We start from the raw sequence: 113,061 nt of genomic DNA on the forward strand, positions 1-113,061 counted from the left end.
CGGCACCCGCAACGCCCTGACCCTCGCCCACGAGTCCGAGGCGCGCTTCGTCCTGGCGTCGACGTCGGAGGTGTACGGCGACCCCCAGCAGAACCCGCAGGACGAGCGGTACTGGGGCAACGTCAACCCGGTCGGCCCGCGCAGCGTGTACGACGAGGCCAAGCGGTTCGGCGAGGCCCTGACCACCGCGCACGCGGAGACGTACGGCACGGACACCTGCATCGTGCGGCTGTTCAACACGTACGGTCCCGGCATGCGCGGCCACGACGGCCGGGCGGTGCCCACCTTCGTGCGCCAGGCGCTGGCCGGTGAGCCGCTCACCGTGACCGGCGACGGCCGCCAGACCCGTTCGCTGTGCTACGTCGACGACACCGTCGCGGGCATCCTCGCGGCGGCCGCGCACGGTCTGCGCGGCCCCGTCAACATCGGCAACCCCTCCGAGATCAGCATGCTCGCGCTGGCCCGCCTGGTGGTGGCCCTCGCCGGCTCCTCGTCCGAGGTGCGCTACATCGAGCGCCCCGTGGACGACCCGGCCGTGCGCTGCCCCGACATCACGCTGGCCCGCGACAAGCTCGGCTGGGAGCCGCGGGTGGGCGCCGAGGAGGGCCTGCGCCGCACGATCGACTTCTTCCGCGCCGAAGCGGCCCGCGGCTGAGCGGCCCGCCCCCGCCGGCCTGAAGGACCGGGCGGCCGATCCGGCCGCCGCCCCCTCGCGAAAGGTCCGTCCGCCATGCGCATCCTCGGCATCAACGCCCTGTTCCACGACCCCGCGGCCGCCCTGGTGATCGACGGCCGTACCGTCGCCGCCGCGGAGGAGGAGCGGTTCTCCCGGCGCAAGCACGGCAAACGGCCGCTGCCCTTCTCCGCCTGGGAGCTGCCCGAGCAGGCCGCCGCCTGGTGCCTGAAGCGGGCCGGGCTGCGCCCTCAGGACCTCGACGCGGTCGCCTACTCCTTCGACCCCGCCCTCGCCCGCCCCGCCGACGCGATGGGCCTCGACGACCCCTGGGACCATCTGCGTCTCACCTACGCGCGGGAGGCCCCCGGCTTCCTGAGCACCGCGCTGCCCGGACTCGACCCGGAGACCGTGCGGTTCGTCCCGCACCACATGGCGCACGCCGCGTCCGGCGCGTACGCCGCCCCCGACGCCGGCAGCTGCTCCGTGCTGGTGCTGGACGGCCGCGGTGAACGCGCCTCCCACCTGGCCGCGCGCCTCACCGGCGGCCGTCTCGAACCGCTGCGCGCCCAGGACCTGCCCCACTCCCTGGGCCTGGTCTACGAGGAGCTCACCGAGCACCTCGGCTTCCTGCGCTCCTCCGACGAGTTCAAGGTGATGGCGCTCGCCTCCCATGGCACCCCGCGCATGCTGCCCGAGCTGCGCCGGTACGTGTACCCGACGGGCGACGGCGGCTTCCACGCGGCCGGGGTGCCCTGGGCGGAGCTGTGCGCGCCGCGCGGCCCGGACGAGCCGTGGACGCAGGACCACGCCGACGTCGCCGCGAGCGCGCAGGCCGTGCTGGAGGAGACGCTGCTGGACCTGGTGCGCTGGCTGCACGGTCGTACCCACGACACGGTGCTCACCCTCGCCGGGGGCGTGGCGCTGAACTGCGTCGCCAACTCCCGTATCGCGCGGGAGGGTCCGTTCTCCCGGGTGTGGGTGCAGCCGGCGGCCGGCGACGCGGGGACGGCGCTCGGCGGCGCGCTGCTGGTGTCCGCCGGGGCCGGGGACGCGCCCGAGCCGATGACCGGCGCCGACCTGGGCCGGGACTGGTCCGACGCGGAGCTGGGCGCGTGGCTGAAGACGGCCGCCGTGCCCTGCGAGAAGCCCGAGGACATCGCCGTCACCGTGGCCCGGACGCTCGCCGACAACGGCATCGTGGCCTGGTTCCAGGGACGCAGCGAGTACGGCCCCCGGGCGCTCGGCCACCGGTCGCTGCTCGCCCACCCCGGGCATGCGGGGAACCTGGAGCGGCTCAACGACGTGAAGGGCCGCGAGCAGTTCCGGCCGGTCGCGCCCATGGTGCTCGCCGACCGGGCGGCGGAGATCTTCGACGGGCCGCTGCCCAGCCCGTACATGCTGTTCGTGCACGACGTGGCGCCCGCCTGGCGGGACCGCGTGCCCGCCGTGGTGCACGTCGACGGCACCGCCCGCATCCAGACGGTCGACCCGGAGCGTCAGCCGCTGCTGGCGCGGATGCTCCGCGAGTTCGAGCGGCTGACCGGGCTGCCCGTCGTCGTCAACACCAGCCTCAACACGGCGGGCCGCCCCATGGTCGACGACCCGCGCGACGCTCTGGAGTGCTTCGGCTCCTCCCCGGTGGACCTGCTGGCCATCGGCCCCTACGCGGTGCGGCGCGGCGCGCTGTTCCGCACCGGCGACGGCGGCGAGGAGGTGGCGCGATGACCGGGCCCGCCGCTCCCGCCGGGGAGTACGCGGTGGTGGTGCCGACTCTGGGCCGCCCGTCGCTCGCGGCGTGCCTGCGGGCGCTGGCCGAGTCGGAGGGGCCGCGTCCGGTGCGGGTCGTGCTGGTGGACGACCGCCGGGACCCCGCCGTGCCGCTCACCGCGTCCGTTCCCCCTGCCCTGCGGTCCCGGACCGTCGTGGTGCACGGCGGGGCGCGCGGCCCGGCCGCCGCCCGCAACGCCGGATGGCGTGCCGCCGGGGACGCGCCGTGGATCGTGTTCCTCGACGACGACGTGGTGCCGGGGCCCACGTGGGCCGACGATCTCGCGCTCGACCTCGCCGGGGCGAGCGTGGCGACCGCCGGGACCACCGCCCGCGTCGAGGTGCCGCTGCCCGTGGACCGGGCGCCCACCGACTGGGAACGCAATGTGGCGGGCCTGGCCGAAGCGCGCTGGATCACCGCCGACATGGCGTACCGGCGCAAGGCGCTGGAGGCCGTGGGCGGCTTCGACGAGCGGTTCCGCCGGGCCTTCCGGGAGGACGCGGACCTGGCGCTGCGGGTGCTCGACGCCGGCTGGACGCTGGCGGAGGGGCGCCGTACGACCACGCACCCGGTGCGTCCCGCCGACCGGTGGGTCTCCGTGCGGCTCCAGGCGGGCAACGCGGACGACGTGCTGATGACCCGGCTGCACGGGCGGGACTGGTGGCGGCGGGCCGGGGCGCCCCGGGGCCGTCTCCCCCTGCACCTGGCGGTGACGTCGGCCGGGCTCGCGGCGGCGGTGTGCGCGCTCACCGGACGCCCGCGCGCCGCGGCGGTCTGCGCCTGCGGGTGGCTCGCGGGGACCGCCGAGTTCGCCCTGGCCCGTATCCTCCCGGGTCCGCGCACCCGGGACGAGGTCGTCACCATGGCCCTCACCAGCGCGCTCGTCCCGCCGGCCGCCGCCTGGCACTGGCTGCGCGGACAGGTGCGGCACCGCGCCACGCCCGCCCACCGCCACCGGGCCGAGCCCCCGTCGCCCTCCGCGGCGGCCCCGGCCGGCGAACGGATGCCGACATGAACCGGCGGACCTGCCCGCCCCCGGCCCGCGACGGGCCCCGGCGGGCGCCCCGCGCACGCTCCCGGCCGCAGCCGCGGCCGGAACCCGATCCCCGGACGGCGGTGTCCGCACCCCGGCCGCGACCGATCACGGAGGTGAGCCCATGACCGCGGACCTCGCCCCTGTCCCCCCGGGCGTGCTGTCGATCGCGCTCGTCTCGGAGCACGCGAGTCCCCTCGCCGCGCTCGGCGGGGGGGACTCCGGAGGCCAGAACGTCCACGTCGCCGCCCTGGCCACGGCGCTCGCCGGCCGCGGACACCGCGTCACGGTGCACACCCGCCGCGACGCGCCCGATCTGCCGGACCGGGTGCGGATCGGCGAGCGCGTGGAGGTCCACCACGTCACCGCCGGACCCCCCGAACCGGTGCCCAAGGACCGGCTGCTGCCGTACATGGACGCGTTCGCGCGCGTGCTCGTCCGGGAGTGGCGGGCCCGCACCCCGGACGTGGTGCACTCCCACTACTGGATGTCCGGACTGGCCTCGCTCGGCGCGGCCCGGGAGGTGGGCCTGCCGCTGCTGCACACCTACCACGCGCTGGGCACGGTGAAGCGCCGCCACCAGGGCGCCGCCGACACCAGCCCGCCGGAGCGGATCGGCTGCGAGATCGAGGTGGGGCTCGGCTGCGACCGGGTCGTCGCCACCTGCCGTGACGAGGTCGCGGAGCTGGTCCGGATGGGCGTGCCCGCGGACCGGATCGGCGTCGTGCCGTGCGGCGTGGACACCGCACGCTTCACCCCGGCGGGCCCGCGCTGGGCGCGCGGCCCGTACCGCCACCGGCTGGTGCAGCTGGGACGGCTGGTGCCGCGCAAGGGGGCCGCCGTGTCGGTGGCCGCGCTGGCCCTGCTGCCCGGGACCGAACTGCTGGTGGCCGGCGGGCCCCCGGCGGAGCGACTCGACGACGACCCGGAGGTGCGCCGGCTGCGCGCGGTGGCGCGGGACGCGGGGGTCGTCGACCGGGTGCGGTTCCTGGGCGGGGTGGACGCCGAGCGCGTGCCGGCGCTGCTGCGCTCCGCCGACGTGGTGCTCTGTCCCGCCGACTACGAGCCCTTCGGCATCGTCCCGCTGGAGGCCATGGCCTGCGGCCGTCCCGTGGTGGCCAGCGCGGTCGGCGGCCAGCTCGACACCGTCGCCGACCCGGCCACCGGACGGCTCGTGCCGCCCGGCGACCCCGAGGCGCTGGCCGCCGCCGTGGCGAGCCTGCTCGCCGACCCGGCCGGCCGCGAGGCCTGCGGGACGGCGGGCCGCCGCCGGGTGCTCGCCCGCTACGGGTGGCCTCGGATCGCCGCCGCCACGGAGGCGGCGTACTGCGAGGTCCTCGACAGCGAGCCGGCCGTGACCAGGACCGGCTGAACCCCAGGCCCGCACACGGGCCGCAGACGTCCGACGTTGGAAGGAGGTGCGGGCGCCGTCGCCGTCCCCGGAGGGCGGCGCGCCCGGCCCACCATGACCGAACACCCCGCGCTCGACGCCGCCCGTCTGCACTGCCGGTCCCTCCAGGACGCCCTCGACGGGCTCGGCCGGCACGGCCTGCCCCGGATCGCGGACTGGGGCGGCCGGCTCGCCGCCGTCCTCACCGGCGGCGGCCGGCTGCTGACCGCCGGCAACGGCGGCAGCGCCGCCCAGGCCCAGCACCTCACCGCCGAACTGGTCGGCCGCTACCGCAGCGAGCGGCCCGCGTACTCGGCGCTCGCCCTGCACGCGGAGACCTCCAGCGTCACCGCCATCGGCAACGACTACGGCTTCGACCACGTGTACGCCCGTCAGGTCGCCGCGCACGGACGCCCCGGCGACGTGCTCATGCTGCTGTCCACCTCGGGCCGCAGCGCCAACCTCATCGCCGCCTCGGTCGCGGCCCGTCGGGCCGGGCTCGAGGTGTGGGCGCTGACCGGGCCCGGCCCCAACCCGCTGATGGAGGCGGCCGACGAGAGCCTGTGCGTGGCGGCGGCCTCGACCGCGACCGTCCAGGAGGTCCATCTGGTCGCCGTGCACCTGCTCTGCGAGTGCTTCGACACCGCCGTGGCCGCGCCGCCGGCCCGGACCGTGGCGGCCGTTCCCGGGAGGCTGACATGACCGGTCCCGAACCGCTGGTGGTGGTGGGCGACGTCCTGCTCGACGAGGACATCGAGGGGGTCGCCACCCGGCTGGCCCCCGACGCGCCCGCCCCGGTCGTCGACGTCACCGGGGACCACGAGGCACCCGGGAGGCGCCGGGCTGGCCGCCGCGCTCGCCGCGCGCGGCGGCCGGGACGTCGTCCTGGTGACCGCGCTCGGCAGCAGCTCGGCGGGCGGTACGGCTGCTGGAGCTGCCGCTGCACGGCACGCTGCCGTGAAGACGCGCGTCCTCGCGGGCGGGCGTCCGCTGGTGCGCATCGACCGGGGCGGCGGCACGCCCGGCGAACCGGACGAGGCGGTGCGCGAGGCGCTGGCCGGCGCGCAGGCCGTCCTCGTCGCCGACTACGGCCGCCACACCGCCGGCGCGGTCCGCCCCCACCTGGAGGAGGCCGCCCGGCGCACCCCCCTCGTGTGGGACCCGCACCCGCGCGGCGAGACACCGGTACCGGGGGCGCGGCTGGTCACGCCCAACGCCGGCGAGGCGGTCACACTGTGCGCGGGCACGCCCGGCGTGCCGGGCGATTCGCTGGGCGCCTTCGCCGAACGCGGCACGGAACTCGCCGAACGCTGGCGGGCGGCGGGCGTCGCCGTGACACTCGGCGAACGGGGCGTCCTGCTGACCCGGCCGGGCGGCGGCACGCCGATGCTGATCCCCGCGCCGTTCCACGCGGACGGCGACACCTGCGGCGCGGGCGACTGCTTCGCCGCGACGACGGTCGCCGGTCTCGCGGACGGGCTGCTGCCGGAGGAGGCCCTGCAGCGGGCGGTCGCCGAGGCCGCCGCGTTCGTCGCGGCGGGCGGCGCGGGCAACCCGGACCTCTGGCACAACCCGGTCGCCCCGGTCCCCGCCCAGGACCCGGCCGCCGACGCGTTCGAACTGGCGCGGGAGGTGCGCGCGCGGGGCGGCACCGTGGTCGCCACGGGCGGCTGCTTCGACCTGGTGCACGCCGGTCACGTGGGGCTGCTGGAGAGCGCGCGGCGGATCGGCGACTGTCTGATCGTCTGCCTGAACTCCGACGCGTCCGTCACCCGCCGCAAGGGGCCCGGGCGGCCCCTGACCCCGGCCACGGACCGGGCGAGGGTGCTGGCCGCGCTGGGGAGTGTGGACGCGGTGGTGGTGTTCGAGGAGGACACACCGGAGCGGGTGCTGGAGCGGTTGCGGCCGGACGTGTGGGTGAAGGGCGGGGACTACTCCGTGCAGGAGCTGCCCGAGGCGGAGGTTGTGCGTACGTGGGGTGGGCAGGCGGTGGTACTGCCGTACCTGGACGGTCACTCGACGACGTCGCTGGCGCGGCGGGCTGCGGAGGCGGTGAAGTAGTCCCTGCGGGGCGGGTCGGGTACGTGCGCGTCTTTACGGGCGCGGGTGGTAGACGCCCCATGGGGGCGCGGGTGGCGGGTGGTGCGCCCTCCAGGCGCCGGGTGGCACGGGTGGTGCGCCCTCCGGACGCGGGGTGGCGGGTGGTGCGCCCTCTCGGACGCGGGGTGGTGATGCCCTGTAGGGGCGCGGGGAACTGCGCGAACGGGGGTCCGGGGGCGGAGCCCCCGAAACGGCGACACCGGTACGCGTGTCTTGGAGGCTCCGTCTCTTGGGCTTCCGTTTGCGCAGTTCCCCGCGCCCCTGAGGGTGTTTCCCAACCGTGTCCCTGTAGGGGACGGGGGTTACGCCGCCGTTTGCAGGGCCGGCTGCGGGGCCGTCTCCTTCGTGGGGAAGGCGACCGGAGACACCGTCCGGCGGCGGTGCAGGAGGTGGCCCGAGGCGATGGACGCCGCGATGATCACGCCGCCGGTGATCAAAGCCCCCCGCGGCCCTGCCAGCTCCATCAGGAGCCCGAGAGCCGGCGGCCCGCCCAGGCTCCAGACCGTGCCGACCGACCCCCACACCCCCAGCACACGCCCCCGCAGATGGGCGGGCGGATCGGTCTGCAGGACCGCCGTGCCCGCCGTGTCGGAGACGGACTCCACCACGGCCATGGGCAGGACCAGCACCAGCAGCACCGCCAGCGAGGGCGAAAGACCGGCGACGATCTGCAGCAGCGCCCCGGTCGCGGCGAGCGCGCCGACCAGCCGTACCGAGGGCCGCCGCAGCCGCGCCCCCAGCACCGCGCCGACGATCCCGCCTGCCGCGAGGACGGTCGACACCGTGCCGAAGGCTCCCGCGCCGCCCGCGAGCGGGCCGGTGACGAGGACCGCGAGGGTGAGGCCGTAGTTACGGCCGAAGACCGCGCTGATCCCGGTCACCCCGGCGAGCGCGAGCAGCCGGGGCCGCCGGGCGAAGAAGGCCAGCCCCTCCCGCACGCTCATGTCGGGCGTGGACCGCCGGGCCGCCCGCCCGGTGACCTGCCGTACCGCGCCCGCCGCCGGGCGGAGGAACGGGATGACCGCCGTCACGAAGAGGAAGGAGAAGCCGTTGGCGAAGTAGGCCGCCGCCGTGCCGAGGAAGTCGACGGTCACGCCGGCCAGGGCCGCGCCGGCGAGCCGCCCCGCGTTGAAGACGAGCGCGCCCACGCCGATGGCGGAGGGCACGTCCTCGGCGGGGACGAGGTCGTTGCCGAGCAGGGCGCAGGCCGGGTTGTCGACGGTGGCGACCATGCCGGTGACGGCGGCCAGCACCATCAGGGTGGTCATGTCGAGCCGGTCCAGCGCCACCAGGGTGGCCGTGGTGAAGGCGATGACGGCGAGCAGGGCCTGGCTGACCGCGGCGGTCAGCTTGCGCGGCCAGCGGTCGACGGCCGCGCCGCCGAGGACGCTCATCAGCAGGGCCGGGGCCGCCTGGACGGACATGGACAGGCCGGTGGCCGCGGCGGATCCGGTGATCTGCAGGACCAGCAGGTTCTGCACGGTCAGCTGCATCCACGTACCGGCGTTGGACACGAAGTTCGCGACGGACCACCAGCGCATGCTGCGGTGCCGCAGGGAACGCCAGGGTGACCGGGACCCGGCCTGGGCAGGGGAGGGTGTGGAAGACACGGTGCGCTACTCGGGGAGGAGCCTCGGGGGGCTCGGCTGAGTGGGCGCGGGAAGGAGGACGCCGGCTGCGCTGCGCGGCGTTTCCCGTCGCCGGATCGGGCGCGCTCCATCGTGGCAGAAGGGACCCCCGAGTCCTTTCCACCGCACGGGCGCCGTGGACGGACACGGGGGTCAAAAGCCCGCACCCGCACGGCACTTGGCCGCGCGAGTGCGGTTGCTCACAGGGGGTTTGCGGAGCGGGGCCGGGGGAAGCACCCCCGGCCCCGCTCCCGGTCAGCGGTCAGCGGTCAGTGGGACAGCTTGGCGCGGGCGCGCCCCGCCGCCGCGGCGGGCCCGGCGCCGGCCTTGAAGGCGCGCCGCGCGATGTGCGCCTCGCGGCGCAGGTCGTGTGCGGCGTGCCGGCTGCGCCACAGCATCGAGGGCCGGCCCCCGGTGTCGTCCGCCACGATCAGCAGTCCGCCGAACAGGCCGAGGTTCTTAAGGAAGTGGATCCGGTGCTGGGCCTTGTCGCCGGAGTCCTCCTCCTCCCAGAAGCGGTGCGCGGCGAGCGTGGTGGGCACGAGGGTGGCGGCGATCGCGAGGGCGGCCGGGCGGGACATCCGTCCGGTGGCCAGCAGCAGTCCTGCGGCGACTTGGACGGCGCCGTTCAGCCGTACGGAGTCCTCGGTGCGGTCCGGCAGTGCGCGGACGCGGTCGGTGACCGGCTTCACCACGGGGTCGGCCAGCCCGGCGACGCGTTGGGGGTTGCGGAGGGTGTCCAGTCCGCCCGCGATGAAGATCGACGCCAGCATCGGCCGGCCGAGGACGCGCAACAGGCTCATGTCCTTCTCCTGGAGTGTGGAGGGTGCGGTGCGCCGGGTTCCCCGCGGGACGGGGAGCATGCGGCGTGGGCAGGCGGCGGGGCCGTCACCAGAAGCGGGTGGTGAGGGCGGGCCGGCGGACCGCCTCGACGGCGTCACGCAGGCACAGGGCGACGCCGATGGTGGCGCGCAGCACGGAGGGCCGTACGCTCTGGGCGGTCTCGGTGGCCAGGACCAGCAGGCAGCCCGCCGCCTGTTCGACCACGGAGACCGGGAGGGTGCAGTCGCCGTCGGCGGCCGCGCGGAACGCCTTCAGCGGGACCCCCGCTCCGTCGACCGTCCGCCGGGCGGCCTGTTCCAGGTACGGGACGGCCTGTTCGCAGAGTGTGGCAGGCAGGGTGAGGGTGCGCTGGAACGATGAACTGGTCATATTCACAGTGGTCCCACGGCGTGCCGTGCCCGCATCGGGCTGAGCGGGTTTTTCACCGTCCCGCGTGAGCGTCCGCCACGCCCACGCCGGGCTCGTACGCTGGGCGGGCCGCCGACCGCCGACCCCCAGCCGAGGAGGCCGCAGATGCCCCTGTCGTTCCCCGCGTCCGGCGACGAGACCCCCGCCGCCGTGGCGGCGCGGCTCACCGGCCGGGCGGTGACCGGAGTCCGTCCGCTGTCGGGCTCGCTCGCCGAGGCCGCCCTGGACGACGGCCGCACGGTGGTGGTGAAACGTGCCGAGGAGGCGGAGGCGGCGCGTGCCGAGGCGGCCGGGCTGCGCTGGCTGGCGGAGGCCGGCACGCCTCCGGTGCCGCGGGTGCACGGCCGGGAGGGGGCGTGGCTGGTCCTCGACCGGGTGACGGAGGGGCGCCCGGACCGGGATGCGGCGCTGCGGTTCGGGCGCGAACTGGCCGGCCTGCACGCCGCCGGCGCGCCCGCGTTCGGGGCGCCGCCGCCGGGCGGTCCTGTGGAGGCGTTCATCGGGCTCGCCCCGATGCGCAACGTCACGGGCGACGACTGGCCGGCCTGGTACGCGGAGCACCGTGTGTTGCCGTATCTGCGCCGGGCGGTCGACGCGGGCGCGATGGACGCCGGCGAGGCGGCGGTGGTCGAGCGGGTCTGCGCGCGGCTGCCGGAGCTGGCGGGGCCCGCCGAGCCGCCCGCGCGGCTGCACGGCGACCTGTGGAGCGGCAACGTGCTGTGGGGCGCGGACGGCAGGGTCCATGTGATCGACCCGGCCGCGCACGGCGGGCACCGGGAGACCGATCTGGCGATGCTGGCGCTGTTCGGCTGCCCGCTGCTGGACGCCGTCCTGGAGGGCTACCAGGAGGTGGCGCCGCTCGCCGAGGGGTGGCGGGAACGCGTCGGCGTGCACCAGCTGTTCCCCCTGCTGGTGCACGCCGTGCTGTTCGGCCGGGGCTACGCCGGGCAGGCGCTCGCCGCGGCCCGGTCCGCGCTCGCCCTCTGACCCGTCAGCGGGTCACCACGTGCCGCTCGTCCGGCACACAGTGCGTCATGGTGAGCCCCGTCACGTCGCGCGGCGGGTTGTCGCCGAGGTTGGCGAGCCGCTTGCGGTCCTCCTCGGTGAGGGTCTGGCCCTCCAGCGGCTCCAGGTGGGCGACGTCCTCCGGCACGATGCCGAGGCCCTCGCCGACCCGGCGGCCGAGATCGTTCTCGACGAGCAGGAAGTGCCACACCATGCGCTCCTGCACCGGGCGGTCGCACTGCGACAGCAGGTCGGTGAAGTTCTTCACCAGGTCGTCGCGCTCCCAGTCCTCCAGGAGCATGTAGCGCTGACCGGCCTGGAGGTAGTCGTTGGTGCGCTCGATCCGCTTGCGGGTGAGCCGGCCGCGGATCTCCGGGCCCTGCTCGTCGTGCGTCGGGTAGTGGGCCTCCCGCAGACCGCCCATGACGGACGGCTCGTAGTTGATGTGGGAGTTGTCCCCGCCGTCCACGTGGTAGGCCATCTGGCCGTCGCGCTGGTTGGTGCGCACCTGCGCGCTCTTGGGCTGGTTGACCGGCAGCTGAAGGTAGTTGGGGCCGACCCGGTAGCGCTGGGTGTCGCTGTAGGAGAAGGTCCGGCCGACGAGCATCTTGTCGTCGGAGAAGTCCAGGCCGTCGACGAGGACGCCGGTGCCGAAGGAGATCTGCTCGTTCTCGGCGAAGAAGTTGGCCGGCATCCGGTTGAGCACCATCTTGCCGACGGGCTTCGGCGGGAAGTCCTGCTCGGGCCAGGTCTTGGTGTCGTCCAGCGGGTCGAAGTCCAGCTCCGGGTGCTCGTGGTCGTCCATCATCTGGACGAGCAGCTCCCACTCCGGGTGGTCGCCGCGCTCGACGGCCTCGTAGAGGTCCTTGGTGGCGTGGCCGAGGCCCTGCGCCTGGACGTTGGCGGCGTCCTCCTCGGTCATGGAGCGCACGCCCTGCTTGGGCATCCAGTGGTACTTGACCAGCTTGGTGTTGCCCTCGGCGTCGACCCACTTGTAGGTGTTCACGCCGAAGCCCTGCATGTGGCGGTAGTCCGCGGGGATGCCGCGCGGGCTGAACAGGTTGACCAGCATGTGCATCGACTCGGGCGCCTGCGACATGAAGTCGAAGATGCGGCGCGGCTGCTGCTCGAAGGTGACCGGGTCGGGCTTGAGGGCGTGGATGACGTCGGGGAACTTGATGGCGTCGCGGATGAAGAAGACGCCGAGGTTGTTGCCGACGAGGTCCCAGTTGCCGTCCTCGGTGTAGAACTTCACGGCGAATCCGCGCGGGTCGCGGGCGGCCTCGGAGGAGTCGCGTCCGCCGATGACGGTGGAGAAGCGGACGGCGAGGTCGGTGCGCTTGCCGGCCTCCTGGAACAGCTTGGCGCGCGTGTAGCGGGAGATAGGCTCGTCGCCCCATGTGCCGTACGCCTCGAAGTAGCCGTACGCGGTGACGCCGCGGGCGTGGACGACGCGCTCGGGGATGCGCTCCCGGTCGAAGTGGCTGATCTTCTCGAGGAACTGGTAGTTCTCCAGCGTGGCCGGGCCGCGGGAGCCGACGGTGCGCTGGTTCTGGTTGTCGTAGACCGGGTGGCCCTGCCGGTTGGTGAGTACCTTGCGGTCGTCGCCGGTAGCGGGGCCCTGACTCGAGGTGTCCGTCATGATTCGCTGGGCTCCTTGCGCTGCTGCTTGTGGCCGGTGACGGGCCGGGGCGTGGCGGCTCCGGGCCGTCGGCCGGTTCCTGGCGGGCGGCTCGGGTACCCGGGGCCGCGGCGTCATGCACGCGTTCGCGGCCCGTTCACGGCGAAGGCCGGGCGTGCGGGCGCCCGGCCTTCGGTCGCATCCGTCGGCGGCGTGCGTACGTGGCCCATGCTGCCCCTGATCACCACGCACGGCGACCGGAGGGAAACGGAACGTGAGGGCCGCCCCTACGGGCGGGCGAGGAAGCGGTCCAGGACCGCGGTGAGCTCGGCGGGCCGCTCGAGGGGCAGTTCGTGCCCGGCGTCCAGGACGCGGATCTCGGCGTCCGGGTAGCCCTTGGCCAGGCGCAGCATCTGCCGTACGGGGAGCTGGACGTCGTGGTAGCCGTGCACCATCAGGGTCGGCGCCTGGATCTCGCCGGCCCGGTCGAGGACGTCGAAGGCGCGCATCGCCGCGTAGAGGGTCATGACCACCTCGCGGGGCGTGGACGCCGAGGCGCGAATGTACTTCTGGACCTCGTCGCGGGGGTGGCCGGGCCCGAAGGCGCGCCGGATGTTGGCGGCGACGAACAGCTTGAACGGCACCAGCGTGGACGCGCCCATCAGCAGCCCGCGTGCCCGGCTGTACGTCATGCGGCCGATGGAGTTGACCAGCACCAGGCGCTCCACCCGTCCGGGGTGGGTGAGCGCGAGGGTCTGGGCGGTCATGCCGCCCATGGAGTGGCCGACGGGGACGAAGCGGTCGACGCCGAGGTGGTCGAGGAGGGCGACGACGTCCGCGGCGAGGGCGTCGACGGTCGGCACGCCCGCGCCGGTGCTCTCGCCGTGGCCGCGCAGGTCGAGGCGGACGACCCGGCGGTGCGGGGAGAAGTGCGCGACCTGGTGGTCCCAGCGGTGCCGGTCGGCGGTCCATCCGTGGATGAGGACGAGGGGTGTGTCCGCGCCGTCGCGGGGGCCTTCGTCGTCGTAGGCCAGTGCGGCGCCGTCGACCGTGAACCGCGCCATGAGGGCCTCGCCTTCCGGATAGCTGCCGTTACCGGTCAGTAGGGTAGCGGCGGGCGGGCCCGTGGGACAGCGGGCGGCGGCGGAAAGGTGGGTGCGGGCACGACAAAGGGGCGGGAGCGCGACCGGTCCCCCGTTCCGGTCGTGCCCCGCCGTGGCTCGAAACTATGCAAGCGGAGGCTTGTCTGTGTACCGCGCCGGTGCCCGCTGCACGGGCCCACGGCACTCACCTGTGCACAGGTGAGTCCGAATCGCCCGGTTCACTCCCCAGCGATGCGCGGCTGCTCCAGGTCGCCGACGGCCACATGGGCCAGGGCGACCTCGTAGAGATCGGTCCCGGCGGCCAGGAGCTGACGTTCCAGGACCGGTTCCGCGCTGCGGACGTGCTCGCGCACGGTCTGGGCGTGCACGCCGAGGGTCTGCGCCGCCCGCTCGGCGTTGGCGCCCTCGGCGATCCAGGTGCGCAGGGTGCGGCGCACGTTGCGCGGGTCGGGGTCGAGGCGGCCCAGAAGGTCCCGCGCCCAGGAGGCGACGGCCGGTCCCGACAGCAGTTCGGCCAGGCGGCGCGCGCTCGCGGCGGAGTCGGCGGGCCCCTGGCCGTCCAGCAGGTTGATCTGGGTGTGCAGCGCCAGATGGACGACGGCCCGCACGGTCACGTCGGCGAAGTCGACGCCGAGCATGGACTCCACGCGGTCCATGCGGGCGCGCACGGTGTTGCGGCTGACGCCGAGGATCTTGGCGGTGGCGACGGCGGTGAACTCCAGGCCGAGCCGGGTGGTGGCGAGCAGTTCGGCGCGGGTGTGGTGGGGCAGGGCGTCGAGCGGGCGCAGCACCCGTGCCGCCCAGGTGCGCAGCGCCGCGGGGTCCATCAGCCGCTCGGGGTGGGTGCGCTCGGCGTACACCGCCGTCTTGTCCGGCCGGAACCGGGCCACGGCCAGCGCGCTGACGGCCTGTCCGTAGGCGGTGGCCGTGCGCGCGAGGCTCTGCCAGACGCTGCCGCCGACGAGGGTGTCGGGGTGACGCTCCACCACGGAGCGCAGGTCGGCGGCGGTGGTCTCGCGCGGGCTGAGGACGATCACATGGCCGTCGACGGCCGGGCAGCGCACCACCAGGGCCTCGTCCCGGGTGCGTTCGATGCACTCGGCGGCCAGCAGGTCGCGTACGGACGGGTCGGACTCCAGGACGTAGACGCAGGCGGTCTCGGCGTCCAGCAGGCCCGGCCAGAGTCCGGCGGCGACCCGGCGCGCGGAGACGGTGTCCTCGACCATCAGCAGCTGGAGGATCGCCAGCCGCAGGTCGGCCGTGGCCCGCCGCAGCCGGACGCCGGCCGCCTGCGTCTCGTGGGCGGTGAGCAGCAGCTCGATCACCTGTGCGGTGTGCGTGACGATGTCCGAGGCGCGCCGGTCGAAGGGGGCGCCGCGGGAGACGGCCAGCACGCAGGCGCCCGTGGGGTGTCCGATGCGCACCAGCCGCAGATGGCGTCCGTCCCCGTCCCACGCGGCGGACGCGATCCGTCCGGAGGCGACGTCCGCGGCGAGCGCCTCGTCCAGGGGCAGCGGCGTCCCGGCGAGCAGGTCGCCCGCGCCGTCCCGGAGGGCCACCTCCGCGCCCACCGCGCCGGCCAGCCAGTCCACGACCCGGCGGACGTCACGCCCGGCCGGCCGCAGGTGCTCCAGCAGTTCACGCGCCCAGCCCGGACGCCCCGCCGCCTCCGTCGCCGTCCCCAGTGCCGTGTCCTTTCCGCCCGTCACCTCGGCCTTCCCCTCGTCTCTCGCCCTGTGGCCCGGACGGGGGACGTTACCCCACGGTCCGGCGCGTCTCACTCCGGCGCGACGGGGCGTTCCCGTCCCCTGCGGGTGACGCGGGGGCGGTGTGCCGCGGCGCGGGGCGCGGGCGGCATAAGCTCGGTGAATGGCCAAGTACTTCGACGTGCACCCCGACAACCCCCAGCCGCGCACCATCGGCCAGATCGCCGCCGCCATCCGCGACGACGCGCTGATCGCGTACCCCACGGACTCCTGCTACGCGCTCGGCTGCCGTCTGGGCAGCCGCACCGGCATCGAGCGGATCCGCACCATCCGCAAGCTGGACGACCGGCACCACTTCACCTTGATGTGCCGCGACTTCGCCCAGCTCGGCCAGTTCGTGCGGATCGACAACGACGTCTTCCGCGCGGTGAAGGCGTCCACGCCGGGCCGCTACACGTTCATCCTGCCCGCGACCAAGGAGGTGCCGCGCATGCTGCAGCACCCCAAGAAGAAGACGGTCGGCGTGCGCATCCCCGACCATGTGGTCACCCAGGCGCTGCTGGAGGAGCTGGGCGAGCCGCTGCTGTCCAGCACCCTGCTGCTGCCCGGCGAGGACGAGCCGATGACCCAGGGCTGGGAGATCAAGGACCGGCTCGACCACGAGGTGGACGCGGTCCTCGACTCCGGCGACTGCGGCACCGAGCCGACCACGGTGATCGACTTCTCCGGCGGCGAGCCGGAGATCGTACGGGTGGGCGCGGGCGACGTCTCGCGCTTCGAGTGACGGACGCACAAAAGCTTCGGGTGACGGGAGGTTCGAGTGACGGAGGACGGCGCGACATGACGGACGTGCGGGGGGCCGAGGTGCGTGTCCCCACGGAGGACGGGGCGGCGGACGCGTATCTGGCGCGCCCGGCGGACGGCGTGCCCCGGCCGGCGGTGCTGGTCTTCACCGACGCCTTCGGGTTGCGCCCGGCGGTGCGGGATGCCGCCGACCGGGTGGCTCGGGCCGGGTACACGGTGCTGGTGCCGAACCTCTTCCACCGGCGCGGTCCCGCCCCGGTGGTGGAGCTGCCCGCCTTCATCGACGCCGAGGCGCGCGGTGAGCTGTTCGCCCGGCTCCGTCCGGCGCTGCGGGAGCTGACGCCCCGACGGGCGACGGCCGACGCGGGCGCGTATCTGCGGTGGCTCGCGGAGCGGCCGGAGGCGGCGGACGGGCCGGTCGCGCTGACCGGCTACTGCATGGGCGCGGGCCTGGCGCTGCGCGCGGCCGGCGCCTTCCCGGACCGGGTGGCGGCGGTGGCCGGGTTCCACGGCGGTGGCGACGGACGACCCCGACAGCCCGCACCTGGCGGCGCCGAGGATCACCGCCGAGGTGTATCTCGGGCACGCCGACGAGGACCCGTCGCTGCCGCCGGAGCAGATCGAGCGGCTGGAGGGGGCCCTGACGGACGCGGGCGTCCGGCACCGCTGCGAGGTGTACCCGGGGGCCGCGCACGGCTTCACCCAGCCCGACACGGCGTCGTACGACGAGAAGGCCGACGAACGCCACCAGGCGGCGCTGCTGGACCTGTTGGAGCGCACCTTCCCGCCCGGCGCGTCAACATGACGGCACAGCCGCCGGGTTGACGCGCGCCCCCGCCCACCGCCCGTACGGGACACCGTTGTTACGGTGCACGCGTGTCCGAATCCTCACGCGACACCGCCGAGGGCGCCGGCTGGGGCGCCTCCGTACGCGGTGAGTACATACGGCTGGTGCCGCGCCAGGCCGAGAAGATCTCCTGGCTGGACCCGAGGCATCTGTGGGCCGCCCGCAACGGCGTCCTGGCCTCCTGGTTCGGCGACCCCACCGGGGAGGTCAGGTCGCGCTGGGCGGCCCGGCGGGCGGCGGCCGGGGCTCCGGCCGACCGCGTGATCCGCCGCGACGACCCGGACCGCTTCTCGTTCCTGGTGATCGGGGACACCGGCGAGGGCGGCGAGCCCCAGTACGCCGTCGTGCCCGGCCTGTTGAAGGAGGGCCGGGACACCGCGTTCGCCGTGCTCGCCAGCGACGTCATCTACCCGGTGGGCAGCGCCGGCGACTACGGACCCAAGTTCTTCCGCCCGTACCAGGACTACCAGGCGCCGGTCTACGCGATACCCGGCAACCACGACTGGTACGAGGACCTGTCCGGCTTCATGCGGGTCTTCTGCGACGAGACGGAGCCCCTGCCGCCCGCCCCGGCGCCGCGCCCCCTCACCCGCGCCTGGCTGCGGTCCCTGCTGTGGCACCGGCCCCGCCCCGGCGACGGCGCACACCTCGACGAGGCACGGAAGCTGCGCTCCTCCCCCGCCCAGCAGGCGGTGCAGCCGGGCCCGTACTGGGCGATCGACGCCGGGCCGCTGCGGATCGTCGGCATCGACACCGGGCTGCTCGGCACGCTCGACGCCGAACAGGGCGCGTGGCTGCGTGAGGTGTCGCGCGACCCGCGCCCGAAGATCCTGGTGACCGGCTCGCCGCTGTACGTGGACGGCGAGCACCACCCGTGCCCGATCGAGGGCGGCGGCACCGTCGACGACATCGTCCGCGACCCCGCCCACCGGTACGTGGCCGCGATCGGCGGCGACATCCACAACTACCAGCGCTACCCGGTGCGTCTGGACGACGGCCGCACCCTGCAGTACGTGGTGGCGGGCGGCGGCGGGGCGTTCACGCACGCCACCCACACCATCCCCCGGGTGGACGTCGCCGGGGTCACCGAGGCGGACTTCCGCTGCTACCCGCTGCGCGGCGACTCCCTCGCCTTCTACAGCGGACTGTACGGGCGGCGGACGCGGCTGCGCCGGTTCTTCTCGCTGACCGAGGCGGAGGCGGCCGCGGTGATCGCCGAACGGCTGGGCATCGGGCCGACCCGGGTTGCGGGCGCGCCGGCCCGGGTGACCCGCCGGATGCGGCTGGTCGCGGGGCTGCTCGGCACCGGACGCCGGCCGGACCGGGGGAAGCGGTTCCGGCTGCCGGTGCGCAAGGCGTACCAGTCGCTGCTCTCACCCGGTTCGGCCACGTACCACCCGCCGTTCTTCAAGTCCTTCCTGCGGATCGACGTGACGCCCGAGGCGCTGCGGCTGCGCTGCTTCGCGGCGACCGGGCAGCGGGCGCAGGAGGTCTCCCCGCCCGTGGAGGACGAGGTGACCGTCCCGCTGAGCTGAGGGCGGCTACCAGCGTCCCGGCCCGGGGCCGGTGAGGGGCCGGGAGGGCGCGCCGTCCACGCCGCCGGGGACGTCCCCGGCGAGCATCACGCGGTGCGTGATCCGCGGGTGGTCGAGGAGGGCCGTGCCGGCGGGGCGAGGTGGATGGTGGCACGGTTGTCCCGGAACGCCACGGCGCCGGGCTCCCGGCGCAGCCGCACGGTGTACTCGGGGCGCGTGGCCCTGCTCCAGCAGCATGTCCAGGATCGCCCGGCTCTCGGTCCGGCCCGACGCGGCTGTCCGTCGTATGCGCCCCACTCCGTCGCTCGTCCCCGGCGGCCCCGGACGAACCGGCTCCCGGAAGATCGTGGCAGGGGAAGCGGGACCTGGCGACAGGGCGCCGGGCCCGTCCGGTTGATCACCTCCCCCGTCGTGACGGACGCTGGGAGGACGACACCGCGACCGGAGGGCCCTCCCGTGACGAGCATCCCGCAGCACACCCTCAACGACGGCACGACGATCCCGGCCATCGGCCTGGGCACCTGGCCGATGGACGACGCCGAGGCGGAACGGGCGGTGACGACGGCCCTGCACGCCGGGTACCGCCTGATCGACACGGCCGCCAACTACCGTAACGAGACCGGCGTGGGCCGTGCCGTGGCCGGCGCGGGCGTCCCGCGCGAGGAGATCGTCGTGACGACGAAGCTCCCCGGCCGCCACCACGGCTACGAGGAGACCCTCGCCTCCTTCGAGGAGTCCCGCGCCCGGCTCGGCCTGGACCACGTCGACCTGTACCTCATCCACTGGCCGCTCCCCCGCGTCGACAAGTACGTCGACTCCTGGAAGGCCATGATCAAGCTCCGGGAGGACGGCCTGGTCCGCTCGATCGGCGTCTCCAACTTCACGCCCGCCCACGTCGAACGGCTGGAGAAGGAGACCGGGGTGCTGCCCTCGGTCAACCAGGTCGAGCTGCACCCGTTCTTCCCGCAGGAGGAGCTGCGCGCCCACCACGCGGACAAGGGCGTGCTCGTCGAGAGCTGGAGCCCGCTGGGCCGCGGTTCGCAGCTGCTGGACGACCTCGCGGTGGCCGCCGTGGCCGACGCGCACGGCGTCACCCCGGCGCAGGCGGTGCTGCGCTGGCACGTCCAGCTGGGCGCGGTGCCGGTGCCGAAGTCGTCCGACCCCGAACGGCAGCGCGCCAACCTGGACGTGTTCGGCTTCGAACTGGACGACGCACAGATGCGGACACTTTCCGACCGGGCGCACCGGCGGATCGGCGGGGACCCGGAGGTGCACGAGGAGTTCTGACCGGGTACCCGGGAGCCGCCCGTACGGAAGGCGGACGGGCCCGGCGGAGGGAGCGGTGCGGTGGGCGGAAAGGGCCGGCTGCGGGACTATCACGGCAAGCGGCACTTCGACCGGACGGCGGAGCCGCGCGGCGACGGGCGGGAGGCGCGGGAAGAGCGGGACGCCCTGCCCCGGTTCGTCGTGCAGATCCACGACGCCCGCCGGATGCACTTCGACTTCCGGCTCCAGGTGGGCGACGTGCTGAAATCGTGGTCGGTGCCCAAGGGCCCGCCCGCCGACCCGCGCGACAAACGGCTGGCCGTGCCGACGGAGGACCACCCGCTGGAGTACGAGGAGTTCGAGGGCGTCATCCCGCGCGGCGAGTACGGCGGCGGCACGGTGATCGTCTGGGACCACGGCACATACGAGCCGTTGAGCCACGACCGCCGGGGCCGGCCCGTGGACTTCGCGGAGTCGCTGGAGCGCGGGCACGCCACGTTCCGGCTGCACGGCCGGAAGCTGCGCGGCGAGTACGCCCTCACCCGCTTCCGCGACGCGGACGACGGCGAGGAGGCGTGGCTGCTGGTGCGGGCGGCCAAGGGCGGCTCCGGCGGCCGGGGCGCGCCCGACCCGCGCCGGGCCCGCTCCGCCCGTACGGGCCGCACGCTCGCGCAAGTCGCGCGGGAGGGCGGCTGATCGCCCGGGCGCGGGAGGTCGGCCGGGAGGGGGCTGAACCGGCAGACGCGGGAGATCGGCCGGAAGGGGGCTGAACCGCCGGAGGCGGGAGATCGGCCGGAAGGGGGCTGAACCCCCGGGGGCGGGAGGTCGGCCGGGGAGGCGGCTGAACCGCCCGGGCGCGAGGGTCAGCGGCGTGGGAGGGCCTGTTCCGCCCAGATGGTCTTGCCGCCGTCCGCCTGCCTGCACCCCCAGCGCTGGGTGAGCTGGGCGACCAGCAGCAGCCCCCGGCCGCCCTCGTCGAAGGCGTGCGCCCGGCGCAGATGGGGCGAGGTGGAACTGGAGTCGGTCACCTCGCAGATGAGGGTGCGGTCGCGGATCAGCCGCACCCGGATCGGGGGCTCCCCGTAGCGGATGGCGTTGGTGACCAGCTCGCTGACCACCAGCTCGGTGACGAACGAGATGTCGTCCAGACCCCAGGCGGACAGCAGGTCGAGCGCCCACTTGCGGACAACGGCGACCTCCCCGGGGTCCTTTGCCACGTCCCGCGCGGCGACCTGCCCGGCGCCCAGGGCGCGGGTGCGGGCGAGCAGCAGGGCGACGTCGTCGCCGGGCTCCTCGGGCAGCACCTGCTTGAGCACGACGTCGCACAGGGCGTCCAGCGACTCCGTGGGCACGGTCAGGGCGCGGCACAGCTCCTGGGTGGCGTGGTCGACGTCCCGGCCGCGGCCGTCGACGAGCCCGTCGGTGTAGAAGGCGACCACACAGCCCTCGGGCAGCTCCAGCTCGGTCGCCTCGAACGGCATGCCGCCGACGCCCAGCGGCGGTCCCGCGTTCAGCGGCACGAGCCGGCAGGTGCCGTCGGGCAGCAGCAGAGCGGGCGGGGGGTGTCCGGCGGCGGACACCGTGAGCAGGCGGGAGACGGGATCGTAGACGGCGTACAGGCAGGTGGCGCCGAGCTCCGGGACGTCGACGCGGTCGTCGGCGCTGAGGTGGGTGACCAGGTCGTCGAGGTGGGTGAGCAGTTCCTCGGGCGGCAGGTCGACGTCGGCGAGGGTGCGCACGGCCGTGCAGAGCCGGCCCATGGTGGCCGTGGAGGGGATGCCGTGTCCGACGACGTCGCCCACGACCAGGGCGACCCGGGTGCCGGACAGCGGGATGACGTCGAACCAGTCGCCGCCGATGCCCACGGCGGACGCGGTCGGCAGATAGCGGTGGGCGATCTCCACGGCCGCCTGCCCGGGCCGCACCTTGGGCAGCAGGCTGTTCTGGAGGGTCATGGCGGTGGCGCGTTCCCGAGCGAAACGGCGGGCGTTGTCCACGCACACGGCGGCCCGGCCCGCGATCTCCTCGGCGAGGACGGCGTCGTCCTCGGCGAACTTCTCGGGGCGGAGGTTGCGCAGGGCGATCGCGACGCCGAGCGTGGTGCCGCGGGCGAGCAGCGGCACGGCGAGCTCGGCGTGGATGCGGTGGGCCCGCGCCGCCTCCGTCCGCAGGGACTGCGGCTCGCGCTCGGCCATCCACCGGTCGAAGTCCGTCTCGCCCGCGTGCGCGAGCACGGCTCTCCCTTCGCGCAGCGCCCGCGCGGGCGGCGAGTACGCCGGGTAGACGTCGGTGCGGCCGAGGGGGACGACCGTGGCGGGCGCGTCCGGGCCGGCGGAGGCGTGCGCCACGCGGCGCATCACCACGTCGGGGTCGTCGCGCAGCGGGGGCGCCTCCGCGTCGAGCACCCAGTCGAGCAGGTCGACGGCGGCGAAGTCGGCGAAGTCCGGCACCAGCAGCGCCACGAACTCCTCGGCGGTGCGGACGACGTCGAGGGTCGTGCCCAGGGCGGTGGTGGCCTCGTCGATCAGGGCCAGCCGGCGCCTGGAGCGGTGCTGCTCGGTGGAGTCCAGGCCGGCCAGCGCGGCGCCGATCACCTGGCCGGTGGTGTCCCGCAGCGGCCACATCTCCACGTCCCAGGCCTGCCGGTCCGGGGCGGCGCTCGCCTGGCTGTTGGTCTCGTCGCGCATCGGGCGGCCGGTCTCGACGACCGTGCGCATGTTCCGGTCGATGGAGCGGGTGCCCTCGCCGGGACCCGCGACGTCGAGGAAGGTGCGGCCCAGCAGGGTCTCCTCCGTGCCGCCCATGGCCTCGCAGGCGGCGGCGTTGAGCCGGACGAAGCGGTGCTCGGTGTCGAAGACGGAGATGGGCAGCGACGACTGTTCGAAGACCCGGCCGCCGAGCGACGTCTCCCGCGTGCCGACGGGCGCGGTGGTGACCACGTAGCCGGCGGTCTCGTCCCCGGGCCCGTCGAGCGGGGACAGCCCGATCCGGAGCGTCAGCACGTGGCCGTCACGGTGACGCGCCGTGACGGTTCCCACGGGCAGGGGCGGACCGCCGGGCGGAGGCTCCCCACCGTCCGGCTCCCCGACGAGCAGGTCCCGCACGGCACGGCCCACGGCCTCGTCGGCGGAGAACCCGGTCAGCCGCCGGGCTCCCTCGCTCCACCCCGTCACGACGCCGCGGGCGTCGACAACAAGCACGGCGGAGGCGTCGTCCATTCGTCCAGGATCGACCCGCGGGCGTCACCTCTCAACCGCGGCGGGTGCGCCCGGGGCGGCCGCGCGTGCGTCCCGGTCACCGCGGCGGCCCTCACCCCCCAGGGGTGGACCCGGCCCCGCCGGCCGCGTTCGCAGGCGGGACGGCTCCGGGCCGAGGCCACCCGGCGACCGACCGAGTTCGCGGGCGGGGACGATGCCGGCGGGGGCCGCCCGGTGCCCGACCGCCTCGACCCCGGTGGGTGCACAAAGCCAGGCCCTCACCCACGCAGGGGTGAAACCGGCCCGCCAACCGCGTCCGTGGACGGGACCGCTCCGGGCGAAGACCGCCCGGTGTCTCAGCCCCGGTGGGCGCGCAGGGCGGCGAGTGCCTTGTCCGCGTGGGTGTTCATGCGCAGCTCGCTGCGCACGACCTCCAGCACGGTCCGGTCCTGGCCTATGACGAAGGTGGCCCGCTTGGTCGGGGCCACGGAGATGCCCCGCTTCACTCCGAACCTCTCGCGGATCGCGCCGTCGGCGTCGGACAGCAGGGGCATGCCGAGGGTGTGCCGTCCGGCGAACTCCGCCTGGCGCTCCACGGGGTCCGCGCTGACGCCGACCGGCCGGGCGCCCACCTCGGCGAACTCGCCGGCGAGGTCGCGGAAGTGGCAGGCCTGGGCGGTGCAGCCGGGGCTCAGGGCGGCTGGGTAGAAGAACAGCACCACCGGGCCGTCGGCGAGCAGCTCGGACAGCCGGCGTACGGTGCCGGTCTCGTCGGGCGCGGCGAAGTCCTCGACCGTGTCGCCCTTCTCCAGGCGCGCGCTCACGCCGCCCCCTCCGCGTTCTTGGCGACGCCGCGCGCCCACAGGACGAGCGGCACCTGCAGCGGCAGCCGGCCGAAGGCGGCGGCGCGCTGGGGTGCGGGGCGGTGGCGCCAGTCGACGGCCATCTTCACGTTGGCGGGGAACACCCCGACGAAGAAGGCCGCCGCGGCCAGGGCGGCGGCCTCGCGGGTGCGGGGCAGGGCCACCCCGGCGGCCAGCGCCAGCTCGGCGGCGCCGCTGGCGTACGTCCAGGCGCGGGGCGAGCCGGGCAGGGAGCGCGGGACGATGTGGTCGAACTGGCGGGGCGCCGCGAAGTGCGCGGTGCCGGCGGCGGCCAGCAGACCGGCGAGCAGCAGGGGTGAGCGTGCGGACCGTGACACGGTTCCTCCTCCGGTGACTGCCGCGCACGTTACCGGACGGTAAGGCAGCGGCGGCGAGGGAGGGTCGGGGCTCAGTCCGCCGAGGACTCGGTGTCCGTCGCGGCCGCGTGGGCGAGGAAGTCGTCGACCATGCGGTGGAACAGCGTGGCCAGTGTGCGCAGGTCCTCCTCGGACCAGTGGGCGAGTGCGGCCTGCATGCCGCGCACCCCGGTCTCGCGGATCCTGGCGATCGCGTCGCGGCCGGCGTCGGTGAGCTCGATGCGCTGGGCGCGGCGGTCGTCCGGGTCGGGCACGCGGACGACGTGTCCGGACCGCTCCAGGTGCTGCACCGTGCGCGTGACGTGTGAGGCCTCCACCCCGAGCCGCGCCGCCAGCTCCCCCGGCCGCATGGGCTCCTCGCCGGCCATCTTCCGCAGCAGCGCCGCCCCGGCCCGGTCCAGCGGCACCCCCGCCGCGGCCATCAGCCGCTCGTGCTGCCGGGCGCGCGAGCTGAGGTAGGTGATGCGGTACAGCGCGCGCTCGATCTCGACCACCTCCGGGGAGGCGGAGGGGTCGGAAGGCGGAGGTGTGGACATGGGCGCACTTTACCATCTCATTGCGTAACTCAATCAATTGGGGTGCGCGGAATGGAACCCTCCACTCCCGATCCGCGATGCGCCCGCCCGCCCCCGTTCGCGCTCCGTTCGGGCGAAACACCGGGGCCGGACGCGTGCGGCCGGGCGGCGGCGTCCACACCTCACCCGTGACCCTCCCGCTGATCCCGCCGATGCTCGCCACACCCGGCCGGCTGCCGCCTCCCTCGGCGGACGCGCGCTGGGCGTACGAGACCAAGCAGGACGGGCAGCGGGCGGTGGTCTACCTCCCGGGTGACGGGAGCATCGTGCTGCGCGCCCGGTCCGGGCAGGAGATCACCGGCGCGTATCCCGAGCTGCGTCCGCTGGCGACCGCGCTCGGCTCCCGGCCCGCCGTGCTGGACGGGGAGATCCTCGCCCTCGACGCGGAAGGCCGGGCGAGCTTCCAGCTGCTCCAGTCGCGGATGGGCCTGGCCCACTCCCCCGCCCGCGCGGTGCGCCGGGCGCAGACGGTACCGGTGCATCTGGTCCTGTTCGACGTGATGCACCTGGACGGCCGCTCGCTGCTCCGCGAGCCGTACGTCCGCCGCCGCGAGGAGCTGCTGGATCTCGGGCTCGACGGGCCTTTCTGGTCCACCCCGGCCGCGATCGTGGGCCACGGCCGGGAGGCGCTGCGGGCCACCGTCGAGCACGGACTGGAGGGGCTGGTCTGCAAGCGGCTGGACTCGGTGTACGAGCCGGGGGTCCGCTCACGCGCCTGGATCAAGATCCGCAACATGCGCACCGAGGACGTGCTCATCGGCGGCTGGCTGCCGGGCAAGGGCCGCCTGACGGGGCTGCCGGGCGCCGTCCTGGTCGGGCAGCGGGCGGGGGGCCGGCTGCGTTACGTGGGCGGCGTGGGCACCGGCTGGAGCGAGGCCGAACGCGCCGAGCTGGCCGCGCTGCTGAAGGCCGCGGAGACCGACGTCTGCCCGTTCGACCCGCCGCCCTCCGCCCCGGGCGCCCACTGGGTGGTGCCCCGGCTGGTCGGCGAGGTGCGGTACAGCACCCGCACCCGCGAGGGCATGCTGCGCCAGCCGTCCTGGCTGCGCCTGAGGCCGGACCTCGCGCCCGAGGAGGCGGCGGCCGACCTTCCCGACGACCTCGCATGACCTGAGGGCGGCCCCGTACCGACCGGTCCGCATCTTTCCCCCGACACCCTCTTGGCATGGGCACGCCCGACCGGGATGCTGTGAACTCCCCAGCCCCCCACAGCCGTTGGGCTGCGCCTGTCCCGAGGAGGACGCAGTGTCGCCGAGCAAGCCCCGTACGCACGCCAGGAGATGGCTGACCGGACTGGCCGGCGCGGCCGCCCTGGTCGTCGCCGTCCCCGCCACGGCCTTCGCCGCTCCCCCGCCCGCGCTCCCGGCCGACGCCGACGCGCTGGAGAGCACCTACCAGCCCGCCTTCGACTACGACACCGACGGCTGCTACTCCTCCGCGGCCATCGGCCCCGACGGAACCGTCAACCCCGGGCTGAACCCTACCGGCGCCCTCAACGGCAACTGCCGTGACGCGTCCGACCTGGACAACACCAACAGCTACGCGCGCGCCAAGTGCAACAACGGCTGGTGCGCCGTGGTGTACGCGCTCTACTTCGAGAAGGACCAGGCCATCCCGGGCATCAGCCTCGGCGGGCACCGCCACGACTGGGAGCACGTCGTGGTGTGGGTGCAGAACGACACCGTGCAGTACGTGGCGACATCCAACCACGGCTCGTTCACGGTCCACCCCCGCTCGTCCGTCCGCTTCGAGGGCACGCATGCGAAGGTCGTTTACCACAAGGACGGCATCAGCACCCACTGCTTCCGCCTGGCCGGCGCGGGCGACGAACCGCCCGAGAACCACAAGGGCACCTGGCAGTACCCGCCGCTGGTCGGCTGGAACGGCTACCCGCCCGGACTGCGCGAGAAGCTCGTCGCGCACGACTTCGGCAGCGCCCACTTCGGCCTGAAGGACGGCAGTTTCGCCTCGCACCTGGCGAACGCCAAGCCGTCCGGCATCCCCTTCGACCCGAACGGATGACACACATGGGCGAGTTGACGCCTGGGGGTGCGACGCCGTGTCCCCGGCAAAGGGGGGCGGCGGGGGTCTATCGTGACGCCATGGCCGTCCCGGAACTAATCCGTATCGTCTCCCGCGACTCGCCCATGGCGCTCGCCCAGGTGGAGCGCGTCCGCGCCGAGCTGACCGCGGCCCACCCCGGGGTGCGTACCGAGGTGGTCCCGGTACGCACCACCGGGGACAAGTGGCTGGGCGACCTGTCGCAGGTGGAGGGCAAGGGCGCGTTCACCAAGGAGGTCGACGCCGCGCTGCTGGCCGGCGAGGCGGACCTCGCGGTGCACTGCGTGAAGGACGTCCCCGCCGACCGGCCGCTCCCGGCGGGCACCGTCTTCGCGGCGTTCCTGGAGCGGGACGACGTCCGCGACGCGCTGGTGCACCCGGACGGTCTCACCCTGGACGCGCTGCCGCCCGGCACCCGGATCGGCACGTCGTCGGTGCGCCGGGTCGCACAGCTCGCCGCCACCCATCCGCAGCTGCGGTGCGTGCCGCTGCGCGGGAACGCCAACCGGCGGCTGGCGAAGCTGGCGGAGGGCGAGGTGGACGCGCTGCTGCTCGCGGCCGCGGGTCTGGAGCGGATCGGCCGCGCCGACGTGATCAGTGAGGTGCTGTCCCCGGACGTGATGCTGCCGCCGGTCGGCGCGGGAGTCCTGGCCCTGCAGTGCAGGGAGGGCGACACGGGTCTGATCGAGGCGGTCTCCGTCCTCAGCCATCCCGACACGCACCGCGAGACGACCGCCGAGCGGATGCTGCTGCACGTCCTCCAGGGGCACTGCAACAGCCCGATCGCCGGACTGGCCCGTGTGGACCGAAGCGGTGAACTGTCCTTGCGCGCCTGTGTGTTCACCCCGGACGGCAAGACCCGGCTGAACGCCCACGAGTGGGCGGGGCGGCTGGACCCGGCGACGCTCGGCACGTCGGTCGCCGTGGCGCTGCTGCGTCAGGGCGCCCGCGAGGTCATCGACGGCATCCCGCACTGACCCTGCCGGGGCGGGCGGGTCAGGCGGTGCCTTCCTCGGCCTGCTCCTGGAGGAACAGGCTCACCTGCTGCGCGAGGCTCTCCCGGGCCGTCCCGGCGCTCGCGCCGGGCGAGGGTTCGAGGACGCCGACACCGCCCGTCCACAGCCGGCGCCCCGCCCACTCCTCGTCGGCGCGCAGCTGCACCTGGACGTCGACCTGCGCCAGGGACGCCTCGGGGGCGGCCGCGTAGAGCACGGCGGTGGCGCGGCGCAGCGGATAGACGTCGAATCCCTCGATGAATTGCGAGTTGCGCCAGTCGATGAATGCGCTCTCGCCGTCGGGTCCGGTCCGCACGTCGATCTGACCGTCCTCGAGATGAATGTACACAGGGCGTTCGCCCCGGTTTTCCACGGTCACCCGGACCCGGAAGTACGACAGCCCTTCGGTGGCGTCGTCCCGTCCGCGCGGCGGGTCGCCCGCTTCCAGACGATGGACGCGGACCCGCAGACCGGCATGCTCGTCGTACTCCTGCCAGTCCCCGACCACGTTCGGCTCGTACACAGTGCACCTCTCGACTTCTGTCCGCTGCTTCCTATCTGTGGGCTCAGCGCACTGTCAAATGAGCGCAATGCGCTGTGGTCAGGTGGTTCGCCCGATCTGATCGCCGATCAAGCGCTGCGCAGGAGGAATCCCCCGGCCGGACCACGGACGCGGCGCCGAGGCGTGCCGTACATCACGTCCGGCACGGTGATCGCCCCCGCACGGGCGGCGCCCGGCGCCCCTTCCCCGCCGGCACGGCCACGCACCCCGCCCCGGCCTGCCGCTTTTCACGCCCTGAATTCCTTCGATTCCACAGCGTGCGTATTTCCTGAATTCAACGGACCGCGATCCGTGAAGGATTTCCGGCAGCCGTTTTGAAATCGCGGCGCACAGGGAAAGGAATTCTCAGTGCTTCGGACAGGAGGCACGTCCGTGTTCTGTCCATCCGGCACCCGCTCAGGGAGGTGCGCGTGTGATGCGTACCGTCAGTCCCAGGAAGCCCCACTCCCATGACGACGCCCCCGAGACGACGCGTGACTTCGAGCGTCTGGCCGGTCTGCCCGACGGGCCCGAGCGCCGGAGGCTGCGCGACGAGCTGGTCACGGCGTGGCTGCCGATGGCCGAGCGCATCGCCGTCCGGTTCCGGGGCCGCGGAGAGGCCCTGGAGGACCTGTACCAGGTGGCGGCCCTGGGTCTGGTGAAGGCCGTCGACCACTACGACCCGGCGCGCGGCAACGCCTTCGAGGCGTACGCGGTCCCGACCGTCACCGGCGAGATCAAACGCCACTTCCGCGACCACATGTGGACGCTGCACGTGCCGCGCCGGGTGCAGGACCTGCGCAACCGGGTGCGCACCGCGGCGAAGGAGCTGTCGCAGACCACGCCGGGGCCTCCGCCCACGGTCGCCGAGATCGCCGCGCACGCCCGGCTGACGGAGGACGAGGTGCGCACCGGGATGGAGGCCCTGGAGTGCTTCTCCGCGCTCTCCCTCGAGGCGGAGATGCCGGGCACCGACGGGTACGCCCTGGGCGACTCGATCGGCGGCCCGGACCCGGCGTACGACGCGGTCGTGGACCGGGTGGCGGTGCGGCCGTGCCTGGAGGCGCTGCCGGAGCGGGAGCGGCTCATCCTCTATCTGCGCTTCTTCAAGGGGATGACGCAGAGCGGCATAGCCGACCAGCTGGGCATCTCCCAGATGCATGTCTCCCGCCTGCTGAGCAGCTGCTTCGCGCAGGTGCGCGAAGAGATGGCGTCGGCCGACGCCGGCTGAGCGCTCAGGGCTTCGGGGGGCCGTCCGCGGGGGCGTCCGGGAGGCGGGTGGGGCCGAGCCGGTCGAGGGTCTCCTCGAGGACCGTGCGGACCTCGGCGGGCAGTGCGCCCGTGCGGCCCCAGACGAGGATCATGTCGGCGATGCTGCGGAGCTTGATGTTGGTCCGCTGGGACACCTCCTTCAGCACCGTCCAGCCCCGGTCGGGCGAGACCCGTCCGAGTGCCACGATCATGCCGATCGCCTGGTCCACCACCGCGTGCGAGACCACCGCGTCCTTCAGCTGCCGGACTTCCTTCTCCAGCTGGAGGATCCGGTCCGCGCCCCCGTCCGTGGGCATGGTCACCTCCGGTTCCGGTGTGCCGCTGCCGCGGCGCCTTCGCCAGGTGCTTGAGTGCCTTCACCCAGTGTCCGATCCCTCCATGGTCGCCACACGGACCGCCCCTCGCCACCGGGGTGGACCACGGGTGGCCGGGGTCACCGTTTCGGGGCCGCCGCCGGGGTACTCGGCAGGCGCCCGGACCGGTCCCCCGCGGACACTGGTGTCATCCGGGTGGCTGCCGGGCCGACGAAGATCAGGACACGACCGCTATGAACCACGACATGACCTCCTCCGCCGGCTCGACGGGCGTCGTCTCGACGCACGCCGTGTACGGAGCGCCCTGCTGGGTCAGTCTGACCAGCCGCGACCTGCAGACCACCGAGGAGTTCTACACCGCCGTCCTCGGCTGGGAGTGGCGGCCGATGCGGCTGGGCGACCGGTTCCGGATCGCACTCGCGGCCGGCCGGCCGGTGGCGGGCATCGCCGCGGTCGCCGGGATGTGGCAGACGGCCGTGGCGTGGACGCCGTACTTCGCGGTGCGCAGCGCCGACGAGGCGGCGGGACGGGTGCAGGAGCGCGGCGGCACCGCCGCGGTGGGCCCGATCTCGCTGCCGCCCGGGCGCGCGGCGCTGCTCGCGGACCGGGACGGGGCGACGTTCGGCGTGTGGGAGGGCGAGCTGTTCTCCGACTGGCCGACCTGGCGCCGCGCGCAGCTGGCGTTCGTACGGCTGCACACCCGGGACGCCTTCGACGCGGCGATCTTCTACGGCGAGGTCTTCGACTGGGCGTCCGGCGGGCCGGGCGGCTGCGAAGTGCACTACGAGGGTGAGGAAGTGGTGCTGCGCAGCGACGGGGACGTGGTCGCGCGCATCACCTCGGGGGCGCTGGGCTCGGCGCCCGACCCGCGGATCCGGCCGCACTGGCAGGTCCACTTCACCGTGACGGACGTGGAGGCGTGCGCCCGCGCCGCCGAGGAGCACGGGGGCGGCGTGCTGTCCCTGGGCCCCGAGGAGGCGGTGCTGAGCGACAACGAGGGCGCCCGTTTCACGGTCACCTCGCGCCGCGAGCACTGACCCCTCCCCGGGGCCGCCCGGTCACCCCGCGGTGCGGGACGGGCGGGACAGCAGCACCAGGCTGCGGGCGTCCACGGTCAGCCGGGTGCCCGCCTTGCGTTCCGCCTCGTCGGGGGTGCCGTCCGGGTCGGCGGTGTCGATCAGCGCCGTCCACCGTTCGCCGTAGGAGGAGTCCGGCAGACGGAAGCCGACCGGTTCCCAGTGACTGTTGAGCAGCAGCAGGAACGAGTCGTCGATGACGGGCCGGCCGCGCGGGTCCGGTTCGGCGATGGCGTCGCCGTTGAGGAACACGCCGACCGAGTGCGCGTCGGAGCGCAGCCAGTCGTCGTCGCTCATCTCCCGCGCGTCGGGCGCCAGCCACACCAGGTCCGGCAGCGGCTGGTCGGGGTGGCGTGCCGTGTCGCCGCGGAAGAAGCGGCGCCGGCGCAGCACGGGGTGCTCGCGGCGCAGGGCGATCAGCCGGCGGGTGAAGCCGAGCAGGTCCTCCTGCTCGTCGCCGAGTTGCCAGTCGATCCAGCTGATCTCGTTGTCCTGGCAGTAGGCGTTGTTGTTGCCGCGCTGGGTGCGGCCCAGCTCGTCGCCGTGGGAGAGCATCGGGATGCCCTGCGACAGCAGCAGCGTGGCCAGGAAGTTGCGCTGCTGACGGGCGCGCAGTTCACGCACGGCCGGGTCGCGGGTCGGGCCCTCGGCGCCGCAGTTCCAGGACCGGTTGTCGTTCTCGCCGTCCTGGTTGTCCTCGCCGTTGGCCTCGTTGTGCTTGTCGTTGTACGAGACCAGGTCGCGCAGCGTGAAACCGTCGTGCGCGGTGACGAAGTTGACGCTGGCGCGCGGCCGGCGCCGGTTGTGGGCGTACAGGTCGGAGGAGCCGGTCAGCCGGGAGGCGAACTCGCCGAGGGTGTGGTCCTCGCCACGCCAGAAGTCCCGTACGGCGTCGCGGTACTTGCCGTTCCACTCGGACCACAGGGGCGGGAAGTTGCCGACCTGGTAGCCGCCTTCGCCGACGTCCCAGGGTTCCGCGATGAGTTTGACGCGGCTGATCACCGGGTCCTGCTGGATCAGGTCGAAGAACGCCGACAGCCGGTCCACCTCGTGGAACTGCCGCGCCAGGGTGGCCGCGAGGTCGAAGCGGAATCCGTCGACATGCATCTCGGTGATCCAGTACCGCAGCGAGTCCATGATGAGCTGCAGCACATAGGGGTGGCGCATCAGCAGGCTGTTGCCGGTGCCGGTGGTGTCGTAGTAGTGCCGCCAGTCGCCGTCCACCAGGCGGTAGTACGAGGAGTTGTCGATGCCGCGGAAGGAGAGGGTGGGGCCCTTCTCGTTGCCTTCGGCGGTGTGGTTGTAGACGACGTCGAGGATCACCTCGAGCCCGGCCGCGTGCAGCGCCTTCACCATCTCCTTGAACTCCGTGACCTGCTGGCCGCGGGTTCCGTGCGCGGAGTAGGCGTTGTGCGGGGCGAAGAAGCCGATGGTGTTGTAGCCCCAGTAGTTGGCCAGGCCCCGGCCCTGGAGCACGCCGTCCTGGACGAACTGGTGCACCGGCATGAGCTCCACGGCGGTGACGCCGAGCGAGGTGAGGTGCTCGACCACCGAGGGGTGCGCCAGTCCGGCGTAGGTGCCGCGCAGTTCGGGCGGGACGTCGGGGTGGGTGCGGGTGAGCCCCTTGACGTGGGCCTCGTAGATCACGGTGTCGGAGTACGGCCGGCAGGGGCGGGTGTCGTCGCCCCAGTCGAAGGCGGGGTCGGTCACCACGCCGAGCATGGTGTGGCCCGCACTGTCCGCGGGGTCGGGTCCGTGCGGGTTCCGCTCGTACAGCGACGGGTGGTTGTCGATCTGGCCGTCGACCGCGGTGGCGTAGGGGTCGAGGAGGAGTTTCGCCGGGTTGCAGCGGTGGCCGGCGGCGGGGGCCCAGGGGCCATGGACGCGGTAGCCGTAGCGCTGGCCGGGGCCGACGCCGGGGAGGTAGCCGTGCCAGACGAAGCCGTCGGCCTCGGTGAGCCGTACCGTGCGGTGCCGGCCGTCGTCGTCCACGAGGACCAGGTCGACGCGTTCGGCGACCTCGCTGAACAGCGCGAAGTTGGTGCCCTCCCCGTCGTAGGAGGCACCCAGCGGGTAGGGGCGCCCGCTCCAGGCGGGCGCCCCTTTCCGGTTGTGTCGCCGGGTCACCGGACCTCCTCCAGGAGGCCGCCGGGCGTTCGGACGAGGCCGGTGGCCGTGGAGACGGCCACCTCGCGGGGCAGGTCCAGGCCCTCGCTCTCGCGCGGGTCGGGCGTGGTGGGGACGAGGGGGACGCGTTCGCCGGCGCGGGCGCGCTGCGAGAACCAGATGACCTTGCTGCCGGTCTCGGTGGCGCAGCAGCCCCAGCCGTCGCTGCTGGCGGCGAGGTGCTCGAGGCAGCCGCGCAGCTCCTGGTCGGGGCGCAGGGCCCGGTCGTTGTCCGCGATGGCCGTAATGAGGTGCTGCCCGTTCCACCACATCTCGATGGAGGTGTTCTTGTCGGTGGCGTGCTGGTCGATGGCGCGGAGCAGCATCTCGGTGCCGCCGCAGACGCGCTCCATGATGTTCTCCAGGTCCCAGAACCGGAGGTGAGCGGCCAGTATCCGGCTGACCTGTCCCACCCTTTCCGGGCTGACTTCCACGTCGAGGTGGTAGTAGCAGGGCACTGCGGTCTTCATCTCGTGGCTCCTCACCGCGAAGCTCGCGCTCCTCCCGTCCGACGGACGGGCCCCCGAACACGGAACGTGAGCGGGTGTTGCTGCTGAGTCACCTTCAGACTGAGGGGGTTGGTCCATTCGTGCAACACGAGCGCACGGGTGAGACGGATGGTGCCGCATTTGAGCGCGCACCGACCGTCTGACCTGCACGCTCACCACGGGGTCGATGGTTGAAAATCCAACAAGACGTTGGGTCACTGCCTGTGCACCATGAGTGAAGACCTCGATCGCCGTTACGGGTCCGTGCATCGGTGCGCACGGCTCCGCCCCGACCGTCGGGACAACGCGCACCCATCGAGCCCCGGAAAGGTGAACGGCGCATGCTGCTACCCGCAAAAGCCGAAGTTGCCCGGCAGTTGCGTCGCTACCGGGCCTGGGAACGCGTGATGCTGGCCGCCCCCACCGACCACACGGTGCGGGCGACCTTCGAGGACTCCGGCTACACCCTCTGCGTGCTCATGGGGAAGCGCTGCGCGCGGGAGGCGGCCGACGCCGCGGAACGGTATCTGCGCACCACGCTCGTCACCTATCTGCAGGAGCAGAACGACCGGCCCCGTCCGGCCGCCACGGTCCGGCGCGGCCCGCCCGCCGTCGAGCGGCGCTCCCCGGCGGGAAGGCAATGACCTTCCCGCCTCCATGTGGTCCTACGCCCGGGCGCCTGCCCGGGCATCGCGAGCGGCGGAGGTGCACAGGCCCATGAAGACGACCCCGACCATCGGTCGTGTCCCGCTACGGGACGTCCGGCCGTGCGTCGACCACGGCAGGCGGCCGGCGAAGGCCGTCGTCGGCGAGGCGTTCGAGGTGACGGCGACCGTGTTCCGCGAGGGGCACGACGCGGTGGCGGCCAACGTGGTGCTGAAGGACCCGGAGGGGCGTCCGGGTCCCTTCACGCCGCTGCGGGAGCTGTCGCCGGGCTCGGACCGCTGGGGCGCCGAGGTGGTCGCGGACGCGCCCGGCCGCTGGACGTACCGTGTCGAGGCCTGGGGCGATCCCGTGACGACCTGGCGGCACGTCGCCACCGTCAAGGTCCCGGCGGGCATCGACACCGGGCTGGTCCTGGAGGAGGGCGCCGACCTCTTCGCGCGCGCCGCGGCCGGGGTGCCGCGCGACGCCGGACAGAAGGTGATCCTCGAGGCGGCCGCGACCCTGCGCGACGACACCCTCCCCTGCGCCACCCGGCTGGCGGCGGCGCTGACGCCGGAGGTGGACGCGGTGCTGGCCCGCCATCCGCTGCGCGAGCTGGTCACCAGCAGCGAGCCGCTCCCCCTGCTCGTCGAGCGCGAACGCGCCCTGTACGGCTCCTGGTACGAGTTCTTCCCCCGCTCGGAGGGCACACCCGAGCAGCCGCACGGCACCTTCGACACCGCCGCGCGCCGGCTCCCCGCGATCGCGGCGATGGGCTTCGACGTGGTCTACCTGCCGCCCATCCACCCGATCGGCACGACCTTCCGCAAGGGCCCGAACAACAGCCTCGACGCCGGCCCGGACGACGTGGGTGTGCCGTGGGCGATCGGCTCCCCCGAGGGCGGCCACGACGCCGTCCACCCGCAGCTGGGCACGCTGGAGGACTTCACCCGCTTCGTCGCCCGCGCCCGGGACCTGGGCATGGAGGTCGCCCTCGACTTCGCCCTCCAGTGCTCCCCCGACCACCCCTGGGTGCACAAGCACCCGGAGTGGTTCCACCACCGCCCCGACGGCTCCATCGCCTACGCGGAGAACCCGCCGAAGAAGTACCAGGACATCTACCCGATCGCCTTCGACGCCGACATGGACGGCCTGGTCGCCGAGACCTGCCGGATCCTGCGGCACTGGATGGACACCGGGGTGCGCATCTTCCGCGTCGACAACCCGCACACCAAGCCCGTCGTCTTCTGGGAACGCGTCATCGCCGACATCAACGGCACCGACCCGGACGTCATCTTCCTGGCGGAGGCCTTCACCCGCCCGGCGATGATGCACACCCTCGCCCAGATCGGCTTCCAGCAGTCCTACACGTACTTCACCTGGCGCAACACCAAGCAGGAGCTGACGGAGTACCTCACCGAACTGACGGGGGAGGCCGCCTCCTACATGCGGCCCAACTTCTTCACCAACACCCCCGACATCCTGCACGCCTACCTCCAGCACGGCGGCCGGCCCGCCTTCGAGGTCCGCGCCGTCCTCGCCGCCACCCTCTCCCCCACGTGGGGCATCTACAGCGGCTACGAACTGTGCGAGAACACCCCGCTGCGCGAAGGCAGCGAGGAATACCTCGACAGCGAGAAGTACCAGCTCAAACCCCGCGACTGGGAAGCCGCCGAACGCGAGGGCCGCACCATCGCACCCCTCGTCACCCGCCTCAACACCATCCGGCGGGACCATCCGGCGCTGCACCGGCTGCGCAATCTCCGCTTCCACCGCACCGACAACGACTCCGTCCTGGCGTACAGCAAGCGCCAGGGCTCCGACGTCGTGCTCGTGGTCGTGAACCTCGACCCTCATCACGTCCAGGAGGCCACGGTCTCGCTGGACATGCCGCACCTCGGCCTGGACTGGCACGAGACGGCGCCGGTGCGCGACGAGCTCACCGGCGAGACGTACCACTGGGGCAGCACCAACTACGTGCGGCTGGAGCCGGGGCGGGCTCCCGCGCATGTCCTGCACGTCCAGCGACCGCCCGCCGCACAGCGAAACGGAGGGCCAGGAACGCCATGACCGTGAACGAGCCAGTGCCGGACACGTTCGAAGACACACCGGTCAGGGACCGGGACCCCGACTGGTTCAAACGCGCCGTCTTCTACGAGGTGCTCGTCCGCTCCTTCCAGGACAGCAACGGGGACGGCATCGGCGATCTCAAGGGCCTGACCTCCAAACTGGACTATCTGCAGTGGCTCGGCGTGGACTGCCTGTGGCTGCCGCCCTTCTTCAAGTCGCCCCTCCGGGACGGCGGTTACGACGTCGCCGACTACACCGCCGTGCTCCCCGAGTTCGGCGACCTCGCCGACTTCGTGGAGTTCGTCGACTCCGCCCATCAGCGCGGCATGCGCGTGATCATCGACTTCGTCATGAACCACACCAGCGACCAGCACCCGTGGTTCGAGGAGTCCCGCAAGGACCCGGAGGGTCCCTACGGCGACTTCTACGTGTGGGCCGACGACGACACCGGCTACGCGGACGCGCGCATCATCTTCGTCGACACCGAGGCGTCGAACTGGACGTACGACCCGGTGCGGAAGCAGTACTACTTCCACCGGTTCTTCTCTCACCAGCCGGACCTCAACTACGAGAACCCGCGCGTGCAGGAGGAGATCCTCGCGGCCCTGCGCTTCTGGCTCGACCTGGGCATCGACGGCTTCCGCCTGGACGCCGTCCCCTATCTGTACGCGGCCGAGGGGACGAACTGCGAGAACCTTCCGGCGACCCACGCGTTCCTCAAGCGGGTCCGCAAGGAGATCGACACCCAGTACCCGGACACGGTGCTGCTCGCCGAGGCCAACCAGTGGCCCGAGGACGTCGTCGACTACTTCGGCGACTACGCCGCGGGCGGCGACGAGTGCCACATGGCGTTCCACTTCCCGGTCATGCCCCGCATCTTCATGGCCGTCCGCCGCGAGTCCCGCTACCCGGTCTCCGAGATCCTCGCCAAGACTCCGGCCATCCCGTCGGGCTGCCAGTGGGGCATCTTCCTGCGCAACCACGACGAGCTGACCCTGGAGATGGTCACCGACGAGGAACGCGACTACATGTGGGCCGAGTACGCCAAGGACCCCCGCATGCGCGCCAACATCGGCATCCGCCGGCGCCTCGCCCCGCTGCTGGACAACGACCGCAACCAGATCGAACTCTTCACCGCCCTGCTGCTCTCGCTCCCCGGGTCGCCGATCATCTACTACGGCGACGAGATCGGCATGGGCGACAACATCTGGCTCGGCGACCGCGACGCCGTCCGCACCCCCATGCAGTGGACCCCGGACCGCAACGCCGGCTTCTCCTCCGCCGACCCCGGCCGCCTCTACCTGCCCACGATCATGGACCCGGTCTACGGCTACCAGGTCACCAACGTCGAGGCGTCCATGGCCTCGCCCTCGTCGCTGCTGCACTGGACCCGGCGCATGATCGAGATCCGCAAGCAGAACCCGGCGTTCGGCCTCGGCTCCTACACCGAGCTTCCCTCCTCCAACCCCGCCGTCCTCGCCTTCCTCCGCGAGGCCCCCCCGAACGGGGAAGACGGGGACGACCTGGTCCTGTGCGTCAACAACTTCTCCCGCTTCTCCCAGCCCACCGAGCTGGACCTGCGCGAGTTCGAGGGCCGGCACCCGGTGGAGCTGTTCGGCGGGGTGCGTTTCCCGGCCATCGGCGAACTGCCGTACCTGCTGACCCTCGGGGGCCACGGCTTCTACTGGTTCCGGCTCACCCGAGTCGCATCCCGCATCGGCCGACGACCGTGAGCGTGTGCCGGCGAGAGGAGGCGTCACGATGACGAAGACCGCATTCCTGCGCCCGCGGAGCGCGCCCGCCGAGTCCCTGGAGTCGCTCGCCGGGCTGCTGCGCGAATGGCTGCCGTTGCAGCGCTGGTTCGCGGGCAAGGACCGTCCCGTCACCGATCTCGGTGTGCTGTCCACGACCGAGCTGTTCCCGGGCTGTCTGCACGTGCTGGTGCACGCCGCGCACGGCGGGGTGCCCGCACCCGGGGGCACCACCCCCGCCGGCGACTGCTACCAGCTGCTGCTCGGGGTACGCGAGCGGCCCTCGCCCCGCCTGGGCAAGGCGCTCATCGGCACCGTACGGGACGGCCTGCTCGCCGGGCTGACGGTCTACGACGCCCTCCAGGACCCGCGCGCCGCCCAGCTGCTGCTCGAACGGCTGCGCCGGCCGGGCACCGCCGGCCCGCTGCACTTCGAGGGCGACCCCGCCCAGGAGGTCCCCGCGGGACTGGTGCCGCGCGTACTCAACGCCGAGCAGTCCAACTCCTCGCTGGTGTACGGCGACGAGTACATCCTGAAGGTCTTCCGGCGCATCCAGCCCGGCGTCAACCCCGACCTGGAGGTGCCCGGGGCGCTGGCCCGGCAGGGCTGCCACCGGGTGCCCGCGCCGGTGGCCTGGCTGCGCACCACGCACCCGTTCAAGGCGACGCTCGGCGTGCTCCAGCCGTATCTGCGCAACGCCGCCGACGGCTGGACGCTGGCCCTCGACGCGCTCGCCGCGGGGGACGACTTCACCGCGCAGGCGCACGCCCTCGGCCGCGCCACGGCCGACGTGCACCTGGCGCTGTCCTCCGCGTTCCCCGTCGGCGCGCCCGGCGAGAACGGGCGGACGACGGCGGCGATGACCGAGCGGCTGACCGCCGCCGCGCACGCCGTGCCCGCGCTCCAGCCGTACGTGCCGGGGCTGCGGAGCGCCTTCGCCGCGCTCGCCACCTGCGACGCCGGACCGCCCGCCCAGCGCATCCACGGCGACCTGCACCTCGGCCAGGTGCTGCGGGCGGGACGCGAGTGGTTCGTGATCGACTTCGAGGGCGAGCCGTCCCGGCCGCTCTCCGAACGGCGCAGCGCCCACTCCCCGGTACGGGACATCGCCGGGATGCTGCGCTCCTTCGACTATGCCGCCCGGCAGCGCCGTCCCTGGCGTCCGGAGTGGGCGCGGCGCTGCCGCGAGGCCTACTGCGCGGGCTACGCGGCCCGTGCCGGCTGGGACCCGCGCAAGAAGCACGGCCTGCTCCGCGCCTATGAGACGGACCGGGCCGTGTACGAGGTGCTGTACGAGGCCCGGCACCGACCCGACTGGCTGCCCGTACCCATGGCGGCGATCGAGCGCCTCGCCGTGAGAGGAGACTGAAGCCGTGGCCCTGCACGACACGCCGCTGCCCGGATCGGCCGGGCCCGCCCCGTCCGCCGCCACCGACGGGGCGGCCGCACCCGCCCTCGACCCGCACGACCGGGGGCGCCTGCTCGCGGGCGCCCACCACGACCCGCACGCCCTGCTTGGCGCCCACCCGGTGCCCGGGGGCGTCGCCTTCCGGGCGCTGCGCCCCTTCGCCCGCGAGGTGAGCGTCGTCGTCGACGGCGTCCGCACCCCGCTGGTGTCCGAGGGTGACGGGCTGTTCTCCGCCGTGCTGCCGCTGGACGCGATCCCCGAGTACACCCTCGCGGTGGCGTACGGGGACGACGCGCCGGCAAAGACACACGACCCGTACCGCTTCCTTCCCGCGCTCGGCGACCTCGACCTGCACCTGATCAGCGAGGGCCGGCACGAGGAGCTGTGGACGGCGCTCGGCGCACAGCCCATGACCCACCAAGGTGTGGCCGGCACCCGCTTCACCGTGTGGGCGCCCAACGCGCTCGGGGTGCGCCTCGCCGCGGACTTCACGTACTGGGACGGGACGGCGTTCCCGATGCGCTCGCTGGGCTCGTCCGGGGTGTGGGAGCTGTTCCTGCCGGGTGTCGGCGAGGGCACCCGCTACAAGTTCGAGATCCACTCGCGCCACGGCCACCGGTTCCTCAAGGCGGACCCGATGGCCCGCCGCACCGAGGCGCCGCCGAACACCGCGTCGGTCGTCACCGCCTCGCACCACGAGTGGGGCGACGCGGACTGGATGGCGCGGCGCGGGGACACGCCGGTGCACGAGGCGCCGTTCTCGGTGTACGAGGTGCACCTGCCGTCCTGGCGGCCGGGGCTCACCTACCGCGAGCTGGCGGAGGTGCTGCCCGCGTACGTCAAGGACATGGGGTTCACCCATGTCGAGCTGATGCCGGTCGCCGAGCACCCGTACGGGCCGTCCTGGGGCTACCAGGTCACCGGCTTCTACGCGCCGACCGCGCGGCTCGGCACCCCGGACGACTTCAAGTACCTGGTCGACGCCCTGCACCGGGCCGGCATCGGCGTGATCATGGACTGGGTGCCGGCGCACTTCCCGCGCGACGACTGGGCGCTGGCCCGGTTCGACGGGGAGCCGCTGTACGAACCCGGTGACTCACGGCGCGCCGACCACCCCGACTGGGGCACGTTCACCTTCGACTACGCCCGCACCGAGGTGCGCAACTTCCTGGTCGCGAACGCCGTGTACTGGTGCCAGGAGTTCCACATCGACGGGCTGCGGGTCGACGCGGTCGCCTCCATGCTCTACCTCGACTACTCGCGTGAGGACGGCGGCTGGGAGCCGAACGTGTACGGCGGCCGGGAGGACCTGGCCGCGATGGCGTTCCTCCAGGAGATGAACGCCACCGTGTACCGGCGCTGCCCCGGCGTGGTGACCATCGCCGAGGAGTCCACGGCGTGGGGCGGGGTGACCCGGCCCACCGACACCGGCGGGCTCGGGTTCGGGCTGAAGTGGAACATGGGGTGGATGCACGACTCGCTGGAGTACGTCTCGCACGAGCCGGTGCACCGCAAGTACCACCACCACGAGATGACCTTCGCGATGGTGTACGCCTACAGCGAGAACTACGTGCTGCCGATCTCCCACGACGAGGTGGTGCACGGCAAGCAGGCGCTGGTGTCGAAGATGCCGGGCGACTGGTGGCAGCGGCGGGCCAACGTCCGCGCCTACCTGGGCTTCATGTGGGCCCACCCTGGCAAGCAACTGCTGTTCATGGGACAGGAGTTCGCGCAGGGCGCGGAGTGGTCCGAGAAGGCGGGTCCCGAGTGGTGGCTGCTGGACGAGGGCTACCACTCGGCGGGCGACCACCGCGGGGTGCAGGACCTGGTGCGGGACCTCAACGCGCACTACCGGGACCGTCCCGCGCTGTGGCAGCGCGACACCGACCCGTCCGGCTTCCGCTGGGTCGCGGTGGACTCCGCCGACGACAACGTCTTCGCGTTCGTGCGGTACGACGCGGAGGGGCGGCCGCTGCTCGCGGTGTCGAACTTCTCCCCCGTGGTCCGGCACGACTACCGGCTCGCGGTCGGCGACGACGTGGTCGCCTGGGAGGAGGTCCTCAACACCGACGCGGCCCGCTACGGCGGCAGCGACGTGGTGAACCCGGACCCGGTCAAGCCCGAGGACGGGCACGTCCGGCTCACCCTTCCCCCGCTCGCGACGGTCTGGCTGGCGCCCACACCCCAGTGAGGCCGTGCTCCGGCGCCCGGCAGCCCTCGACCGACGACGCCAGGTGTTCCGCGTCCCGCGCGGGGCATGCGGGTCGTACGGCCGAGGGCTGCTCGGCGTCTACGCGGCAGGCAGAAGGGCGAGCATCAGGTGCGCACCGTGGGAGTGGAGGAGGAGCTCCTCCTGGTCGATCCGGAGACGGGTGAACCGCGGGCGATGTCCGCGGCGGTGCTCGCCCGTGCCGAGCGGGAGGACGCGGGCCAGGATGTCTTCGAGAAGGAACTGCACGAGCAGATGGTGGAGTTCGCGACTCATCCGGAGTCGTCCATGGAGCGCCTGCTCGCGGAGATAGCCCGCTGCCGCAAGGAGGCCGCGGGGCACGCCGAGGAGATCGGCTGCACGGTCGCCGCGCTCGCCACGTCGCCGCTGCCGGTCAGCCCGGCGGTCGGCGTCAACGAGCGGTACCGCTGGATGGAGAAGCAGTACGGGATCGCCACGCGTGAGCAGCTCGTCATGGGCTGTCACGTGCATGTGTCGGTGGAGTCGGACGAGGAGGGCGTCGCCGTCCTCGACCGGCTGCGGCCGTGGCTGGCGGTGCTGACCGCGCTGAGCGCGAACTCGCCGTTCTGGCAGGGCAAGGACTCGGGGTACGCCAGCTACCGCAGCAGGGTGTGGCAGCGGTGGCCGTCGGCGGGGCCGACCGAGCTGTTCGAGTCGCCGGAGCGCTACCACCGGCGGGTGGCGGACATGGTGTCGACCGGGGCGATCCTCGACGAGGGGATGATCTACTTCGACGCCCGTATTTCCGAGCGGTACCCGACGGTGGAGATACGGGTGTCGGACGTCGCGCTGCACGCGGAGACGGCGGGGCTGATCGCCACGCTGACGCGGGCGCTGGTGGAGACGGCGGCGCGGGAGTGGCGGGAGGGCCGGGAGCCGGTCGACCCGGGGGTGTCCCTGCTGCGGCTGTCCGCCTGGCAGGCGGCGCGGTCCGGGCTCACGGGGGAGCTGCTGCATCCGGAGACGATGCGGAGGATGCCCGCCGAGGCGGTCGTCCGTTCGCTGCTGGACCACGTCGCTGACGCCCTTGCCGACCATGACGACGTGGACCGCGCCCGCGAGGGGTGTGAGCGGTTGCTGCGGGACGGGAACGGGGCGATGGTGCAGCGGGCGCTGCTGGAGCGGACGGAGAGTCTGCGGGACGTCGTGACGGAGTGCGTGCGGCATACGCAGGCCTAGGCGGACGCGGTCCGTCCGTGCGGGTGGGCGGGGGCTGGTCGCGCAGTTCCCCGCGCCCCTTCGGGGCGCTCGGGCCGAGCGCTTCAGGCGCCCTCCCGCGTCAGTACCGACATGAGTGAGCCGTCGGCCGGATGTCAGTCAGGTGACGGAGGCTGCCGGTACGGTGGCCGAGCCATTCTCGTGGAGACATCGCAACCGCCCGGTACCCGGGCGAGACCACGAGGAGCGGACCATGACCACCATCGCGCAGCACTGGATCGACGGACGGTGGACCGGCTCCGGCTCGGTTCTGGAATCCATCAGCCCGGCCGACGGCACGGTCGTCGGCTCGTTCTACGACGGAGGCGAGGCGGAGGCCTCGGCCGCCGTGGACGCCGCCGCCGCCGCGTTCGAGACCACCGCATGGGCGCGCACTCCCTCGCTCCGGGCGACCGCGCTCAGCCGGCTGGCCGACGCCCTCGAGGCCCGGGTGCCCGAGGTCGCGGCCATGTTGTCCCGGGAGAACGGCAAGCTGCTGGGTGAGACCCTGTGGGAGGTCGGCGGCGCGGTCGGGTGGCTGCGGTACGCGGCGGCCTCTGCGCGCACCCAGAACGCCGGACGCGCCGCCGAGACGGCACCCGGCCAGTACACCCACTCGGTGCCCGAGCCGCTCGGTGTCGCCGGGATCATCTCTCCCTGGAACTCCCCCGTCATGCTGACCGTACGGGCACTGGGCCCGGCGCTGGCCGCCGGCTGCACCGTCGTCGTCAAGCTGCCGTCCCAGACGGCACTGACCAATGAGCTTTTCGCGCAGGTCCTGGCCTCGGTCCCGGAGATTCCGGCGGGCGTGGTCAACGTGTTCACCGAGTCCGGCAACACCGGGGCCCCGTTCCTGGTCTCCTCGGACAAGGTCGCCGTGATCAACTACACCGGCAGTACGCCGGTCGGGCGCCGTATCGCGGCCGCGGCCTCCACCTCGCTCAAGCGGGTCGGTCTGGAACTGGGCGGCAAGGCGCCGATGGTGATCCTTCCCGACGCCGATCTGGACATGGTGCTCCCGACTGTCGTGCAGTCGCTGGTGCTGATGAACGGGCAGTTCTGCTGCACCGGTTCCCGTGTGCTGGTCCACCGGGACATCGCCGACCAGGTGCGCACCCGGCTCACCGACGCCCTCGCGCAGGTGCGGCTCGGCTCGGGCGACGACGAGAAGGCCCAGCTCGGCCCGGTGATCGACCGGGCGTCCGCCCAGCGGGTGGACGCGATCGTCGAGGAAGCCGCCTCGTACGGCACGGTGCTGCTGCGCGGCGGTGTGGTCACCGACGGCCCGCTGGCCGCAGGCGCGTTCTACCGGCCGAGCCTGATCGAGGTGGACCGCACCGACGTCCGGATCGTGCAGGAGGAGGTCTTCGGTCCGGTCCAGACGTTCGAGATCTTCGACGACGAGGACGACGCCGTGACCAAGGCGAACGCCACCATCTACGGCCTGGCCGCCTCGGTGTTCAGCTCGGACTCGATGAAGGCCCGCCGCATCGCCCGGCGCATCCGCACCGGCACGGTGTGGATCAACACCTGGGGAGCCATCAGCGAGGACTTCGAGGAGGGCGGCGTCAAGGGAAGCGGCTACGGCTACCTGTGCGGCCCGCGAGCGATCGAGGAGTTCCAGGCCCTCAAGGTCTACGTGGAGCAGGACCACACCCGGTCCGCCCACTGATCAGACCCGTCACCCGGCCCGGCGCCCACCTGGGCGCCGGCTGGTGGCGGCGCCGGCGGTGGCAGCCGGGGTGACGCTGACGGCGCTCGCGGCGATCCCGGAGCGCGGGAAGGGCGAGGAAGGCACCGCGGTGGCAGTTCCGTGACGCCCCCTCGCCCCGGCCGGGACCTGGCGGCTCGTCACCAGGGCACGGAGGTCCCGTCCCAGGAGAAGAAGCCACCGGTGGGGCCGTCGTCCGGCAGCAGGGCCAGGCGGAGGGCGCCTTGTGCGGCCTCCGCCGGGTCGCCGCCGGCAGCGGCGGCCCCGGGAGTGAGATCAGTGGCCCGCAGTCCGGGAGCGAGCGCGTTGACCTTGAAGCCGTCGTCGGCCAGCGTCTGGGCGTACAGGACGGTGAGGGCGTTGAGGGCGGCCTTGGACGACCGGTAGGCGGCGGCGCCGCCGCTTCCCGGGGTGAACTGGGGATTGGGTTGCGTGCTCCAGGTCAGCGACGCGGTGCCACTGGAGACGTTGACGATGCGGGGGCGCGGCGACCGGCGCAGGGCGGGCAGGAAGGCATTGGTCACCGCCACCACGCCGAACGCATTGGTCTCGTACGTGCGCCGGAACTCCTCCACGCCCGAGCCGGCCGGCGGGGCGAGTGACACCGAGACGCCCGCGTTGTTGACCAGCACGTCCAAGCGGTCCACCTGAGCCGCGGCCCGTGCGATGCCGTCGGGATCACTCATGTCGAGAACCAGCGGGCGGGCCCCGGCGCCGATCTCCTCGACGGCCCGCTGCCCGCGCCCGGGGTCGCGGGAGCCCACGTACACGGTGAGGCCCTCGGCTGCGAGCAGCCGGGCAATATGCTTGCCGTTGCCCTTGTTGGCACCGGTGACCAGAGCTGTGCGTTCGTTCATGGCAGCCACACTTCCCCGGTCGCAGGCGCCCGGCCAGGGACAGTCCGTACCAGGCAGTGGAGGGCAGGAGGCGGTATGGCGCGGCAGGAGCTGGCCCACTACCTGCGGGACCGCCGGGCGGCCCTGCGTCCGCACGAGATCGGCCTGCCGGAGACGGGCACCGCCCGCCGCACACCGGGCCTGCGCCGCGAAGAGGTGGCGGAGCTCGCCCACATGTCGGTCGACTACTACACGCGGCTGGAGCAGGCCCGGGGACCGCGGCCGTCGGCCCGGATCCTGGACGCGCTGGCCCGCGCGCTGCGGCTCACGCCGGCCGAGCGCAGCCACCTGTTCCGCCTGGCGGGTTCGAGCGCACCGCCCGGCACCACCGCCGTGCGGCGGGTGCGCCCGCACGTGGTCCGGATGCTGGACCGGCTGCCGGAGACCGGTGCCGTCGTCACCGACGCGGCGTACCACGTCGTCGCGTGGAACCCCCTGGCCCAGGCACTGCTCGGCGGCGACCTCGGAGACGGGACGACGAACCTGGCCCGCCGCCGCTTCCTCGGCCGGGGGCGGACGTACGAGAGCTCCGCCAGTGAGGAGTTCGGACACATCGCGGTGGCGCGGCTGCGCCGGGCCGCCGACCGCTACCCGCACGACCCGCGGCTGGCCGCCCTGCTGGCCGAACTGCACGACGGCAGTGAGGAGTTCCGGCAGATCTGGCAGACCCGTCCGGTCCACGCGCCCGGGCACCGCACGAAGACCCTGGAGCATCCGGAGGCCGGTGCCCTCCGGTTGAACTGTGACGTCCTGCTCGTGCCCGAGGACGACCAGGAGGTCGTCCTGATGACGGCCGACCCCGGATCACCTTCCGAGCGGGCCCTGCGCCGGCTGGCCGGGCAAGCACCCTGATTCGCCCGGGTCCCGGACCGACCCGTCCCCGCGTGCGCCGAGCAGGAGCTGCGCGTGCCGGCGCATCGGACGGCACCGGGCCCCGTTCACCGGTGGGTGCGATACTTCCTGGTCAGGCGCGTGGCTGGTGGTTCGACCGCTGCGCGAGGCACGGCGAGGGACACGGCGGATGCGGGCGAAGTCGGGGACAGGCACGGGCGTCGGCCCGACCGGGCTGGTCGGGCGGGAGGGCGAGCTCGCCGAGCTTGCGGCGTTCCTGGACGGCGTCGGGACGGACGGAGCCGCCCTGCTGCTCATCGGTGATCCGGGCGTGGGGAAGACGGCGCTCCTGGACGCGACCGCCGAGCTGGCGGTGGCGAAGGGCGTGCGGGTCGTCCGCGGGAGCGGTGTCGAGTACGAGACGGACATCAGCTTCGCGGGGCTCCACCAGCTCGTCGGCTCGCTGCCGGACGAGCTCGGTCGTCTGCCGAGGGCCATGCGGGAGGCCCTCGAGGTCGCCCTCGGTCTCGGCGCCGGTCCCGCGCCGAGCCGGATCGCCGTCCTGAACGCGGCACTGGCCCTGTTCGACGAGGCCGCGAAGGAGCGGCCGCTGCTCCTCGTGGTCGACGACCTTCATGTCGTGGACCAGGCGAGCCAGGCCGCGGTGGGTTTCGTCGCCAGAAGAGTGAGGGGCCGCCGCATCGGGCTGCTCGGAGCCCAGCGGGTGGAGTCCGGCGCGTCCTTCCCGTCCACCGGTCTGCCGGAGCTCGGGATCGCGCCGCTGGACGACGCGGACGCCCTGCGGCTGCTGTCCCGAAGCTTCGCCCACCTCCCCCGCCGGGTCCTGACGACCGTGGCGCACGAGGCGCAGGGAAACCCCCTGGCTCTGCTCGAGTTCGCCGGGTCCACCGGGGCGTCCGGCGGCGGGCACGGCCAAGGCGCCGGGCGGGCGAGCGGCCCGGGGCGGGATGTGCGCGCCCTGTACGGCGCCCGCGTCGGACGACTGCCGCGGGCAACGCGCGAGGTACTGCTGCTCGCGGCTCTCGAGGGCTCCGGCGACATCGGCATCCTGGAGGCGGCCGGCGGACCGGGCAGCCTCGAGGAACTCGCTCCCGCGGAGCGTGACCACCTGGTCATGGTCACGGAGAACGGCCGCGCGGTGCGCTTCAGGCATCCGCTGGTCAGGTCCGCGGTGGTCGACGGTTCCACCGGCGAGCAGCGGCGCGGGGCCCACCGCCGGCTGGCCGACGCGCTGGGCGACCAGCCCGAGCGGCGCGGTGATCACCTCGCCAGAGCCACGACGGCGCCCGACGAGGCGGTTGCCGCCGTCGTGGAGTCGGCGGCCCGGAGCAGTCTGCGGCGCGGTGACGCCGACGGCGCGATAGCGAGACTGCGGCGCGCGGCCGAGCTGAGCCTCGACCGCGCGGACCGCAGGCGCCGCCTGTCGCAGGCCGCCTACGCCGCCGCCTGGGTCGCGGGTCATCTGGAGGTCAGCCACGAGATCATGCGCGAGGTCAAGGGCGATCCGGCAGCGCGGTCGCTCTCGGCGGCGGCGACTGCCGGCTTCCTCGTGCTCGTCACGGAGGGTGATGCCGACACCGCCCACGCGCTGCTGATGGAGTCGGTCGGGCAGGCGTCGGTGCTGTCCGGTCCGCCGTCGGGCGAGCTGGAGACCGCGCTGTTCACTCTCACCCTCGCCAGCCAGTACTCGGGCCGGCCGGAGCACTGGGAGCCTCTGGTCGGCGTGCTCGCCCGGTTCCCCGAGGCGACGCCGGCCGCCGCGGCGTCGCTGGCACGCGTCCACCACGACCTCGGCTCCGTCACCGACGGTCTGCTGCGCCGCCTGGACGAGGAGATCGCGCGGCTGAGGGACCAGACCGACGCCGACGTGGTCGTCCGCACCGCCCTGACCGCCTCGTACCTCGACCGGCTTCCGGGCTGTCGCGAGGCACTGTCCCGGGTCATACGCGACGGAGGCGCGGTGGGGTCGAGCATGCCGGCCCTGATGTTCGTCGCGCTGGACGACCTGTACACCGGCCGGTGGCATGCGTCGGCCGGCGCTGCGGACGAGCTCATCGCCCTGTCCGAGGAGACGGGGTATCACCTGTTCGCCCAGGTGGGACACTACGTCGCCGCGATGGCCGCGGCCCAGCTCGGCGCCCTCGACGCGTGCCAGGAGCACTGCGAGGCCGTGTGGGGGTGGTCGGGTCCCAGGGGCCTGCGGCGGCTGGAGAACTGCGCCCACCAGGCGGCGGCCCGGGCGGCCCTCGGCGCCGCCGACTTCGAGACGGCGTTCCGGCACGCCACGGCGATCTGCGCCCCGGGTGTGCTGCCGCCGTTCAACCCCGAGGCCGTGTGGTCCGCGCCGGACCTCGTCGAGGCCGCCGTACGCACCGGGCGGCACGCGGAGGCGCGGCGGCACGCGGACGCGCTGCGGGACGCCGGTGTCGGTCACCTCTCGTCACGGTTCGCGCTGAGCGCGGCCACGGTCACGGCGATGACATCGGCTGCCGAGGACATGGGCCGGTGCTTCGAGGAGGCGCTCGCACTGCCGGGCGTCGAGCAGTGGCCCTTCGAGGGCGCCCGGGCCCGTCTGGCGTACGGCGAAGCGCTGCGCCGGCAAGGACGCAACCGTGACGCCCGGGTGCAGCTGGCCGCCGCCTGCGGCCGCTTCGAGGAACTCGGGGCCCGTTCGTGGGAGGCCCGGGCCGCGGCGGAGCTCCGCGCCACGGGCATGACGCGGACCGGCCGGGGCAAGGCCGGTGAGGCCCTCACCCCGCAGGAGCTGGAGGTCGCGAGGCTGGCGGCGACGGGGCTGTCCAACCCGCAGATCGCGTCGCGTCTGTTCCTGTCGCCGCGGACCGTGTCGTCGCACCTCTACCGTGTGTTCCCGAAGCTGGGGATCACGTCGCGGGCCGAGCTCCGCGACGCTCTGGAGGCGGTGCCTCCCGGGCCTTCGGCGACCGGACTGTGAGAGCTGCCGGCCGGGTCCCGGCACTGCCCCCGGGGCACCGACGCAGGCGAGCCGTCGGCCGGATGTCAGTCAGCTGACGGAGGCTGTCGGCACGGTGGCCGAGCCATTCTCGTGGAGACATCGAAACCGCCCGGTACCCGGGTGAGACCACGAGGAGCACACCATGCCGTTCGTCACCGCCGGCGACGGAACCGAGATCTTCTACAAGGACTGGGGCACGGGCCGGCCGGTCATGTTCCACCACGGCTGGCCGCTGAGCGCGGACGACTGGGACGCCCAGATGCTGTTCCTCGTCCGGCGGGGCTACCGGGTCATCGCCCACGACCGCCGAGGTCACGGGCGCTCCGCCCAGGTCGGTCACGGGCACGACATGGACCACTACGCGGCGGACGCCGCCGCCGTGGTGACGCACCTCGGCCTGCGCGACGTCGTCCACGTCGGCCACTCCACCGGTGGTGGAGAGGTCGCCCGGTACGTCGCCAGGCACGGTGCCGGGCGGGTCGCCAAGGCCGTCCTCGTCGGAGCGGTCCCGCCGCTGATGGCGCAGACCGAATCGAATCCGGGAGGGCTGCCGGCCGAGGTCTTCGACGGCTTCCGCGAGTCCGTGGCCACCAACCGCTCCCAGTTCTACCTCGACCTCGCTTCCGGGCCGTTCCACGGGTTCAACCGCCCGGGCGCGGACGTCTCCCAGGGCGTGATCCAGAACTGGTGGCGTCAGGCGATGACCGGCAGCGCGCAGGCGCACTACGAGGGGATCAAGGCGTTCTCGGAGACCGACTTCACCGACGACCTCCGGGCGATCGACGTGCCCACACTGATCATGCACGGCGACGACGACCAGATCGTCCCGATCGCCAACTCCTCAAAGAAGGCCGCCACGCTGATCGCAGACGCGCGCCTGAAGGTCTACCCGGGGCTGTCGCACGGCATGTGCACCGTGAACGCCGGCACCCTCAACGCCGACCTGCTCGACTTCATCGAGAGCTGACACCGGCTCGGCACCGGCACATCGCCGGCCGGCACGCAACAGAGAGAGAACACACCATGACCGCAACACCCACCGGCTATGTGACCGTCGTCTGGGACGCGAGGGCGAAAGCGGGCCGGGAGGCCGACCTCAGGGCGTTCATCACCGCCGCCGTCACTCCCTCACGCAACGACCCCGGCAACATCGACTACGAGGCCCACGAAGTCGAGGGCAGGCCCGGCGAGTTCGTCATCCACGAACGCTGGGAGACCCGCGCCCACCTCGACGCCCACCTCGCCGCGCCCCGGATGCGGGAACTCGTCCCGCGGATGCTCGAACTGATCGAGGGATCCGTCGAGGACGGCATCCGCCTGCTGCGCCCGTTCCGCCCCGCTCACTAGGGCCTGCCCGGCGCCGCAGCCGGGGGCGCGACGGTCCGCGCCCCGTTCGGGGCGCGGGCCGCACCGGGACCCGCCACCGGGCTGCGCGGCTCGGCGGCCGAGGTGGCGGGGCGGGGGCCTCTCAGAGGAGCAGGATGATCGCGTAGACCAGGAAGAACGCCGCGATGAAGGCGACCACGGCGAGGATCGCGGTCAGGGGGCCCTTGGACCAGCCCTTGGCGGGGTTGTGGTCCAGTTCGTACGGGCCCGCCTCGGGCATGCTGCTCTCCGCGGGCGGCGTCTCGCCCGGGGGGACGCCGCCACCCGCCTCGAGGCCGGTGGTGCGGTCCGGATCGGGATCGGGATTGACGTAGGTCATGGGGACCGGGTCCCCCGAAAGCGGCCCAGTCATCAGTGCGGACACACTTGACGTGATCCCGGCCCAGGGCCCGCCCGGCTGGACTACATTCATGCACCGCCACCCCCGTCACCGTGAGGAGCAGTGCATGCGCGACCTCGCTCTCGCTCCGCCGTCCGCCTCGCCCCTGACCGGCGGTCTCGCCGACAGCCTGTTCGTGAGGGCGGCCGAGAGCCCGACCATGCCGGTGCTGGCCCGCCGCACCGGTGCCTCCGGCACCTGGGAGGAGGTCAGCGCCGTCGAGTTCCGCGACGAGGTGGTCGATCTCGCCAAGGGTCTGATCGCATCCGGCATCCAGCCGGGCACCCGCGTCGCGATCATGGCGCGCACCCGTTACGAGTGGACCGTCCTGTGCCACGCCCTGTGGACGGTGGGCGCCGAGGTCGTGCCGATCTACCCCACCTCCTCGCGGGAGCAGGTCGAGTGGATCCTGCGCGACGCCGGCTGTGTGGCCGTGCTGGTCGAGGACGAGCAGAGCGTGATGACCGTCGGCTCGGTGTGTGCCCAGCTGCCCCGGCTGCGGCACGTGTGGCAGCTCGACGCGGGCGCGCTGGACCAGCTCGTGGCGCGCGGCGAGGCCATCCCGGCGGCGACGGTCGACTCGCTGCGGCGGATCGTCCTGCCGGACGCCACGGCCGTGGTGGCGTACACGTCCGGCGCCTCGGGGCACGCCATGGGCTGCGCCCTCAGCCACCGCGGGCTGGCGTTCATCTGCGACACGCTGCTGGCGGGCTGGGGCCATGTCGCGGCGCCGCCCGGCGAGCAGGGGTCCGTGCTGGCGTTCCTGCCGTTCTCGCACGTGTACGGGCTGATGATCCAGAGCCTGTGCATCCGCGGCGGCCTGCTGATGGGCCACGAGCCGGACCTGAGCGCCGACGCGCTGTCGACGTCGCTGCGGTCCTTCCGGCCCACGTATCTGTATGCGGTGCCGTCCCTGCTGGAGAAGATCTACAAGAACTTCCTGCGCGCCTCGCAGTTGTCGGGGCGCGGGGCGCTGTTCGAGCGGGCCGCCGGCACCGCGCGGGACTTCGCGGCGGCGACGGAGCGGCAGCGCCTCGGACGCGGCTCAGGACCCGGCTTCGACCTGCGGATGCAGCACGCCCTGTACGAGCGGACCGTCTACCGCAGGCTGCGGGCGACGCTCGGCGGCCGGGTGCTGCGGGCCACCTCCGGCGGCTCCCCCCTCTCCCGCGACCTGTCCCTCTTCTACGAGGGCATCGGCATCTACGTCCACGACGGCTACGGCCTAACCGAGACCAGCGGCGGCATCACCATGCAGCCGTACGGCCGGGAGAAGTCGGGGACGGTCGGGCAGCCGCTGCCGGGCACCGCGATCAAGGTGGCCGAGGACGGGGAGATCCTGGTGCGCGGGCCGTCGGTGTTCCAGGGGTACGTCGGCGACCCGGCCGCGACCCGGGCCGCACTGCGGGGCGGCTGGCTGGCCACGGGCGACCTGGGCCGGCTGGACGGCGAGGGCTACCTCACGATCACCGGCCGCAAGAAGGACATCATCGTCACCAGCAGCGGCAAGAGCGTGGCCCCGGCCGCCCTGGAGCAGCGGCTGCGGATGCACCCCCTCGTCCATCAGGCCGTGGTGGTGGGCGACAACCGGCCGTGCGTGGGCGCCCTGATCACGCTGGACCCGGACTTCCTGGCGGACTGGCGGGCGGCGCTGTCGCTGCAGGGCGACGCCCCGGCGCGGGAGGCGCGGGAGGAGAACGCGCTGCGTGAGGAGATCGGGCGGGCGGTCGCCGCGGCCAACAGCAGCGTGTCCCGTTCGGAGTCGATCCGGGTGTTCCGGGTGCTGCCGGAGCCGTTCGACGTGTCCAACGGACTGCTGACGCCGTCGATGAAGCTGCGCCGGGACGAGATCGTGCGCCGCTACGCGCTGGAGATCGACGCGATGTACCAGTCCCGCACCCGCCCGGCGCGCCCCTCGTCCCACACCGACGCGTCGGTGTGGGACGAGGACAACGTGTTCCGCTGATCATGCGCGGCACGGGGTGCGGGGTTTGTCACCCCGCACCGTCGGGCAGGCGGGCGCGTAGGCTCCGCCCGCACGGGAACCCAACGATCGGGGAACGCAACAGCAGCGACGACCGTCCCGGCGACGACCGGGGCCTGGAAGGCGACATGGCACCCGAGTCGCGTAGGGACAGGACACTGGCCGGCGAGGAGATCACAAGCCGCATCGCCAGCTTCCCGGGGGAGCTGCACGATGTGACGGACGCACGTCTGGTCGCGGAGGAATTCCTCTTCGACCTGGCCCGCGCGTCGGCGCCGTCGGCGCCGGAGCACTGGGACGACATACTCCTGGTGGTCACGGAACTGGCCGCCAACGCGGTGCAGTACGCCCCCGGACCGTTCGAGCTGCGGCTGCGCCGTACGTTCGACGGGGTGCATGTGGTGATGCACGACACCAGCACCACCGAACCGGCCCCGCGCCCGTTCCATCCGCACAGCGGCGGGGGCGGCATCGGCTGGCATCTGATCCACACCCTCTGCGACCAGGTGAGCGTCGTGACGCACGGGCAGGGGAAGGACATCCACGTCTTCCTGCCCTGGTGAATCCGGCGGCGGGGCGGCCAGGCCCCGCGCTCATCCGGCGGGCCGCTCCTCGCGGGGCAGCTCGCTGTAGTAGTGGCCGACGGCGGTGAGGTAGACGCGGTCCATGGTCTCGCTGTCGGTGCGGAAGCGCGGCGCGGCCTTCAGCTCGGCCCGGGTGCAGGACACCGTCAGCTTCCGTCCGTCGGCGTCGACGGCGGTGATCACCCCGACGGGGACCAGGAGGCTGCGGCCGAACACCCACACACCCGTGTCCACGACGAGGTGCGGCATGCCGTGGTGCCCGGCCTGACGGTCGACGCGGCCGGCGGTGCCGTCGCGCGCGACGACGGTGTAGCCCGTGAGGTCCGCGCCGCGGGCGTGGTCGACGCCCGGCGCGTACGACCAGATGCTGTCGGTGGGCACTGCTTCCGGCCTCCCCGAGGTACGACTGCTCGCCATGAACTGCTCCCCCTTCGCACGAGCGGGGCCGGAACTCCGCCCCTCCTCCACCCGAGCAGATACCCGTCCGGCGGGCACACATTCGAACGGCGCCCGCCGAATACGGCCGTCCCGGCCGGGCGGACGTGAAACCGCATCAGGTACCCCGGTTCCCCGGGAACATGCACGCCGGAAAACGTGATTCTCAACCCGCCCCGAAAGCACGGCCTCTGCTTTGTCGCGCGCCCGCCACCTGGGTTAATCTGCGGCGTATTTCTCTCCGCGCGACTCCGCTGATCTGCGGAAATGCGCACTGAATGGGGCCGGAACGAGGGTGCGCATGACCAGGGGAAGCACCGAGGGGACCGACACGGTGCCGGGGGACAAGGAGCTGAGGCAGCTCCTCGCGGGACTGACGGCCGTACGGGACGGGGACTTCGGGACCCGGCTGCCCGGGGACGCCGACGGGCTCATGGGGGACATCGCCAAGGTCTTCAACGGGATGGTGGACCAGCTGTCGCTGTTCACCTCCGAAGTCACCCGTGTCGCACGCGAGGTGGGCACGGAGGGGACGCTCGGCGGTCAGGCGCAGGTGCCGGGGGTCTCGGGCACCTGGGCGGACCTCACCGACTCGGTGAACGCGATGGCGGGCAACCTCACGGCGCAGGTGCGCAACGTGGCGCAGGTGACGACGGCGGTGGCGAAGGGCGACCTGTCGCAGAAGATCACCGTCGACGCCCGCGGCGAGATCCTCGAACTCAAGAACACCATCAACACGATGGTCGACCAGCTCTCCGCCTTCGCCGACGAGGTCACCCGCGTCGCCCGCGAGGTCGGCACCGAAGGACGCCTCGGCGGACAGGCGGACGTGCAGGGCGTCAAGGGCACCTGGCGCGATCTGACCGACTCGGTGAACTTCATGGCCGGCAACCTCACCGGCCAGGTGCGCAACATCGCGCTGGTGGCGACGGCGGTCGCGGAGGGCGACCTGTCGCAGAAGATCACCGTCGACGCCCGCGGCGAGATCCTCGAACTCAAGAACACCATCAACACGATGGTCGACCAGCTCTCCGCCTTCGCCGACGAGGTCACCCGCGTCGCCCGCGAGGTCGGCACCGAAGGACGCCTCGGCGGACAGGCGCAGGTGCGGGGGGTGTCGGGCACCTGGAAGGACCTCACGGACAACGTCAACGTGATGGCGTCCAACCTGACCGGTCAGGTGCGCTCCATCGCCCAGGTCGCCTCCGCGGTGGGCCGGGGCGACCTCTCGCAGCGTATCCGCGTCGAGGCGGCCGGCGAGGTCGCGGCCCTCGCGGACGTCATCAACACGATGGTGGACACGCTGTCCGCGTTCGCCGACGAGGTCACCCGCGTCGCCCGCGAGGTGGGCACCGAGGGACGCCTCGGCGGACAGGCGCACGTGCCGGGTGTCGCCGGCACCTGGAAGGACCTCACCGACAACGTCAACTCCATGGCCAACAACCTCACCGGCCAGGTGCGCAACATCGCGCTGGTGACGACCGCGGTGGCCCGGGGCGACCTGTCGAAGAAGATCGACGTCGACGCGCGCGGCGAGATCCTGGAGCTGAAGACGACCATCAACACGATGGTCGACCAGCTCTCCGCGTTCGCCCAGGAGGTCACCCGCGTCGCCCGCGAGGTCGGCACCGAAGGACGCCTCGGCGGACAGGCGGAGGTCGAGGGGGTCTCCGGCACCTGGAAGCGGCTCACCGAGAACGTCAACGAGCTGGCCGGGAACCTCACCCGGCAGGTCCGCGCGATCGCCGAGGTGACCAGCGCGGTCGCCGAGGGCGACCTGACCCGCTCGGTGAACGTGGAGGCGTCCGGCGAGGTCGCCGAGCTCAAGGACAACATCAACGCGATGGTGGAGTCCCTGCGCGAGACCACCCGCGCCAACCAGGAGCAGGACTGGCTCAAGACCAACCTGGCCCGGGTGTCCGGGCTGATGCAGGGTCACCGCGACCTGCCCGTGGTCGCGGAGCTCATCATGGACGAGCTGGTGCCGCTGGTGTCGGCCCAGTACGGCGCGTTCTACCTCGCGGAGGACGGCGAGGACGGCCCCGAGCTCCGGCTCGTCGGCTCCTACGGCTACCCGGACGACAGCGGACGGCCGACGCGTATCGCCTTCGGCAAGACGCTGGTCGGACAGGCCGCGCGCAGCCGGCGCACCATCCTGGTGGACCAGCTGCCGCCGGACTACGTCACCATCTCCTCCGGGCTCGGACAGGTGGTGCCGACCGCGCTGGTGCTGCTGCCGATCGTGGTCGAGGGCCAGGTGCTCGGCGTGATCGAGCTGGCGTCGGTGACCCCGTTCACCCAGATCCACCAGGACTTCCTGGCGCAGCTGATGGAGACCATCGGCGTCAACGTCAACACCATCGTGGCGAACGCCCGCACCGACGAGCTGCTGGTGGAGTCGCAGCGGCTCACCGCCGAACTGCAGGAGCGGTCCGCCGAGTTGCAGACCCAGCAGGAGGAACTCCAGCGCTCCAACGCCGAACTGGAGGACAAGGCTGCGCTGCTGGCCTCGCAGAACCGGGACATCGAGGCGAAGAACCTGCAGATCGAGCAGGCCCGGCAGGAACTCGAGGCGCGGGCGCAGCAGTTGTCGCTCGCCTCGAAGTACAAGTCGGAGTTCCTGGCCAACATGAGCCACGAGCTGCGCACCCCGCTCAACAGCCTGCTGATCCTGGCCCAGTTGCTCGCCCAGAACCCCTCGCGCAACCTCTCCCCCAAGCAGGTGGAGTACGCGCAGATCATCCACTCGGCGGGCTCGGACCTGCTGCAGCTGATCAACGACATCCTCGACCTGTCGAAGGTCGAGGCGGGCAAGATGGACGTCAGCCCGGAGCGGGTGGAACTGCGCCGTCTCGTCGAGTACGTCGAGGCCACGTTCCGGCCGATGACCATGCAGAAGAGCCTGGACTTCACGGTGACGACCGCGCCGGGCGCGCCCGCGGACCTGCTCACCGACGACTCGCGGCTGCGTCAGGTGCTGCGCAACCTGCTGTCCAACGCGGTGAAGTTCACCGAGCGCGGCCAGGTGGAGCTGCGGATCGAGCCGGCCCCGGACGACGAGGTGCCGCAGGAGGTGCTGCGGGGCGGTCCCGTGGTCGCCTTCCGGGTGCGCGACACCGGCGTGGGCATCCCGGAGCAGCACCTGGAGTCGATCTTCGGTGCCTTCCAGCAGGCCGACGGCACCACCAGCCGCAAGTACGGCGGCACCGGCCTGGGTCTGTCCATCACGCGGGAGATCGCGCACCTGCTGGGCGGCGCGGTCACCGTGGACAGCGTCGCGGGCCAGGGCTCGACGTTCACCTTGTTCCTGCCGGTGGCCCGCCCCGACTTCGAGCAGCAGCTGCGGCCCGCGCCGGCCGTGGAGGGCGAGCCGGCCGGGGAGGAGCTCCCTGAGGCCGCGTCCGGCCGGACGCCCGCGATCGAGGCGGCCCCCGCCCAGCACGGCCGGCGTCCGCGCCGTCTGCTGGTGGTGGAGGAGCGGCCCCGGGGTCTGCTCACCCTGGTCGCGGAGAGCGTGGTGCAGGACGTCGCGCACACCGGCGGCGGCTCCCGTCCGGCGGTCGACATCATCACCGCCGTCGGCGCCCAGGAGGCGGCCGGCGCGCTGGCCGCCGACCCCTGCCACTGCGTGGTGCTGGAGCTGGGCATGGCGGAGGCGGAGGTGAGCCGCTTCCTGGAGGCGCTGCGCGGTGACTCCGCGCTGGCGAGCGTGCCCGTCCTGGTGCACAGCGGGCACCGCGCCGACGCCGGGGTGGAGGCGAGCCTGCGCGACCGCGCCTCGGGCACGGCGCTGGAGTTCCTGTCCAGCCTGGACGAGCTGCGGGAGCGGATCGCGCTGCATCTGTCGGCGGAGGAGCCCGGCGACGTGCTGTCGCTGGTGCGCCCGGACGAGGCGCAGCGGAGCGCGCCGGAGACGGTGGTGGACGGCTCGTTCGCGGGCCGGACCGTGCTGGTCGTCGACGACGACGCGCGGAACCTCTTCGCGCTGAGCGGCATCCTGGAGCTGCACGGCTTCCGGGTGCTGCACGCCGAGGACGGCCGCAAGGGCATCGAGAGACTGGTGGACCACCCGGAGGTGGCGCTGGTCCTGATGGACGTGATGATGCCCGAGCTGGACGGGTACGCCGCCACGGCCGAGATCCGGTCGATGCCGCGGTACGCGGACCTGCCGATCATCGCGGTCACCGCGAAGGCGATGCCCGGGGACCGGGAGAAGAGCCTCGCGTCGGGCGCCAGCGACTACGTCACCAAGCCGGTCGACAGCCGTGAGCTGATCGCCTGCGTGCGCCGCTGGCTGCCGGCATGAGCGTCCAGGAGCACATGAGCGAGCCGCCGCCCGAGGGGATGGAGCTGCGGAGCACCCCGGCGGGTCCGGCCGGGGTGGCCGCCGACTCCCCCGTGGGCCGGCTCGCGGCGACGGTGGACCGGCTGAGCCGTGAGGTGCGGGCCGCGCAGGCGGAGGCCGAGGGGCGGGCGCTGATCGAGCTCGCCAAGGGCATCCTCGTGGAGCGCCTCGGGTGCGGTCCGGCGCAGGCGGCGCGGCAGCTCGCGGAGCTGACCGAGCAGGCCGGGACGACGCAGCTGGAGTTCGCCGTCGAGGTGATCAACCAGGCCGCCCGGGACCGGATGTCCGAGGTGACGCACGCCTTCCTGGCCGCCACCCGGGCGGCCGCCGAGGCGGAGGCGGAGGGCGACCCGGCGGCCGTACGGCTGCGGGCGGCGGAGAGCGGGGCGCTCGCCGCCGACGACACCCAGGCGGTGGCCGAGTCGCTGCTGGAGCAGGCGCTGCGCCCGCTGGGCGCGGTGGCCGTGGCGATCTGGGCGGCGGCGGCGGGCGCCGACGGGTCGCTGACCCTCGCCGGCAGCGCGGGCTTCTCCCCCGCCGAGGCGGCGCGCTGGTACTACGTGCCGCCGGACGTGGCGACCGTCGCGCGATGCGGTCTGGCCGAGCGCGAAGGGCTGTGGATCGAGTCGCTGGCGGAGCGGGGGCTGCCCAGCGTGGGCCGTCACCATCACCCCGACGGCGGCCGCGCGGCCGTGCCCGCCGGGACCGGCGGGCGGGTGTACGGCGTGCTGGAGATCGTGTGGCCGGAGCCGCTGCCCCCGCAGCGGCCGCAGATCGTGCGTCAGGTGGAGGCGCTGGCGGAACTGTGCGCGCACACCCTGGAGACGTACACGGCGCCCGACGGCCCCGCCCGTCCGGAACGGGCGCTGCCCGACGCGGCCGAGCTGATGGACCTGGCCGACGGGCTGTACGACCCGGCCCTGGTGCTCGTGCCGCACCTGGACGCCTCGGGCAATCTGCTCGACTTCCGTATCCAGCACGTCAACAGCCGCTTCCTGGACCCGGCGGGCCGGCCGCGCGGCATGGTCAGCGGGGCGCTGCTGCTGGAGGCGTACCCGATGGCCGCCGGGGAGAGCGAGCTGTTCCAGCGGATCGAGCGGGTCTACGCCACGGGTGAGCCGTTCCGAGCCCGGCGCCTGCACCTGACCGCGCTGGTGGACCAGGTGCCCCTGTCGGCGGTCGCGGACATCAGCGTCAGCCGGCACGGGTCGGGGATCCTGTTCATCTGGCGGATCGAGGACGAGACGGCCCGGCTGGCGAGCCTGCTGCAGCACGCGCAGCGGCTCGGCCGGATCGGCGGGTTCGAGGAGAACCTGCTCACCGGGGAGATCACCTGGAACGGCCAGCTGTTCGACCTGTACGGGCGTCCGGAGACCAGTCCCCCGGTGCCGCTGGAGAACCTGCCGGCGTACGCCCACCCGGACGACGCGGTCGCCATCGGCCGTTTCCTGCGCACGCTGCTGCACCACCGGCGTCCGGCCTCGGCCGCGTTCCGGCTGCAGCGGCCCGACGGAGTGACCCGGCACATCCGGGTGGTCGCCGAGCCGGTGCTGGACACCGACGGGCGGCTGCTCACCGTACGGGGCGCCTACCAGGACATCTCGGCGCAGCACTGGACCGAGGTGGCGCTGGCCGCGACCCGCGACCAGCTCGCCCACACCGAGCAGCAGGCCAGCGAACGGGACCGGCTGGCGCTGCAGCTGCAGCGCGCGATCATGCCTCCCGCCCAGGGTCCGCTGCAGATGGCCGACCTGGACGTGGCCGTGCGCTACCGGCCGGCCGAGGCGGAGCAGCTGGTCGGCGGCGACTGGTACGACGCGGTGGTGCTGCCGTCGCGTCTGGTGCTGCTGTGCGTGGGCGACGTCGCCGGGCACGGCATCGAGGCGGCGACCAGCATGGTCGTGCTGCGCAACGCGCTGCGCGGCCTCGCCGTCACCGGCGCGGGGCCCGGGCAGCTGCTGTCGTGGCTGAACATGGTCGTGCACCATCTCACCGGCGGGGTCACGGCCACCGCCGTGTGCGGTCTGTACGACCCGGCCACCCGCACCCTGCGGTGGGCGCGGGCCGGTCATCTGCCGCCGGTGCTGGTGCGCGGCTCCGAGGCGGCCCCGCTGCCCCCGGTACGCGGTCTGCTGCTGGGCGCGGTGCCCGAGGCGCGGTACGAGGAGGGCGAGGTGCAGCTCGCCGCGGACGACAACCTGCTGATGTACACGGACGGGCTGATCGAGCGCCGGGACCGCTCGGTGGAGGAGTCGCTGACGCACCTCCTCACGACCGCGGCGAAGGCCCCGGGCACGCTCGACCAGCGGCTCGACCGGCTGCTCACGTACAGCAGGTCGGACACCGACGACGACACGTGCATCGTGGGGATCAGAGTGGGGTAGGTCACGCGGACGGCCGATCCTGCGGCGGCAGGCATGAGGGGGCGATTCGGGGGTACGCGCGGCTGCGCGACGAAGAGCTTGATCACCTTGTTGGAGGTACTCGTGCCCATTGCCCAGGACCCGTTGTCCGTCGAGGTGACACTTCCTCGTGAGGACGTGGCCCTCGTGACCGTCGAGGGCTACTTGGACGTCGACACCGCGACCGAGTTCCAGCACCATCTGGCGAACCAGCTGCACCACGGCCGCCGGCACTTCCTGCTGGACCTGTCGGCGGTGCCGTTCATGGACTCCTCCGGCATGAACATCATCCTGCGCGTCTACCAGGAGGCGCGGGAGCTGCCGGGGAGCGTGCACATCATCTCGCCCACCCCCGCGGTGCGCCGGATCCTCGATCTGACGGGCGTCAGCATCACCGTGCCCGTGTCGGAGAGCGTCGACGAGGCGCTGGAGCGCGTCGACCACCCGCAGGCGGCCCCGGCCGAGCCCGAGGCCTGAGCGGGACCGCCCCGCCCGCCCGGCCCCGTCACGGGTCCGGGCGCTTTGTGACGACGAGGAGGAGAGCAGACAGGTGCCGGAGCACGAAGCGGACGCGACCCAGGTGAGCCCCGCCCGGGAGGTCGGGGAGTTCCTGCGGCGGCGACGGGAGCAGATCGCCCAGCGATGGGCCGACGAGCCCCTGTTCCGTACGGTGTTCACCGTCTCGCGCGACGAGGCGGTGGACGCGGGCCGGGTGATCGTGGACGCGCTGGCCCAGGTGGCCGACGCGCAGCGGATCGAGGACCCGGACGCCGCGGGGTTCACCGGGGTGCGCGAGCAGCTCGCCCGGATGGGGGCGGCCCGCTCCCGCGCGGGGCTGTCCACCACCCAGGTCTCCAGCGAGCTGGCCGCGCTGCTGCCGCCGGTGGAGAACCTCCTGGTGGCCGATCTGGACCAGGAGGACCCCGAGCGGCGGCGGGAGTGCGCGACCGCGCTGAGCGTGCTGATGGGCACGCTGCGGCTGGTCACCATGCAGACCGCGCTCAGTGAGAACCAGGCCCTCATCGACCGGCAGCGGCTGCAGTTGCTGGAGGTGGCGACCCCGGTGATCAAGCTGTGGGACGGGATCGTGGCGGTCCCGCTGATCGGGACGCTGGACAGCGCCCGCAGCCAGGTGGTGATGGAGACGCTGCTGAACGCGGTCGTCGACCAGCACGCCCGGTTCGCGATCCTCGACATCACGGGTGTGCCGACGGTCGACTCGCTGGTCGCGCAGCACCTGATGAAGACGGTCGCCGCCGCCCGGCTGATGGGCGCCGAGTGCGTCGTCTCCGGCATCCGTCCGGCGATCGCGCAGACCATCGTCCACCTCGGCCTGGACCTCGGCACGGTCAAGACCCGCGCGAGCCTCGCCGACGCGCTCGGGTACTGCCTGAACGAGCTGGGCGCGAACATCGTGAACGCCCCGGCCGAGGGTGCGGTCCTGCGGTGAGCGAGCACTTCGCCCGCCCGGCCGGGGGGCATGTGCCGGTGCTGCGGCTCGGGGACGTCCTGCTGGTCACCCTCCAGGGCGATCTGCACGACGGCATGGCGTCCCAGCTCCAGCAGGACCTGGCCGAGACGATCGTCGCCAGCCGGGTCGCCGGCGTGGTGATCGACATCTCCGGGGTGGAGATCGTCGACTCCTTCCTGGGCCGGGTGCTGGCCGAGACGGCGGCGCAGACCGAGCTGCTGGCCGCGCGGACCGTGGTGGCGGGTATGCGTCCCGCGGTCGCCATCACGCTGGTGGAGCTGGGCCTGACGTTCCCGGAGCTGCGTACGGCGCTGAACACGGAGGCGGCTCTGGCGATGCTGGCGCAGCCCGTCGTGGCGAACCGGCCCGGCGGCGAGGGGAGACCGTGATGGACACCGCCGCGGACGTGGAGGCGCGGCTGCCCATCCGGTCGGACATGGACCTCGCGTGGGTGCGTCAGCACGTGCGGCAGGCCGCCACCCGGGTCGGTTTCGGTCTGGTGGACCAGACGAAGCTGGTGACGGCCGCGAGCGAGCTGGCCCGCAACACGCTGGTGCACGGCGGGGGCGGCGTGCTGGAGACGACACGGGTCACCGCCGCCGACGGCACGCCCGGGCTGCGGCTGACCTTCTCCGACGAGGGTCCCGGCATCCCGGATCTGGAGCGGGCCCTCAGCGACGGCTACACCTCGGGCGACGGACTGGGCATGGGGCTGGGCGGGTCGCGGCGCCTGGTGCACGACTTCGAGGTGGACAGCACCCCGGGTGCCGGCACCACCGTGCGGGTCACCTCCTGGGTGTCCCGGCCGGTCCGGCCGCGCGGGGGCATGTGATGCCGCGCGTGTGGCATGTGCCGGTGCACGACGCGACCCGGGTGCGCGACGTCAGGGTGGCGGCCGAGGAGGCAGCGGGCCGCGCCGGGCTGGACGAGCAGCGCCGGGCGGCGTGCGCGCTGGTGGCCACCGAACTGGCGACCAACCTGCTGAAGCACGCCAAGGCGGGCGAAGTGGTCGTCGACGTCGTCGACCCCGCCGTGCTGCCGGAGGGACGGCCGGGACGGGCCGTGCAGATCACCGCCCTCGACCACGGGCCGGGCATCGCCGACGTGGCCGGCGCGTTCGAGGACGGGTTCACCACCGGCGGCTCGCTCGGCGCGGGCCTGGGGACGTGCCGGCGGATCGCCGACGCGTTCGGCCTGCACAGCGTGGTGGGCCGGGGCACGGTCGCGGTGGCCCGGGTCGGGCCCGCCACGGCGGGGCTCGTGCCCGAGGAGGACCCGTCGCGCTCCCTCGGGGTGCGCGCGGGCGGGATCAACGTGCCGTTCGCGGGCGCGGAGCTGTCCGGGGACGCCTGGTCCTGGGTGCGGTCCGGCGACCGGGTGACGCTGATGCTGGCGGACGGCCTCGGGCACGGCGCGGAGGCCGCCCGCGCCTCCGACGCCGCCGTGGAGGAGCTGCGGCACTGCGCCCGGCTGCCACCCTCCGAGCTGCTCCAGCGGCTGCACACAGCGCTGTCCGGGACCCGCGGCGCGGCGGTCGCCGCGGTCCAGCTGGACACCTGGACCGGACGGCTGCGCTTCGCGGGCATCGGCAACGTGACCGCGCGGCTGCGGGACGGCGGACGCTGGCGGACGCTGCTGTCCCGGCCGGGGATCGTCGGCGCGCACCGGCCGCGTACGGTCCGTGAGGACGAGGTGGCCTGGACCCCGGAGAGCCTGCTGATCCTGCACACCGACGGGCTGTCGTCGCGCTGGACGCCGCCCGCGGACACCGGCGTGCCGCCGGCCGACCCGGCCGTGACGGCCGCCGTGGCGGTCCGCGACGCGGGCAGCGCGGCCCGTCCGGTGCGGGACGACACCGCCGTGGCCGTGCTCGCCAACGTCCCGGAGGCTTCTTCATGACGCGTGCCTGGCGCATCGCGACCGTCACCGACGCGGCCCGCGCCCGGATCTCCGTGGCGCGGCTGGCCGCCGCGTGCGGGGTGCCCACCGTGGCCCGGACCCGGCTGGCCGCCGCGCTGAGCGGGCAGCTGCGGCAGTGCCTCACCAAGGGCGGCACATGGCTGCTGACCGTGGAAAGCGGCGAGGGGACCGAGGGCGGTCCCGGCGAGCTGCACGTGGTGGTCGTCCCGGCCCCGGACGGCGCCGCCGGGGAGCGCACCCCGTGGACGACGTCCGTGCCCTGTCCCGAACCCGGCCGGCTGTCCGACCCGTGCCCGGTGCCGGAGGAGACGGCCGCGCTGTCCGAGGGGCTGCTCGGGGCCGACGAGGACACCTCGGTGGTGCTGGAGGAGCTGGCCGCGCAGGAGGATCTGGTCGCCTTCCACCGGGAGGAGCTGCACCAGACCAACCAGGGCGTCCTGGCGCTGCACGCGGAGCTGGACGCGGCGGGCAGGGCGCAGCGGGAGGCGTTCGCCGCGGAGCGCCGGGCCCGTACCGAGGCGGAGAACGCGCGGCGGCGGCTGACGTTCCTCGCGGACGCCAGCGCGGCGCTGACCGCGTCGCTGAACCACGACGAGATCCTGCGCCGGCTGCCGGAGCTGCTGGTGCCGCGGTACGCCGACGGCGTCGACGTCTGGCTGTTCGACCACGAGGACGGCCGCCCGCTGCCCGCTGACCATCCGGGCGCGGCGGTGCAGGCGGCCCGCACCGGGCGCCCGCAGTACGCCGCCGACCATCCCGGCAACCTGCCGGGCGTGGAGGACCGGCCGCCGTCCGTGCTGGCCCCAAACCGGCCGCTGCTGTGCGTGCCGCTGCTGACGCCGCGCCGGGCTCCGCTGGGCGTGCTGACGCTGTCTCCGCAGGGCGAGCGGTGGGACCCTGACGACGCGGTGATGCTGATAGAGCTGGCCCGGCGGGCCGGGATCGCCCTGGACAACGCGCGCCGGTTCGAACACAACCGGGACATCGCGGAGACGCTGCAGCGCGCCCTGCTGACGGAGCTGCCCTCGGCCCCGGGCGTGGGGCTGGCCGCGCGCTATCTGCCCGCCACGCACGGGCTGAACATCGGCGGCGACTGGTACGACGCGTTCCTGCAGCGGGACGGCAGCCTGGTCACCGTCATCGGCGACGTGACCGGCCACGGACTGCACGCGGCGGTGATGATGAGCCAGCTGCGCACCGCGCTGCGCGCCTACGCCGTGGACGGCGACAGCCCCGGACGGCTGCTGACCCGGCTGCACGGCTATCTGCGCCATCTCCAGCCGGACCTGTTCGCGACGGCCGTCATCGCCCGCTTCCACCCGGACGACCGCACCCTCACCTGGGCCGCGGCGGGCCATCCGCCGCCGGTGCTGCGGCTGCCGGACGGCGAGGTGCGCACGCTGGACGCCAAGCCGGGCGCGATGCTCGGCATACCGCTGAGCCAGGAGATCCCCGACCACACCGAACGCCTGACGCCCGGCTCGACGCTGGCCCTCTACACCGACGGCCTGGTGGAGCGGCGCTCCCAGGGCATCGACCCGGGCATCGAGCGCCTCGGCTCGGCCCTCGCCTCGTTCGACCGCGCGGAGCTGGACACGGACCTGGAGGACGCGGCGGACCGCGTGCTGCAGCCCCTTCTCAGCGACTCGGAGCGCGACGACGACGTGTGTCTGCTGCTCTGTCACCTGCGGGACTGAGGCCGCCCCGTGTCCCCCGGCGTGACGGTTCCCGGTGCGGTCCGGGACCGGGGCGGGCATCGTGGAGCTCAACAGGGGCACGCGTCAGGCATCGACGTTCGAGGCGGACCGCCTGAAGCCGCACGAAGGGATGGACATCGTGACACGACCCAGGATCCTCGTGGTGGGCGCCGGCTTCGCCGGTGTGGAGTGCGTGCGGCGGCTGGAGCGCAGGCTCACTCCGGACGAGGCGGAGCTGACGCTGGTGACGCCGATGTCCTACCAGCTGTATCTGCCGCTGCTCCCCCAGGTCGCCTCCGGGGTGCTCACCCCCCAGTCGATCGCGATCTCCCTGCGGCGCAGCGAGAAGTACCGGACCCGGATCATCCCGGGCGGCGCGATCGGCGTGGACCTGCGGGCCAAGGTGTGCGTCATCCGGACCATCGCCGGAGAGATCGTCGACGAGCCGTACGACTACATCGTGCTGGCGCCCGGCAGCGTCACCCGCACCTTCGACATCCCGGGCCTCACCGACCATGCCTTCGGACTGAAGTCGCTGGCCGAGGCCGCCTATCTTCGCGACCACGTGATCTCCCAGCTGGACCTGGCGGACGCCTGCAACGACCCGGCGGAGCGCGCCTCGCGGCTGCAGTTCGTGGTGGTCGGCGGCGGCTACGCGGGCACCGAGACCGCGGCCTGCCTCCAGCGGCTGACGCACGCCGCCGTCAAGCGCTACCCGCGCCTCGACCCGGGCCTGATCAAGTGGCATCTGATCGACATCGCGCCCAAGCTGATGCCCGAGCTGGGCGAGAAGCTGGGCCGCAGCGCGCAGGAGATCCTCACCCGGCGCGGCATCGAGATCTCGCTGGGCGTGTCCATCGCCAAGGCGGGCGCCGAGGAGGTCACCTTCACCGACGGCCGCGTGGTGCCCACGCGCACGCTGATCTGGACCGCGGGCGTCGTGGCCAGCCCGCTGATCGGCACGCTCGACGCGGAGACCGTACGGGGCCGGCTCGCGGTGAACGCCGACATGCGGCTGCCGGGGCACGACGGGGTGTTCGCGCTCGGCGACTCGGCCGCGGTGCCGGACCTGGCCAAGGGCGACGACGCGGTGTGCCCGCCGACCGCGCAGCACGCGCTGCGGCAGGGCCGGCACGTCGCGGAGAACGTCATCGCTTCCCTGCGGGGCCGGCAGACCCGGCCGTACATGCACCAGGACCTGGGGCTCGTGGTGGACCTCGGCGGCAAGGACGCGGTGTCCAAGCCGCTCGGCTACGAACTGCACGGGCTGCCCGCCCAGGTGGTGGCCCGCGGCTACCACTGGTCGGCGCTGCGCACCGGGGTCGCCAAGACCCGCGTGATGACCAACTGGCTGCTGAACGCGGTCGCCGGCGACGATTTCGTCCGCACCGGCTTCCAGGCGCACCGGCCGGGCAACCTGCGCGACTTCGAGTACCTGGACGCCTACCTGACACCGGAACAGGTGCGGGCGCACGTCGAGGAAGCGGGCCGGGCGGCTCGGTGACCCGGCGTACGGAGGCCGGGACGACGGACGGAGCGGTGACGACGGGGGAGCGTGCACGGGCGTGAAGGCGGCGGTAAGGCGGTCGGGCACACGGCTGCGCGACCACCTGGCGGCGTCCGACCCCGGGCTGCTGCGGCTGACCGCCGGGCTGCGCACGGTGGGGGCGATCGCGCTGACCCTGGCCGTGCTCGCCCCGACCGGCGCGGACCTCACCCATCTCGTGGCGGGCGCGATGACGTCGATGGTCGCCACCTTCGCCATCCGGGAGCGCAAGCGCGAGGCGCAGGCGGTCACGCTGGCGATGGGGCTGCCGGTGGCGCTGGTGTCGGTGTCACTGGGCGCGCTGCTCAGCGAGCGGGTGGTGGTGGGCGACGTCTTCTCCGTCGTCCTGATCTTCTGCGCGGTGTACGGCCGACGGTTCGGCGACCGCGGGCTGACGCTGGGGCTGATCGGCTTCCAGATGTACTTCGTGTCCCTGTTCGTGGGCGCGACGCCCGGTCGGCTCCCGGCGCTGTGGGCGGTGATCACGGTCGGGTTCGCGTGCAGCGCCCTGGTGCGGTTCGCCGTGGTGCCGGTGACGCCGGCCGGGCTGCTGGCGCGGCTGCGGCAGGCGTTCCGGGTGCGGCTGGCGCGGCTGGTGTCGGCGCAGATCGCGCTGCTGGACGCCGGGCCCGACGAGGCCGACAAGGCGCTGGAGGAGGTGCGTGAGCGCACCGCCCGGCTGCACGAGACGGCGCTGATGATCCAGAGCCGGCTGGAGGAGGGCACCCCGGACGAGCCGACCGCGCGGCTGGTGCAGCGACGGATCGCCGACGCGGAGATCGCCGCCGAGCGGCTGGGACTGCTGCTGCTGTCCGCGCGCAGCGCGCAGCGGGCGGACACCCTGACGCTGCATCTGCCGGGCGCCCCCGCGCCGGAGGTGGGGCGGCTGCCCGGCCCCGAGGAGGCGACCGCGCAGCTCCGCCGTGACCTGCGGGCGCTGCGCGCGCTGATCCTGCGGACCGGGACGGCGGGGGCGGGCGTGGCCCAGGTGCGGAACCGGCTGCTCGGCTACCGGGACGAGGAGAACCTCCCGGCCGCGTCCGCGCCGGTGCGGGACGTGTTCCGCGGCATCGGCGAGGCTGCCCGCGCCGTGATGGGTCTGCGGATCGCCCTGGACGGGCCGCAGGACGAGTCCGACGACAGTCCCGCGACGGCCAGGTCGCGGGAGGAGCTGGACGCCGAGGACGCCGCGATCGACGCCGAGGAGGCGGAGGAGGCCGAGGAGCCGAAGGGGCTGCGTCGGCCCACCACACGGGCCGCCGTGCAGGTGTCCGTCGGCTCGACGCTGGCCATCGTCGGCGGGGAGCTGCTGTCCACGGACCGCTGGTACTGGGCGGTGCTGACCTGCTGGATCGTCTTCATCAACACCGCGTCCACCGGGGAGATCCTGGTCAAGGGCTACCGGCGGCTGCTCGGCACGGTGTTCGGCGTGGCCGCCGGGATCCTGCTGGCCGGTCTTGTCGGCGGGAACACGGTGCTGGCGTTCGCGCTGGTGCTGGTGCTGATCTTCGCCATGTTCTACACGGCGCCGCTCTCGTACACGCTGATGTCGTTCTTCGTCACGGCGATGCTGGGGCTGCTGTACACCCTGCTGCACACCTACAGCTGGGAGGTGCTGGTGCTGCGGGTGGAGGAGACGGCGCTGGGCGCGGTGTGCGGGGTGGTCGCGGCGGCGCTGGTGCTGCCGGTGCGGACCGACTGGCGCACCAACGAGCTGCTGGTGACGGTGCTGGAGCGGCTGTCGGACGTCACCGAGGCCGCGGTGACGCAGCTGAGCGGCGGGCCCGCGGACGAGCTGCTGGACAAGGCGCGGGAGCTGGACCAGGCGCTGGGCGACCTGCGGTCGGCCACCAAGCCGCTGACCCACCCGGTCACCCCGCTGCGGGCCCGGCGCACCACCGCGCGGTACGTGGTGGCCCTGCTGGAGACCTGCGCGTACCACGCGCGTTCGCTGGCCGCGACGGCGGAGCTGCTGCCGACCCACCCGTCCATCGCGGCGGACCCCCGCCTGCGGGGCGCGGCGGGCCGCACGGTGCGCAACATCCGCACGATCGCGGCCCGCGTCGCCGACGACGAGGTCACGGACCCCGTCGAGACGGGCCCGAGCATCGCGTCCCTCCTGGCCGACGACGACGCGTCCCGCTACGGCCGCATCACCGGCCGGGTCCTGCGTCATCTGGAACGCCTGGACGAGGCGGTGGTGGGGTTGGCGCGGCCGCTGGACGTCCCGGTGAAGACACCTGAGCCCTGAGGATCGCGCCTGTGAGCTCGGGACTTGTCGTAGCGGGGCGGGTGGGGCCTCGTGGGGGCTGTTCGCGCAGTTCCCCGCGCCCCTGTAGCGGCTGAGCCTCCGGGGCGGGTGCGGCGGCGTGGTGGTTGCTCGCGCAGTTCCCCGCGCCCCTGTAGCGGCTGAGCCTCCGGGGCGGGTGCGGCCGCGTGGGGGTTGTCCGCGCAGTTCCCCCGCACCCTGGGCGGCTCGCATACGGGCGCCGGGGCCCCGGTCCGTGGATCCGGGGCCCCGGCGGTGAGGGGGAGGGAGGTGGTTCAGAAGTCGGTGGGGAGGCCGCTGGCCTCGGCGATGCCTCGCAGCTCCTCGTTCTGGCGGTGGCGGTCGCGGATGATGCCGGCGATCTCGCCCAGCCGGGAGGGATCCGCCGCGGTCTCCGCGTCGGTGACCACCCGCACCGGCCCGGTGTCGTCGTCGACGTCGAGCTCGACCACCTCGTTGTCCAGGCGGCCGGTGACCGCCGTGGCGATGACCAGGGCGGCCTCGTCGCGGACCTCCTGGGGCAGTTCCTCGTCCCCGCCGTCCAGCGCGAGGTCGAGGCCCGAGAGGCGGTGCTCGTCGATGGCCTCGAGGACCGGCTCCACCAGACGGAGCAGAAGCCGGTAGTCCTCCGTGTCCATCCGCACCCGCAGCAGGTCGAGATACACGTCCACGGGGCGGTTCTCCGGGGTGAACTCGGATTCGCTCATGGGCCTCGGGTTCCCTTCCTGCGTCGGATCACACGGCGGCCGGTTCGGCCGCGGCGGTGTCGCGTCCGTCGGGTGCCAGCCAGGCGCGCGCCGTGGCGAGCGCCCTGCCCACGTCCCGGGTACCGGTCGACACGCACAGGGTGTAGGCCAGGTCGGCGATCCGCGACTCGGGAGCCGTCGCGGGGGACGCCGACAGGGCCTCGTACTCCTCCACGAGGCGGCGCAGCTCGGTGGGGTGGGGCTTCAGCATGGGACTCGCTTTCCTTGACGGACGGTGCGCGCGGTACGGGCGATGCGCGGCGTCGACGGGTCAGGCGGTGGGGCGGCCGCCGCCGCGGGCGGAGCGCTGGCCGAGCACGTCGGCCCGCACACGCGCGCAGCTGCGGCTGATCAGGCGGGAGACGTGCATCTGGGAGATGCCCAGCCGGTCGGCGATCCGGCTCTGGGTCATGTCCTCGAAGAAGCGCATGTAGAGGATGGCGCGCTCCCGCTCCGGCAGGCGCCGCAGCCCCTCCTTGGCCGACTCGCGGTCGACCACCACGTCGTAGGAGGAGTCGGAGGCGCCGAGGGTGTCGGCGAGGCTGTAGCCGTCGTCGTCGGAGGAAAGTTCGGCGTCCAGGGACAGAGTGCTGAAGCTCTCCAGCGCCTCCATGCCGGCGGACACCTCCTCCTCGGTCAGCCCGGTGTGGGCGGCGATGTCCGCCACGGACGGCTCGGGGCTGCCGGGGTTCTGGGTGAGCTCGCGGCGGGCGACGCGCACCTTGTTGCGCAGCTCCTGGATCCTGCGCGGCACGCGCAGCGCCCACATACGGTCCCGGAAGTGGCGCTTGACCTCGCCGGTGATGGTGGGGACGGCGTAGCTCTCGAAGGCGCCGCGGCTCGGGTCGAACCGGTCGATGGCCTTGACCAGGCCGAGGGCCGCGACCTGGCGCAGGTCCTCGAGGGACTCGCCGCGGTCGCGGAAGCGGCCGGCGATCCGGTGGGCCATGGGCAGCCAGGCGGTGACGAGTTCATCGCGGACGGCGTCCCGCTCGGGTCCGTCCTCGAGGGTCGCCAGCCGGGCGAAGAGTGTGGTGGTGTCGGGGGCGTCGTCGTGCCGCCGACGGGTCGGGGCGGCGGTCGTTCCGGAGGAGCCGGGACGTGGTGCGGACGTGTCAATGAGCATGCGGTTCAGCTCCCGAACGGTGGTTTCAGGGATCTACCGCGGGGTGGTCGTCGCGGGGACGCACGGAGGAATCCGAGTCCCGGAGCGGTCGTGCCACTCCCGCCGGCGCGCCTCCGGTCCGAAGCACGAACCTCCGATTGCCCCCGGTCCGGTAGAACAAACTCCACTTCTTCGCGGAAATTGCCGCGGAGTGCGCCGGAGGTGCGGGAGGGTGCCGGGGCGGGTCAGACCAGGGAGACGAGGGCGGTGATCCGCTTGCCGCCAGCGGGCAGGTCGGACACCCGGACGTCGCGGGCCAGCCGGCACACGATGGGCCAGCCGTGGCCGCCGGGGCGGCGCCGGCCCTGGTCGTCGACGGCGGGCACGGCGACGGGCAGGGCGTCGCTGCGGTCGCTGACGGACAGCAGGACGCCGGGGCCGTCGACGTCCACCTCGAAGCCGGTGACTCCCCCGCCGTGCAGGATCGCGTTGGTGGTGAGCTCGGAGGCGACGAGCAGCGCGTCGGCCAGCGCCTCGGTGTCGCAGGGGGTGCGGGTGGTCTGGCAGCGTTCGGCCACCGCCCGCAGCACGGCCTCGCGCACCTCGGCGGGGCGGGACGGGCACGGCTGCCCGGCGGGCCGGTCGCCGGGCGGCCGGACAACGGAATCGATGCGGTGCTCCTCGCTCATGGGGTGACTCCCTGGATCGGGGACAGTGGTGGACGGTTTTGCCTCGGACCTCCCTTTTCGCCTCACCTGTCACGGTTCAGGCAAACCTCCCTGGCCGTTTCCGCCTGCCCCGTGATCGCACGCCCACCGCGGGTACCCGGTGCGCATGACCGATGTGGTGGACTCGGACGAACTGCTGCGGCGCATCCAGCGGGCACGGGCGTGCGCGGCCCAGGAGGAGCGGGCCTGGCGGGCGCGGGGCGAGCGGCTGGGCCGGGGGGATGCGGGGGACGCCGGAGAGGCGCGGGACGCCGAGATCCGCACGGTGGCCTACGGGGTGGTGCTGCGGGTGCTGGACGAGATCCTGACGCCGGGCAAGCACGCGACACCGGGCTGACAGGCCTCGCGCAGGGCGCGGCGGATTGGCGCCCGGGGTGTCGGGAACCCGGCGGCGTATGACTGCCGATCACCACCGGGCACCGGTCCTGGAAGCACTGGAGGAGTACCACCGCAGTGGACGGCTGGGATTCACGCCGCCGGGCCACAAGCAGGCGCGGGGAGCGGATCCGGCGGTGCGCGAGATCCTCGGGGACGCCGTCTTCCTCGGCGACGTGCTGGCGACGGGCGGCCTGGACGACCGGCTGACCCGGGGCCGGGTGCTCCAGTCGGCGCAGGAGCTGATGGCCGACGCGGTGCACGCCGAGCACACCTTCTTCAGCACGTGCGGCAGCTCCCTGTCGGTGAAGGCGGCGATGCTGTCGGTCGCGGGCCCGCACGAGAAGCTGCTGATCGGCCGGGACGCCCACAAGTCGGTGGTGTCGGGGCTGATCCTGTCCGGCGTCCGACCGGTGTGGGTGGAGCCGCGGTGGGACGCCGGACGGCATGTGGCGCACCCGCCGTCGGCCGCGGAGTTCGAGGCGGCCTTCGAAGCGCATCCGGACGCGCGCGGCGCCCTGGTGACCAGTCCGACGCCGTACGGCGCGGCGGCGGCGCTGCGGGACATCGCCGAGGTGTGCCACCGGCGCTCACGCCCGCTGATCGTGGACGAGGCGTGGGGCGCGCATCTGCCGTTCCACCCGGAGCTGCCGTCGTGGGCGATGGACGCGGGCGCGGACATCTGCGTGACCAGCATCCACAAGATGGGCAGCGGTCTGGAGCAGGGCTCGGTGTTCCATCTGCGGGGGGACCTGGTGCCGCCGGCGCTGCTGGGCACGCGCGCCGATCTGCTCGGCACCACCAGCCCCTCGGTGCTGATCTTCGCGGGTCTGGACGGCTGGCGGCGGCAGATGGCGCTGCGGGGCGAGGAGCTGATGGGGGCGGCGCTGGAGCTGGCGGCCGAGGTGCGGGGGGCGGTCGAGGAGATCGACGGGATGCACGTGGACGGCCGCGACGACTACTGCGGGCCGGGGTTCGCGGACGACTTCGACCCGCTGCCGTGCGTGATCGACATCCAGGAGCTGGGCATCACCGGCTACCGGGCGGCGGACTGGCTGCGTGAGCACCGGGCGCTCGACGCGCACCTGGTCGACCATCGCCGCATCGGCGCGCAGATCACGCACGGAGACGACCGGGAGACCACCGGGGAGCTGCTGTCGGCGCTGCGCGAGCTAAGCCGGGAGGCGCCCGGGCTGCGCGGGGGCCCGGAGGTCGCCGTGCCGGAGCCGGGCGAGCTGCGGATGGAGCAGGCGGTGCTGCCGCGGGACGCGTTCTTCGGGGCGGCCGAGGACGTGCCGGTGGAGAAGGCCGCGGGACGGGTCGCGGCGGAGATGATCACGCCGTACCCGCCGGGGATCCCGGCGGTGCTGCCGGGCGAGCGGCTGACCGAGCCGGTGCTGCGCTATCTGCGGACGGGTCTGGAGGCGGGGATGTACCTGCCGGATCCGACGGACCCGGACCTGGAGACGGTGCGGGTCGTCGCGTAGGGACCGTACGGGTCGTCGCGCAGGGACCGTACGGGTCGTCGCGCACACCCCCGATTACGCGGACATCCGGTGAATGGTTTATCGTTCACTCATACGTGGTGACGGAGTCGACCAGACTCCTCCGGACACCACCGTTTACCGCCCTGGCTGGCTTCCCCCGTCCAGCCAGGGCTTTTTCATGCCCCGACACGGCCAGGCCGCAGCTTTCGGGACCCGTTCCCCCCGCCGAGGTGCCCCGAACGGCGGCAGAGGCTGAAATGAGTAGGGAGGGAAGCACCCGGACCGCATCCCGGCGAGGAGCCCCGTCCCATGACCAAAGCGATCAAACTGCTGACCGCCCTCCCCCACCACCAGCGCGAGCGCCTGATGACGCTGGCCCGTGAGGTGTACTTCCCGGAGGACACCCGCATCTTCGAGTCCGGAGGGCACGCCGACCGCTTCTGGGTCATACGCTCCGGCGCCGTCTCCCTGGACCAGCCGCTCAACGAGGTGCAGCGGATCACCGTCGCCGGGCTCGGCGCGGGCGACCTGCTGGGCTGGTCCTGGCTGTTCCCGCCGTACGAATGGGACTTCGGAGCGCTGGCGTTCAGCCAGGTCCGCGCCTACGAGTTCGACGCGGCGACCGTGCTGCGGCTGTGCGAGGCGGACACCGCGCTCGGGCTGTCGCTGGTCCGCTGCGTCGCCGAGGTGCTGGCGCACCGGCTGGAGATGACCCGCGGCCAGCTCATGGAGCAGTACGCGATGCGACGCGGCTTCGTCGTGTAGTGAGGGCGACCGCCCGCCGCACGCGGTCAGACCCGGTAGCGGCGCAGCGCCGGCATCGCGGCGGCCAGCGCGAGCATCACCACGACGACCAGGATGCCGCCGCCCGCGACGGCCGTGCGGGGGCCGAAGGCGGACCCGGCGGTGCCGTGCAGCACGTCGGCGAGGCGGGGGCCTCCGGCCACGACGACGGTGAAGACGCCCTGCATCCGGCCGCGCATCTCGTCGGTCGCGGCGGACAGCAGGATGGCCCCGCGGAACACCATGGACACCATGTCGGCGACCCCGGCGAGGGCGAGGAAGGCGACCGCGAACCACAGGCCGCCGCTGAGCCCGAACCCGGTGACGGCGAGCCCCCACACCACGACCGAGCCGATCACCATCCAGCCGTGCCGGCGCGCCCGGGAGAACGTGCCGGAGAACAGCCCGCCCAGCACCGCGCCGATCGGGATCGCGGCGAACAGCAGGCCCAGCGCGAAGCCCTCCCCGTAGGGGGCGTACGTCTCGGAGGCGAGCTGCGGGAACAGGGCGCGGGGCATGCCGAGGACCATGGCGACGATGTCGGCGAGGAACGACAGCAGCAGCACCGCGTGCCCCGAGATGTAGCGGAAGCCCTCCAGGACGCCGCGCAGTCCGGCGCTCCCGGCCTTGGCGGCGGTGAGCGGCGGCAGGGAGGGCAGCCGGTACACCGCCCAGACGGTGACGCACAGCGCGAGGGCGTCGATCAGGTACAGCTCGGCCAGCCCGATCACGGGGATGAGCGCGCCGGCGAGCAGCGGTCCGGCGATCTGGCCGGTCTGCATCACGGTGGAGCCGAGCGCGTTGGCGGCGGGCAGTTCGTCCGCGGGGACCAGACGGGCGATGGAGGCGCTGCGGGCTGGCGCGTTCAGGCCCCAGAACGCCTGCTGCAGGGCGAGCAGCAGCATCAGCGTCCACACGGACTCCAGGCCGATGAAGGCCTGGACCCAGAACAGCAGCGAGGTGACCGCGATGCCGGTGTTGGTGAGCAGCAGCAGCTTGCGCCGGTCCATGCTGTCGGCGATGGCCCCGCCCCACAGGGCGAACACGATCAGCGGCAGCAGTCCGGCGAGGCCCGCGGTGCCGACCCAGGCGGAGGAGCCGGTGATGTCGTAGATCTGCTTGGGCACCGCGACGGCGGTGAGCTGGCTGCCGACCGCGGTGACCACGGTGGAGGCCCACAGACGGCGGTAGGCGGGGCGGCGCAGCGGGCGGGTGTCCATGGCGAAGCGTCGCCAGCCGCGCGGTCCGCCCTTCTCCTGCTCGGCGTCCGGTGTGCGGGGCTCGGTACTGCTCTCGCTGGTGTCCACGACCGTCCTGGTTGGTGCTTACATCCACTTGGCCGGGACTCACTATGGCAGGCCGCCGGGGCGGCGCGTCCTCAGGCTCCCGCGATCAGCGTCACACCGAGGACGATCATGGTGGCGGCCACCAGGGCGTCCAGCACCCGCCAGGCGGCGGGGCGGGCCAGGAAGCGGCCGAGCAGCCGCGCGCCGAAGCCGAGCGCGGCGAACCAGCACAGGCTGGCCAGCGCGGCCCCGACGCCGAAGGTCCAGCGCGCCGGGCCGTGGTCGGCGGCGACCGAGCCCACGAGGAACACCGTGTCCAGGTAGACGTGCGGGTTGAGCCAGGTCAGGGCGAGGCAGGTGAGCACGGCCGGCGCCGCGACCCGGCCGCCGCCCCGCCCTCCGCATCGAGCCCCGTGCCGGCCGGGCGGACCACCCGGCGCGCGGCCAGGGCGCCGTAGCCGAGCAGGAAGAGGCCGCCGATCCAGCCCACCACCGTCAGCGCCGCCGGCCACGCGACGACGACCGCCCCCACCCCGCCCACGCCGAGGGCGATGAGGACGGCGTCCGACAGGGCGCAGATGCCGACGACGGCGAGCACGGCGTCCCTGCGGATCCCCTGGCGCAGCACGAAGGCGTTCTGCGCGCCGATGGCGACGATGAGGGACAGTCCGGTGCCGAAACCGGCGAAGGCGGGGGCGAAAGCGCTGGTCATGGCGTCGACGGTAGGCCGGACGACCCGGTTCAGTACAGCTAATGATTCTTACGTACCCTTAGCTCTCGTGATGGAGGACCTTCCGCTGGACCAGGTACGGACGCTGCTCGCGGTGGTGGACGAGGGGACGTTCGACGCCGCGGCCGCCGCGCTGCACGTGACGCCCTCCGCGGTGAGCCAGCGGGTCAAGGCACTGGAGCAGCGCACCGGGAGGGTGCTGCTGTCGCGCACCCGCCCGGTGCGGCCCACCGAGTCCGGGGAGGTGCTGGTGCGGCTGGCCCGGCAGGTGGCCCGGCTGGAGCGGGACGCGTACGCCGAGCTGGGGCTCAGCGGCGCCGGGGAGCCGACGCGGGTGTCGATCGCGGTGAACGCGGACTCGCTCGCCACCTGGTTCCTGGACGCCCTGGTCCGGCTGCCCGCCCGGTCCCGGCTCTGCTTCGAGCTGCGCCGGGAGGACGAGTCGCACACGGCGGCGCTGCTGCGCGCAGGGACGGTGATGGCCGCGGTGACCTCCTCCCCCGACCCGGTTCCGGGCTGCTCGGTGCGGCGCCTCGGGACGATGCGCTATCTGCCGGTGGCGCACCCGGAGTTCGCGGCGGAGCTGCTGACGGAACCGCTGGAGGAGTCGGTGGCGGCGGCGCCGGTGGTGGTCTTCGACCGGCGGGACGACTTCCAGGACGGGTTCGTGCGCCGGCTCACCGGGGGCCGCACGGGCGCGAGCAGGCTGCGCCACTACGTGCCCACGTCGGAGGGGTTCGCCGAGGCGGTGGCGGCGGGGCTCGGCTGGGGCATGGTGCCTCAGGCGCAGGCGGTGCCGCTGCTGGAGGCGGGCCGGGTCATGGTGTTCGCGCCGGGGCGGGAGGCCGACGCGGCCCTGTACTGGCAGCAGTGGAAGCTGGACTCCCCCGCCCTCGCGGCGGTCGCGGACGCGGTCACCCGGACGGCGGCGCGGGCTCTGCACCCGTGACCCCGAGTTCCGCCAGCTCCCGCTCCGCGCTCGACAGCAGCATGTCCAGCGCCGTCGGATAGGCGCTCTCGACCATCCGGGCGGCGAGCAGCGGGGCGGTCTCGGCGATGCGCGGATGGGTGGCGGCGGGCAGCCGGGCGTAGGTCGAGCGCCACATGTCCTCGTCGGCCCGCCGCGCCGCGTCCGGCAACGCCAGGGAAGCGGCGTCGAGGGCGGCGAACGCCAGCGTGGTGTCGATGAACGCCTGGTAGACGCGGACGGTGCCGGCGGGCGGGAAACCGGCGGTGCGCAGCACGTCCAGCACCGCCTCGTCGGCGGTGAGTTCGTTGGCCCGGCCGGAGACCCGGCTCGCGGTGAGGACGGCCGCCTGCGGGTGGGAGACGTAGGCGGCGTGGATGCGCAGGCCCAGGTCGCGCAGGTCGTGGCGCCAGCGCCCGGTGCGGTGCCAGCCGTCCAGGGCCTGGCCGATCAGCGCGTCGCCGATGGCGAGGGTCAGATCGTCCATGCCGCGGAAGTACCGGTAGAGGGTGCTCGGGTCGCAGTCGAGGGCGAGTCCGAGGCGGCGGGCGGTCAGGCCCGCGCTGCCGTGCTCCCGGAGCATCCGCAGCGCGGTCTCCACGATCAGCCGCTCCGACAGCACGACCCCGCTCCGGGTCGGCCTGCGGCGCCTGCGCCGCTCCTCGGACACCACACGTTTGGCCATCGCCCCTCCTTCGCTCCCGGACCTGTCCAGTCCTTATGCCAACGCCATTGACCTTACGTCCCGGCCCGGCGTTTCATCACGCCCAGGGGCCCCGCAGAACATTCCGGATCCACGCGGATCCATGAGGACGAAAGGGAGTGCTCCGTCATGCGCGTACTGCTGGTGGGAGCGGGTGGTGTCGGGACCGCCGTCACCCGGATCGCGGCCCGGCGGCCGTTCTTCGAGCTGATGGTGGTGGCCGACTACGACCCGGCCCGGGCCGAGGCGGCGGTGGCGACGCTCGGCGCGGACGGCGACCGGTTCCGTGCCGAGCGGGTCGACGCCGGCGACGAGGCGCAGGTGACGGCGCTGCTGGAGCGGCACGGCTGCGACGTGCTGCTGAACGCCACCGACCCGCGTTTTGTGATGCCGCTGTTCCGCGCGGCGCGGGCGGGCGGCGCCACGTATCTCGACATGGCGATGTCCCTGTCCCGCCCGCACGGCGAGCGGCCGTACGAGGAGTGCGGGGTGAAGCTGGGCGACGAGCAGTTCGCGCAGGGCGCCGAGTGGGAGGAGGCCGGACTGCTCGCGCTGGTCGGCATGGGCGTGGAGCCGGGTCTTTCCGACGTGTTCGCCCGGTACGCGGCCGACGAACTCTTCGACGAGATCGAGGAGATCGGCGTCCGCGACGGCGCGAACCTCACGGTGGACGGCTACGACTTCGCGCCGTCGTTCAGCATCTGGACCACCATCGAGGAGTGCCTCAACCCGCCCGTGGTGTACGAGAAGGACCGCGGCTGGTACACCACCGAACCCTTCAGCGAGCCCGAGGTGTTCGACTTCCCCGAGGGCATCGGCCCGGTGGAGTGCGTGAACGTGGAGCACGAGGAGGTGCTGCTGGTGCCCCGCTGGGTGGACGCCCGCCGGGTCACCTTCAAGTACGGCCTGGGCCGCGAGTTCACCGACACGCTCCGCACGCTGCACCTGCTGGGGCTGGACCGCACCGAGCCGGTGACCGTGCCGGGACCCGACGGGCCCGTGAAGGTCTCCCCGCGGGACGTCGTCGCCGCGTGCCTGCCCGACCCGGCGACCCTCGGCGACCGCATGCACGGCAAGACCTGCGCGGGCACCTGGGTGCGCGGCACCAAGGACGGGGCGCCGCGCGAGGTGTACCTGTACCACGTGGTCGACAACCAGTGGTCGATGAGCGAGTACGGCTGCCAGGCGGTGGTGTGGCAGACCGCCGTCAACCCGGTCGTCGCGCTGGAACTGCTGGCGACCGGCGCCTGGTCCGGGGCGGGCGTGCTCGGCCCCGAGGCGTTCCCCGCCGGTCCGTTCCTGGACCTCCTCACCGCCTACGGCTCGCCGTGGGGGCTGCGTGAGCAGTGACCGTTTCCACGCGGATCGCGCTGTTTCAGCGTGACTTGACAGGTCACCCGAAAGGCAGCAAGGCATCCAGAAGGGTGCGCGCCTACTTCGGACGCAGGTGACTTTCGATGGACAACTGGCGGCACAGCGCGGCCTGCCGGACCGAGGACCCCGAGCTGTTCTTCCCGATCGGCACCTCCGGGCCGGCCCTGCTGCAGACCAGCAGGCCAAGGCGGTCTGCCATGGCTGCCCCGTGCGGGAGCAGTGCCTGGAGTGGGCCCTGGAGACCGGACAGTCCATCGGTGTGTGGGGCGGCACGAGCGAGACGGAACGCCGCGCGCTCAAGCGGCGCATCGCGGCCCGCCGTTCGTCGGGCAGGGCCTGACGGACGCGGCGGGCGGTGTGCGGGAGTGACGGCGCGAGCAGGCCCCCGGGGACTCCCCGGGGGCCTCTTCCGTGTGCGCCCGCCGGGACGACGCGGGCCGTCCCGCCCGCCGTGCCCGGTCCCGCGCGTCGCAGTAGGCTCGCAGCGATTCCGGCGGAAGGGCCCACCATGAGCGTGCGCGTGCGGCGTGTGTACGAATCGCCCCAGCCCGACGACGGGGTGCGGGTGCTGGTCGACCGGCTGTGGCCGCGCGGCCTGGCGAAGGACGCGGCCCGGGTCGACGAGTGGCCGAAGGGGCTGACCCCGTCCACGGAGCTGCGGCGCTGGTACCACGCCGACGAGGGCACCTTCGACGAGTTCCGCGAGCGCTACGAGTCCGAGCTGGCCGCCCCCGAGGCGGCGGAGCTGCTGGAGCACGTGAGGGAGCTGGCCGGGAAGGGCACGGTGACCCTGCTGACCGCCTCCAAGCAGCCGGAACGCAGTCACGCGCAGGTGCTGGCCCGGCTGCTCGAGGAGTGAGCGGGCTCCCTCACGCCGTCTGCGCGGCCGCCGCCCTGCCCGCCGCGCGGCCCGAGAAGAGGCAGCCGCCGAGGAAGGTGCCCTCGAGCGCGTTGTAGCCGTGGACGCCCCCGCCCCCGAAGCCCGCGACCTCGCCGGCCGCGTACAGCCCCTCCACCGGGCTGCCGTCGGCGCCCAGCGCGCGGGAGTCCAGGTCGGTCTGGATGCCGCCGAGCGTCTTGCGGGTGAGGATGTGCAGCTTGACGCCGATCAGCGGGCCCGCGGCCGGGTCGAGGATGCGGTGCGGTGCGGCGACCCGGCCGAGGCGGTCGCCGATGTAGCGGCGGGCGTTGCGGATGCCCTGCACCTGGGCGTCCTTGCTGTAGCCGTTGGCGAGCTGAAGGTCGCGCGCCTCGATCTGGCGCCGGAGGAGGGCCGCGTCGAGCAGCGGCTCGTCGGTGAGGGCGTTCATCTTCTCGACGAGTTCCTCGACCGTGCCGGCGGTGACGAAGTCCGCGCCGTTGCGCAGGAAGGCGTCCACGGGGCCGGGCGCGCCCTTGCCGAGGACGCGTTCACGCAGGAACCCGGCGCGGTCCTTGGCGGTGATGTCCGGGTTCTGCTCGGAGCCGGAGAGCGCGAACTCCTTCTCGATGATCTTCTGGGTGAGGATGAACCAGGAGTGGTCGTACGGGGCGATGTCCTCGGTGGTGCGCAGGTGCTTGAGCGTGCCGAGGGTGTCGTAGCCGGGCAGGCAGGGCTCGGGCAGCCGGCGGCCGAGGGCGTCGAACCACATGGAGGACGGGCCGGGCAGGATGCGGATGCCGTGGCCGGGCCAGACCGGGTCCCAGTTCCGGATGCCCTCGGTGTAGTGCCACATGCGGTCGCGGTTGACCAGCCGCACGCCCGCGCGGGCGCTGATGTCGAGCATCCGCCCGTCGACGTAGGCGGGGACGCCGGTGACCATCTCGCGCGGCGGGGTGCCGAGCCGCTCCGGCCAGTACTTCCGGACGATGTCGTGGTCGGCGCCGATGCCGCCGCTGGTGACGATCACGGCCTGCGCGGTCAGCTCGAACTCGCCGATCACCTCACGGCTGGAGGCGACGCCGCGGGGCGCGTCGTCCTCGGCGAGCACGGTGCCGCGCACCCCGCGTGCAGCGCCGTCCTCCAGGACCAGCTCGTCGACGCGGTGGCGGTGGTAGAAGGTGAGGAGTCCGTCGCGCGCGGCCTGGCGGGCGTAGCGGGTGAAGGGGGCGACGACGCCGGTGCCGGTGCCCCAGGCGATGTGGAAGCGGGGCACGGAGTTGCCGTGGCCGCCGGCGCGCAGATCGCCGCGCTCGGCCCACCCTACGGTGGGCAGGAAGGTGATGCCGTGGCCGTCCAGCCAGGACCGCTTCTCCCCCGCCGCCCACTCGACGTAGGCGCGCGCCCAGCGCCGCGCCCAGGAGTCCTCGTCGTCGGTGCGGTCGAAGGCGGCACTGCCCTGCCAGTCGTTCCAGGCCAGTTCGAAGGAGTCCTTGATGCCAAGGCGGCGCTGCTCGGGCGACCCCACCAGGAACAGCCCGCCGAACGACCAGTAGGCCTGGCCGCCGAGGTTGGCGGCGTTCTCCTGGTCGACGAGGGCGACCCTGCGGCCCCTGCTGGTCAGTTCATGGGCCGCGACGAGGCCCGCGAGGCCCGCTCCGACGACGATGACGTCGGCATCCATGGCGACCGTCCCTTCCTTGTCCGTCCGGAGGCTTCGTCCGGGGTCTTCAGCCGGTGAGCAGCGCGGTGAGCAGCTGTTTCAGCCAGGCCCGGGCGCGTTCGGTGTCCCGGTCCAGCAGCAGTTGGGCCGTGACGCCGTCGTAGGCGGCGACCACGGCGTGCGCGGCGCCCTCGGCGTCGCCGAGCACGGCGGGCAGCGCGGTGTGGCCACGGGCCCGCTCCAGCCGGCCGGCGACGGCCCGCCGCAGCCGGGCCCGGTGGCCGAGGAGCGTGTGCGCCACGCGCGGGTCGCGGGCGGCGTGCACCAGGAAGTCGGTCTTCACCAGCAGCCAGTCGCGGTCCAGCAGCAGCGCCTCGGAGACCCGGTCGACGGCGGCGGCGACGTCGAGGTCGGGCCCGTCGGAGGCGAGGGCGCCGGCCACCTGCTCGGCGATGAGGTCCGCGCGCTGGGCGTAGAGCGCGAAGAACAGTTCGTCCAGGCCGGCGAAGTTGGAGTAGAAGGCGCCGCGCGTGTAGCCGGCGGACTCGCAGATCTCCTCGATGGAGACGTGTCCGAAGCCCTTGGCGGCGAAGACGGCGAAGGCGGCGTCGAGGAGGTGGGCGCGGGTGCGCAGCCGGCGCGCGGTGACGCGCCCGCTCCCGGTGTCCGCCATGCCTTCCGCCCTCCGCCCCACGTTCGATACGGGAACGTATCCGATACACCGATGTATCGAACAGCCCCCGGAGCAGGGCGATCGGCCGCCGGGAGATCGTTATAGAACGTATTTTCGATTAAGGGGTACGCTGGTCCCCATGAGCACGCACCACCTCCCGGCGCTCCAGGGCTCGCTCTTCGACCAGGACGACGAGCTGCGGCTCGGCCCGCTCGACGGCGTGCGCCGCACCGAACTCGGCCGCGGCGCCTGGATCGACCTGCTCCCCGGCTGGCTGCACGGCTCCGACGCGCTCTTCGACCATCTGGCCTCCGAAGTGCCCTGGCGGGCCGAGCGGCGCCAGATGTACGACCAGGTCGTCTCCGTGCCCCGGCTGCTCGCGTACTACGGCGCCCGCGCCCCGCTCCCCCACCCCGTCCTCACCGAGGCCCGCGACGCGCTGAGCGCCCACTACGCGGAGGAGCTGGGCGAGCCGTTCGCCACGGCCGGGCTGTGCTACTACCGCGACGGCCGGGACAGCGTCGCCTGGCACGGCGACCGCATCGGCCGGGGCGCCCGCGAGGACACCATGGTCGCCATCCTGTCGGTGGGATCGCCCCGTGACCTGCTGCTGCGGCCCATGGGCGGCGGCGAGACCGTGCGCCGGCCGCTGGGCCACGGCGACCTGGTCGTGATGGGCGGCTCCTGCCAGCGCACCTGGGAGCACTGCGTACCGAAGAGCGCCAAGGCCGCCGGGCCGCGCATCAGCATCCAGTTCCGCCCGCGCGGGGTGAACTGACCGCCTCCGGCAACCGCGGCGGAAGCCTGTCGTCCCCCGCCGGGCCTCCCCCACACTGGGTGCACCCGGGCGGGGAGGAGCGATGGGCGCGGACACGGGACCGCCGGACGCGGGGTCCGGCCGGCGCGGCGAACTGGACGTGCTGCGCGCCCTCGTCGTGGTCGGCCTGGTCTTCTTCCACAGCGCCCTGGTGTTCTCGCCCGACGACGACTTCTATGTGAAGGACGCGACGACGACGGACGCCGTCACCGTGCTCGCCGGGTTCGGGGTGGTGTGGGCGATGCCCATGCTGTTCCTCGTCGCCGGGCTCGGCGCCCGGCACTCGGTCCGCCGCCGGGGACCCGCCCGGTTCGCCCGGGAGCGGCTGCTGCGCCTGGGCGTCCCGCTGGTGTTCGGCACGGTCGTGCTGTGCCCGCTCCCCCAGTGGCTGCGGCTGCGCGCCGCCGGCCCCGCGTACGACGAGCCGTACCTGACCTTCTGGGGGCGGTTCCTGAGCGTGCGGCCGGACCCGGCGGACTTCCCGTTCGTCCTGGAGGGCGAGCACTTCGAGACCGGGCACCTGTGGTTCGTCGTGCTGCTGCTCGCCTTCTGCCTGCTGCTCGCGCCGTTCGCCACGGCCCTGACGGGGTGGGCGGACCGCGCGGCCGTGTCCGTGGGGCGCCGGCCCGCGTTGCTCCTCCTGCCCGCGCTCCCGCTCGCCGCCGTGAACGCGCTGCTCGGCATGGAGGAGGACTACGCAGGCTGGAACCGCTGGGCCTATCTGCTGTTCTTCGCGTACGGCTTCCTCCTCGCCGACGACGAGCAGGTGCGCGTGCCGACGCGGCGCGCGGCCGTGCGGGTGGGCGTGCTCGGGGTGGCGCTGTTCGCCGGGACCGCGCCCGGGTTCGTCGCGGGCGACGACCCGTTCACCGCGTGGACCCCGGCCGCGCTGGCCACCCGGGCGCTGTTCGGGGCGGCGGGGTGGTGCTGGGTGCTGGCGATCCTCGGCCTGCTGGACCGTCGCCCCCGCTTCCGACGGCGGATGCCGCCGTTCCTGGCGTACCTGGCCGTGGCCGCTCTCCCCCTGTACGTCCTGCACCAGCCGGTGGTGGTCGCCTGCGCGTACGGGACCGTCGGCCGGTCCGGGCCCGCGGGGGTGAAGTACGCGGTGATCGTGGCGGCGTCGCTGGTGACGGTGGTGCTGCTGTACGAACTCGGGGTGCGGCGGTGGGCGGTGACGCGGTGGCTGTTCGGGATGCGCCCCGCGCCCCGCGCGGCGGCGCGCCCGAAGGACGGACCACCGTCCCCACCCGCCGCCTGATCTGCTTTCCTGTGCTCGTTCGACCGGGACGGGACACGACACACGAGGCGACCATGAAGGCAACGCTGCGGCAGGTGGCGGACGGCACCTACGTGGTGCACGGCACGAGCACCAACTGGGTGATCCTGACCGAGGGGGACGGCGTCACCGTGATCGACACCGGCTACCCCGGCGACCGCGAGGGACTGCTCGGCTCGCTCGCCGAGGTGGGCGCCGCGCCGGAGGCGGTGGCGGCCGTCCTGATCACGCACGCGCACAACGACCACCTGGGCTCCGCGGAGTTCCTCAGTGCCGCCTACGGCACTCCGGTCCACACGCACAAGGAGGAAGTGCCGCACGCCCGGCGGGACTTCCTGCACCAGGTGACCGTGGGCCGGGTGCTGCGCAACGGCTGGCGTCCCGGTGTGCTGCCGTGGGCGGCGCACGCCCTGCGCGCCGGCGGGACCGCGAACGTGGCGGTCACCTCGCCCCAGCCGTTCCCGGTGTCCGGCGACGGCGAGCCGCTCGACCTGCCCGGCCGGCCCGTGCCCGTGCACACGCCCGGCCACACCGCCGGGCACTGCGCCTTCCACCTGCCGCAGGTCGGGGCGGTGGTGTCCGGGGACGCCCTGGTCAGCGGGCACCCCGTCTCCCGCGTCCAGGGCCCGCAGATGCTGACCGACATGTTCCACCGTGAGCGCGCCCGCGCCGTACGTTCGCTGGAGGTGCTGGCGGAGCTGGACGGCGACCTGCTGCTGCCCGGGCACGGCCCGGTCCACCGGGGTTCCGTGCGGGACGCCGCCCTGCTCGCCCGGGAGCGCGCGCAATAGGCTGAGGTGACGATCACCTTCGAGCCTTCGGGACGATCACACTCGAGACGAGGACACCGCCGCCATGGCACTGCAGATCAACGCCACCAACCCGGAGCACCCCGCGCTCCTGTTGGAACTGCCGTGGCACCTCCCGCTGGAGGAGTGGCCCGACGAGTACCTGGTGCCGCTGCCGCGCGGCATCTCCCGGCACGTCGTGCGCTACGCCCGCGCCGGCGACGAGGTGGTCGCGGTGAAGGAGCTGGCCCAGCGTCCCGCGCTGCGCGAGTACGAGCTGCTGCGCGACCTGGACCGGCTCGGCATCCCCGCGGTGGACCCGCTCGCCGTGGTGACCGGCCGCACCGACCCGGAGGGGGAGCCGCTGGAGAGCGTGCTGATCACCCGGCACCTCCGCGGGAGCATGCCGTACCGGTCGATGTTCGAGACGACGATGCGGCCGGCCACCATGCACCGGCTGATGGACGCGCTCGCCGTGCTGCTGGTGCGGCTGCACCTGGCGGGCTTCGCGTGGGGCGACTGCTCGCTGTCCAACACGCTGTTCCGGCGCGACGCGGGCGCCTTCGCCGCCTACCTCGTGGACGCCGAGACCGGCGAGCTGCACCCCGAACTCACGCGCGGGCAGCGGGAGTACGACCTGGACCTGGCGCGGGTCAACATCAGCGGCGAGCTGCTCGACCTGGAGGCGTCCGGCGCGCTGCACCCCTCCGTCGACCCGATCGACTTCGGCACGGAGATCTGCGCCCGCTACGAGGAGCTGTGGAAGGAGCTGACCCGCACCTCGGTGTACCCGGCGGGCAAGCACCACCACATCGAGCGCCGTATCCGCCGCCTGAACGAACTCGGCTTCGACGTGGCCGAGATGCAGATCGAGCACGCCTCCAACGGCGACACGGTGACCTTCGTGCCGAAGGTCGTGGACGCCGGGCACCACCAGCGCCAGCTGCTGCGGCTGACCGGTCTGGACACCGAGGAGAACCAGGCCAGGCGGCTGCTGAACGACCTGGAGAGCTGGATGGCCACCCAGGACGACTACGCCCCGGGCGACCCCCTCGGTGCCCGTCCCGAGGTGCTCGCCCACCGCTGGGTGCGCGAGGTGTTCCGGCCCACCGTGCGGTCCGTGCCGCCGGAGCTGCGCGGGCAGATGGACCCCGCGCAGATCTACCACGAGCTGCTGGAGCACCGCTGGTACCTGTCAGAGCGGGCCCAGCACGACATCGGTCTGGAGACCGCCGTCGAGGACTACATCCAGCGGGTGCTGCCGAAGCGGCGGGAACCGCTGCGGCCCACGGAGGAGTAGCCGGGCCCGCCCCGGGTCAGGCGGGCGGGACGACCGCCACCGGGCACTCCGCGTGGTGCAGCACGCCGCCCGCCACCGAGCCGATGCGGGCGCCCACGGCGGAGCGGCGGGCGCGGCGGCCGACGACCATCAGCTGGGCCGTGCCCGACACCGACAGCAGCACCTGCCCCGCGCTGCCCATCTCCACGTGCTCCACGACGTGCACGTCCGGGTAGCGCTCCCGCCACGGCGCGAGCGCGGCCGCCAGGCTCTTCCGCTCGAACGGCTCAAGCCCGCCGGCCTCGTCGAGGAGCTGGAGGGAGGAAGGGCTGTAGGCGAACACCGGCGGCAGGGTCCAGGCGCGCACGGCCCGTACCGTGGCGCCGCGCCGCGCGGCGGTCTCGAAGGCGAAGCCGAGCGCGGCGGCGCTGTCCTCCGGGTCGCCCTCCTGACCGACGACGATCTCGTGCCCGGCCACCTCGTCGGAGGCCTTGTCGCCGGCCCGGACGAACACCACGGGGCGCTCGGCGTCCACGATCACCTGCTGGCCGACCGAGCCCACCAGGAAGCCCATGAGCCGCCCGTGCCCGCGCGAGCCGAGCACCAGCATCCCGGCGTCGGCCGCGGCGGCGGTCAGGGTCTCCACGGCGTCGCCCTCCAGCACGTCCGTGGTGACGTCCAGGCCGCCGTGGCGCTCCCGGACGGCGCGGACCGCCTCCTCGGCGGCCTCCCGCGCCCACTGCGCCTGGGCGGCCCTGTCCCCGGTGTCCAGCGCGTCGTGCGCCTGGAACCGCCAGGCGTGCACCACCCGGAGCGGCAGGTCCCGGCGGACCGCCTCCCGGGCCGCCCAGGCCAGCGCGGCGAGGCTCTCCTCGCTGCCGTCGATCCCTGCCGTGATCGGCCGCGTCATGCCGTTTCCTCCCGGAGTCGTGTTTCCTGCGCGTCCAGTCTTCCCTACGGGCCTCGCCGCCCCGGCACACGGTCACCGGGCACGACGCCCCCGTGCCCTCCTGCCCGCGGGGATCTCCCGCACGCCCGCGCGCCCGGCGGCGACCGCACCTACGATGGGCAGCGGGCCGGTGCGGAGGCCGTGACGGGATCTCGGCCCGCCGCGCCGGGGATCCGACCACGCTGTGGGGGACGCATGGCACAGCCCGCCGACGCCGCCCGGACCGTCATCATGACCGTGGACGACGACCCGGGTGTCTCCCGCGCCGTGGCCCGGGACCTCAGGCGGCGCTACGGGGCGTCGTACCGGATCGTGCGCGCCGAGTCCGGCGAGTCCGCGCTGGAGGCGCTGCGCGAGCTGAAGCTGCGCGGCGACCTGGTGGCGGCGATCCTCGCCGACTACCGGATGCCGAACATGAACGGCATCGAGTTCCTGGAGCGCGCCATGGACGTGCATCCGGGGGCCCGCCGGGTGCTGCTCACCGCGTACGCGGACACCGGCGCCGCCATCGACGCGATCAACGTCGTCGACCTCGACCACTACCTCCTCAAGCCGTGGGACCCGCCCGAGGAGAAGCTGTACCCGGTGGTGGACGACCTGCTGGAGGCGTGGAAACGCAGCGACCACCGGCCGGTGCCCAGCACCAAGGTGGTCGGGCACCGCTGGTCGGCGCGCTCCTCCGACGTACGGGAGTTCCTCGCCCGCAACCAGGTGCCCTACCGCTGGTACTCCTGCGACGAGCCCGAGGGACGGCGACTGCTGGAGGCGGCCGGCGAGGACGGGATGCGGCTGCCGCTGGTGGTCACCCCGGACGGGACGCCGCTGGTCCAGCCGGAGCCCGCCGACCTGGCCGCGCACGTGGGTCTCGCCACCACCCCGGCGTCCGACTTCTACGACCTGGTGGTGATCGGCGGCGGCCCGGCGGGGCTCGGCGCGGCCGTGTACGGAGCGTCGGAGGGGCTGCGCACGGTGCTGGTGGAGCGGTCGGCGACCGGCGGTCAGGCGGGGCAGAGCTCGCGGATCGAGAACTACCTGGGCTTCCCCGACGGGGTGTCGGGGGCGCAGCTCACCGAGCGGGCCCGGCGGCAGGCCACGCGGTTCGGCGCGGAGATCCTCACCGCGCGGGAGGTGACAGGCCTGGACGTGGGCGGCGCGGCCCGGGTGGTGCGGTTCTCCGACGGGTCGCAGGTCGCCGCGCACAGCGTGATCCTGGCGACCGGGGTGTCCTACCGGCGGCTGACGGCGCCGGGCTGCGACGAACTGGGCGGCTGCGGCGTCTACTACGGCTCCTCGCTGACCGAGGCGCCGGCCTGCCAGGGCCAGGACGTGTACATCGTGGGCGGCGCCAACTCGGCCGGGCAGGCGGCGATGTACCTGTCCCGGTTCGCCAAGCAGGTGACGCTGCTGGTGCGCGGCCCGGACCTGTCCGCGTCGATGTCGTACTACCTGATCGAGCAGATCGGGCGGGTGGCGAACATCGCGGTGCGGTGCGGCACGGTCGTCGAGGAGGCGCACGGCGACGGCCATCTGGAGCGGCTGACGCTGCGCGAGACGGACAGCGGTCGGACCGACGTGGTGGACGCGCAGTGGCTGTTCGTGTTCATCGGGGCCGCCCCGCTGACCGACTGGCTGGACGGCACCGTGCTGCGCGACGGGCGCGGCTTCATCCTGGCCGGGCCCGACCTGACCGCCGACGGGCGCCCGCCGGACGGCTGGGAGCTGGACCGGCCGCCGTACCACCTGGAGACCAACGTGCCCGGTGTGTTCGTCGCGGGCGACGCGCGCGCGGAGTCCGCCAAGCGGGTCGCCTCCGCCGTCGGAGAGGGAGCCATGGCCGTGATGCTCGTCCACCGTTACCTGGAGCAGTCGTGAGCGCGCAGCCGATGGAGTGCCTGCCGGACGAGATCGGCTCCCTGTTCCTGTTCGAGAAGCTCACCCCCGAGCAGCTCGGGCGGCTGTGCGAGGCCGGCCGGGTGGAGCGGTACGAGCCCGGCACCGTGTACGCCGAGGGCGACCCGGCCACCTGCTTCTACGTGATGGTGGAGGGCACGGTCGTGCTGTCCCGGCGGGTCGGCGGGGACGACGTGGAGGTCACCCGCACCTCGCAGCGCGGGGTGTACGCGGGGGCGATGCAGGCGTACCTCGGCGACCGGGTGCCGCAGGTCTACAACAACTCGCTGCGGGTGACGGAGCCGACGCGGTTCTTCGTGCTGCCCGCGGACACGTTCGCGGACATCATGCGGGACTGGTTCCCGATGGCGGTGCATCTGCTGGAGGGGCTGTTCTTCGGGGTGAAGAGCACCCAGCAGGCGGTAGGTCAGCGGGAGCGGCTCCTCGCCCTGGGCTCGCTGTCCGCGGGGCTCACCCACGAGCTGAACAACCCGGCCGCGGCGGCCGTGCGGGCGACGGCGACGCTGCGCGAGCGGGTGGGGAAGATGCGCCGCAAGCTGCGGATCATCTCCGAGGGCGCCTACGACCGGGAGACGCTGGCGGGGCTGATCGAGATCCAGGAGCGCACGGCCGAGCGGGTCGCGAAGGCCCCGGTGCTCAGCCCGCTGGAGGCGTCCGACCGGGAGGACCTCCTGGCCGACTGGCTGGACGACCACGGCGTGGAGGAGGGCTGGCGGATCGCCCCCACGTTCGTGCAGGCCGGGCTGGACACGGACTGGCTGGAGCAGGTGGCCGCGGCCGTGGACGAGGAGACGCTGCCGAGCGCGGTCGGCTGGCTCAACTACACCGTGGAGACCGAGCTGCTCATGGACGAGATCCAGGACAGCGCGGCCCGCATCTCCCATCTGGTCGACGCCGCCAAGCAGTACTCGCAGCTCGACCGCGCCCCCTTCCAGGTCGCGGACGTGCACGAACTCCTCGACTCCACCCTGCTGATGCTGTCCGGGAAGCTGGGCCAGGGCATCCGGGTGGTCAAGGAGTACGACCGCACCCTGCCCCGCGTCCCGGCGTACCCGGCGGAGCTGAACCAGGTGTGGACCAACCTCGTGGACAACGCGGTCGCGGCGATGCGCGAGGCGGACGGGGAGGGCACGCTGACCGTGCGCACGGCGCGGGAGAACGACGCGCTGCTGGTGGAGTTCGGCGACACCGGGCCCGGCATCCCGGCGGAGATCCGCGACCGGGTGTTCGACCCGTTCTTCACCACCAAGCCCGTGGGCGAGGGCACCGGGCTGGGCCTGGACATCTCCTGGCGGATCGTGGTCAACAAGCACCACGGCAGCCTCCGGTTCGACTCCGAGCCGGGCGACACCCGCTTCCAGGTGCTCCTGCCGCTCACCGCTCCCGCCTCCGACCATCCACAGGAGGAGCCCGTATGACCACCGAACACGCCATCGACCCCAGCGTGCCCCCCTCGGGCGCGGGCTGCGCCGACTGCGACGCCGTGGGCGGCTGGTGGTTCCATCTGCGGCGGTGCGCGCAGTGCGGCCACGTCGGCTGCTGCGACAGCTCGCCGGGCCAGCACGCCACCGCCCACTTCCGGGCCACCGGACACCCGGTGGTGCGCAGTTACGAACCGGGCGAGAACTGGTTCTGGAACTACGCCACGAACGAGCTGTACGAGTCGGGTCCGCCCCTCGCGCCGCCGGTCAGCCATCCGGTTGACCAGCCCGCCCCCGGCCCCGCGGGCCGGGTCCCCGCCGACTGGGCGCGCGCCCTGCACCGCTGAGCCGCGGCGCCCCGCCGGCCCGGGAACCCGGGGGCACCGCCCGTCGTTGTCCGGACACCCCCACACATGTCGGACGACGGCGAACAGGGCGGTGCCATGAGCGAGTTGGTCCCCGGCGGCAACATCCCGCTCCCGGGCGGCGCGGTGACGGTCCGGGTGCCGGGGCCGTTCGACGTGTCCGCACTGATCACGGACGACGGCCGGAAGGTCTCGGGGGACGCCGACTTCGTCTTCTACAACCAGCCCTCGGCGCCCGGCGCGCGGCTCGGCGGCGACACGCTCGTCGTCGACCCGGCGGCGCTGCGCGCGGGCGCCACCCGGGTCACGGTCGCCGTCAGCCCCGAAGAGCCCGGCACCCCGCTCAGCGCCCTGCCCGCGCCCGTCCTGGAGGTCACCGGCCCCGGAGGGCGTGCCCTGGCCCGCTTCCGCCCGCCGCGCCCCGACCGGGAGACGGTGCTGCTGCTCGCGGAGATCTACCGGCGCGGCGGCGGCTGGAAGCTGCGCGCCCTCGGGCAGGGGTACGCGGACGGACTGGCCGGTCTCGCCCGGGACTTCGGCGTCGACGTGGAGGACGACGAGGGCGCGGTGTCCACCCGTACGGCCCCGGTCGTCACCGGCAGGGCGCCGGTGAGCCCCGCCGCGGTGGTCCGGCCCGCCCCGCGCGCCCATCCGTTGGTTCCGCCGCGTCCGGCGGCCCCGCCGTCCGCCGGGGACGACTTCCTGGCGCTGGTCAACTCCGCGCGCCGGGCGTCCGGTTCGCCGCCGGTGTCGCACGACGGGCGGCTGGCCGAGGCGGCCCGGCAGCACGCCCGGGCGATGGCGCACGGCGGGCGTCTCGGCGTCGAGGGCCCGGACGGCGTCTCCGTGCACCAGCGCGTGATCTCCGCTGGATATCCGTATCTCACCGTCGGCGAGCACCTGGTGTCCGGGCCGCTGTCCGTGGACCGGTTCGTGGGCCACTGCCTGCGGCACGAGGCGGCCCGGCGCACGGTGTGCGACCCGGCGTTCGCCCACGCCGCCGTGGCCTCCTGCGAGGGCGCCGGGGACACGTACTGGACGGCGCTGTGGGCGCGTCCGCTCACCCCGGAGGGCCTGGACCGCACGGAGGCGGAGGTCGTGGAGCTGACCAACCGGGAACGCGCGCGGGCCGGCCTCCCGCCGCTGTCCCGCGACCCGCTGCTGACGACGGCCGCGCAGGCGCACAGCGCCGACATGGTGGCGCGGGACTTCTACGCGCACACCGCGCCGGACGGCGGCAAGCCCTGGGACCGGGCCGCCGCCGCGGGCTCCCGGTGCCGCGCGGTCGGCGAGAACATCGCGTGCGGGCAGCGGTCGGCCGCCGAGGTGGTGCGCGGCTGGATGAACAGCCCGGGCCACCGGGCGAACATCCTGAAGCCGGAGTTCACGCACATCGGCGTCGGCTTCGCGGGCGGCGGCCGGGCGGGCACGTACTGGACGCAGTTGTTCGGCGGTTGACCCGCGCCGCGGCTGCCGCGCGGGCGAGGATGGCCCTCATGACGGGTGACCTGTTTTCCAGTGAGCACATGGTGCGGCCGGCCACGGCCCCGGGCATGACGGTGGAGAACGCCAAGTGCCTGCGCTACACCGTCGACGGCGAGATGCTCGCCCGCCAGGGCGCGATGGTCGCCTACCGCGGCGATCTCCGGTTCGAGCGCAAGGGCCAGGGCGTGGGCGGGATGCTCAAGCGCGCGGTGACCGGCGAGGGACTGCCGCTGATGGCCGTGCGCGGGCAGGGCGAGGCCTGGTTCGCGCTGGAGGCGCAGAACTGCTTCGTCGTCGAGATCGGCCCCGGCGACGAGTTCACCGTCAACGGCCGCAACGTGCTGTGCTTCGACGCCACGCTGTCCTACCGCATCTCCACCGTGAAGGGCGCCGGCATCACCGGCGGCGGCCTGTTCAACAGCGTGTTCACCGGGCACGGCAAGCTGGGCCTGGTATGCGAGGGCAGCCCGCTGGTGATCCCGGTGACGCCGGAGAGCCCGGTGTACGTGGACACGGACGCGGTCGTCGGCTGGACGGCGGGGCTGTCCACGTCGCTGCACCGCTCGCAGTCGCTGGGCTCGATGCTGCGCGGCGGCTCCGGCGAGGCCGTGCAACTGGTGCTCCAGGGGCAGGGGCACGTCGTGGTGCGGCCCAGCGAGGCGCCGCCGCACAAGGCGCAGCAGCGCTGAACCTCGTTGACCCCGGCCGCCCGCCGGGTGAGGCTGGGGCACGGCGCGGATCACGCCCCCCGCGCCGGAAAGGTGACAGCCGTGATCGAGATCGCCGACATCGAGACCGCCGCCGAGCGGATCGCCGGGCACGTGGTGCGCACCCCCACCGTGCCGAGCCCTGGCCTTTCGGCACTGCTCGGGGTGCCGGTGACGGCCAAGCTGGAGCTGCTGCAGCACACCGGGTCGTTCAAGGTGCGCGGCGCGGCGGCGAAGCTGCTGGCGCTGAGCGAGGCGGAGCGGGCCGCCGGGGTGGTCGCGGTGAGCGGCGGCAACCACGGCATCGCGCTGGCGGTGACGGCCGCCGCGCTGGATGTGAAGGCGACCGTGGTGATGCCGCGTTCGGCGCCCGTGCGGGCCGTGGAGATCGCGCAGGCGTCGGGCGCGACGGTGCGGGTCACGGACGACATGGCCGGGGCGTTCGCCCTCACCGCCGAGCTGCGCGAGGAAGGCCTGACCCTGGTGCATCCCTTCGACGACCCGGTGGTGATCGCCGGTCAGGGCACCGTGGGTCTGGAGTTCGCCGAGGACGCCGGTGAGCTGACCGACGTGCTGGTGAGCATCGGCGGCGGGGGCCTGATCGCCGGGATCGCGGCGGCGCTGCGCGCCCGGCGGCCCGGGGTGCGGGTGTGGGGCGTGGAGACCGAGGGGGCGCAGGCCATGTCCGAGGCGCTGAAGGCGGGCGGCCCCGTCCCGGTCGCGCTCTCCTCGATCGTCTCCACGCTCAGCGCGCCCGCCGTGTCCCAGCTGACGTACGACCATGTCGCCGAGCTGGTCACGGAGGTGCTGGTGGTGCCGGACCGGGAGGCGGTGCAGGGGTCGCTGGATCTCGCCGACCACGCGAAGGTGTGGGCGGAGCCGGCCGCGGGCTGTCTGCTCCCTGCCGCCCGCCGGGTGCTGGAGCGGGTCGGCGACGACGCCCGTCTGGGGCTGGTGGTGTGCGGCGGGAACGCCACCACCACCGACATGATGGCGTGGACGGACCACTTCTCCCTGCGCTGAACCCCACGCCGTGTGAAGGGTGTTACGCCCGGCGTTGAACGCACCGGCCCCTCTCCTCCGTACCAGAGGAGACGGAAGTCAGCGGTTCGACGAGGGATCACCGGACGAGGGATCACCAATGGGCTGGGCGCACGCCTCCACCGACCGGCCGGTCGCCGGCCGCTACCGGCTGGTCGAGATCACGCACCGCGAGACCAACCGGGTCAGCTGGTACGCCGACGACCTGCGGACGGGGCGGCCGTGTCTGGCCACCCGCATCGAGCTGCCGGCGGACGCCGCGGAGGACGTCCGCCGCGCCCCGTCGCGGATCGTGCGGGCCACCGGGAACGTGGCCCGGCTCTGCCCGGACCGGATCGCGGACGTCGTCGACGCGGTCGGCGAGGGGGGCTGCCTGTGGACGGTCACGGCCTGGATCGACGGCACCCCGCTGGACGAGGTCCTGCTCCAGCGGGGCACGTTCGCGCCCGCGCGGGCGGCGCGCGTCGCCCTGGACCTGCTCGACGTGCTGGACGCGGCGCACGCGGAGGCCGTCACCCACGGCGAGCTCAGCCCCGGCCAGCTCCATCTGCGCGAGACCGGCCCGGTGATCGTCAGCGGCTACGGTGTGGCCGGCACGACGTCGGCGCCCCGGCTCACCGCGCCGTCGTACGCGGCGCCGGAGCAGGCGCGGAACGAGCGGGTCGGCCCCGCCGCCGACCTGTGGGCGCTGGGGGCGATCCTCTACACGATGCTGGAGGGACGCCCGCCGTTCCGGGACCGGGGCAGGGTCGCGGCCACCCTGCGCGGGGTGGAGCGGCTGCCGCTGCGCCCGCCGCTGCGCTGCGGGCCGCTCACCCAGCTCGTCACGGGGCTGCTGCGCAAGGAACCCCGGGAGCGCCCGGGTCGCCAGGTCGTGCGGGAGGTGCTCACCCGGGTGCTGAGCGAGGCCCCCGGCGCGGGTCTTGAGCCGGGGGAGGCGTACGCGCCGGCCGGGCGGGGGTGGAAGCGGACGAGCGTGCTCGTCGGCACGCCCCTCGCGGTGCTCACGGTGACGGCGGCCGTGGTCACGGCGGCGACGGGGCTGCCCGGCGGCGACGACCGGGCAGGCGGCGGCTCCCCGGCGTCGGCGTCCGCGTCGGCCGGCGGGACCGGGGCGGCGGACACCGCCCCACGCGTCCCGCCGTCGTCGAAGGCACCCTCGTCTCCCCCGTCGCCCTCCCCGTCCGGGTCCGCCTCGCCGTCCCCGTCGGGCCCGGGGGCCCTCCCCGCGGGCTTCCGCACCTACCGCGCGCCGGAGGGGTTCTCCGTCGCGCTGCCCGAGGGCTGGGAGCGGCAGCGCACCTCCCGGGCGACGGAGCTGTCGTACCGGGTCACGTTCGGCGCGGACGACGACCCGCGCACCCTGGCAGTCACCTACAGCGAGCGCGTGGGCTCCGACCCGGTCGCCGTGTGGCAGGACACGGTGGAGCCTGGCCTCGCCCGCGCCGACGCCTATCGGCGGATCGGCGCCATCGAGGCCACGACGTATCAGGGCCGCGAGGCCGCCGACATGGAGTGGATCACCACGGACGGCGGCGCCCGGGTGCGCACCTTCGGCCGGGGCTTCCTGCTGGGCGACGGCAGGGGCTTCTCCCTGCGCTGGACCACCCCGGCCGCCGACTGGGCGAGCGCCGACAGCCAGGAGGCCCTGCGCACCGTGCTGCGGACCTTCCGGCCCGGTTCAGCGAGCTAGCTAGCCGCGTGGGGCCCGCAGCGCGCGCAGCGGCCAGGGGATCAGCGGTGTGGTGAGCCAGTGGGCGCGGAAGACGCGGTCGGTGAGGGAGCAGGTGACGCGCAGGCGGTGCGGGGTCTCCAGGACGGCGATGTCGACGGTGAGCGTGTCGGGGCCGTCCCAGCCGCCGGTGACCGCGACCGGGACCGCGCCCTCGGTGACGGTCCAGTCCGTGCCGGTCCAGCGGGCCGCCAGCCGGTGGCCGCCCTCGTCGAGGGTCAGCGTCCAGCCGCCGTCGTCGTCCGCGGTGAGCTCGGCGGCGCTGAGCTTCGGCTGTTCGGCGCAGAGCCCGCCCTCCGGGGTGAAGGTCGCCCCGGCCCAGTCGCCGGACGCCGGCGCGGGGGCGCCGTCCGTGGCCGGCAGGGCGAGGCGCTCCAGGCGCTCGCGCAGGGCCGCGTCCTCGGCGTCGCGTCCGGTCAGCGGGGCGTCTTTGAAGGCGGGGAGCAGGTGCTGCCAGACCAGTTCGAGGTAGCGCTGCATCTCCACGGTGGCGGACGTCGCGGCGATCACGGCGTCGTGCTCGGGCAGCACCAGGCAGAACTGTCCGTAGGCGCCGTCGCCGCGGAAGCCGTGCCGACTCCGCCAGAACTGGTAGCCGTAGCCCTGGTCCCAGTCGGAGCGGTCGTCGCGGCCCATGGCCCCGGCGGTCTCGATGTGGGCGCGGGTGGCGCGTTCGACCCAGCCCTCCGGCAGCAGCCGCTCGCCCTGCCAGACACCGTCGTTCAGATACAGCAGGCCGAACTTCGCTATCGCGTCGAGGGTGGTGTGCAGTCCGGCGAAGCCGATCTCGCGTCCGGCGCGGTCGCGGGACCACAGGGTCTCGCCGATGCCCAGCGGGTCGAACAGCCGCGGCCGCAGATACTCCGTGAGGGTCTGCCCGGTGACCCGCTGCACGATCGCGGCGAGGGTGTACGTGCAGGGCTGGTTGTAGGTGAACAGGGTGCCCGGATCACGCTGCGGCGGCTGGAGCAGGAAGCCGCGCACCGGTTCGGCCGGGTCGGCGCCGAACGCCTCGTCGACGGTCTCGTGGTCGTGCCCGCTGGCCATGGACGCCACGTGGCGCACCAGCATCGCCCGGCTGCGCGGGTCGGTGATGTCCGCGTCGAACTCCGGGAAGTACGACAGCACGGTGGCGTCGAAGTCGATCAGCCCTTCCGCCTCGGCGAGCCCGGCGGCGGTCGAGGCGAAGCTCTTGCTGAGCGAGTACAGCAGATGGGGGCGTCCGGCGGTGTACGGCGCCCACGAGCCGGAGGCCACGACCGTGCCGTGGCGCACGATCGTCAGTCCGTGCGGTTCGATGTCCGGATCGGCCTCGATCGCGTCGAGGAAGGCGTGGACGCCGGACGCGTCGACGCCCTGGGTCGCGGGGGCTGCGGTCGGAAGGGCTCGCTGGGTCATGGGGGCATCCTGCCCGGGGCACCGGCGGGTGATCCACCGTTTTCCCCGGTCGCCACGGGGGACCCGGACACCATGGTGCGAATCGGGTACACGATGATGACCGAGCAGGCCGGGCCGCGGGAGCTGGTGGAGCACGTGGTGCGCGCCGAGGAGGCGGGATTCGACTTCTCGGTGACCTCGGACCACTACTTCCCGTGGCTGGAGGAGCAGGGTCACTCGCCGTACGCGTGGAGCGTGCTGGGCGCGGCCGCGCAGGCCACGTCGCGGATTCCGCTGATGACGTACGTGACGTGTCCGACGAAGCGGTACCACCCGGCGGTGGTGGCGCAGAAGGCGGCGACCATGCAGCTGCTGTCGGGCGGCCGGTTCCGGCTGGGGCTGGGGTCCGGCGAGAACCTCAACGAGCACGTGGTGGGCGGCGGCTGGCCGCCGGTGGACGTGCGCCACGAGATGTTCGAGGAAGCGGTGGAGATCATCCGGGCGCTGTTCGAGGGCGGGCATGTGAACTACCGGGGCGAGCACTTCGACGTGGAGTCGGCCAAGCTGTGGGACCTGCCGGACCAGCCGCCGCCGATCGGGATCGCGGTCTCGGGCAAGCGGTCGTGCGCCCTCGCGGGGCACCACGCCGACCTGCTGATCGCCACCGAGCCGAAGCCGGAGCTGCTGGAGATGTTCGACGAGCACGGCGGCCAGGGCAAGCCCCGCGTGGGTCAGCTGCCGGTGTGCTACGACCCCGACCGGAACGCGGCGGTGGAGCGGGCGCACGCCCAGTTCCGCTGGTTCGGCAACGGCTGGAAGGTGAACGCCGAACTCCCCCACCCGGACTCCTTCGCGTCGGCGACCCAGTTCGTACGGCCCGACGACGTCGCCGCGTCCATCCCCTGCGGCAACGACCCGGACGACTTCGTCGAGGCGGTCCGCCCGTACGCGGAGGCCGGGTTCACGGAGATCGCCCTGGTGCAGGTCGGCGGCGAGTCGCAGCCGGCGTACCTGGACTGGTCGGAGAAGACGCTGCTGCCGGCGCTGCGGAAGGCGCTCGGCTGACCCTCCGTGCGTGAGGTGTGACGGATTCACCCGGGAGGCGGAGCATCTTGCCGGGATCCGGGGTACTAGAGGGCTCTACGTCGGTACGTCCCGGAGGCACCTCGTGAACTCGTTCGTGCACAAGACCCTGGTCGTGGAGCTCCAGGCGGGCGACACGGAGCGCTTTCCCGTGCTCGCCCACCTGAGCTACGACCCGTCGGACCCGTTCGCCGTCACGGTCGTCTTCACCCTCGACGGCCGGGTGCTGGCGCGCTGGCAGCTGGACCGGGAGATGGTCACCGAAGGGCTGAGCCGCCCGGTCGGCATCGGCGACGTACGGCTGAACCCGCAGGCCCGCGGTGTGGGACGGGAGCTGCGGATGGAGTTCCTGGGCGAGGCGCGAGCCGACGGCGGCCGGCACCACGCGGTGGTGTTCGCCTGGGCGGAGGCCGTCGGGGAGTTCCTGACGGAGACCCACCGGATGGTGCCGCCGGGGTGCGAGGAGGTCCGGGTGGACGACTTCCTCGCGGACGTCTTCGCCAACAGCTGAGCTCTCGTGAGCCTTTGCGCGCGTCAGCGTGTGGTGTGGCGGTAGCGGGCCCAGATCGGCAGCCCGAACCAGCACAGCAGGTACCAGAACACCACCCCGGCCACCAGGTACGGCACATAGTCGTCGTGGGTGGCCACCCGCAGGATGAGCAGCAGCGACGAGCTGGTGGTGACCAGCAGCAGCGCGAGGCCCAGCAGGGTGAGCCGGGAGGCCCACCGCACCGCCTGCGGTTTGATGAGCCGTCCGCTGACGAGCCGGTGCAGCGACACCGGGCCGATCAGCGCCCCGGTCGCGCAGGCGCCCAGCACCACCGTGACGATGTAGATGGTCTTGTCGGTGCCGGACAGGTCCTCGTACGTCGGGGTGAACACCACCGTCAGCAGGAAGCCGAACAGGATCTGCACGCCCATCTGGGCCACGCGGACCTCCTGGATGAGCTCGGTCCACATCCGGTCCGCCCGCTCCTCCTCGGTCTCGTTCCGCCCCCGGCGCCTGCTACCGCCCTGCTCCGCGTCCGGCACGGTCCCTCCTTCGATCGGGTCTTCCCTGTCGGTTTCCCCGCTTCCCCCGAAAAGACAGCCTCCTCGCGCCGCCTGTTTGGCGGGCCGGGGCACGGTTACACGGTCGGCGACACGACCAGGCCGGACGAAAGTGGGACATATGTCGGACACCCAGCTCACCGTGACACTCAGCGGCGGGAACGCCGACGACGCCCGGGCGGTCGTCGGAGCGCTGGAAGGCACGTTCGGGCCGCCCGACGAGCGGCCCTCGGACACGGACGCGACGGTCCGCATGGCGACGTTCGGCGGCGAGGGCGAGGGCACGGGTGCGGGACAGGACGGAGTCCGGCCCCTGTCGGAGCCGGTGACCGTCACCGTGCAGGGCACCCCGGAGGCGGTGCGCCGGGCGAGCGACGCGCTGTCGCGGGTGTTCACGGCCCGCGACGAGGGCGCCGCCGCCGGCGACCAGGAGCAGGAGCGTCAGCTCGTGCTGGAGTCCTGACGCGCCTTGACTGCTACCAGCGGCTCTCCACCTGCTCGCGGATCCGCCGGTCGTAGAGGTCGGCGATCGCGGTGAGGGTGGCGTCGGACAGCTCCGGCAGCCGGGCGGCGGCCGCGTTGGCGCGGGCCTGCTCGGGCGAGCGGGCGCCGGGGATGACGGTGGTGACGCCGGGCTGCCGCACGATCCAGCGCAGCGCGAGCTGGGCGGGGGTGTAGCCCTCGGGGGCCAGAGCGGAGAACTCGGCGGCGGCCTCGACGCCGGTCGCCCAGTCCACGCCGGAGAAGGTCTCGCCCTGGTCGAAGGCCTCGCCGTGCCGGTTGAAGGTGCGGTGGTCGTTCTCCGGGAAGACGGTGTCCTTGGTGTACTTGCCGGTCAGCAGGCCGGAGGCGAGCGGGACACGGGCGATGACGCCGACGCCGGCCTCGCGCGCGGCGGGGAGCACCTCGCGCAGCGGCTTCATGCGGAACGGGTTGAGGATGATCTGCACGCTGGCCACGCCCGGCCGGGCGATCGCGGTGAGCGCCTCGGCGCAGGTCTCCACGCTCACGCCGTAGGCGGCGATCCGCTCCTCCTCGACGAGGGTGTCGAGGGCGTCGAAGACCTCGTCGGTGGAGTAGACGGGGGTGGGCGGGCAGTGCAGCTGCACCAGGTCGATGCGGTCGACGCCCAGGTTGCGCCGCGAGCGGTCGTTCCAGGCGCGGAAGTTGTCCAGGACGTAGTTCTCGGGGATCTGGTCGACGCGGCGGCCCATCTTGGTGGCGATCAGCACATGCAGGTCGGGCCGTCCGCTCAGGAACGAGGCGATGGTCTGCTCGCTGCGTCCGTCGCCGTAGACGTCGGCGGTGTCGAAGAAGGTGACGCCGGACTCCGCGGCGGCCTCCAGCACCGCGAGGGCTTCCTTGTCGTCGACGTCGCCCCAGTCGGCGCCGAGCTGCCATGTGCCGAGGCCGATCACGGAGGCGTGCTGACCCGACCTGTCGAAAGTGCGCTCTTCCATGCCGGTCAGTCTGTCACCCGTCCCGGCCGGGCGTCCGGTGGCTCCCCGCCCGGCCGGACGGCTCAGGCGCCGACGGCCGTCCTGCACTCCGGGTGGCCCCAGCCCTTGTCGTTCTTCGCGATGGGCTCGCCGGCCGCGTACGACCGTCCGCAGGGGCAGCGGCCGGGGAACTTCGCCTTGATGGTGCGGGCCGAACCCCCGGACTGGCGGGCGGACTTGGCGCCGCCCGAGGCGCGGCGGGAGGAACCGCCCGAGGACGGGCGCGGGACGGACGGCGGCGGCTCGGGCGAGCCCTGCGCGCTGCCCGCGTCCTGCTGGGCGGAGGCCGCCTGGCTGGCGGCGCGGTCGGCGAAGTCGTTGAGCCGGTCGCCGTCGACCTGGTGGGCGGGCACGTGGCGGAACTCGACGGAGCGGTCCTGGAGCAGGCCGTCGATGCGGACGACGAGCTCCTGGTTGGCGACGGGCTTCCCGGCGGCGGTGCGCCAGCCGTTGCGCTTCCAGCCGGGCAGCCAGGTGGTGACGGCCTTCATGGCGTACTGCGAGTCCATCCGCACCTCGAGCGGCACGCCGGGGTCGGTGGCCGCGAGGAGCCGCTCCAGGGCGGTGAGTTCGGCGACGTTGTTGGTGGCGGTGCCGAGGGCGCCGGCCTCCCAGCGGTCCGGGGTCCCGGAGCCGTCCGCGATCACCCAGGCCCAGCCGGCGGGTCCGGGGTTTCCCTTCGAGGCCCCGTCGCAGGCGGCCACCACACGTTCACGCATGCGACCGATCATGCCATGGCCGGGCGGGTGTCCCGGTTCCGCTCAGCCGACGGGGGCGGTGCCCGGCATCTCGCCCTTGGTGGTGGTGAGGTCGATGACCGAGAAGTTGGCGCCCTGCGGGTCGCTGACCGCCGCGAACCGGCCGAACGGCGAGTCCATCGGCCCGAACCGCAGCACCCCGCCGCGTTCGGTCGCCCGGGCCACGGCCGCGTCGCAGTCGTCGACGGCGAAGTACACGTTGACGTACGGCGGCACCTCGGGCGGGAAGTCGTCGGTCATCCGCATCCGGCCGAGGACGGGGCGCTCCCCCAGCTTGTGGACACGGAAGTCCATCTCGCCCTCGAGCTGCTCGGAGCGGTAAGGGAAGACGGCCGGGAAGAACGCGTCGGACTTCTCCGGCTCCCGGGTGAAGGCCTCCGCCCAGGCGTACGCGCCCGGGGTCTCCGTCGCCTGGAAGCCCTCGTGGGTGCCGGACTGCCACACCCCGAAGACGGCCCCGCCGGGGTCGCGGGCGAGACACATCGTGCCGAAGTCGGCGACCTGCATCGGCTCCATGAGCAGCTCACCGCCGTTCTCGCGGATGCGGGCCGCGGTGGCGGAGGCGTCCTCGGCGGCGAGGTAGAGGCACCACTGCGTGGTGCCCGACTGGCCCGGCATGGGCGGCACGACGGCGGCGACCGCCTTGCCGTCGACGTACGCCTGTGTGTAGCCGCCGTACTCGGGCGCAGTCTCGCCGAACGTCCAGCCGAGGACGTGACCGTAGAAGTCCTTGGCCGCGTCGAGGTCGTCGAACACGGCGTCGGCCCAGCAGGGGGTTCCTTCGGGTGGTGCGGCCATGGCTGCGGCCCTCCGCGTCACGGGTGGTCGGTCGTCCTCTCACGCTAGCCACGCCCGGGCGGACCCGCGCGCGGGACGGGCCCTGGGGCTGGGGCCTTTCGTTCGGATCAGCCTGGCCGTAAGGCGGCGCGGTGCGTCTTCGCCGACCCGAGCGGGGTCTGGTGCGTGCAGCTGCAAGGCGGAGGAGGGCGTCAACGCGATGGGGGTCCCTCCCGCGCGAGCGAAACCGAGCGTGGGGAGTTGGCAACCGACGACGACGCCGCTGGGGGCGCCCCCACGCCCGTTCAGGGCAGTGGGGAAGTGCGTGCCTGACCCCGCGACGCCGGGATGATCCAAACGAAAGGCCGCTCTCCCCCCGCTCCGGGCGGGTGCAGCAGGTGACGCCGATGCCCGCGAGGTCGGCCAGTTCTTCCCTCCGGCAGCCGGGGTCCCTGCGCCGCCCGAAGGACGGCAGACCGGTCTCCTCGGGTGTGAGCGCCGCACGCCGGCGACGGCTACGCCTGGCTTCCCGTCCACTTCAGGCCCCTCGACGTGTCCGGCTGAGGGCGTGGGGCGGGGGCCGCAGCTGCCGGGGTCCACGGCCACGCCCCTCGCCGGCCTCACGCCTCGCCCGCGTACGCCCTCTCCAGCTCCGCGAGGTCCAGCTTGCCCATCGTCATCATGGACTTCAGCGCGCGGTCGGCCTTCTCGCGGTCCGGGTCGCTGATCATCTGCGTGAGCCGCTTGGCGTTGACCTGCCAGGAGACGCCGTAGCGGTCCTTGAGCCAGCCGCACGGCCCGTGCTCGCCGCCGCCCTCGACCAGCTTCTCCCAGTAGTGGTCGATCTCCGCCTGGTCGTCGCAGTCGAGCTGGAAGGAGATCGCCTCGTTGAAGGTGAACTCCGGTCCGCCGTTGAGGGCGACGAACCTCTGGCCGTTGGCCGTGAACTCCACGGTGAGGACGGAGCCCTCCTCGCCCGGGGTCGCGCCGGTGTTGCGGACCACCTCGCCGAGCTTGGAGTTGTCGAAGACGGAGACGTAGAACTGCGCCGCCTCCTCGGCCTGGCCGTCGAACCAGAGGCAGGTGGTGAATCCGTCGGTGTCCATGAGTACCTCCCGAGTGGGGCGTCCCTCGTGGGAACGCGGTCACCGGTGCAGACCGGCCGGGGCGGCGGAACTCATCGGTGGTCCCCGGGACCGCTCTGCCGTGGGCGAATCTGCCGCGGGCAGAGATTCCCCCGGCGGCGGGTCCGGCGCGCCGACAGTGGACGCACACGGCCGTCCGGCCGTGCTCCGACCAGTGATCCACGGGAGCGTCCATGTCACCACTCACCGCCGGCCCGCGGCCGGCCCTGCCCCGGGCGGAGGACGGCGACACCCCGCCGACCCGCTTCGACGACCACCTCGCGGCCCAGTTGCTCGCCCAGCGGATCGTGGTGCTCGGCACCCAGGTCGACGAGGTGTCCGCGAACCGGGTGTGCGCGCAGCTGCTGCTCCTGTCCGCGGAGGACCCGCGCACCGACATCAGCCTGTACATCAACAGCCCCGGCGGCTCGGTGCACGCCGGGCTCGCCATCTACGACACGATGCGGCTGATCCCCAACGACGTCGCCACCCTGGCCATGGGATTCGCGGCCAGTATGGGGCAGTTCCTGCTGTGCGTCGGCACGCCCGGCAAGCGCTACGCCCTGCCGAACGCGCGGATCATGATGCACCAGCCGTCGGGCGGCATCGGCGGGACCGCCGCCGACATCGAGATCCAGGCGGAGAACCTGGAGTTCACCAAGCGGACCATCGAGCGGATCACCGCCGAGCACACCGGCCAGACCCCGGAGACCGTCTCGCGGGACGGCGACCGGGACCGCTGGTTCACGGCCGAGCAGGCCCGCGCGTACGGAATGGTCGACCAGGTGCTGGACTCGCTGGACGACGTCCGTCCGGCGGCCACGAAACCGAGGATGGGGCTGCGCTGATGGGGACGTACACGATTCCGAACGTCGTCGAGCGCACCGCGCGCGGCGAGCGGTCCTACGACGTGTTCAGCAGGCTGCTGGCCGAGCGGATCGTCTTCCTGGGCACGGAGATCGACGACGGCGTGGCCAACGTGGTCGTCGCGCAGCTGCTGCACCTGGAGTCGGAGGCGCCGGAGAGCGAGATCGCGGTGTACCTCAACTCCCCCGGCGGCTCGTACACCTCGCTCATGGCGATCTACGACACCATGACGTTCGTACGGGCCCCGATCTCCACGTTCTGCGTGGGGCAGGCGGCATCCACGGCGGCGGTGCTGCTGGCCGGCGGGGATCCGGGGCGGCGGTTCGTGCTGGAGCACGCGCGGGTGCTGCTCGGCCAGCCGGCCTCCGGCGGAATGCAGGGGACGGCGTCGGACCTGGCGCTGCGCGCGAAGGAGATGACGCGGATCCGGGCGCAGGTCGAGGAGGTGCTGGCCCGGCACACGCACCACGACGTGGCGACCCTGCGGGCGGACATGGACCGCGACAAGGTGTTCACCGCGCAGGAGGCCGTGGCGTACGGCCTGGCCGACGAGGTGCTGACCCGGCGGCCCGCCCTGGTGTGAGCGGGCGCCGGACCGTGGGGCGCGTGCCGCTCAGGCGGCCAGGCAGAGCCCGTCGTGCGCGGAGGTGTTCCGGACGGAGTTGCCCCGCAGGGCGCGGGTGGGGACGGCGGAGCGGCGCGAGGTGACCCGGACCAGCTCGGCGTGGGTACGGGCGAGCAGGTCGCCGAGGCCCAGGCCGAGCGCTCCGGCGGCGGCCGCGAGGACCTCCGAGGAGGCCTCCTTGCGGCCGCGCTCCACCTCCGAGAGATAGGGCATGGAGATCCGCGCCGCGTCGGCGACGTCCTTGAGGGTGCGCTCCTGGGCCTGCCGCTCCTTGCGCAGCACGTCCCCGACGAGGTGCCGCCACAGCGGCTCTCTGGGCGTGGCGGCGGGCGGGTCCTGCGGGCCCGAGGGGGCCGGGCCGGGTCGCAGGGGGATGACGCGGGCTTGGTCCGCGGCGTCGGTCGACGCTTTGTGCGGGGCTTTGTGCGGGGCTTTGTGCGGGGCTTTGTGCGGCGCGAGATCGGTCACATCCCCAGCCTAGGAATCCCGCTCCCGCGGGCAAGGGAGCGGGATTCCGCCCTGAGTGAAGCCCTGAGCGGCGCGAAAAAACGGACGAACTTCCTCCGCCCTGATGGTGCCGCGTCGCACCGTCGGCCGTACCATCCGACGACAGGCGTGACGGCCGGTGCGCACCGCGTCTCCTCCGAGCGGTCCGCGCTTTCCGGCACGGCGAAAACCGACCGGCATAGGTCCGCGGAACCGGGGTATTCGGGTGCTCCAGTCTCGTGGCAGCCATGACGTTCGTGGGGAGAGGGCAATGAGGACCGCCGTGATCCGATCGCAGGAGCGGACCGCCGACGGGCGCACCGGGACCGGTACCGAGGGCGAGGATCTTCACGACCCCGCCGATCCGCGCGCCGTCACCCCCCGCGACGCCCGGGAGCTCTCCCGGCAGTTCTTCCGCCGTCTCGCGGAGCTGGAGGAAGGCACCCGCGAGTACCAGTACGCACGCAACACCCTCATCGAGATGAACATGTCCCTCGTGCGCTTCGCGGCCGGGCGGTTCCGCGGCCGGGGCGACGACATGGACGACGTCGTGCAGACCGGCATGATCGGCCTGATCAAGGCCATCGACCGGTTCGAGCTGTCGCGCGAGGTCGAGTTCACCTCCTTCGCGCTGCCGTACATCGTCGGTGAGATCAAGCGCTTCTTCCGTGACACCACCTGGGCCGTGCACGTGCCGCGGCGGCTGCAGGAGCTGCGCGTGGAGCTGGCCAGGGCCCGCGAGGAGCTGTCGAGCCGGCTGGACCGCGAGCCCACCGTCGCCGAGCTGGCGACCCTGATGAACATCAGCGAGCAGCAGGTCGTCGAGGGGCAGATCGCCGCCAACGGCTACAACTCCTCCTCCCTGGACGCCGCCCTCACCGGCGACGGCCCCGAGCACGGGGAGGCCGTCCTCGCCGACTTCATCGGCGTCGAGGAGGAGCGGCTGGCCCTGGTGGAGGACTTCCACACGCTGGCCCCCCTGATGGCGGAGCTGAGCGACCGGGACCGCGAGATCCTGCACATGCGGTTCGTGGAGGAGATCACGCAGGCGGAGATCGGCGAGCGGCTGGGGTGCTCGCAGATGCATGTGTCGCGGCTGATCAAGCGGATCATCGCGCGGCTGCGGGCGGGGATGCTCGGGGAGCTGGGCTGCGCCTGACCGTGCCCACGGCACGCCGAAGGCGCCCCTGACGGGGTTCAGGGGCGCTGCAGTAGAAACTGATGTTTTTGTTCAGCCGCCGGTGAGGTCGATCACCGCGCGGACGCGTTTGCCCACGGGTACGCGCTCCACGCCGACGTCCCGCGCGATCGCGCGCACGATCTCGAGGCCGTGACGTCCGATCCGCTCCGGGTCGCGTGGGAACACACGGGGCAGGGTGCCGTTGCTGTCGTAGACGGCCACCGTGAGGGTGGTGTCCGTGCCCTCGAGCTCCAGGATGTACGGCCCGTCGCTGTGCCGGTCGGCGTTGGTGACCAGCTCGCTCACCACCAGCAGTACGGCTCCTTCCGCCTTGACGCCGATCGCGGCGCACCACTCGGTCCTCAGCTGATCGAGGAACTGCGCCGCGAAATGCCGCGACTCGGCGATGCAGCCCGGCTCGCCGGTGAAGTGTGCCGCCCGCCGCAGCGGTTCCACGGGCACGTCGAAACCAGTCGGTATCACTACCCCGTCCAAGCGATAGGTCATGCGTTTCCCTCTGCGACGCCGGGTCGGCCGGACGATCCGCACCGGTCCTGGTACCCCGAGTCTGGCGGGGCAGTCCCACTGATCGGGATTCGGCTTCCCCGTGGGGGGTGGGGGTATGCCTGCCGGGGCGCGCGGGCCCCTTTCAGCGCCCGCGCCGGAAACGCCCCTCGGGGCGCGAGGAACGGCGCGACCAGCCCCGCAGGTACCGTCTGCGCCCTGAAGGGGCGCGGGGAACTGCGCGACCAGCCCCCGCCGACCCGCACCCGGCGACGAACAGCCCCCGCCACCCCGGCGACCGTCGGGCGTGTCGCGCTACTCCCCGCTGACGAGGTGCCGCCTGCGCCCACCCGTGCCGCCCCAAGCGGCACGACTGCCCGCAGCCCGTGCACCCTGAAAGGGGCGCGGGGAACCGCGCGACCAGCCACGCACGGCCCGCACCCGGCGACGAACAGCCCCGCCACCCCGGCGACCGTCGAGCGTGTCGCGCTACCCGCCGCTGACGAGGAACCGCCTCCGCCCTGAAAGGGGCGCGGGGAACTGCGCGACCAGCCACGGACCGCCCGCACCCGCCGGAGGCGACCGCGCGGACGGACCCCGTCGGCGGGCGCCCCACGCCCCCGCTGCTTAGCGTGCCCTCGTGAGCGCACACTCCCCTTCCCCTCCCCGCTCCCCCCTCCACGGCTGGATCCCCGCCCTGGCCGCAGTGGTCGCCTCGCTCGCCGCCATGGCCGTCGTGGCCGCGCTGGGGATCTGGGCGGCCGGCGCCGCCGACCTCCCGGAGGGCGCCTTCGGGCCGGTGCTCGCCGCCGTCATGGTCCTCGCCGTCGGCGGCACGGTACGGCTCGAAGGGGACGCCGGCGGCCTGGCCGGCACCGAGGGCGGCCTGACGGTGATCCCCCTGACCGTCACCCTCACCGGCGCCCTCCTCCTCGGCTGGTTCTTCCTCCGTCCGCTCAACCGCCGCACGGTGGTGGGCGCCCCCGCACTCGCGGGATGGGCGGCACGCATCGCCGTCCTGTGGCTGCTCGCCGTCCTCGGTCTGGCCCTGGCCGCCCGCCGCACGTTCGAGGTGTCCCTGGGGGACGACCTCCTCGGCGACCTGGGCGAACTCTTCGGGGTGAAACCGACGGTCGGCTTCGCCGCCGATGTACTGCCGACCGTACTGATCGGCCTGGTCTGGCTCGCGGGCGTACTGGTCGTGGCGATCCTGGTGTCACACGGCGCGCCCCTGCCGCCCGAGCTCATGCGGTTCCAGGCGGGCGCGCGCCCCGCCGCACGCGCGGCGCTGGGGCTGCTGCTCGCCGCCGTGGCCGTGGCGCTCGTCGTCGCGCTCGTCGTGGCCGCCACGAAAGGACACACCGCCGAGACGTTCGCCGTGATCCTGCTGGGGCTGCCCAACGTGGCCTGGCTGGGGCTGACCGTGGGGCTGGGGGCGACCTGGGAGGGCAGGGTGGAGGGGCCGTTCGGGCTGCCCATGCCGCAGGTGCTGGACGAGGTGTTGCGCACCCCGGACGTCTCGGAGCTGAACCTGGGCACGCTCGTCGACCACGACGGCGGCCGCTGGTGGTGGCTGCTGGTGGGCGCCGCGGTGCTGGTCGTGGCCGCGGCCTGCTTCATGGCGGCGACCTCTCCCTCCCGGGTGCCGCCCTGGCAGCACGCTCTGCGGCTGGCGGTGGCGCTGGCCCTGACGGTGCTGATGATCGGGCCGACGGCCCGGATCTCCGCGCGGATCGGTCTGTCGGTGCTCGGCATCGGCGACCTGGGCGAGGGCCTGACCGGGCAGGTGCTGCTGGAGCCACAACTCTGGGGCGCACTGGGCCTGGCCCTGCTGTGGGGCCTGGTCGCGGGCTTCGCGGGCGCGTGGGCCGTCAAGGGCCTGCGGCGGCGGGGGCGCTGAAGGGAGGGCGGGCTGTCTCAGGCGACCGGAACGCCGAGACCCCGCGCGGCCCGCTGCATCCGCAGGGCGTCGACGGACTCGGCGAGGAGTTCGTACTCGGTGGTGTCGTCGCCGGTGGCGACCCGCACCATGCGTCCGGCGGCGAGCGCCTCGGCCACCTCCTCCTGCCGGTCGGTGTCGCCGCACCAGGTGCGCAGCACGGTGGGCACGTCGGTCACGTCGTCGGCGACGGGGACGAGCGCGCCCGGGGGTAAGTGCGCGGACTCGGGCTGCGGGTCGAGGCGCTCGGCGATCCACAGGGCGCGGTCGCGCAGCCACCACAGGGCGAGTGCGAGGGTCGGCGCCCGGTAGGTGCCCAGCGGCACGCCGATGCGGCGGCCGTCACAGATCCCGTACGCCGTCACGTGGCACAGGAATTCGTCGTGCACGTTCCCTCCCCCGCTGCGTGCTCGCCCGCCGGTTCCGGGCCGGCTGCCCGCTCCGTGGCTCGCGTGCTGTGCGTGAGGGCGCCGTCGCTCGGTGTGAAGCGCTCTCGTTGTCGAGTATGTTCACCGCTGAAACACTGTCACCATGTGTTTCCGGCCAGTCTCCTGGCATATGCACGCGGCTTCCTGGCCGAAACGGCACGGGTGGGCGCATCGTCCGAGGTGGCCGGCCCTCCGTCACACGAACGCACCGGCCGCCGCCCCCGGGACGGGGACGACGGCCGGTGACCGAATGCCGTTACTACTGCTTGCCTACTACTGCTTGACGATCGCGTCGATCCGCGCCAGTTCCTCCGCCGAGAAGTCGAGGTTGCGGGTGGCGGCCACGCTGTCCTCCAGCTGCTGCGGGCTGCTCGCACCGACCAGGGCGGAGGTGAGGCGTCCGCCGCGCAGCACCCAGGACAGGGCCATCTGCGCCAGGCTCTGCCCGCGCTCGGAGGCGATGTCGGCGAGCGCGCGCAGCCGGCCCACCAGTTCCTCGGTGAGGGCGTCGGTGTTGAGGAACGGGCTGTCGCCGGCGGCGCGCGAGTCCTCGGGGATGCCGTCCAGATAGCGGGAGGTCAGCAGGCCCTGCTCCAGCGGGGAGTAGGCGATGGAGCCGACCTGGAGCTCGTCGAGGGCGTCCATCAGTCCCTCGTCCTCCGGGCGCCGGTCGAGCATGGAGTAGCGCGGCTGGTTGATCAGCAGCGGGGTGCCCAGCTCACCCAGGATGCGGGCGGCCTCACGGGTCTGCTCGGCGTTGTAGTTGGAGACGCCGACGTAGAGCGCCTTGCCCTGCTGCACCGCCGTGTGCAGGGCGCCCATCGTCTCCTCGAGCGGGGTGTCCGGGTCGAAGCGGTGCGAGTAGAAGATGTCGACGTGGTCCAGGCCCATGCGGCTGAGGCTCTGGTCCAGCGAGGACAGCAGGTACTTGCGCGAACCCCATTCGCCGTACGGGCCCGGCCACATCAGGTAGCCCGCCTTGGTGGAGATCACCAGCTCGTCCCGGTACCCCGCGAAGTCGGTCTTCAGGGCCTCGCCCAGGGCGGACTCGGCGGCGCCGGGCGGCGGGCCGTAGTTGTTGGCGAGGTCGAAGTGGGTGACGCCCAGGTCGAAGGCGCGCCGCAGGATGGCCCGCTGGGTCTCGGCCGGTCGGTCGGGACCGAAGTTGTGCCACAGGCCGAGCGAGAGCGCGGGGAGCTTCAGGCCGCTGCGTCCGGTGCGCCGGTAGGGCATGTCCGCGTAACGGTCGGGGTGTGCGGTGTACAACGCGACTCCAGAGGGGTTGGCACACGTCATGACATTCGTCGTGGCGGTTCGTCGGACCGCCCGTCCACTCTGTCGTGACCTGCGGGGAGTGGTCCAACAGAAGAATCCGATGAAATTCAGCGGCTACGCTTCTCAATCATGGAACTGCGCCATCTCCAGCACTTCGTGGCCGTCGCCGAGGACCAGCACTTCACCCGTGCGGCGGAACGGCTGATGGTCTCCCAGTCGGGCCTGTCGGCGTCCATCCGGGCGCTGGAGCGGGAGCTGCAGACGCCGCTGTTCGTGCGGACCACCCGCAGGGTCACGCTCACCGAGGCGGGGCGGGCGCTGCTCGCGGAGGCCGAACGCATCCTGGCACAGGTGCGGGCCGCGCACGAGGCGGTGGCCGCGGTGCAGGGGGTGCTGCGCGGCACCCTCGCGGTGGGGACGGAGCAGTGCATCGCCGGGGTGGACGTGGCGAAGCTGCTCGCCGCGTTCCGCCGGCGCCACCCCGACGTGGAGATACGGCTGCGGCAGTGGGGCTCGGCCGCGCTCGCCGAGGAGGTCGCGGCCGGGCGGCTGGACCTCGCCTTCGCCTACCGCGTCGACGCCGACCCGGACCAGTTGCGCGTGGTGCCGCTGACCGGCGAGCCGGTGACGGTGCTGTGCCACCCGGACCACCGGCTGGCCCGCGCCGGGGCGCCGGTCACCCCGCGGGGCCTGGCCGACGAGGTGTTCGTCGACTTCCACCCCGACTGGGGGCCGCGCCGCGCCACCGACGCGGCGTTCGCGGTCGCGGGCGTACGGCGCACGGTGGCGCTGGAGGTGAACGACGTGCACAGCCTGCTCGACCTGGTCGACGAGAACCTCGGCGTGGCCGTGGTGCCGAGCCACTTCCGGCACAAGCGCCCCTCGCTCACCGCGCTCCCGCTGAAGGACACGGGCGAGGCCGCGTACGAGACGGTGGCGCTGGTGCCGTCGCCGCGCGCCACGAGTCCGGCGGCGCGGGCGCTGATGGAACTGCTGGAGACCGGGGCGCGTGACGCCGGAACCTGA

99 protein-coding genes and 5 pseudogenes (1 of these 104 only partly in view) are annotated in these 113,061 nt (G+C 73.5%); 66 read left to right on the forward strand and 38 right to left on the reverse strand.

Annotated features, from left to right (window positions below; all coding sequences use genetic code 11):
* The 6 genes and pseudogenes from AY578_RS01805 to rfaE2 form a co-directional block, all read left to right on the forward strand.
* Positions 1-655, forward strand: partial view of an NAD-dependent epimerase/dehydratase family protein gene (locus AY578_RS01805; protein WP_026243937.1) — the 3' portion only. The gene continues 311 nt to the left of window position 1, outside the view; the window shows 655 of its 966 coding nt (coding positions 312-966); the start codon falls outside the window, past its left edge; its stop codon occupies positions 653-655.
* Between the two features lie 75 nt (positions 656-730).
* Positions 731-2,401 (forward strand): carbamoyltransferase family protein, encoded by a 1,671-nt coding sequence (locus AY578_RS01810; RefSeq protein ID WP_019525595.1) that lies wholly within the window; start codon positions 731-733, stop codon positions 2,399-2,401.
* A complete protein-coding gene (locus AY578_RS01815) occupies positions 2,398-3,459 on the forward strand; it encodes a glycosyltransferase family 2 protein (RefSeq protein ID WP_019525594.1) in 1,062 nt (353 codons plus the stop codon). The genes AY578_RS01810 and AY578_RS01815 overlap by 4 nt, the downstream gene beginning before the upstream one ends.
* Positions 3,460-3,601: 142 nt before the next feature.
* A complete protein-coding gene (locus AY578_RS01820; protein WP_258901796.1) occupies positions 3,602-4,849 on the forward strand; it encodes a glycosyltransferase in 1,248 nt (415 codons plus the stop codon).
* 93 nt (positions 4,850-4,942) lie between these two features.
* On the forward strand, positions 4,943-5,569 hold the full coding sequence (locus AY578_RS01825; RefSeq protein ID WP_161107637.1) for a D-sedoheptulose-7-phosphate isomerase: 627 nt from the start codon (positions 4,943-4,945) through the stop codon (positions 5,567-5,569).
* Positions 5,566-6,928 (forward strand): annotated as a pseudogene (gene rfaE2, locus AY578_RS01830) (D-glycero-beta-D-manno-heptose 1-phosphate adenylyltransferase). Before AY578_RS01825 ends, rfaE2 begins: the two are co-directional and overlap by 4 nt.
* Positions 6,929-7,269: 341 nt before the next feature.
* Here rfaE2 and AY578_RS01835 read toward each other — a convergent pair.
* From AY578_RS01835 to AY578_RS01845, 3 genes are all read right to left on the reverse strand, one after another.
* Complete coding sequence (locus tag AY578_RS01835; RefSeq protein WP_251144397.1) at positions 7,270-8,508, reverse strand: MFS transporter; 1,239 nt, start codon at positions 8,506-8,508, stop codon at positions 7,270-7,272.
* Between the two features lie 356 nt (positions 8,509-8,864).
* Positions 8,865-9,398, reverse strand: a complete 534-nt coding sequence (locus tag AY578_RS01840; RefSeq protein WP_028958766.1) for a DoxX family protein — start codon at positions 9,396-9,398, stop codon at positions 8,865-8,867.
* Between the two features lie 85 nt (positions 9,399-9,483).
* The gene (locus tag AY578_RS01845; protein ID WP_019525588.1) at positions 9,484-9,807 is read right to left on the reverse strand and encodes a hypothetical protein; all 324 of its coding nucleotides are present in this window, start codon (positions 9,805-9,807) and stop codon (positions 9,484-9,486) included.
* Positions 9,808-9,951: 144 nt separating this feature from the next.
* Here AY578_RS01845 and AY578_RS01850 point away from each other — a divergent pair, with 144 nt between their 5' ends.
* Positions 9,952-10,833: a fructosamine kinase family protein gene (locus AY578_RS01850; RefSeq protein ID WP_028958765.1), complete on the forward strand. Its 882-nt coding sequence runs from the start codon at positions 9,952-9,954 to the stop codon at positions 10,831-10,833.
* A 4-nt stretch (positions 10,834-10,837) separates the two neighbouring features.
* Here AY578_RS01850 and AY578_RS01855 read toward each other — a convergent pair whose 3' ends face one another.
* The 3 genes from AY578_RS01855 to AY578_RS01865 form a co-directional block, all read right to left on the reverse strand.
* Positions 10,838-12,493 carry a catalase gene (locus tag AY578_RS01855; protein ID WP_028958764.1) on the reverse strand — a complete coding sequence of 552 codons (1,656 nt, stop codon included), beginning with the start codon at positions 12,491-12,493 and terminating at the stop codon, positions 10,838-10,840.
* A gap of 266 nt (positions 12,494-12,759) precedes the next feature.
* Complete coding sequence (locus AY578_RS01860; RefSeq protein ID WP_019525585.1) at positions 12,760-13,536, reverse strand: alpha/beta fold hydrolase; 777 nt, start codon at positions 13,534-13,536, stop codon at positions 12,760-12,762.
* A gap of 257 nt (positions 13,537-13,793) precedes the next feature.
* A complete protein-coding gene (locus AY578_RS01865) occupies positions 13,794-15,284 on the reverse strand; it encodes a PucR family transcriptional regulator (protein ID WP_210638385.1) in 1,491 nt (496 codons plus the stop codon).
* A gap of 160 nt (positions 15,285-15,444) precedes the next feature.
* Here AY578_RS01865 and AY578_RS01870 point away from each other — a divergent pair, with 160 nt between their 5' ends.
* From AY578_RS01870 to AY578_RS01880, 3 genes and pseudogenes are all read left to right on the forward strand, one after another.
* Positions 15,445-16,065, forward strand: coding sequence for an L-threonylcarbamoyladenylate synthase (locus AY578_RS01870; RefSeq protein WP_028958760.1), 621 nt, complete (start codon positions 15,445-15,447; stop codon positions 16,063-16,065).
* A gap of 56 nt (positions 16,066-16,121) precedes the next feature.
* A pseudogene (locus AY578_RS01875) lies at positions 16,122-16,890 on the forward strand (dienelactone hydrolase family protein).
* Positions 16,891-16,961: 71 nt separating this feature from the next.
* Complete coding sequence (locus tag AY578_RS01880) at positions 16,962-18,467, forward strand: metallophosphoesterase family protein (RefSeq protein ID WP_028958759.1); 1,506 nt, start codon at positions 16,962-16,964, stop codon at positions 18,465-18,467.
* Between the two features lie 6 nt (positions 18,468-18,473).
* On the opposite strand, the pseudogene AY578_RS01885 reads toward AY578_RS01880, so the two are convergent.
* A pseudogene (locus AY578_RS01885) lies at positions 18,474-18,731 on the reverse strand (TauD/TfdA dioxygenase family protein); the annotation flags it as partial.
* A gap of 192 nt (positions 18,732-18,923) precedes the next feature.
* Between AY578_RS01885 and AY578_RS01890 the strand changes: the two are divergent.
* Positions 18,924-19,754: an aldo/keto reductase gene (locus AY578_RS01890; RefSeq protein ID WP_136239595.1), complete on the forward strand. Its 831-nt coding sequence runs from the start codon at positions 18,924-18,926 to the stop codon at positions 19,752-19,754.
* Between the two features lie 60 nt (positions 19,755-19,814).
* On the forward strand, positions 19,815-20,429 hold the full coding sequence (locus tag AY578_RS01895; protein WP_019525579.1) for a DNA polymerase ligase N-terminal domain-containing protein: 615 nt from the start codon (positions 19,815-19,817) through the stop codon (positions 20,427-20,429).
* Positions 20,430-20,596: 167 nt separating this feature from the next.
* On the opposite strand, the gene AY578_RS01900 is transcribed toward AY578_RS01895, so the two are convergent.
* From AY578_RS01900 to AY578_RS01915, 4 genes are all read right to left on the reverse strand, one after another.
* Entirely contained in the window at positions 20,597-22,951 is a 2,355-nt protein-coding gene (locus AY578_RS01900) for an ATP-binding SpoIIE family protein phosphatase (protein WP_258901804.1), read from the reverse strand.
* A 335-nt stretch (positions 22,952-23,286) separates the two neighbouring features.
* Complete coding sequence (locus tag AY578_RS01905) at positions 23,287-23,754, reverse strand: redoxin domain-containing protein (RefSeq protein ID WP_161107643.1); 468 nt, start codon at positions 23,752-23,754, stop codon at positions 23,287-23,289.
* The gene (locus AY578_RS01910) at positions 23,751-24,131 is read right to left on the reverse strand and encodes a DoxX-related protein (RefSeq protein WP_258901805.1); all 381 of its coding nucleotides are present in this window, start codon (positions 24,129-24,131) and stop codon (positions 23,751-23,753) included. The genes AY578_RS01905 and AY578_RS01910 overlap by 4 nt, the downstream gene beginning before the upstream one ends.
* 71 nt (positions 24,132-24,202) lie before the next feature.
* The gene (locus AY578_RS01915; protein ID WP_028958757.1) at positions 24,203-24,706 is read right to left on the reverse strand and encodes a MarR family winged helix-turn-helix transcriptional regulator; all 504 of its coding nucleotides are present in this window, start codon (positions 24,704-24,706) and stop codon (positions 24,203-24,205) included.
* 167 nt (positions 24,707-24,873) lie between these two features.
* Between AY578_RS01915 and ligD the strand changes: the two genes are divergently transcribed.
* From ligD to hemC, 3 genes are all read left to right on the forward strand, one after another.
* The gene (ligD, locus tag AY578_RS01920) at positions 24,874-25,854 is read left to right on the forward strand and encodes a non-homologous end-joining DNA ligase (protein WP_258901808.1); all 981 of its coding nucleotides are present in this window, start codon (positions 24,874-24,876) and stop codon (positions 25,852-25,854) included.
* Between the two features lie 136 nt (positions 25,855-25,990).
* Positions 25,991-26,767, forward strand: coding sequence for an NPP1 family protein (locus AY578_RS01925; protein ID WP_028958756.1), 777 nt, complete (start codon positions 25,991-25,993; stop codon positions 26,765-26,767).
* 80 nt (positions 26,768-26,847) lie between these two features.
* Positions 26,848-27,783: a hydroxymethylbilane synthase gene (gene hemC, locus AY578_RS01930; protein ID WP_019525572.1), complete on the forward strand. Its 936-nt coding sequence runs from the start codon at positions 26,848-26,850 to the stop codon at positions 27,781-27,783.
* Positions 27,784-27,802: 19 nt separating this feature from the next.
* Here hemC and AY578_RS01935 read toward each other — a convergent pair whose 3' ends face one another.
* Positions 27,803-28,324 carry a hypothetical protein gene (locus AY578_RS01935; RefSeq protein WP_258901814.1) on the reverse strand — a complete coding sequence of 174 codons (522 nt, stop codon included), beginning with the start codon at positions 28,322-28,324 and terminating at the stop codon, positions 27,803-27,805.
* A gap of 454 nt (positions 28,325-28,778) precedes the next feature.
* On the opposite strand from AY578_RS01935, the gene AY578_RS01940 reads away from it, so the two are divergent.
* A complete protein-coding gene (locus AY578_RS01940; RefSeq protein ID WP_019525570.1) occupies positions 28,779-29,573 on the forward strand; it encodes an RNA polymerase sigma factor SigF in 795 nt (264 codons plus the stop codon).
* Between the two features lie 4 nt (positions 29,574-29,577).
* Here AY578_RS01940 and AY578_RS01945 read toward each other — a convergent pair whose 3' ends face one another.
* Positions 29,578-29,910 (reverse strand): ANTAR domain-containing protein, encoded by a 333-nt coding sequence (locus AY578_RS01945; protein WP_202414926.1) that lies wholly within the window; start codon positions 29,908-29,910, stop codon positions 29,578-29,580.
* A gap of 251 nt (positions 29,911-30,161) precedes the next feature.
* On the opposite strand from AY578_RS01945, the gene AY578_RS01950 reads away from it, so the two are divergent.
* Entirely contained in the window at positions 30,162-30,965 is an 804-nt protein-coding gene (locus tag AY578_RS01950) for a VOC family protein (protein ID WP_019525568.1), read from the forward strand.
* Between the two features lie 21 nt (positions 30,966-30,986).
* Here AY578_RS01950 and glgX read toward each other — a convergent pair whose 3' ends face one another.
* On the reverse strand, positions 30,987-33,131 hold the full coding sequence (glgX, locus tag AY578_RS01955; RefSeq protein WP_258901817.1) for a glycogen debranching protein GlgX: 2,145 nt from the start codon (positions 33,129-33,131) through the stop codon (positions 30,987-30,989).
* Positions 33,128-33,640: a pep a2 gene (locus AY578_RS01960; RefSeq protein ID WP_258901819.1), complete on the reverse strand. Its 513-nt coding sequence runs from the start codon at positions 33,638-33,640 to the stop codon at positions 33,128-33,130. The genes glgX and AY578_RS01960 overlap by 4 nt, the downstream gene beginning before the upstream one ends.
* 359 nt (positions 33,641-33,999) lie before the next feature.
* Between AY578_RS01960 and AY578_RS01965 the strand changes: the two genes are divergently transcribed.
* From AY578_RS01965 to AY578_RS01995, 7 genes are all read left to right on the forward strand, one after another.
* Positions 34,000-34,302 (forward strand): DUF5133 domain-containing protein, encoded by a 303-nt coding sequence (locus tag AY578_RS01965; protein WP_026243935.1) that lies wholly within the window; start codon positions 34,000-34,002, stop codon positions 34,300-34,302.
* Positions 34,303-34,375: 73 nt separating this feature from the next.
* Positions 34,376-36,373, forward strand: a complete 1,998-nt coding sequence (locus tag AY578_RS01970) for an alpha-1,4-glucan--maltose-1-phosphate maltosyltransferase (protein ID WP_258901821.1) — start codon at positions 34,376-34,378, stop codon at positions 36,371-36,373.
* Complete coding sequence (treS, locus tag AY578_RS01975) at positions 36,370-38,106, forward strand: maltose alpha-D-glucosyltransferase (protein WP_258901826.1); 1,737 nt, start codon at positions 36,370-36,372, stop codon at positions 38,104-38,106. The genes AY578_RS01970 and treS overlap by 4 nt, the downstream gene beginning before the upstream one ends.
* A gap of 28 nt (positions 38,107-38,134) precedes the next feature.
* Positions 38,135-39,493, forward strand: coding sequence for a maltokinase N-terminal cap-like domain-containing protein (locus AY578_RS01980; RefSeq protein ID WP_258901828.1), 1,359 nt, complete (start codon positions 38,135-38,137; stop codon positions 39,491-39,493).
* A 4-nt stretch (positions 39,494-39,497) separates the two neighbouring features.
* A complete protein-coding gene (glgB, locus tag AY578_RS01985) occupies positions 39,498-41,723 on the forward strand; it encodes a 1,4-alpha-glucan branching enzyme (RefSeq protein ID WP_258901830.1) in 2,226 nt (741 codons plus the stop codon).
* 129 nt (positions 41,724-41,852) lie between these two features.
* The gene (locus AY578_RS01990; protein ID WP_161232235.1) at positions 41,853-42,941 is read left to right on the forward strand and encodes a glutamate--cysteine ligase 2; all 1,089 of its coding nucleotides are present in this window, start codon (positions 41,853-41,855) and stop codon (positions 42,939-42,941) included.
* A gap of 232 nt (positions 42,942-43,173) precedes the next feature.
* Positions 43,174-44,631: an aldehyde dehydrogenase family protein gene (locus tag AY578_RS01995; RefSeq protein WP_258901832.1), complete on the forward strand. Its 1,458-nt coding sequence runs from the start codon at positions 43,174-43,176 to the stop codon at positions 44,629-44,631.
* Positions 44,632-44,810: 179 nt separating this feature from the next.
* Here the strand turns inward: AY578_RS01995 and AY578_RS02000 are convergent, their stop codons facing one another.
* Positions 44,811-45,527 (reverse strand): SDR family oxidoreductase, encoded by a 717-nt coding sequence (locus tag AY578_RS02000; RefSeq protein ID WP_136239888.1) that lies wholly within the window; start codon positions 45,525-45,527, stop codon positions 44,811-44,813.
* 75 nt (positions 45,528-45,602) lie between these two features.
* On the opposite strand from AY578_RS02000, the gene AY578_RS02005 reads away from it, so the two are divergent.
* From AY578_RS02005 to AY578_RS02020, 4 genes are all read left to right on the forward strand, one after another.
* Positions 45,603-46,418 carry a helix-turn-helix transcriptional regulator gene (locus AY578_RS02005; protein WP_019527408.1) on the forward strand — a complete coding sequence of 272 codons (816 nt, stop codon included), beginning with the start codon at positions 45,603-45,605 and terminating at the stop codon, positions 46,416-46,418.
* Positions 46,419-46,587: 169 nt separating this feature from the next.
* Entirely contained in the window at positions 46,588-49,371 is a 2,784-nt protein-coding gene (locus tag AY578_RS02010; protein WP_215048401.1) for a helix-turn-helix transcriptional regulator, read from the forward strand.
* 163 nt (positions 49,372-49,534) lie between these two features.
* A complete protein-coding gene (locus tag AY578_RS02015; protein ID WP_136239890.1) occupies positions 49,535-50,359 on the forward strand; it encodes an alpha/beta fold hydrolase in 825 nt (274 codons plus the stop codon).
* 56 nt (positions 50,360-50,415) lie between these two features.
* Positions 50,416-50,739 (forward strand): putative quinol monooxygenase, encoded by a 324-nt coding sequence (locus AY578_RS02020; RefSeq protein WP_136239891.1) that lies wholly within the window; start codon positions 50,416-50,418, stop codon positions 50,737-50,739.
* Positions 50,740-50,860: 121 nt separating this feature from the next.
* Here AY578_RS02020 and AY578_RS02025 read toward each other — a convergent pair whose 3' ends face one another.
* A complete protein-coding gene (locus AY578_RS02025; protein WP_019527404.1) occupies positions 50,861-51,097 on the reverse strand; it encodes a DUF6480 family protein in 237 nt (78 codons plus the stop codon).
* Positions 51,098-51,224: 127 nt separating this feature from the next.
* Here AY578_RS02025 and AY578_RS02030 point away from each other — a divergent pair, with 127 nt between their 5' ends.
* Together AY578_RS02030 and AY578_RS02035 are read left to right on the forward strand one after the other, a co-directional pair.
* Positions 51,225-53,123 carry an AMP-dependent synthetase/ligase gene (locus AY578_RS02030; protein ID WP_028960267.1) on the forward strand — a complete coding sequence of 633 codons (1,899 nt, stop codon included), beginning with the start codon at positions 51,225-51,227 and terminating at the stop codon, positions 53,121-53,123.
* A gap of 146 nt (positions 53,124-53,269) precedes the next feature.
* A complete protein-coding gene (locus tag AY578_RS02035) occupies positions 53,270-53,704 on the forward strand; it encodes an ATP-binding protein (RefSeq protein WP_019527402.1) in 435 nt (144 codons plus the stop codon).
* Positions 53,705-53,734: 30 nt separating this feature from the next.
* On the opposite strand, the gene AY578_RS02040 is transcribed toward AY578_RS02035, so the two are convergent.
* Complete coding sequence (locus AY578_RS02040) at positions 53,735-54,106, reverse strand: hypothetical protein (protein WP_019527401.1); 372 nt, start codon at positions 54,104-54,106, stop codon at positions 53,735-53,737.
* 355 nt (positions 54,107-54,461) lie between these two features.
* Between AY578_RS02040 and AY578_RS02045 the strand changes: the two genes are divergently transcribed.
* From AY578_RS02045 to AY578_RS02090, 10 genes are all read left to right on the forward strand, one after another.
* Positions 54,462-58,466 carry a hybrid sensor histidine kinase/response regulator gene (locus tag AY578_RS02045; RefSeq protein ID WP_258901850.1) on the forward strand — a complete coding sequence of 1,335 codons (4,005 nt, stop codon included), beginning with the start codon at positions 54,462-54,464 and terminating at the stop codon, positions 58,464-58,466.
* A 14-nt stretch (positions 58,467-58,480) separates the two neighbouring features.
* A complete protein-coding gene (locus AY578_RS02050; protein WP_420341328.1) occupies positions 58,481-60,889 on the forward strand; it encodes a SpoIIE family protein phosphatase in 2,409 nt (802 codons plus the stop codon).
* Between the two features lie 102 nt (positions 60,890-60,991).
* Positions 60,992-61,384 (forward strand): STAS domain-containing protein, encoded by a 393-nt coding sequence (locus AY578_RS02055; protein ID WP_026244112.1) that lies wholly within the window; start codon positions 60,992-60,994, stop codon positions 61,382-61,384.
* 73 nt (positions 61,385-61,457) lie between these two features.
* Positions 61,458-62,357 carry an STAS domain-containing protein gene (locus tag AY578_RS02060; RefSeq protein WP_019526734.1) on the forward strand — a complete coding sequence of 300 codons (900 nt, stop codon included), beginning with the start codon at positions 61,458-61,460 and terminating at the stop codon, positions 62,355-62,357.
* A complete protein-coding gene (locus tag AY578_RS02065) occupies positions 62,354-62,767 on the forward strand; it encodes an STAS domain-containing protein (RefSeq protein WP_136237228.1) in 414 nt (137 codons plus the stop codon). The genes AY578_RS02060 and AY578_RS02065 overlap by 4 nt, the downstream gene beginning before the upstream one ends.
* Positions 62,767-63,210 (forward strand): anti-sigma regulatory factor, encoded by a 444-nt coding sequence (locus AY578_RS02070; RefSeq protein WP_019526736.1) that lies wholly within the window; start codon positions 62,767-62,769, stop codon positions 63,208-63,210. The genes AY578_RS02065 and AY578_RS02070 overlap by 1 nt, the downstream gene beginning before the upstream one ends.
* Positions 63,210-64,277, forward strand: coding sequence for an ATP-binding SpoIIE family protein phosphatase (locus AY578_RS02075; protein WP_019526737.1), 1,068 nt, complete (start codon positions 63,210-63,212; stop codon positions 64,275-64,277). The genes AY578_RS02070 and AY578_RS02075 overlap by 1 nt, the downstream gene beginning before the upstream one ends.
* Positions 64,274-65,995: a PP2C family protein-serine/threonine phosphatase gene (locus AY578_RS02080; RefSeq protein WP_215048399.1), complete on the forward strand. Its 1,722-nt coding sequence runs from the start codon at positions 64,274-64,276 to the stop codon at positions 65,993-65,995. Before AY578_RS02075 ends, AY578_RS02080 begins: the two co-directional genes overlap by 4 nt.
* Positions 65,996-66,125: 130 nt before the next feature.
* Positions 66,126-67,499, forward strand: coding sequence for an NAD(P)/FAD-dependent oxidoreductase (locus AY578_RS02085; RefSeq protein WP_026244113.1), 1,374 nt, complete (start codon positions 66,126-66,128; stop codon positions 67,497-67,499).
* A 61-nt stretch (positions 67,500-67,560) separates the two neighbouring features.
* Positions 67,561-69,792 (forward strand): FUSC family protein, encoded by a 2,232-nt coding sequence (locus AY578_RS02090; RefSeq protein WP_028960272.1) that lies wholly within the window; start codon positions 67,561-67,563, stop codon positions 69,790-69,792.
* 293 nt (positions 69,793-70,085) lie between these two features.
* Here AY578_RS02090 and AY578_RS02095 read toward each other — a convergent pair whose 3' ends face one another.
* From AY578_RS02095 to AY578_RS02110, 4 genes are all read right to left on the reverse strand, one after another.
* Positions 70,086-70,517: a hypothetical protein gene (locus tag AY578_RS02095; protein WP_019526741.1), complete on the reverse strand. Its 432-nt coding sequence runs from the start codon at positions 70,515-70,517 to the stop codon at positions 70,086-70,088.
* A 28-nt stretch (positions 70,518-70,545) separates the two neighbouring features.
* Positions 70,546-70,767 (reverse strand): DUF5133 domain-containing protein, encoded by a 222-nt coding sequence (locus tag AY578_RS02100; RefSeq protein ID WP_028960273.1) that lies wholly within the window; start codon positions 70,765-70,767, stop codon positions 70,546-70,548.
* Between the two features lie 60 nt (positions 70,768-70,827).
* Positions 70,828-71,682, reverse strand: a complete 855-nt coding sequence (locus tag AY578_RS02105; protein WP_019526743.1) for a SigB/SigF/SigG family RNA polymerase sigma factor — start codon at positions 71,680-71,682, stop codon at positions 70,828-70,830.
* Between the two features lie 224 nt (positions 71,683-71,906).
* Positions 71,907-72,350, reverse strand: a complete 444-nt coding sequence (locus AY578_RS02110) for an ATP-binding protein (protein WP_136237230.1) — start codon at positions 72,348-72,350, stop codon at positions 71,907-71,909.
* A 145-nt stretch (positions 72,351-72,495) separates the two neighbouring features.
* Here AY578_RS02110 and AY578_RS02115 point away from each other — a divergent pair, with 145 nt between their 5' ends.
* From AY578_RS02115 to AY578_RS02125, 3 genes are all read left to right on the forward strand, one after another.
* Complete coding sequence (locus AY578_RS02115; RefSeq protein WP_019526745.1) at positions 72,496-72,726, forward strand: hypothetical protein; 231 nt, start codon at positions 72,496-72,498, stop codon at positions 72,724-72,726.
* Positions 72,727-72,784: 58 nt separating this feature from the next.
* Positions 72,785-74,251, forward strand: a complete 1,467-nt coding sequence (locus AY578_RS02120; RefSeq protein WP_136237231.1) for an aminotransferase class I/II-fold pyridoxal phosphate-dependent enzyme — start codon at positions 72,785-72,787, stop codon at positions 74,249-74,251.
* Between the two features lie 309 nt (positions 74,252-74,560).
* Positions 74,561-75,016, forward strand: coding sequence for a cyclic nucleotide-binding domain-containing protein (locus AY578_RS02125; protein ID WP_019526747.1), 456 nt, complete (start codon positions 74,561-74,563; stop codon positions 75,014-75,016).
* Positions 75,017-75,042: 26 nt separating this feature from the next.
* Here the strand turns inward: AY578_RS02125 and AY578_RS02130 are convergent, their stop codons facing one another.
* Together AY578_RS02130 and AY578_RS02135 are read right to left on the reverse strand one after the other, a co-directional pair.
* On the reverse strand, positions 75,043-76,341 hold the full coding sequence (locus AY578_RS02130) for an MFS transporter (RefSeq protein ID WP_136237232.1): 1,299 nt from the start codon (positions 76,339-76,341) through the stop codon (positions 75,043-75,045).
* 71 nt (positions 76,342-76,412) lie between these two features.
* Positions 76,413-77,032, reverse strand: a pseudogene (locus AY578_RS02135) (LysE/ArgO family amino acid transporter).
* Positions 77,033-77,102: 70 nt separating this feature from the next.
* On the opposite strand from AY578_RS02135, the gene AY578_RS02140 reads away from it, so the two are divergent.
* The gene (locus AY578_RS02140) at positions 77,103-77,999 is read left to right on the forward strand and encodes a LysR family transcriptional regulator ArgP (protein WP_136237233.1); all 897 of its coding nucleotides are present in this window, start codon (positions 77,103-77,105) and stop codon (positions 77,997-77,999) included.
* Here the strand turns inward: AY578_RS02140 and AY578_RS02145 are convergent.
* Positions 77,965-78,702, reverse strand: coding sequence for a TetR/AcrR family transcriptional regulator (locus AY578_RS02145; protein WP_028960278.1), 738 nt, complete (start codon positions 78,700-78,702; stop codon positions 77,965-77,967). The two genes, AY578_RS02140 and AY578_RS02145, sit on opposite strands and share 35 nt — an antisense overlap.
* Before the next feature lie 147 nt (positions 78,703-78,849).
* On the opposite strand from AY578_RS02145, the gene AY578_RS02150 reads away from it, so the two are divergent.
* From AY578_RS02150 to AY578_RS02160, 3 genes and pseudogenes are all read left to right on the forward strand, one after another.
* Positions 78,850-80,070: a saccharopine dehydrogenase family protein gene (locus AY578_RS02150; RefSeq protein WP_136237234.1), complete on the forward strand. Its 1,221-nt coding sequence runs from the start codon at positions 78,850-78,852 to the stop codon at positions 80,068-80,070.
* 107 nt (positions 80,071-80,177) lie between these two features.
* Positions 80,178-80,434 (forward strand): annotated as a pseudogene (locus tag AY578_RS02155) (WhiB family transcriptional regulator).
* 168 nt (positions 80,435-80,602) lie between these two features.
* Positions 80,603-80,953, forward strand: a complete 351-nt coding sequence (locus AY578_RS02160) for a DUF488 domain-containing protein (protein ID WP_019526754.1) — start codon at positions 80,603-80,605, stop codon at positions 80,951-80,953.
* 10 nt (positions 80,954-80,963) lie between these two features.
* On the opposite strand, the gene AY578_RS02165 is transcribed toward AY578_RS02160, so the two are convergent.
* The gene (locus AY578_RS02165) at positions 80,964-82,637 is read right to left on the reverse strand and encodes an FAD-binding dehydrogenase (RefSeq protein WP_019526755.1); all 1,674 of its coding nucleotides are present in this window, start codon (positions 82,635-82,637) and stop codon (positions 80,964-80,966) included.
* A gap of 46 nt (positions 82,638-82,683) precedes the next feature.
* The gene (locus AY578_RS02170; protein ID WP_136237235.1) at positions 82,684-83,289 is read right to left on the reverse strand and encodes a TetR/AcrR family transcriptional regulator; all 606 of its coding nucleotides are present in this window, start codon (positions 83,287-83,289) and stop codon (positions 82,684-82,686) included.
* Positions 83,290-83,428: 139 nt separating this feature from the next.
* Between AY578_RS02170 and AY578_RS02175 the strand changes: the two genes are divergently transcribed.
* The 4 genes from AY578_RS02175 (at position 83,429) to AY578_RS02190 (ending at position 87,473) form a co-directional block, all read left to right on the forward strand.
* A complete protein-coding gene (locus AY578_RS02175; protein WP_019526757.1) occupies positions 83,429-84,067 on the forward strand; it encodes an alpha-ketoglutarate-dependent dioxygenase AlkB in 639 nt (212 codons plus the stop codon).
* Between the two features lie 82 nt (positions 84,068-84,149).
* On the forward strand, positions 84,150-85,367 hold the full coding sequence (locus tag AY578_RS02180; RefSeq protein WP_136237236.1) for an acyltransferase family protein: 1,218 nt from the start codon (positions 84,150-84,152) through the stop codon (positions 85,365-85,367).
* Between the two features lie 53 nt (positions 85,368-85,420).
* Entirely contained in the window at positions 85,421-86,176 is a 756-nt protein-coding gene (locus AY578_RS02185; protein ID WP_136237237.1) for an MBL fold metallo-hydrolase, read from the forward strand.
* 64 nt (positions 86,177-86,240) lie between these two features.
* Entirely contained in the window at positions 86,241-87,473 is a 1,233-nt protein-coding gene (locus tag AY578_RS02190; RefSeq protein ID WP_019526760.1) for a DUF4032 domain-containing protein, read from the forward strand.
* Between the two features lie 16 nt (positions 87,474-87,489).
* Here AY578_RS02190 and AY578_RS02195 read toward each other — a convergent pair whose 3' ends face one another.
* Complete coding sequence (locus AY578_RS02195) at positions 87,490-88,362, reverse strand: universal stress protein (protein ID WP_136237238.1); 873 nt, start codon at positions 88,360-88,362, stop codon at positions 87,490-87,492.
* 234 nt (positions 88,363-88,596) lie between these two features.
* On the opposite strand from AY578_RS02195, the gene AY578_RS02200 reads away from it, so the two are divergent.
* The 7 genes from AY578_RS02200 (at position 88,597) to AY578_RS02230 (ending at position 97,024) form a co-directional block, all read left to right on the forward strand.
* Positions 88,597-90,273, forward strand: coding sequence for an NAD(P)/FAD-dependent oxidoreductase (locus tag AY578_RS02200; protein ID WP_136237239.1), 1,677 nt, complete (start codon positions 88,597-88,599; stop codon positions 90,271-90,273).
* 11 nt (positions 90,274-90,284) lie between these two features.
* The gene (locus AY578_RS02205) at positions 90,285-91,730 is read left to right on the forward strand and encodes an ATP-binding protein (RefSeq protein WP_199781954.1); all 1,446 of its coding nucleotides are present in this window, start codon (positions 90,285-90,287) and stop codon (positions 91,728-91,730) included.
* Complete coding sequence (locus AY578_RS02210) at positions 91,727-92,080, forward strand: UBP-type zinc finger domain-containing protein (protein WP_019526764.1); 354 nt, start codon at positions 91,727-91,729, stop codon at positions 92,078-92,080. Before AY578_RS02205 ends, AY578_RS02210 begins: the two co-directional genes overlap by 4 nt.
* A 96-nt stretch (positions 92,081-92,176) precedes the next feature.
* Entirely contained in the window at positions 92,177-93,556 is a 1,380-nt protein-coding gene (locus AY578_RS02215; RefSeq protein WP_136237240.1) for a CAP domain-containing protein, read from the forward strand.
* Between the two features lie 38 nt (positions 93,557-93,594).
* Positions 93,595-94,272: an AIM24 family protein gene (locus AY578_RS02220; RefSeq protein ID WP_019526766.1), complete on the forward strand. Its 678-nt coding sequence runs from the start codon at positions 93,595-93,597 to the stop codon at positions 94,270-94,272.
* A gap of 81 nt (positions 94,273-94,353) precedes the next feature.
* Positions 94,354-95,313: a threonine/serine dehydratase family protein gene (locus AY578_RS02225; RefSeq protein WP_137208535.1), complete on the forward strand. Its 960-nt coding sequence runs from the start codon at positions 94,354-94,356 to the stop codon at positions 95,311-95,313.
* A gap of 118 nt (positions 95,314-95,431) precedes the next feature.
* On the forward strand, positions 95,432-97,024 hold the full coding sequence (locus AY578_RS02230) for a serine/threonine-protein kinase (protein WP_258901887.1): 1,593 nt from the start codon (positions 95,432-95,434) through the stop codon (positions 97,022-97,024).
* Here AY578_RS02230 and AY578_RS02235 read toward each other — a convergent pair whose 3' ends face one another.
* The gene (locus tag AY578_RS02235) at positions 97,025-98,461 is read right to left on the reverse strand and encodes a serine hydrolase domain-containing protein (RefSeq protein WP_136237243.1); all 1,437 of its coding nucleotides are present in this window, start codon (positions 98,459-98,461) and stop codon (positions 97,025-97,027) included.
* Between the two features lie 72 nt (positions 98,462-98,533).
* On the opposite strand from AY578_RS02235, the gene AY578_RS02240 reads away from it, so the two are divergent.
* Complete coding sequence (locus AY578_RS02240; protein WP_019526770.1) at positions 98,534-99,505, forward strand: LLM class F420-dependent oxidoreductase; 972 nt, start codon at positions 98,534-98,536, stop codon at positions 99,503-99,505.
* A 103-nt stretch (positions 99,506-99,608) separates the two neighbouring features.
* The gene (locus AY578_RS02245) at positions 99,609-100,034 is read left to right on the forward strand and encodes an SsgA family sporulation/cell division regulator (RefSeq protein ID WP_019526771.1); all 426 of its coding nucleotides are present in this window, start codon (positions 99,609-99,611) and stop codon (positions 100,032-100,034) included.
* Positions 100,035-100,057: 23 nt separating this feature from the next.
* On the opposite strand, the gene AY578_RS02250 is transcribed toward AY578_RS02245, so the two are convergent.
* A complete protein-coding gene (locus AY578_RS02250; RefSeq protein WP_136237244.1) occupies positions 100,058-100,555 on the reverse strand; it encodes a DUF6328 family protein in 498 nt (165 codons plus the stop codon).
* A gap of 139 nt (positions 100,556-100,694) precedes the next feature.
* Here AY578_RS02250 and AY578_RS02255 point away from each other — a divergent pair, with 139 nt between their 5' ends.
* Positions 100,695-101,036, forward strand: a complete 342-nt coding sequence (locus AY578_RS02255) for a hypothetical protein (RefSeq protein ID WP_028960291.1) — start codon at positions 100,695-100,697, stop codon at positions 101,034-101,036.
* A 13-nt stretch (positions 101,037-101,049) separates the two neighbouring features.
* Here AY578_RS02255 and AY578_RS02260 read toward each other — a convergent pair whose 3' ends face one another.
* From AY578_RS02260 to AY578_RS02280, 4 genes are all read right to left on the reverse strand, one after another.
* Complete coding sequence (locus AY578_RS02260) at positions 101,050-102,033, reverse strand: aldo/keto reductase (RefSeq protein ID WP_026244116.1); 984 nt, start codon at positions 102,031-102,033, stop codon at positions 101,050-101,052.
* 62 nt (positions 102,034-102,095) lie between these two features.
* Entirely contained in the window at positions 102,096-102,803 is a 708-nt protein-coding gene (locus AY578_RS02265; protein ID WP_258901889.1) for a ribonuclease H family protein, read from the reverse strand.
* A gap of 30 nt (positions 102,804-102,833) precedes the next feature.
* Positions 102,834-103,628: a VOC family protein gene (locus AY578_RS02270; RefSeq protein WP_258901890.1), complete on the reverse strand. Its 795-nt coding sequence runs from the start codon at positions 103,626-103,628 to the stop codon at positions 102,834-102,836.
* A 599-nt stretch (positions 103,629-104,227) separates the two neighbouring features.
* Positions 104,228-104,713 (reverse strand): VOC family protein, encoded by a 486-nt coding sequence (locus AY578_RS02280; protein WP_019526777.1) that lies wholly within the window; start codon positions 104,711-104,713, stop codon positions 104,228-104,230.
* Positions 104,714-104,925: 212 nt separating this feature from the next.
* Here AY578_RS02280 and AY578_RS02285 point away from each other — a divergent pair, with 212 nt between their 5' ends.
* A complete protein-coding gene (locus tag AY578_RS02285) occupies positions 104,926-105,579 on the forward strand; it encodes an ATP-dependent Clp protease proteolytic subunit (protein ID WP_161108566.1) in 654 nt (217 codons plus the stop codon).
* Positions 105,579-106,181, forward strand: coding sequence for a ClpP family protease (locus tag AY578_RS02290; RefSeq protein WP_019526779.1), 603 nt, complete (start codon positions 105,579-105,581; stop codon positions 106,179-106,181). The genes AY578_RS02285 and AY578_RS02290 overlap by 1 nt, the downstream gene beginning before the upstream one ends.
* 30 nt (positions 106,182-106,211) lie before the next feature.
* On the opposite strand, the gene AY578_RS02295 is transcribed toward AY578_RS02290, so the two are convergent.
* On the reverse strand, positions 106,212-106,598 hold the full coding sequence (locus AY578_RS02295) for a helix-turn-helix domain-containing protein (RefSeq protein WP_026244117.1): 387 nt from the start codon (positions 106,596-106,598) through the stop codon (positions 106,212-106,214).
* A 382-nt stretch (positions 106,599-106,980) separates the two neighbouring features.
* On the opposite strand from AY578_RS02295, the gene AY578_RS02300 reads away from it, so the two are divergent.
* Positions 106,981-107,868, forward strand: coding sequence for a SigB/SigF/SigG family RNA polymerase sigma factor (locus AY578_RS02300; RefSeq protein ID WP_019526781.1), 888 nt, complete (start codon positions 106,981-106,983; stop codon positions 107,866-107,868).
* Between the two features lie 72 nt (positions 107,869-107,940).
* Here AY578_RS02300 and AY578_RS02305 read toward each other — a convergent pair whose 3' ends face one another.
* On the reverse strand, positions 107,941-108,396 hold the full coding sequence (locus tag AY578_RS02305) for an ATP-binding protein (RefSeq protein ID WP_028960293.1): 456 nt from the start codon (positions 108,394-108,396) through the stop codon (positions 107,941-107,943).
* A gap of 637 nt (positions 108,397-109,033) precedes the next feature.
* Between AY578_RS02305 and AY578_RS02310 the strand changes: the two genes are divergently transcribed.
* On the forward strand, positions 109,034-110,293 hold the full coding sequence (locus tag AY578_RS02310) for a streptophobe family protein (RefSeq protein WP_078504661.1): 1,260 nt from the start codon (positions 109,034-109,036) through the stop codon (positions 110,291-110,293).
* 17 nt (positions 110,294-110,310) lie between these two features.
* Here the strand turns inward: AY578_RS02310 and AY578_RS02315 are convergent, their stop codons facing one another.
* Both AY578_RS02315 and mgrA read right to left on the reverse strand, forming a co-directional pair.
* A complete protein-coding gene (locus AY578_RS02315; protein ID WP_136237251.1) occupies positions 110,311-110,721 on the reverse strand; it encodes a hypothetical protein in 411 nt (136 codons plus the stop codon).
* Between the two features lie 312 nt (positions 110,722-111,033).
* Positions 111,034-112,026, reverse strand: coding sequence for an L-glyceraldehyde 3-phosphate reductase (gene mgrA, locus AY578_RS02320; RefSeq protein WP_019526785.1), 993 nt, complete (start codon positions 112,024-112,026; stop codon positions 111,034-111,036).
* 138 nt (positions 112,027-112,164) lie between these two features.
* Here mgrA and AY578_RS02325 point away from each other — a divergent pair, with 138 nt between their 5' ends.
* Positions 112,165-113,061: a LysR family transcriptional regulator gene (locus AY578_RS02325; protein ID WP_258901901.1), complete on the forward strand. Its 897-nt coding sequence runs from the start codon at positions 112,165-112,167 to the stop codon at positions 113,059-113,061.

The organism is Streptomyces thermocarboxydus, assembly GCF_024760485.1.
In the GTDB taxonomy this organism is placed as follows: Bacteria; Actinomycetota; Actinomycetes; order Streptomycetales; family Streptomycetaceae; genus Streptomyces; species Streptomyces cellulosae.

Excerpts from the sequence above, each read along its gene's own strand:
- AY578_RS02050 (WP_420341328.1), top strand. The coding sequence starts at position 58,481 with ATGAGCGAGCCGCCGCCCGAGGGGATGGAGCTGCGGAGCACCCCGGCG.
- AY578_RS02100 (WP_028960273.1), bottom strand. The coding sequence starts at position 70,767 with ATGCTGAAGCCCCACCCCACCGAGCTGCGCCGCCTCGTGGAGGAGTAC.
- AY578_RS01870 (WP_028958760.1), top strand. The coding sequence starts at position 15,445 with ATGGCCAAGTACTTCGACGTGCACCCCGACAACCCCCAGCCGCGCACC.
- AY578_RS02325 (WP_258901901.1), top strand. The coding sequence starts at position 112,165 with ATGGAACTGCGCCATCTCCAGCACTTCGTGGCCGTCGCCGAGGACCAG.
- AY578_RS02190 (WP_019526760.1), top strand. The coding sequence starts at position 86,241 with ATGGCACTGCAGATCAACGCCACCAACCCGGAGCACCCCGCGCTCCTG.
- AY578_RS02280 (WP_019526777.1), bottom strand. The coding sequence starts at position 104,713 with ATGGACACCGACGGATTCACCACCTGCCTCTGGTTCGACGGCCAGGCC.
- AY578_RS02160 (WP_019526754.1), top strand. The coding sequence starts at position 80,603 with ATGAGCGTGCGCGTGCGGCGTGTGTACGAATCGCCCCAGCCCGACGAC.
- AY578_RS01860 (WP_019525585.1), bottom strand. The coding sequence starts at position 13,536 with ATGGCGCGGTTCACGGTCGACGGCGCCGCACTGGCCTACGACGACGAA.
- AY578_RS02075 (WP_019526737.1), top strand. The coding sequence starts at position 63,210 with ATGCCGCGCGTGTGGCATGTGCCGGTGCACGACGCGACCCGGGTGCGC.
- AY578_RS01995 (WP_258901832.1), top strand. The coding sequence starts at position 43,174 with ATGACCACCATCGCGCAGCACTGGATCGACGGACGGTGGACCGGCTCC.
- AY578_RS02290 (WP_019526779.1), top strand. The coding sequence starts at position 105,579 with ATGGGGACGTACACGATTCCGAACGTCGTCGAGCGCACCGCGCGCGGC.
- AY578_RS01960 (WP_258901819.1), bottom strand. The coding sequence starts at position 33,640 with ATGAAGACCGCAGTGCCCTGCTACTACCACCTCGACGTGGAAGTCAGC.
- AY578_RS02035 (WP_019527402.1), top strand. The coding sequence starts at position 53,270 with ATGGCACCCGAGTCGCGTAGGGACAGGACACTGGCCGGCGAGGAGATC.
- AY578_RS02285 (WP_161108566.1), top strand. The coding sequence starts at position 104,926 with ATGTCACCACTCACCGCCGGCCCGCGGCCGGCCCTGCCCCGGGCGGAG.
- AY578_RS02170 (WP_136237235.1), bottom strand. The coding sequence starts at position 83,289 with ATGGCGGACACCGGGAGCGGGCGCGTCACCGCGCGCCGGCTGCGCACC.
- AY578_RS01840 (WP_028958766.1), bottom strand. The coding sequence starts at position 9,398 with ATGAGCCTGTTGCGCGTCCTCGGCCGGCCGATGCTGGCGTCGATCTTC.
- AY578_RS02015 (WP_136239890.1), top strand. The coding sequence starts at position 49,535 with ATGCCGTTCGTCACCGCCGGCGACGGAACCGAGATCTTCTACAAGGAC.
- AY578_RS02270 (WP_258901890.1), bottom strand. The coding sequence starts at position 103,628 with ATGGCCGCACCACCCGAAGGAACCCCCTGCTGGGCCGACGCCGTGTTC.
- AY578_RS02215 (WP_136237240.1), top strand. The coding sequence starts at position 92,177 with ATGAGCGAGTTGGTCCCCGGCGGCAACATCCCGCTCCCGGGCGGCGCG.
- AY578_RS02185 (WP_136237237.1), top strand. The coding sequence starts at position 85,421 with ATGAAGGCAACGCTGCGGCAGGTGGCGGACGGCACCTACGTGGTGCAC.
- AY578_RS02210 (WP_019526764.1), top strand. The coding sequence starts at position 91,727 with ATGACCACCGAACACGCCATCGACCCCAGCGTGCCCCCCTCGGGCGCG.
- AY578_RS01845 (WP_019525588.1), bottom strand. The coding sequence starts at position 9,807 with ATGACCAGTTCATCGTTCCAGCGCACCCTCACCCTGCCTGCCACACTC.
- AY578_RS02200 (WP_136237239.1), top strand. The coding sequence starts at position 88,597 with ATGGCACAGCCCGCCGACGCCGCCCGGACCGTCATCATGACCGTGGAC.
- AY578_RS02005 (WP_019527408.1), top strand. The coding sequence starts at position 45,603 with ATGGCGCGGCAGGAGCTGGCCCACTACCTGCGGGACCGCCGGGCGGCC.
- AY578_RS01945 (WP_202414926.1), bottom strand. The coding sequence starts at position 29,910 with ATGCCCACGGACGGGGGCGCGGACCGGATCCTCCAGCTGGAGAAGGAA.
- AY578_RS01820 (WP_258901796.1), top strand. The coding sequence starts at position 3,602 with ATGACCGCGGACCTCGCCCCTGTCCCCCCGGGCGTGCTGTCGATCGCG.
- AY578_RS01970 (WP_258901821.1), top strand. The coding sequence starts at position 34,376 with ATGAAGACGACCCCGACCATCGGTCGTGTCCCGCTACGGGACGTCCGG.
- AY578_RS02025 (WP_019527404.1), bottom strand. The coding sequence starts at position 51,097 with ATGACCTACGTCAATCCCGATCCCGATCCGGACCGCACCACCGGCCTC.
- AY578_RS02220 (WP_019526766.1), top strand. The coding sequence starts at position 93,595 with ATGACGGGTGACCTGTTTTCCAGTGAGCACATGGTGCGGCCGGCCACG.
- AY578_RS02240 (WP_019526770.1), top strand. The coding sequence starts at position 98,534 with ATGGTGCGAATCGGGTACACGATGATGACCGAGCAGGCCGGGCCGCGG.
- hemC (WP_019525572.1), top strand. The coding sequence starts at position 26,848 with ATGGCCGTCCCGGAACTAATCCGTATCGTCTCCCGCGACTCGCCCATG.
- AY578_RS01835 (WP_251144397.1), bottom strand. The coding sequence starts at position 8,508 with ATGCGCTGGTGGTCCGTCGCGAACTTCGTGTCCAACGCCGGTACGTGG.
- AY578_RS01850 (WP_028958765.1), top strand. The coding sequence starts at position 9,952 with ATGCCCCTGTCGTTCCCCGCGTCCGGCGACGAGACCCCCGCCGCCGTG.
- treS (WP_258901826.1), top strand. The coding sequence starts at position 36,370 with ATGACCGTGAACGAGCCAGTGCCGGACACGTTCGAAGACACACCGGTC.
- AY578_RS02180 (WP_136237236.1), top strand. The coding sequence starts at position 84,150 with ATGGGCGCGGACACGGGACCGCCGGACGCGGGGTCCGGCCGGCGCGGC.
- AY578_RS02080 (WP_215048399.1), top strand. The coding sequence starts at position 64,274 with ATGACGCGTGCCTGGCGCATCGCGACCGTCACCGACGCGGCCCGCGCC.
- AY578_RS02125 (WP_019526747.1), top strand. The coding sequence starts at position 74,561 with ATGACCAAAGCGATCAAACTGCTGACCGCCCTCCCCCACCACCAGCGC.
- AY578_RS02085 (WP_026244113.1), top strand. The coding sequence starts at position 66,126 with ATGGACATCGTGACACGACCCAGGATCCTCGTGGTGGGCGCCGGCTTC.
- AY578_RS02120 (WP_136237231.1), top strand. The coding sequence starts at position 72,785 with ATGACTGCCGATCACCACCGGGCACCGGTCCTGGAAGCACTGGAGGAG.
- AY578_RS02110 (WP_136237230.1), bottom strand. The coding sequence starts at position 72,350 with ATGAGCGAGGAGCACCGCATCGATTCCGTTGTCCGGCCGCCCGGCGAC.
- AY578_RS02030 (WP_028960267.1), top strand. The coding sequence starts at position 51,225 with ATGCGCGACCTCGCTCTCGCTCCGCCGTCCGCCTCGCCCCTGACCGGC.
- AY578_RS01940 (WP_019525570.1), top strand. The coding sequence starts at position 28,779 with ATGCGTACCGTCAGTCCCAGGAAGCCCCACTCCCATGACGACGCCCCC.
- AY578_RS02045 (WP_258901850.1), top strand. The coding sequence starts at position 54,462 with ATGACCAGGGGAAGCACCGAGGGGACCGACACGGTGCCGGGGGACAAG.
- AY578_RS02095 (WP_019526741.1), bottom strand. The coding sequence starts at position 70,517 with ATGAGCGAATCCGAGTTCACCCCGGAGAACCGCCCCGTGGACGTGTAT.
- AY578_RS02115 (WP_019526745.1), top strand. The coding sequence starts at position 72,496 with ATGACCGATGTGGTGGACTCGGACGAACTGCTGCGGCGCATCCAGCGG.
- AY578_RS01900 (WP_258901804.1), bottom strand. The coding sequence starts at position 22,951 with ATGGACGACGCCTCCGCCGTGCTTGTTGTCGACGCCCGCGGCGTCGTG.
- AY578_RS02265 (WP_258901889.1), bottom strand. The coding sequence starts at position 102,803 with ATGATCGGTCGCATGCGTGAACGTGTGGTGGCCGCCTGCGACGGGGCC.
- AY578_RS01825 (WP_161107637.1), top strand. The coding sequence starts at position 4,943 with ATGACCGAACACCCCGCGCTCGACGCCGCCCGTCTGCACTGCCGGTCC.
- AY578_RS02230 (WP_258901887.1), top strand. The coding sequence starts at position 95,432 with ATGGGCTGGGCGCACGCCTCCACCGACCGGCCGGTCGCCGGCCGCTAC.
- AY578_RS02000 (WP_136239888.1), bottom strand. The coding sequence starts at position 45,527 with ATGAACGAACGCACAGCTCTGGTCACCGGTGCCAACAAGGGCAACGGC.
- AY578_RS02195 (WP_136237238.1), bottom strand. The coding sequence starts at position 88,362 with ATGACGCGGCCGATCACGGCAGGGATCGACGGCAGCGAGGAGAGCCTC.
- AY578_RS02070 (WP_019526736.1), top strand. The coding sequence starts at position 62,767 with ATGGACACCGCCGCGGACGTGGAGGCGCGGCTGCCCATCCGGTCGGAC.
- AY578_RS01855 (WP_028958764.1), bottom strand. The coding sequence starts at position 12,493 with ATGACGGACACCTCGAGTCAGGGCCCCGCTACCGGCGACGACCGCAAG.
- AY578_RS02150 (WP_136237234.1), top strand. The coding sequence starts at position 78,850 with ATGCGCGTACTGCTGGTGGGAGCGGGTGGTGTCGGGACCGCCGTCACC.
- AY578_RS02305 (WP_028960293.1), bottom strand. The coding sequence starts at position 108,396 with ATGACCTATCGCTTGGACGGGGTAGTGATACCGACTGGTTTCGACGTG.
- AY578_RS02300 (WP_019526781.1), top strand. The coding sequence starts at position 106,981 with ATGAGGACCGCCGTGATCCGATCGCAGGAGCGGACCGCCGACGGGCGC.
- AY578_RS02145 (WP_028960278.1), bottom strand. The coding sequence starts at position 78,702 with ATGGCCAAACGTGTGGTGTCCGAGGAGCGGCGCAGGCGCCGCAGGCCG.
- AY578_RS02205 (WP_199781954.1), top strand. The coding sequence starts at position 90,285 with ATGGAGTGCCTGCCGGACGAGATCGGCTCCCTGTTCCTGTTCGAGAAG.
- AY578_RS01815 (WP_019525594.1), top strand. The coding sequence starts at position 2,398 with ATGACCGGGCCCGCCGCTCCCGCCGGGGAGTACGCGGTGGTGGTGCCG.
- AY578_RS01980 (WP_258901828.1), top strand. The coding sequence starts at position 38,135 with ATGACGAAGACCGCATTCCTGCGCCCGCGGAGCGCGCCCGCCGAGTCC.
- AY578_RS02140 (WP_136237233.1), top strand. The coding sequence starts at position 77,103 with ATGGAGGACCTTCCGCTGGACCAGGTACGGACGCTGCTCGCGGTGGTG.
- AY578_RS02020 (WP_136239891.1), top strand. The coding sequence starts at position 50,416 with ATGACCGCAACACCCACCGGCTATGTGACCGTCGTCTGGGACGCGAGG.
- AY578_RS02165 (WP_019526755.1), bottom strand. The coding sequence starts at position 82,637 with ATGGATGCCGACGTCATCGTCGTCGGAGCGGGCCTCGCGGGCCTCGTC.
- AY578_RS02235 (WP_136237243.1), bottom strand. The coding sequence starts at position 98,461 with ATGACCCAGCGAGCCCTTCCGACCGCAGCCCCCGCGACCCAGGGCGTC.
- AY578_RS01915 (WP_028958757.1), bottom strand. The coding sequence starts at position 24,706 with ATGTCCACACCTCCGCCTTCCGACCCCTCCGCCTCCCCGGAGGTGGTC.
- AY578_RS01810 (WP_019525595.1), top strand. The coding sequence starts at position 731 with ATGCGCATCCTCGGCATCAACGCCCTGTTCCACGACCCCGCGGCCGCC.
- AY578_RS02010 (WP_215048401.1), top strand. The coding sequence starts at position 46,588 with ATGCGGGCGAAGTCGGGGACAGGCACGGGCGTCGGCCCGACCGGGCTG.
- AY578_RS02105 (WP_019526743.1), bottom strand. The coding sequence starts at position 71,682 with ATGCTCATTGACACGTCCGCACCACGTCCCGGCTCCTCCGGAACGACC.
- AY578_RS02260 (WP_026244116.1), bottom strand. The coding sequence starts at position 102,033 with ATGGAAGAGCGCACTTTCGACAGGTCGGGTCAGCACGCCTCCGTGATC.
- AY578_RS02175 (WP_019526757.1), top strand. The coding sequence starts at position 83,429 with ATGAGCACGCACCACCTCCCGGCGCTCCAGGGCTCGCTCTTCGACCAG.
- AY578_RS01950 (WP_019525568.1), top strand. The coding sequence starts at position 30,162 with ATGAACCACGACATGACCTCCTCCGCCGGCTCGACGGGCGTCGTCTCG.
- AY578_RS01965 (WP_026243935.1), top strand. The coding sequence starts at position 34,000 with ATGCTGCTACCCGCAAAAGCCGAAGTTGCCCGGCAGTTGCGTCGCTAC.
- AY578_RS02255 (WP_028960291.1), top strand. The coding sequence starts at position 100,695 with ATGTCGGACACCCAGCTCACCGTGACACTCAGCGGCGGGAACGCCGAC.